The sequence below is a fragment of the Paenibacillus castaneae genome (assembly GCF_002884445.1).
Classification (GTDB): Bacteria; Bacillota; Bacilli; order Paenibacillales; family Paenibacillaceae; genus Pristimantibacillus; species Pristimantibacillus castaneae.
The window spans coordinates 222943-338285 of sequence record NZ_KZ614144.1 but is presented as its reverse complement, the minus strand read 5'-3'; the positions used below and the strand labels follow the sequence as shown (position 1 = coordinate 338285).

At 43.7% G+C, this 115343-nt stretch carries 85 protein-coding genes and 4 pseudogenes (2 of these 89 only partly in view); 30 read left to right on the top strand and 59 right to left on the bottom strand.

Features of this window, described 5'->3' with window-relative positions:
- The 3 genes in view from cydD to CEF13_RS01505 are tightly spaced (at most 30 nt apart) and all read right to left on the bottom strand, a layout consistent with a single transcriptional unit that may run on beyond the window.
- Window positions 1-134 carry the start of a thiol reductant ABC exporter subunit CydD gene (gene cydD, locus CEF13_RS01515; protein WP_102709097.1) on the bottom strand. Its footprint begins 3493 nt before the window's first position, so only the first 134 of its 3627 coding nucleotides appear in the window; its start codon is at window positions 132-134; the stop codon falls past the left edge of the window.
- A gap of 8 nt (window positions 135-142) precedes the next feature.
- A complete protein-coding gene (gene cydB / locus CEF13_RS01510; RefSeq protein WP_102709096.1) occupies window positions 143-1153 on the bottom strand; it encodes a cytochrome d ubiquinol oxidase subunit II in 1011 nt (336 codons plus the stop codon).
- Window positions 1154-1183: 30 nt separating this feature from the next.
- Window positions 1184-2572 (bottom strand): cytochrome ubiquinol oxidase subunit I, encoded by a 1389-nt coding sequence (locus tag CEF13_RS01505; RefSeq protein WP_102716142.1) that lies wholly within the window; start codon window positions 2570-2572, stop codon window positions 1184-1186.
- A 234-nt stretch (window positions 2573-2806) separates the two neighbouring features.
- On the opposite strand from CEF13_RS01505, the gene CEF13_RS01500 reads away from it, so the two are divergent.
- Window positions 2807-3784, top strand: a complete 978-nt coding sequence (locus tag CEF13_RS01500) for an NAD(P)H-quinone oxidoreductase (protein ID WP_102709095.1) — start codon at window positions 2807-2809, stop codon at window positions 3782-3784.
- Window positions 3785-4000: 216 nt separating this feature from the next.
- Here CEF13_RS01500 and CEF13_RS01495 read toward each other — a convergent pair whose 3' ends face one another.
- The 5 genes from CEF13_RS01495 to CEF13_RS01475 all read right to left on the bottom strand — a co-directional run bounded on the left by CEF13_RS01495 (window position 4001) and on the right by CEF13_RS01475 (window position 15366).
- Window positions 4001-4924: a DnaJ domain-containing protein gene (locus tag CEF13_RS01495; RefSeq protein WP_166742881.1), complete on the bottom strand. Its 924-nt coding sequence runs from the start codon at window positions 4922-4924 to the stop codon at window positions 4001-4003.
- Between the two features lie 447 nt (window positions 4925-5371).
- Entirely contained in the window at window positions 5372-11689 is a 6318-nt protein-coding gene (locus tag CEF13_RS01490) for an S-layer homology domain-containing protein (RefSeq protein WP_102709093.1), read from the bottom strand.
- Window positions 11690-11791: 102 nt separating this feature from the next.
- The gene (locus CEF13_RS01485; RefSeq protein ID WP_102709092.1) at window positions 11792-13474 is read right to left on the bottom strand and encodes a type 2 periplasmic-binding domain-containing protein; all 1683 of its coding nucleotides are present in this window, start codon (window positions 13472-13474) and stop codon (window positions 11792-11794) included.
- 85 nt (window positions 13475-13559) lie between these two features.
- On the bottom strand, window positions 13560-14456 hold the full coding sequence (locus CEF13_RS01480) for a carbohydrate ABC transporter permease (protein WP_102709091.1): 897 nt from the start codon (window positions 14454-14456) through the stop codon (window positions 13560-13562).
- A 16-nt stretch (window positions 14457-14472) separates the two neighbouring features.
- The gene (locus CEF13_RS01475) at window positions 14473-15366 is read right to left on the bottom strand and encodes an ABC transporter permease (RefSeq protein WP_243864693.1); all 894 of its coding nucleotides are present in this window, start codon (window positions 15364-15366) and stop codon (window positions 14473-14475) included.
- A gap of 305 nt (window positions 15367-15671) precedes the next feature.
- On the opposite strand from CEF13_RS01475, the gene CEF13_RS01470 reads away from it, so the two are divergent.
- Window positions 15672-17921 carry a helix-turn-helix domain-containing protein gene (locus CEF13_RS01470; RefSeq protein ID WP_102709089.1) on the top strand — a complete coding sequence of 750 codons (2250 nt, stop codon included), beginning with the start codon at window positions 15672-15674 and terminating at the stop codon, window positions 17919-17921.
- Window positions 17922-18018: 97 nt separating this feature from the next.
- Here CEF13_RS01470 and CEF13_RS01465 read toward each other — a convergent pair whose 3' ends face one another.
- Complete coding sequence (locus tag CEF13_RS01465) at window positions 18019-18885, bottom strand: helix-turn-helix transcriptional regulator (RefSeq protein WP_102709088.1); 867 nt, start codon at window positions 18883-18885, stop codon at window positions 18019-18021.
- 136 nt (window positions 18886-19021) lie between these two features.
- Between CEF13_RS01465 and CEF13_RS01460 the strand changes: the two genes are divergently transcribed.
- A complete protein-coding gene (locus tag CEF13_RS01460) occupies window positions 19022-21019 on the top strand; it encodes a beta-galactosidase (protein WP_166742882.1) in 1998 nt (665 codons plus the stop codon).
- A 126-nt stretch (window positions 21020-21145) separates the two neighbouring features.
- On the opposite strand, the gene CEF13_RS01455 is transcribed toward CEF13_RS01460, so the two are convergent.
- The gene (locus CEF13_RS01455; RefSeq protein WP_102709086.1) at window positions 21146-22561 is read right to left on the bottom strand and encodes a sulfatase family protein; all 1416 of its coding nucleotides are present in this window, start codon (window positions 22559-22561) and stop codon (window positions 21146-21148) included.
- 337 nt (window positions 22562-22898) lie between these two features.
- Here CEF13_RS01455 and CEF13_RS01450 point away from each other — a divergent pair, with 337 nt between their 5' ends.
- Both CEF13_RS01450 and CEF13_RS01445 read left to right on the top strand, forming a co-directional pair.
- Window positions 22899-23216 carry a transposase gene (locus CEF13_RS01450; protein ID WP_102709085.1) on the top strand — a complete coding sequence of 106 codons (318 nt, stop codon included), beginning with the start codon at window positions 22899-22901 and terminating at the stop codon, window positions 23214-23216.
- Window positions 23102-24088: an IS3 family transposase gene (locus CEF13_RS01445; RefSeq protein ID WP_146022663.1), complete on the top strand. Its 987-nt coding sequence runs from the start codon at window positions 23102-23104 to the stop codon at window positions 24086-24088. Before CEF13_RS01450 ends, CEF13_RS01445 begins: the two co-directional genes overlap by 115 nt.
- 368 nt (window positions 24089-24456) lie before the next feature.
- Here the strand turns inward: CEF13_RS01445 and CEF13_RS01440 are convergent, their stop codons facing one another.
- On the bottom strand, window positions 24457-25680 hold the full coding sequence (locus tag CEF13_RS01440; RefSeq protein WP_102716141.1) for an amidohydrolase: 1224 nt from the start codon (window positions 25678-25680) through the stop codon (window positions 24457-24459).
- 58 nt (window positions 25681-25738) lie between these two features.
- Window positions 25739-27196: a sulfatase family protein gene (locus CEF13_RS01435; RefSeq protein ID WP_102709083.1), complete on the bottom strand. Its 1458-nt coding sequence runs from the start codon at window positions 27194-27196 to the stop codon at window positions 25739-25741.
- A gap of 422 nt (window positions 27197-27618) precedes the next feature.
- Here CEF13_RS01435 and CEF13_RS01430 point away from each other — a divergent pair, with 422 nt between their 5' ends.
- From CEF13_RS01430 to CEF13_RS01405, 6 genes are all read left to right on the top strand, one after another.
- Window positions 27619-28329, top strand: a complete 711-nt coding sequence (locus CEF13_RS01430; RefSeq protein ID WP_102709082.1) for a cache domain-containing protein — start codon at window positions 27619-27621, stop codon at window positions 28327-28329.
- A gap of 50 nt (window positions 28330-28379) precedes the next feature.
- Window positions 28380-29873, top strand: a complete 1494-nt coding sequence (locus CEF13_RS01425) for a helix-turn-helix domain-containing protein (RefSeq protein ID WP_102709081.1) — start codon at window positions 28380-28382, stop codon at window positions 29871-29873.
- Between the two features lie 168 nt (window positions 29874-30041).
- Entirely contained in the window at window positions 30042-30983 is a 942-nt protein-coding gene (locus CEF13_RS01420) for an ABC transporter permease (protein WP_211297034.1), read from the top strand.
- Window positions 30984-30990: 7 nt separating this feature from the next.
- Window positions 30991-31851 carry a carbohydrate ABC transporter permease gene (locus CEF13_RS01415; RefSeq protein WP_166742984.1) on the top strand — a complete coding sequence of 287 codons (861 nt, stop codon included), beginning with the start codon at window positions 30991-30993 and terminating at the stop codon, window positions 31849-31851.
- Window positions 31852-31889: 38 nt separating this feature from the next.
- The gene (locus CEF13_RS01410) at window positions 31890-33431 is read left to right on the top strand and encodes an extracellular solute-binding protein (RefSeq protein ID WP_102709079.1); all 1542 of its coding nucleotides are present in this window, start codon (window positions 31890-31892) and stop codon (window positions 33429-33431) included.
- Between the two features lie 85 nt (window positions 33432-33516).
- Complete coding sequence (locus CEF13_RS01405; RefSeq protein WP_102709078.1) at window positions 33517-34983, top strand: arylsulfatase; 1467 nt, start codon at window positions 33517-33519, stop codon at window positions 34981-34983.
- 61 nt (window positions 34984-35044) lie between these two features.
- Here the strand turns inward: CEF13_RS01405 and CEF13_RS29420 are convergent, their stop codons facing one another.
- Together CEF13_RS29420 and CEF13_RS01400 are read right to left on the bottom strand one after the other, a co-directional pair.
- Window positions 35045-35179, bottom strand: a complete 135-nt coding sequence (locus tag CEF13_RS29420) for a hypothetical protein (protein ID WP_279589026.1) — start codon at window positions 35177-35179, stop codon at window positions 35045-35047.
- 139 nt (window positions 35180-35318) lie between these two features.
- Window positions 35319-35981: a TVP38/TMEM64 family protein gene (locus tag CEF13_RS01400; RefSeq protein ID WP_102709077.1), complete on the bottom strand. Its 663-nt coding sequence runs from the start codon at window positions 35979-35981 to the stop codon at window positions 35319-35321.
- Window positions 35982-36437: 456 nt separating this feature from the next.
- Between CEF13_RS01400 and CEF13_RS01395 the strand changes: the two genes are divergently transcribed.
- Window positions 36438-37082, top strand: a complete 645-nt coding sequence (locus CEF13_RS01395) for an SGNH/GDSL hydrolase family protein (protein ID WP_102709076.1) — start codon at window positions 36438-36440, stop codon at window positions 37080-37082.
- Between the two features lie 183 nt (window positions 37083-37265).
- Here the strand turns inward: CEF13_RS01395 and CEF13_RS01390 are convergent, their stop codons facing one another.
- The 5 genes from CEF13_RS01390 to CEF13_RS01370 form a co-directional block, all read right to left on the bottom strand.
- Window positions 37266-37871 (bottom strand): carbohydrate-binding family 9-like protein, encoded by a 606-nt coding sequence (locus CEF13_RS01390; protein ID WP_102709075.1) that lies wholly within the window; start codon window positions 37869-37871, stop codon window positions 37266-37268.
- A 71-nt stretch (window positions 37872-37942) separates the two neighbouring features.
- A complete protein-coding gene (locus tag CEF13_RS01385; RefSeq protein WP_102709074.1) occupies window positions 37943-39151 on the bottom strand; it encodes an MFS transporter in 1209 nt (402 codons plus the stop codon).
- A gap of 179 nt (window positions 39152-39330) precedes the next feature.
- The gene (locus tag CEF13_RS01380) at window positions 39331-40347 is read right to left on the bottom strand and encodes a glycoside hydrolase family 172 protein (protein WP_208414852.1); all 1017 of its coding nucleotides are present in this window, start codon (window positions 40345-40347) and stop codon (window positions 39331-39333) included.
- Window positions 40348-40568: 221 nt separating this feature from the next.
- On the bottom strand, window positions 40569-41810 hold the full coding sequence (locus CEF13_RS01375) for a hypothetical protein (protein WP_102709073.1): 1242 nt from the start codon (window positions 41808-41810) through the stop codon (window positions 40569-40571).
- Between the two features lie 350 nt (window positions 41811-42160).
- The gene (locus CEF13_RS01370) at window positions 42161-43444 is read right to left on the bottom strand and encodes a VOC family protein (RefSeq protein ID WP_102709072.1); all 1284 of its coding nucleotides are present in this window, start codon (window positions 43442-43444) and stop codon (window positions 42161-42163) included.
- Between the two features lie 235 nt (window positions 43445-43679).
- On the opposite strand from CEF13_RS01370, the gene CEF13_RS01365 reads away from it, so the two are divergent.
- Window positions 43680-44309: a YfbR-like 5'-deoxynucleotidase gene (locus CEF13_RS01365; protein ID WP_102709071.1), complete on the top strand. Its 630-nt coding sequence runs from the start codon at window positions 43680-43682 to the stop codon at window positions 44307-44309.
- A gap of 168 nt (window positions 44310-44477) precedes the next feature.
- Here the strand turns inward: CEF13_RS01365 and CEF13_RS01360 are convergent, their stop codons facing one another.
- A complete protein-coding gene (locus tag CEF13_RS01360) occupies window positions 44478-44990 on the bottom strand; it encodes a TlpA family protein disulfide reductase (protein ID WP_102709070.1) in 513 nt (170 codons plus the stop codon).
- Window positions 44991-45352: 362 nt separating this feature from the next.
- Between CEF13_RS01360 and CEF13_RS01355 the strand changes: the two genes are divergently transcribed.
- Window positions 45353-46078 carry a GH12 family glycosyl hydrolase domain-containing protein gene (locus CEF13_RS01355; protein ID WP_208414853.1) on the top strand — a complete coding sequence of 242 codons (726 nt, stop codon included), beginning with the start codon at window positions 45353-45355 and terminating at the stop codon, window positions 46076-46078.
- A 96-nt stretch (window positions 46079-46174) separates the two neighbouring features.
- Here CEF13_RS01355 and CEF13_RS01350 read toward each other — a convergent pair whose 3' ends face one another.
- From CEF13_RS01350 to CEF13_RS01315, 8 genes are all read right to left on the bottom strand, one after another.
- Window positions 46175-46618, bottom strand: a complete 444-nt coding sequence (locus CEF13_RS01350; protein ID WP_102709069.1) for a VOC family protein — start codon at window positions 46616-46618, stop codon at window positions 46175-46177.
- Between the two features lie 39 nt (window positions 46619-46657).
- Complete coding sequence (locus CEF13_RS01345) at window positions 46658-47620, bottom strand: NAD-dependent epimerase/dehydratase family protein (RefSeq protein ID WP_102709068.1); 963 nt, start codon at window positions 47618-47620, stop codon at window positions 46658-46660.
- Window positions 47621-47702: 82 nt separating this feature from the next.
- Complete coding sequence (locus CEF13_RS01340) at window positions 47703-48476, bottom strand: sugar phosphate isomerase/epimerase family protein (RefSeq protein WP_102709067.1); 774 nt, start codon at window positions 48474-48476, stop codon at window positions 47703-47705.
- A 66-nt stretch (window positions 48477-48542) separates the two neighbouring features.
- Window positions 48543-49445 (bottom strand): NAD-dependent epimerase/dehydratase family protein, encoded by a 903-nt coding sequence (locus tag CEF13_RS01335; RefSeq protein ID WP_102709066.1) that lies wholly within the window; start codon window positions 49443-49445, stop codon window positions 48543-48545.
- 19 nt (window positions 49446-49464) lie between these two features.
- Window positions 49465-50364, bottom strand: coding sequence for a carbohydrate ABC transporter permease (locus tag CEF13_RS01330; protein WP_102709065.1), 900 nt, complete (start codon window positions 50362-50364; stop codon window positions 49465-49467).
- Window positions 50365-50378: 14 nt separating this feature from the next.
- On the bottom strand, window positions 50379-51296 hold the full coding sequence (locus CEF13_RS01325) for an ABC transporter permease (RefSeq protein ID WP_102709064.1): 918 nt from the start codon (window positions 51294-51296) through the stop codon (window positions 50379-50381).
- A 136-nt stretch (window positions 51297-51432) separates the two neighbouring features.
- Window positions 51433-53100, bottom strand: coding sequence for an extracellular solute-binding protein (locus CEF13_RS01320; RefSeq protein WP_243864942.1), 1668 nt, complete (start codon window positions 53098-53100; stop codon window positions 51433-51435).
- Window positions 53101-53764: 664 nt separating this feature from the next.
- The gene (locus CEF13_RS01315; protein ID WP_102709062.1) at window positions 53765-54127 is read right to left on the bottom strand and encodes a DUF423 domain-containing protein; all 363 of its coding nucleotides are present in this window, start codon (window positions 54125-54127) and stop codon (window positions 53765-53767) included.
- Window positions 54128-54327: 200 nt separating this feature from the next.
- Between CEF13_RS01315 and CEF13_RS01310 the strand changes: the two genes are divergently transcribed.
- Entirely contained in the window at window positions 54328-55596 is a 1269-nt protein-coding gene (locus CEF13_RS01310) for an MFS transporter (RefSeq protein WP_102709061.1), read from the top strand.
- Here CEF13_RS01310 and CEF13_RS01305 read toward each other — a convergent pair.
- Window positions 55587-59072: a glycoside hydrolase family 2 TIM barrel-domain containing protein gene (locus CEF13_RS01305; protein WP_102709060.1), complete on the bottom strand. Its 3486-nt coding sequence runs from the start codon at window positions 59070-59072 to the stop codon at window positions 55587-55589. The two genes, CEF13_RS01310 and CEF13_RS01305, sit on opposite strands and share 10 nt — an antisense overlap.
- A gap of 255 nt (window positions 59073-59327) precedes the next feature.
- Window positions 59328-61256 carry a heavy metal translocating P-type ATPase gene (locus tag CEF13_RS01300; protein ID WP_102709059.1) on the bottom strand — a complete coding sequence of 643 codons (1929 nt, stop codon included), beginning with the start codon at window positions 61254-61256 and terminating at the stop codon, window positions 59328-59330.
- A gap of 400 nt (window positions 61257-61656) precedes the next feature.
- Here CEF13_RS01300 and CEF13_RS01295 point away from each other — a divergent pair, with 400 nt between their 5' ends.
- On the top strand, window positions 61657-62004 hold the full coding sequence (locus tag CEF13_RS01295) for a hypothetical protein (protein ID WP_102709058.1): 348 nt from the start codon (window positions 61657-61659) through the stop codon (window positions 62002-62004).
- 170 nt (window positions 62005-62174) lie between these two features.
- Window positions 62175-63532: pseudogene (locus CEF13_RS01290) on the top strand (Nramp family divalent metal transporter).
- Between the two features lie 97 nt (window positions 63533-63629).
- On the opposite strand, the gene CEF13_RS01285 reads toward CEF13_RS01290, so the two are convergent.
- Both CEF13_RS01285 and CEF13_RS01280 read right to left on the bottom strand, forming a co-directional pair.
- Entirely contained in the window at window positions 63630-64184 is a 555-nt protein-coding gene (locus CEF13_RS01285; protein ID WP_102709057.1) for a 2'-5' RNA ligase family protein, read from the bottom strand.
- Between the two features lie 139 nt (window positions 64185-64323).
- Window positions 64324-65301, bottom strand: a complete 978-nt coding sequence (locus CEF13_RS01280; protein WP_102709056.1) for an aldo/keto reductase — start codon at window positions 65299-65301, stop codon at window positions 64324-64326.
- A gap of 197 nt (window positions 65302-65498) precedes the next feature.
- Between CEF13_RS01280 and CEF13_RS01275 the strand changes: the two are divergent.
- The 4 genes and pseudogenes from CEF13_RS01275 (at window position 65499) to CEF13_RS01260 (ending at window position 70886) form a co-directional block, all read left to right on the top strand.
- A pseudogene (locus CEF13_RS01275) lies at window positions 65499-66418 on the top strand (AraC family transcriptional regulator).
- A 288-nt stretch (window positions 66419-66706) separates the two neighbouring features.
- Complete coding sequence (locus tag CEF13_RS01270; protein ID WP_102709055.1) at window positions 66707-68839, top strand: GMC family oxidoreductase; 2133 nt, start codon at window positions 66707-66709, stop codon at window positions 68837-68839.
- A 219-nt stretch (window positions 68840-69058) separates the two neighbouring features.
- Complete coding sequence (locus CEF13_RS01265; protein WP_102709054.1) at window positions 69059-70147, top strand: M24 family metallopeptidase; 1089 nt, start codon at window positions 69059-69061, stop codon at window positions 70145-70147.
- Window positions 70148-70490: 343 nt separating this feature from the next.
- On the top strand, window positions 70491-70886 hold the full coding sequence (locus CEF13_RS01260) for a VOC family protein (RefSeq protein WP_102709053.1): 396 nt from the start codon (window positions 70491-70493) through the stop codon (window positions 70884-70886).
- Window positions 70887-71367: 481 nt separating this feature from the next.
- Here the strand turns inward: CEF13_RS01260 and CEF13_RS01255 are convergent, their stop codons facing one another.
- A complete protein-coding gene (locus CEF13_RS01255; RefSeq protein ID WP_102709052.1) occupies window positions 71368-72810 on the bottom strand; it encodes a GMC oxidoreductase in 1443 nt (480 codons plus the stop codon).
- A 188-nt stretch (window positions 72811-72998) separates the two neighbouring features.
- Window positions 72999-73403 (bottom strand): DoxX family protein, encoded by a 405-nt coding sequence (locus CEF13_RS01250; protein ID WP_102709051.1) that lies wholly within the window; start codon window positions 73401-73403, stop codon window positions 72999-73001.
- 214 nt (window positions 73404-73617) lie between these two features.
- On the opposite strand from CEF13_RS01250, the gene CEF13_RS01245 reads away from it, so the two are divergent.
- On the top strand, window positions 73618-74172 hold the full coding sequence (locus CEF13_RS01245; RefSeq protein WP_102709050.1) for a helix-turn-helix domain-containing protein: 555 nt from the start codon (window positions 73618-73620) through the stop codon (window positions 74170-74172).
- Between the two features lie 92 nt (window positions 74173-74264).
- Here CEF13_RS01245 and CEF13_RS01240 read toward each other — a convergent pair whose 3' ends face one another.
- From CEF13_RS01240 to CEF13_RS01215, 7 genes and pseudogenes are all read right to left on the bottom strand, one after another.
- Complete coding sequence (locus CEF13_RS01240) at window positions 74265-74876, bottom strand: DeoR/GlpR family DNA-binding transcription regulator (RefSeq protein WP_243864940.1); 612 nt, start codon at window positions 74874-74876, stop codon at window positions 74265-74267.
- A pseudogene (locus tag CEF13_RS29610) lies at window positions 74877-75047 on the bottom strand (DeoR family transcriptional regulator); the annotation flags it as partial. It abuts the gene before it with no gap.
- 156 nt (window positions 75048-75203) lie between these two features.
- Window positions 75204-76553 carry an ABC transporter substrate-binding protein gene (locus tag CEF13_RS01235; RefSeq protein ID WP_166742985.1) on the bottom strand — a complete coding sequence of 450 codons (1350 nt, stop codon included), beginning with the start codon at window positions 76551-76553 and terminating at the stop codon, window positions 75204-75206.
- Between the two features lie 23 nt (window positions 76554-76576).
- Entirely contained in the window at window positions 76577-77986 is a 1410-nt protein-coding gene (locus tag CEF13_RS01230) for an MBL fold metallo-hydrolase (RefSeq protein ID WP_166742986.1), read from the bottom strand.
- 14 nt (window positions 77987-78000) lie between these two features.
- Window positions 78001-78876 carry an HAD family hydrolase gene (locus tag CEF13_RS01225; RefSeq protein WP_102709046.1) on the bottom strand — a complete coding sequence of 292 codons (876 nt, stop codon included), beginning with the start codon at window positions 78874-78876 and terminating at the stop codon, window positions 78001-78003.
- A 35-nt stretch (window positions 78877-78911) separates the two neighbouring features.
- Window positions 78912-79799, bottom strand: a complete 888-nt coding sequence (locus CEF13_RS01220) for a carbohydrate ABC transporter permease (RefSeq protein WP_102709045.1) — start codon at window positions 79797-79799, stop codon at window positions 78912-78914.
- Window positions 79800-79820: 21 nt separating this feature from the next.
- On the bottom strand, window positions 79821-80948 hold the full coding sequence (locus CEF13_RS01215; protein WP_102709044.1) for a carbohydrate ABC transporter permease: 1128 nt from the start codon (window positions 80946-80948) through the stop codon (window positions 79821-79823).
- 252 nt (window positions 80949-81200) lie between these two features.
- On the opposite strand from CEF13_RS01215, the pseudogene CEF13_RS01210 reads away from it, so the two are divergent.
- Window positions 81201-82548 (top strand): annotated as a pseudogene (locus CEF13_RS01210) (IS3 family transposase).
- A 104-nt stretch (window positions 82549-82652) separates the two neighbouring features.
- On the opposite strand, the gene CEF13_RS01205 reads toward CEF13_RS01210, so the two are convergent.
- The 6 genes from CEF13_RS01205 to CEF13_RS01180 all read right to left on the bottom strand — a co-directional run bounded on the left by CEF13_RS01205 (window position 82653) and on the right by CEF13_RS01180 (window position 90335).
- The gene (locus CEF13_RS01205) at window positions 82653-83411 is read right to left on the bottom strand and encodes an ABC transporter ATP-binding protein (protein WP_102709043.1); all 759 of its coding nucleotides are present in this window, start codon (window positions 83409-83411) and stop codon (window positions 82653-82655) included.
- Between the two features lie 4 nt (window positions 83412-83415).
- Window positions 83416-85728: an ABC transporter permease gene (locus CEF13_RS01200; RefSeq protein WP_102709042.1), complete on the bottom strand. Its 2313-nt coding sequence runs from the start codon at window positions 85726-85728 to the stop codon at window positions 83416-83418.
- A gap of 22 nt (window positions 85729-85750) precedes the next feature.
- Entirely contained in the window at window positions 85751-86398 is a 648-nt protein-coding gene (locus tag CEF13_RS01195; protein WP_102709041.1) for a TetR/AcrR family transcriptional regulator, read from the bottom strand.
- A 318-nt stretch (window positions 86399-86716) separates the two neighbouring features.
- A complete protein-coding gene (locus tag CEF13_RS01190; protein ID WP_102709040.1) occupies window positions 86717-87856 on the bottom strand; it encodes a toxic anion resistance protein in 1140 nt (379 codons plus the stop codon).
- Window positions 87857-87881: 25 nt separating this feature from the next.
- Window positions 87882-89570, bottom strand: coding sequence for a vWA domain-containing protein (locus CEF13_RS01185; RefSeq protein ID WP_102709039.1), 1689 nt, complete (start codon window positions 89568-89570; stop codon window positions 87882-87884).
- A 12-nt stretch (window positions 89571-89582) separates the two neighbouring features.
- The gene (locus tag CEF13_RS01180) at window positions 89583-90335 is read right to left on the bottom strand and encodes a hypothetical protein (protein WP_342352578.1); all 753 of its coding nucleotides are present in this window, start codon (window positions 90333-90335) and stop codon (window positions 89583-89585) included.
- A 299-nt stretch (window positions 90336-90634) separates the two neighbouring features.
- Between CEF13_RS01180 and CEF13_RS01175 the strand changes: the two genes are divergently transcribed.
- A complete protein-coding gene (locus CEF13_RS01175; RefSeq protein WP_102709037.1) occupies window positions 90635-91843 on the top strand; it encodes a hypothetical protein in 1209 nt (402 codons plus the stop codon).
- Between the two features lie 73 nt (window positions 91844-91916).
- On the opposite strand, the gene CEF13_RS01170 is transcribed toward CEF13_RS01175, so the two are convergent.
- The 9 genes from CEF13_RS01170 to CEF13_RS01130 all read right to left on the bottom strand — a co-directional run bounded on the left by CEF13_RS01170 (window position 91917) and on the right by CEF13_RS01130 (window position 103738).
- Window positions 91917-93449 (bottom strand): glycoside hydrolase family 31 protein, encoded by a 1533-nt coding sequence (locus tag CEF13_RS01170; RefSeq protein WP_102709036.1) that lies wholly within the window; start codon window positions 93447-93449, stop codon window positions 91917-91919.
- A 43-nt stretch (window positions 93450-93492) separates the two neighbouring features.
- Window positions 93493-94383: a carbohydrate ABC transporter permease gene (locus tag CEF13_RS01165; RefSeq protein ID WP_102709035.1), complete on the bottom strand. Its 891-nt coding sequence runs from the start codon at window positions 94381-94383 to the stop codon at window positions 93493-93495.
- A gap of 21 nt (window positions 94384-94404) precedes the next feature.
- Window positions 94405-95292 (bottom strand): ABC transporter permease, encoded by an 888-nt coding sequence (locus CEF13_RS01160; protein WP_102709034.1) that lies wholly within the window; start codon window positions 95290-95292, stop codon window positions 94405-94407.
- A 74-nt stretch (window positions 95293-95366) separates the two neighbouring features.
- Window positions 95367-97040, bottom strand: a complete 1674-nt coding sequence (locus CEF13_RS01155) for a type 2 periplasmic-binding domain-containing protein (RefSeq protein ID WP_102709033.1) — start codon at window positions 97038-97040, stop codon at window positions 95367-95369.
- Between the two features lie 247 nt (window positions 97041-97287).
- A complete protein-coding gene (locus CEF13_RS01150; RefSeq protein ID WP_102709032.1) occupies window positions 97288-98322 on the bottom strand; it encodes a response regulator transcription factor in 1035 nt (344 codons plus the stop codon).
- Window positions 98297-99979: a sensor histidine kinase gene (locus tag CEF13_RS01145; RefSeq protein ID WP_166742960.1), complete on the bottom strand. Its 1683-nt coding sequence runs from the start codon at window positions 99977-99979 to the stop codon at window positions 98297-98299. The genes CEF13_RS01150 and CEF13_RS01145 overlap by 26 nt, the downstream gene beginning before the upstream one ends.
- A gap of 343 nt (window positions 99980-100322) precedes the next feature.
- Complete coding sequence (locus tag CEF13_RS01140) at window positions 100323-101624, bottom strand: hypothetical protein (RefSeq protein ID WP_208414814.1); 1302 nt, start codon at window positions 101622-101624, stop codon at window positions 100323-100325.
- A 291-nt stretch (window positions 101625-101915) separates the two neighbouring features.
- The gene (locus tag CEF13_RS01135) at window positions 101916-102458 is read right to left on the bottom strand and encodes a phosphatase PAP2 family protein (RefSeq protein ID WP_166742961.1); all 543 of its coding nucleotides are present in this window, start codon (window positions 102456-102458) and stop codon (window positions 101916-101918) included.
- A gap of 824 nt (window positions 102459-103282) precedes the next feature.
- Window positions 103283-103738 carry a DUF2269 family protein gene (locus CEF13_RS01130; protein ID WP_102709029.1) on the bottom strand — a complete coding sequence of 152 codons (456 nt, stop codon included), beginning with the start codon at window positions 103736-103738 and terminating at the stop codon, window positions 103283-103285.
- Between the two features lie 558 nt (window positions 103739-104296).
- Here CEF13_RS01130 and chvE point away from each other — a divergent pair.
- From chvE to CEF13_RS01100, 6 genes are all read left to right on the top strand, one after another.
- Window positions 104297-105409 carry a multiple monosaccharide ABC transporter substrate-binding protein gene (chvE, locus tag CEF13_RS01125; protein ID WP_102709028.1) on the top strand — a complete coding sequence of 371 codons (1113 nt, stop codon included), beginning with the start codon at window positions 104297-104299 and terminating at the stop codon, window positions 105407-105409.
- A 131-nt stretch (window positions 105410-105540) separates the two neighbouring features.
- Window positions 105541-107067 (top strand): multiple monosaccharide ABC transporter ATP-binding protein, encoded by a 1527-nt coding sequence (mmsA, locus tag CEF13_RS01120; RefSeq protein WP_102716136.1) that lies wholly within the window; start codon window positions 105541-105543, stop codon window positions 107065-107067.
- 6 nt (window positions 107068-107073) lie between these two features.
- A complete protein-coding gene (mmsB, locus tag CEF13_RS01115) occupies window positions 107074-108237 on the top strand; it encodes a multiple monosaccharide ABC transporter permease (RefSeq protein ID WP_102709027.1) in 1164 nt (387 codons plus the stop codon).
- A 103-nt stretch (window positions 108238-108340) separates the two neighbouring features.
- The gene (locus CEF13_RS01110; RefSeq protein ID WP_102709026.1) at window positions 108341-109354 is read left to right on the top strand and encodes a substrate-binding domain-containing protein; all 1014 of its coding nucleotides are present in this window, start codon (window positions 108341-108343) and stop codon (window positions 109352-109354) included.
- A gap of 38 nt (window positions 109355-109392) precedes the next feature.
- The gene (locus tag CEF13_RS01105) at window positions 109393-111288 is read left to right on the top strand and encodes a cache domain-containing sensor histidine kinase (protein ID WP_102709025.1); all 1896 of its coding nucleotides are present in this window, start codon (window positions 109393-109395) and stop codon (window positions 111286-111288) included.
- A complete protein-coding gene (locus tag CEF13_RS01100) occupies window positions 111254-112450 on the top strand; it encodes a response regulator (protein WP_102709024.1) in 1197 nt (398 codons plus the stop codon). The genes CEF13_RS01105 and CEF13_RS01100 overlap by 35 nt, the downstream gene beginning before the upstream one ends.
- Window positions 112451-112953: 503 nt before the next feature.
- Here CEF13_RS01100 and CEF13_RS01095 read toward each other — a convergent pair.
- From CEF13_RS01095 to CEF13_RS01085, 3 genes are all read right to left on the bottom strand, one after another.
- Complete coding sequence (locus CEF13_RS01095; protein WP_102709023.1) at window positions 112954-113136, bottom strand: DUF2524 domain-containing protein; 183 nt, start codon at window positions 113134-113136, stop codon at window positions 112954-112956.
- A 378-nt stretch (window positions 113137-113514) separates the two neighbouring features.
- Window positions 113515-113862 (bottom strand): hypothetical protein, encoded by a 348-nt coding sequence (locus CEF13_RS01090; RefSeq protein WP_102709022.1) that lies wholly within the window; start codon window positions 113860-113862, stop codon window positions 113515-113517.
- 529 nt (window positions 113863-114391) lie between these two features.
- Window positions 114392-115343, bottom strand: partial view of an S-layer homology domain-containing protein gene (locus CEF13_RS01085; RefSeq protein WP_243864897.1) — the 3' end only. Its footprint extends 2459 nt past the window's final position; 952 of the gene's 3411 nt are visible here — the last part of the coding sequence; its start codon lies beyond the right edge, outside the window; it ends in the stop codon at window positions 114392-114394.

Below are 115343 nucleotides of genomic sequence, written 5' to 3'. Positions count from 1 at the left end.
AACGCTTCATCCACGACTCCAGCAAGATATACCGTCTCCGCGATTAACAGCAAGCCGCCCACAGAGCCAAAAATAATTGTTGCTGCGAACAGTTTGCGGCTGCCGGGTACTTGTTTGAACAATTTTTTTATCATGGCATTTCCTAATAATCCAGATGGTCGTTCATGCTGACCCGCTTGCGGAACACCCAATAATTCCAAGCTTGATATGCGATAACGATCGGCACCATAGTAAGGGCGACGATAGTCATCACTTTGAGCGTATAGGCGTTGGACGAGGCATTATAAATCGTCAGCGACCATTCTGGATTTAGCGATGAGATCATCACATTCGGATACAAGCACATAAACACTGTAATCGTAGACAGCGTGATCGTCGCTCCTGTCATAATGAACGCCCACCCATCACGTCCTGCCTTGAGGAAGAAGTGAACAGACAGCAAAGCAAAGCCTGCCAGAATAGGCACTGAACCCGGATTAATACCTTTGCCCGTGAACATATCCGTCTCAAAATAGCTTAATACGACGAATATAAGCAGCACCGCGCTGGTGAGCGGCCCAATTCGGAGTGCCAAAGCTCGTACTCTGTCACGCAGCTCTCCTTCCGTCTTCAGGGAGAGAAACAACGCACCGTGAAGCAGGAACAAGAGCACAATGCTGACGCCCGCCATCACCGAATAAAATGAAATCAGATCCCAAAATGAACCGACGTAGTTCATATTTTGGTCTATAGGTACACCCCGCATCAGATTCGCTAGTGCAACGCCCCAAAGCAGCGGCGGCAGCAGACTGCCGAAGAAAATGATCCAGTCCCATGTGGTGCGCCACTTCGGATTGTCCAGCTTGCTGCGGAACTCGAAGGAGACCCCTCGTCCGATAAGCGCCACCAGCATAAGAAACAACGCCATATAAAATCCGCTGAACAGCGTAGCGTACCAGTTCGGAAAGGCTGCGAACATAGCCCCCCCCGCTGTGATCAGCCATACTTCATTGCCGTCCCAGAACGGTCCAATCGTATTAATCAGCACTCTGCGCTGTGTATCTGATTTTCCCAGGAAAGGTGTCAGCATACCGACGCCGAAATCAAAGCCTTCCAGAAAGAAAAATCCGACAAACAGCGTAGCAATCAAATAAAACCACAAGGATTCCAGCATAGCCCTTGCCTCCCGCCTATAAATTCGGCATCAAATTGCCGTGGTATGAATTTTCTCACTACTCGAGATGTCATGCGCTTCGTCCGTTTCGACACCCTTGCGCGTATAATGCACAACCAAATAGATGAATACTGCTGCTAGAACGCCGTAAATGATCGTGAAGCCGATCAGGCTGGTCGCCACCATTCCAGACGAAACTAGCGGGGAAACGCCTTCCTCCGTTTTTTGCAAACCAAACACAATCCAAGGCTGCCGCCCAACCTCGGTCATAATCCAGCCTGATGAATTCGCAATAAAAGGAAGTGCAATAGCTGCAATCATAAGCTTCAAAAAAGTTCGATACTGCTCCAGACGCTTGCGAATCATGGCCCATGTACCGAAGAGAGCGAGCAAAATCATAAGCATGCCTGATCCGACCATGATCCGGAAGCTCCAGAAGGTCGTCCGTACCGGCGGGATATAATCACCCGGTCCATATAATTGCTCGTATTGCGCCTGCAGCTCCAGAATGCCGGGAACGCTGCCGGTAAGCTTGTTATAGCTCAGAATACTTAGCGCGTATGGAATTTCAATTTGGAATCCATTCTTTTGCGCCTCTGGATCAATAGAAGCAATAACCGTCCACGGCGCGCTTTCTCCGCTCGTATTCCAGAGCGCTTCAGCGGCTGCCATCTTCATCGGCTGCGAGGACATCAGATGCTGCGACTGTGTATGTCCAGCCGTAGCTGTTAGAATACTTGAGATAAGCGCTACTACGATTCCAATTGAAAATGAAGTTTTGAACAGGTCTACCTGCTGCTTGCGAACAATCTTGTAAGCACTAATTCCCGTTACAAACAGCGCCCCAGTGGCAAGTGCCCCGTAAATAACGTGCGGGAACTCTACCCAAAGCTGCTTGTTCCCAAGCAAAGCGAAGAAGCTGGTCATCTCCGCGCGTCCATTCACGATCTCGTAGCCCACTGGCTCCTGCATGAACGAGTTGGCGCTTAGAATCCAGAGCGCCGATAGTGTCGCCGCAATTGCGACGAGCCAGATGGATGCGAGATGCATTTTTTTGGACAAACGATCCCAACCAAAAATCCATATGCCGAGAAACGTCGATTCCAAGAAAAAGGATACCAATGCCTCGACGGCAAGCGGACCGCCAAACACAGCCCCAACGAAGCGAGAATAATCTGCCCAGTTCATGCCGAACTGGAACTCCTGCATAATGCCTGTAACGACGCCAACCGCAAAATTCAACAGAAACAATCGTCCCCAAAATTTCGCCAGCTGCTTATACTTTTCATCGTTCTTAGTCACGTACATCGTCTGCATGAAGGCGATCAAGTATGCTAAACCTACGGACAACGGTACGAATAGAAAATGATATACAGTTGTAATGCCAAACTGCCATCTAGCCAAATCTAATGCTTCCACAGTAACAGCTCCTTTCATTCGGATTAAGTATAAATCCGGATAGGACTGCAATTCTGTGATATTCCGCACACGCTGAACGTGATCTTTCACCATTTTTGTGACAAAATAAAAAACACCCTCTCCGCTCTACAGAAGCTGTAGAATGAGAGAGAAGCAAGTATCCATTTCCTGTTTAATACAAATGAATAGCTCATAAATGAGTTGTGACTAGCTTTAGAAAAAGGAGGGCTTCGTATGAAAGCAGTGCTTGTGAGTCAGGATACCAAATTGTACATAGGTGATGCGCCTAAACCGAATTGTTCGGAAAACGAGCTGCTCGTCAAGGTAAAGGCAACCGCGCTTAATCGCGCCGACCTTCTTCAGAAACGTGGGCATTATCCGCCTCCGATAGGCGCCTCGCCGATTCTAGGTCTGGAGATGAGCGGTGTCGTTGAGGAGGTTGGAACAAGCGTCAAGGATTGGAAAATAGGAGATCGTGTTCATGCTTTGCTGCCAGGAGGCGGTTATGCACAATATGCTGCGATTCCGGCTGGTATGGCGATGCGGATACCGGATGCTTTTTCCTTCGAGGAGGCTGCTGCTATTCCCGAGGTTTACTTAACGGCATACTTAAATATGTTTCGCCTCGGCGGCCTGAAAGAAGGACAGACGGTACTGATCCACGCAGGCGCGAGCGGAGTCGGTACGGCGGCAATTCAGCTTGCGAAAGAAGCGAAAGCACGGGTTATCGTTACAGCAGGCAGCCAAGATAAAAGGGAATTTTGTCTTTCACTCGGTGCTGATATTGCCATTGACTACAAGGCGGGGTCGTTTGTTGATAAATTGAAGGAAGCCACAGACGGCAAGGGTGTTAACCTTATTCTTGACTTCATCGGCGCATCCTACTGGGAGCAGAATATAGCTTCGCTTGATATAGACGGGAGGCTGATTCTCATCGGAACGATGGGAGGTTCTAAGATTCAGAATGTAGACCTGGGGCCATTTCTCTTCAAAAGAATCCAAGTCATCGGTACCGCGCTCCGCTCTCAATCAGTCGACCAGAAAATCGATCTGACCAGAAGCTTCTCAGAGTTCGCAGCGCCACGATTCGAGGATGGGCGGCTGAAACCCATTGTTGACTCTGTTTGGGACTGGGAAGAGGCGAATGAAGCGCACGCTTTAATGGAACAAAACAAAAATATCGGTAAAATTATTTTGCGTGTACAATCGTAATTCATTTGGCTGAACGAGTGAAGTCGTTCAGCCTTATTCTCTTTTCACATCACTATATGAAACTAGTTGAAACCACTAAGCTGGATAGAACGAATTGCCTCCGGTTTACCGTAATCCAATGTCAATTCAATCATCTTTATGAGATAGCAAGCCAGCCGTTCTGATTTGTATAATAAGCGGCTGAGCTTCACTTTATGGTGTAGAGGCATATTGGCGTTAAGTTTCTGTACCTCGCGACTTCATAGACGCACGGAACGAGCTTGTGTCTGCCAGCTTACGGTATAGATCCTTCTCCTCCGCGCTAGGTCGCTCGTTCACCGCCAGTTCTAATTCAAACAAAATGTCTCCTTTTGATCCGTCCGCTCGCTTCAATCCCTTACCCGGAATTCGCAGCTGCTTGCCCGCTGATAGGCCTGCAGGAATCTTCAGTTTCAACGTGCTGCCATCCGGCAAACGAGCCTCCGCCTCCCCACCAAGCACAGCCTGCCAAGGTGCAATCTGTAATATGCCAAGCAAATTGCCATCCTCTATCGCATAATAAGCATGAGGTGCGATTTTAAGAGTCAACAACAGCTCTTCACCTTGTGACAGCTTGTTTTCCCCTCCGCCTCGCAGACGGATGACCGAACCATCAGTAGAACCTTCCGGAATAGTGACTGCTATTTCCTTGCCGCTAATATTTACCCGGACCCTATCGCCCTTCCAAGCCTGCTCCAGCATAATTTCAAGCTGAACCTGAGCGATGTTTCCTCCACCGTTAAAATTAAAGCCTTCATACTCCTCTCCAGCACCTCGGAAGAACATACCAAACAAATCGTCTTCATTCAGTCCACCTCTGGCCCCGTCGCTTCTGCTTGAGCTGCGCCTAAACGACTGTTGCCCATTTGGAGATTGCCTTTGCCTTGAGGAATTTCGACGCATCGAGTCGTAACGCGCTTCCTCCTCATAAGCCTCTCGTTTATCGTCATGGCTCAACACATCATATGCCTCTGCCATCTCTTTAAATTTCGCTTCCGCCTCGGGCGATTTATTCACATCGGGATGCCACTTCTTGGCAAGCTTCTGATAAGCCTTCTTTATCTCCTGCTGAGATGCTCCTTTAGTGACACCAAGCACGTTATAGTGGTTTTTCACAGCCATCCTTATTCCCCCTAGCGAATCACCTTGCAGCACTGTTATTATCCGCAACATATCCAATATTATCCGAGTATTCCGGCAACTTCTGCTGTGAAACACTAAAAAAGGCTGTCTCAAAAGGTGACAAACCCGAGGTTACCCTCAAGGTTTATGACTTTTTGGACAGCCCTTTCTATAAGGCATTCTTCGTATGAGCTCGCACTTGGAGATAGAGCTAGTTTTTAGCTCTATTTCTCCAAAAGGAAGCTGAATTTTGTGGTATAGAGCTAGTTTCTAGCTCTATTTCGTTCATCTAACTTTAGACGAGCTCATATCAGTTAGTTTTCCTGGATATAGAGCTAATTTCTAGCTCTATTTCGCTAAAAGCAAGCTTATTTATTGTAATAGAGCTAGTTTCTAGCTCTATTACACCATTAGTTATCAAAACAGCGTGAAGGAGGTAAACATCGCTTAATGATTAAGCAAATTATAAATCACTTTTGCCGCTTCTGCTCTAGTTGTAATGCCTTGAGGATCGAACGCACCGTTCGGACGTCCTTGAATGAGGCCTAATCCTGCGGCTGCATCTACTTGCTCAATCGCCCAGGCCGAAACTCTTTTTGCATCTGTAAATGTATCATTAGCTTCTAGTGTTGAATATGCTTCATTCCTAATCTGATAGGCTCTCATCATCATAACAACCATTTCCTCACGGGTAATGTTTGCATTTGGCGCAAAGATGGAGGTACTCTTGCCTTTGACAATACCCGCCTTCACACCGATCGAGATGGCTTCAGCATACCAATCACTTGTCTTCACATCCACGTAGGATACGCTCGCTTTATCTGTAAGTTTAAGCGATCTGACCAACATCGCAGTAAACTCCGCACGTGTCAGCTTCCGTTCAGGTGCAAACTCTGTTGCGCTCGCACCATTAATAATCAGCTTCGATGACAACTCTCGAATGACATGAGCAGCCCAATGATTAGCCGGTACATCAGTGAACGTTTTCTCCACTTCGAGTATAGCATACTGACTGAAGTGGCTGATATCTGTTACCCATTCTTCGTTGTTGTATTTGCCCCCCATGTACTCCAGTTCTCCACTGTCTGAAATAAAATAGATAGCTGCCAGCTCTGGATTTGCTTGGGACCCAGCTTTCATTCTTAATGTAATCGGCTGATCGAATTTATGGATGATGACAGACGACTTCTTGTTAGCGCCTGTAATCGAAAGATGGAAATCGAATATAGCTCCCGCAAGTTTAATAGATGCATGCGCGGATAATTCTCCTCTATCAATCGCCAGCTTCGCTTGCGAGTCTGACAACGGTATGATTTGCAAGGAAATGACGCTATCCTTAAGCTCATCCGAATTTATCAGGCTAGTCAATTGTTTAATAACTTCTGATGGCAATACGAGCGATACATCGCCTGTATGAACTTCAAGTTTGTTCTGACCAAGACGCTGTACAGTATCGATTGGCAGTAATACTTCCGCCGTCATAGCCGGTAAGGAAATAACAGCTCTCCCGTTTACGCTATTAATTTGGTCAGGAGTTACCGTAACTGCAGCATTTGGGTTCGGAGTATTGGTATTGCCTTCAACAATGCCACCTCCACCAGGTATTGATGGATCCATACTAGTATCCGGTTCTGCACCTGGGTCTGGTTTTGGATCTGGTTTAGGGTCTGGTTTTGGATCCGGTTTAGGATCTGGATCAGGTGTATTATTCTGCCCCGTCATATTAGCTTGAGCATACTCGCTTGCAAGCTGGCTTAAATGAGTGAGCTGAGCTTCATTCCATGTGCCGTTTTGCAATGCAGGCATTAGCTCTGCTTTGATCACGTCATTCCAAGCTCCTGTTCCGCCATACGTGTCCCAGACGCCCTCTTTCAATCCAATCCTTTGCAGCGTATTCAAATCCGCAGATCTCTGATTCAAATACTTTTTCAAGAAGCGATTATAGTCCACACCGGTAAATTCCTCGCTTAATTGATTCCATACGTATGCTGCCGCCTCAGGATGTGCTGAAGAGGACAGGATGACCGGATATGCCGGATCTTCGATCATTGCTTTGTAGCCCTCAGCATTCGGACCTTTAGGGAACATCAGGAATACCCAATTAGCGCTTGGCATCGAGAATTGTCCTGCAGGAATGGGAACATCGTTGACATCCACAATGACCGGAATTTTCATCGCTTGACCCAAGAAACTGCCATCCCGCATTTCAATCGTCGCATCCTGAAGCTTATCCGCTGCCTTCAGCTTATCGGCCGTTTCATTATATGGCATCGCCATGAACAAGATGTTTCCTTTGCTAAATTGTTCAATATACCAATCATCAGCTGCGCCATCCGGTTTCGTGACAATTAACCCCGCCTCATACCATTCGCTGTATAATTGGCTTGCTTCTTGAAAACTAGAAGAGTCCAAAGAAAATTCAGCTTGGATAGAACCATTTAATGTTCCTTTTGCAGCATTGTTGGAGTACACCATTTGTTTGAACAATTCATCGGTATCTGCAAACAAATACTTGCTTCCAGCAAAGGGTGAACCTTTGAATTTATTCGCAATTTCTTTAAGTTTGTTCCAGTCCCAGTTATTGCTCTGCTGCAGCGCCATCAGATCCTCGGATACACCTATGGATGATTGCAGTGCTTTATTGGCAAATAACCCTATGCTGTTCATCGTCGGCCCCGCGTATAGACCATAAATATTTTGATCAAATGAAGACATTGCCACATAAGCTTTGTTCCATTTGCGGTCATTGAAGTCAAATTCACTAAATTGACTTGCCGGCAATATGTTCTTATCCTTGATTAATCCCGTCTTTGCCCATTCATCCGGAATAATCAGAATATCTGGCATGCCAGAGACAGTTTGCCCTGCTTTCACTTTATTTATGTTGTCTGTTAATTGATCTTTCGACCAATCGATGTCAGGCATGAATTGGATCTGCACATTGCTTTCTGTTTGGATTCGTTCCACCCTTCGATTCCATAACGTCTGCTCGTAGAAGCGTGAGAAATACGCTCCGATATTACCACCAAGCATGGTCTCTAATTTCCCGTTCGCATCCTTCGAATAGGAGAAGCCAATGTTTTTCAATGGCTCTGGAATCGGGCTGTATGTGTCTTTGATCCAGCCGATAGATACCGTTTGTCCGCTCAAATCTCTAATTTCACGATCATTCGCATAGACAGGATCTCCTGTAAGTCTAACATCAACAGATTCTGTGCCTACTGGCTTGCTGTTGTCGACATTTAGACTTCCAAGCTCCCAGAAATACAGGTCGGCCATACCGCCGCCAAGAACAACGGTCATTTCATATTGTCCATTGCCTTTGTTTACAAGCGGAACCTCAACAATCTCGCCTGTATTGCGGCTAACTTTTCTTAATTTCTGAGGATCAATGCCGCTGCTTAAATCAAACGTAAGCTTTACTTCCTGACGTGTCTCATAGCTTGATCCCTTTTGTTCTTCTCCCGGAAGGCCATTGCCGCTTGTCAATCCATTTAACACCATAAAATATTTAGGTGCGGTAGAAGTGAAAAATTGCGTCGTATCGATACCCGGCAGTGGATTGAAATACGAGATAAATACATCGCCGTTCAACCCATCGTTATTAGGTCCAATATTAGTAACCCCAATATTTCGGATATAAGCCTCATCTAATGAGGAGGTCCATTCCTTATTATCTGCAGGTCTACTGTTCTTCACAGCTGTTCCGTTTGCCATATGCTGACCAGGAACGATAAGTACATCGCTGTTATTGATATGCACTAAATGCTCGCCAAGATTTTTACTTTGTCTAATCATTTCTTTAAATTGGTCATAAATATGATAGGGCATTGAATTTCCATCTTCATCAAGCCTATAGTCGCTAAACAAATACCCTGGTGTATCCTTGATCCAGCGGAAGATGCTCATCCATTTGGCTCCGAATGTCCAATTGGCGAATGCGCTAAGATAGACTTGTGATTCCGTCATTTCATACCAGCCGTCTCCTCTTCTCTCGTACGCTGCTGCTCCAGGACCTGTTCTCCATGCTTGAATATAGTTGCCGAAAGGTATAGGCGACAGTCCTGTTCCGTCATAGCCCTCTGATGCAATAATCCGGTAACGGTTCAAGTCATCATAGAATGGAATAACGGTTCCGCCAACTTCTTGTGCTTGTCTATTCTCACGGAAGTAATACATATCATAGGTTATGAAGTCCGGCTTGGACGTTCTAACATACTTGCGAAGCATATCTTTGTTGAATGTCGAGATTAAGCTCATCTCAGTAGTCGGCGTATTGCCTACTTCGTTATGATGGACGAGCACATTCGGATATTTCTCCTTCGATAAATCGAACCAATCCTTCAAAATTTGAGTCAGTGTATCGGAGTAATCCTCCTCATCACCAATCCCGATATTCAGGAAATTGTCTACATTCGCCAGCTGCTCCGGCTTCAAATATCCATTAGCCTTCTGCTCTTCAGTAGGAGCGCCAGTCTTGCCGCGGTCATGTTTATAGATCGTATCGCTGTCGAAATAGGTAGATGATAAATGATTGGCATTAGGCCCGAAAGCGACTCCCCACTTCAAGTCCGGATTCTGCTCATGCAGATCGCTATTATAGTTAGGCGCGTCATTGTATTGAACGGCTGTTAAGCCCAAATCCTTAATATTGTTGGCCGAAGGGTATTTCATCCATTTCTTCAGCTCATACGCTTCATCTGTTGGCACCCATGCTTGAAATTGCAAGCCATTCTTAATGAATAGCTTACTGCCGCGTGAGAGTACAGGCTCGGTCAGAATCGGATCAGCTAGGCCTTTCTCCTCTATGTTCACGTCGTCAATATAGGCGCTGCTGCCCTTGGCCGTGCTGAAATCGATATACGCCATCGAAGCATCCGCGCTTGTCTCGAAATCATAATAGAATACCGACCAATTCGTATTTCGAATCATCGTATGCTCAATGTAATTCATAATATTTTTCTTATCGCCGGGAATACCGTTTTTATAGCCGGAGATTCGGAACGATAAAGTCTGGTTATCGCCCCTAACCTTGGCAGCGAAACGTACCCGGTATTTGGTGCTGGGCTTCAAATCTGTTTTTTCGTATCCAATCGTTTCCTGCGATGCACTATTCTTGCCTACAAACAGGGAATGGGCACCTGTATATTTCTCTGCAGTTACGATTTCAAAATTGTTATACTTGCTGAAAAATTGGTTTTTGACTGCAGCATCTGTAGATACCATGTCGGCACCCGCCTCGAAATGCCCATTCACTACCAAAAACTGTGATGGCACTTCAGGGTCTACGGGAGGCTCTGGCTTCGTATCGGAAATCTGCTCCAGTGTTAATTGATCGACTAACACTTGCGGCAATGCGTTATTAGCCCAGAAATTAATTTTAGCTTGAGGATAGGTAGGTACAAAGGTTAATTCATAATCTTTCCAATCATTTGTCAATCCTGAGAAAGAGGCCGAAACAGATTTGCCATTTGTCGTATAATTTGGTGTATCAAAGCTTTTGACAGACAATGATCCAGCAGTGGCCGTTGCACCTGGAGCTACTTTCATCTTGACTCTCAAGCGGTAAGTGGCCTCCGTCTTAAGACCATCCACTTTATAGTTCAGATTAATCGGAAACGAAATGCCATCACCGAAATGCAAGCTTCCGTTACCGGAGGACACCTGCTCAAGCGCAGCTGTAATGTATGCTGTAGTAAAGCCGCCGCTTATTGCGTTGCCTTTATTCACAAAAAACGTATTCATTGGTGCCGTATCATCACTGCCACCCCATGCAATAATATTGCTATCATCGGGATTGTCGAAATCCGCGCCGATCAGCGGCACTTTAACTATCCATTTCCCAATTGCAGTATCATAGTAGTAAGCATCCGTATTTGACGTGAAGACAAGTGTAGCTTCATATCCGGCAGGCGACTTATCGGTTGCCCTGACTCGGACTTGAACAACGCAATCACCGAGCAGATCAGGCTTCGCATAAGGATTGTAATCCTTCCAGCCCGTATTGTTGATATTGTATTCCATCGTCTCATCAATGCCTAGAATATAATTATTGTCGTCATCTCCCGTTACTGGTGGAGCAGCAGGCACAGGCTCCGAGTCGAGAACCTTCTCGAGCCGCATATGATCGATTAAGACTTGACTCTTATTCGCAGATCCCCAGAAATTAATTTTGGCATGGGGGTAGGTTGGTACGAAGGTTAACGTATATTGCACCCATTTGTCTGTTACGTTGTTGAAAGGAACAGACACCGAGCCGCCGGCAGAAGTGAAATTCGCCGTATCATAGTTTTTGACAGATAGCGATCCACCGTTAGTCGGAACTCCCGGAACCCGCTTCATCATAACGCTCAATTGATAAGTCGCTCCTATTTCTAAACCATCAACCTTGTAATTCAAATTAAAAGGTCCCGTTACCCCGTCTCCGAGATAGAGGCTGCCGTCTCCCTCGTACACGCTCTCCGTTACACTAGTCGTATGTGCTGTAGTAAAGCCTGTGCTTATGGCTTCACCTTTATCTACGAAGAACGTATGCATAGGCTCTGTTTCATCACTAGCCCCTCTTAGCTTAATATTGAAATTGTCAGAGCTGTTAAAGTCTGCCCCTGCTAGCGGAACGTCTACATAATATTTTCCAGCGGCTTCATCATACCGATATGAGAACGCTTCCACTTTATCAGAAATAAAGAAAAGGCTTCCCATAATCTGAACCATTAACATAAATGTCAACAGTATCGAAATTCTTTTTCTAACCGATGCTTTCAATTATGCTCACCTCTCGAATTGGTTTATACAAAGATGATCTCATTAGAATTACAGCCGCATAACATTTCAATCTCTGAATGCGGCTGCATGCTCCACTACTTCTTATTTACTTGCAACTCGATCGTAAGCACCTTGCATAGAGGCAACGAATTGATCCAGCTTAAGTTGCTTTAATTTGTTAACATAAGCATCCCATTCAGCATCAATACCGCCGTTAAGCAGCCATTTGGTTTGGGTATCTTTTACATAGTTTCCGATATCCAAACCTTCAGTTGTATTCGTCTTGATTTCGTCCGGCGTGAAGTTCATAACCGGCAATGTGTTGTTTTGCTTCGCATTCAGATAAAATTTATTAATGTTATCTGCTTTTTCTTCATCTGCTGCTGTTATTGGTACAACCGTGCCCAACATATCAGCAGTAATAAATTTCGGCGATTGATCGAACGGCGCATTTTGGTGCCATAATTCCATAAAGGTGATGCCTTCTGGAACATCCTTTGTATTGAAGTCAAATGTTCCGTCGCCTTTATCAATCAGGCCAATTCCGACTGGACCGTATTGGGATTCAATGCTTGTCAATTGGTTATAGAACTCATCAACCCATCTCATTGTAATTTCAGGGTTTTTGTTTTTGTGTGTAATAGCAAATCCGTTGCCGCGAACGTTAATATTGTTGTTTCTCTTCATAACGACCGGCTCTTCGCCACTCGGTCCTTTGAATGGATTAATAGCTACATATTGATCAGCTGTTTCAGGCGATACAGCTTGTGAAGACCAAGCGTAGAATGATCCCACAATACCTTTCGGATCCTTCATCTTCGCATCAAACTGCTTCGGATCTTGCGTGAAGCCTTCTTGGTCGAACAATCCTTCTTTAAAGAATTTGCTCAAATATGAAATCGCTTCTTTATATTCAGGCTTGTCCGCTGTAAACACTAATTTGCCATCATCGCCTATGACGAAATGATCCACCGCATTTCCACCACTGTTATGCACGTCAACTCGTCCGAATGCACCGAAGAATTGGCCATATCCTGTAATGTGATTGAAGTTAAGGAATGTGTAAGGAATTTCATCATTTTTATTGCCGTCTCCGTTTGGATCTTGTTCTTTGAAAGCCTTCAGAACGTTATAGTACTCGTCCAGCGTTGTAGGCACTTCAAGACCCAAATTGCTTAACCATTGTTTATTAATATAAAGAATCCCAGGATAGTTACGTTGAACTTGCTCAATAACCGTACCCATCGTATATTTTTTACCGTCGGATGCCGTGCTCATACCAGACAACAGCGGCTGTTTATTCATCGCCTCTTTGTAATTTGGCGCATATTTCTCAATTAAATCGTTAAGTGGAATTACCGTTCCTTGAGGGCCAAATTTATTGGCATCCTCAATTGAAAACGCTTCCGGTCCAAAGAAAGCATCGGGCACTTCATCCGAAGCTAGCAGAATGTTTTTCTTATCGGGATAGCTGGATTGTTGATATAGCTCCCATTCGATATGAACATTTGTTTTCTCCTCCAGCTCTTTGAAGAACGGCATATCTGCAAAGTTCGCTGTAGTCGGACCTTGAATACCAATCATTTTCAAAGTCACCTTGTCCTTCACAATCGGCAAGCCTTTCACATACATATTGCCGATCATTTCACTGTCGTCTGATCCTTTCCCTGCATTCGTGTTCCCTGCATTCTGAACAACTGAATTGTTCTTAGCTGAACAACCAGCCAGCAATGCTAGTGAGATTACTCCCGCCATTACTGTTTTAAACACCTTTTTCCCCTTCATTTAAAACCCTCCCTTTTTGTATTTCAGTGATGAATGTAATTCATTTATGCTGAACAGGCATGCCTGTTAACATCCAAGCAGTATGTTACCCTTTAATTGAACCGACTAAGACACCTTTAACAAAGTATCGTTGTAAGAACGGATAGAGAATGAGCAGAGGAAAAGCAGCTACGATGATAACACCGTATTGGATCAATGAAGCTATCTCCAACTGCTTGCTGGCTTGCTCGACGTTTTCCATCATATCAGGAGAAATCGTATTCGCGATCAGGATGTTCCGCAGTACCAATTGCAGCGGATACAGTGTCTCATCCTTCAAATAAATCAAAGCGCTGAAGTACGTATTCCAATAGCCGACCGCGTAGAACAACACCATAATGGCTATCAGCGCAGACGAAAGCGGAAGCGCGATTCTAAAGAAGAATCTGAATTCATTACACCCATCTATTTGCGCCGCTTCTCTTAATTCATCAGGAATCGACGTTTGGAAGAACGTTCTCGCTATAATGAGGTTCCACGGAATGACAGCTACAGGCAAAATTAACGACCAGAATGAATTGTACAAGCCTAGATTTTTCACCAGGATAAAGGTGGGAATCAATCCTCCATTAAAAAACATCGTAAATACAATCATATACATCACTAGGTTCCTGCCGGCTAACTCCCGTCTCGACAAGGCGTAAGCACCCGGGATCGTAATTGCAACACTAATCAAAGTGCCAAGCGCCGTATACAGTAATGAGTTGCCATACCCCGTCAATATCATTTTGTCATTAAAAATTCGGACATAGCCTTCAAAGTTAATGCCTTTAGGAATGAGTGTAACCTGCCCTGAATTAACTAGCGTCGGATTGCTGAATGAAGCTATGACCACGAAATAAAGCGGATACAAAACAATTAGAAGAACAATCGTTAGCAGCCCGTAATTGAAAATATCGAATAAAATATCAGATCTGCTTCTAGCTTTTACGTTCATATACATTCACCTACTTTTTGATTTACCATAACGAAGTATTGGTTGCTTTCTTGGCCAGCATATTTACCGACATTAGGACTATTAGACAGATAACGGCTTCAAACAATCCTATTGCTGTTGCATAACTGAAATCAGCCTGTTGAATACCTACCTTATATACATAAGTTGAAATGACTTCAGATGCACTTCGATTTAAATTATTTTGCATCAAATACACTTTCTCAAAGCCTAGTGAAAGCATTCTGCCTGATTCTAGAATGAGTAGAATAACCGCAGTTGCCATAATCCCAGGAATGTCGATATACCAGACACGCTGCCATTTAGAAGCGCCGTCCACAACTGCCGATTCATGTAATTCTGGACTGATTGATGCGAGTGCTGCAAGGTAAATAATAGTTCCCCACCCAGCATGCTGCCAAATTTCCGAAATAATATAGATAGCTTTGAAAAATTCTGGTCTTGCCATAAAAAATACCGGATCCAGCCCTAATGACTTGATGATGGAGTTGACCACACCGCTACGAGGTGAAAGGAACAACGAAACCATACCAACGATTACGACTGTCGAAATGAAATGCGGTGCATAAATAACGGTCTGAACAAGCTTTTTAAATTTCATTCGCAGCACTTGATTGATCATTAGGGCTAGAATAATCGGAACTGGAAACCCGAATATCAAGCTGAACAAATTCAGCAGCAGCGTGTTTTTAATAACCATCAAAATTTCTGATGATCGGAAGAACCTTTGGAAATGCTCAAAGCCTACCCAAGAGCTATCCCAAATGCCTTTTAGCGGATAGAAGTCTTTAAATGCGATTTGTACGCCATACATTGGGAAATATCGAAAGATAACAAAGTATGCGACCATCGGGAATAGAAAGATGTACAGCTGATAATTTCGTAGTAATTGTTTCATTGTTCTCTTCACAACCAACCAACCCTCACTCCTCTTTAATAAAGCTGTCTGTCTCAACCACGTTCCGAGCATATGTTTTATACAATCCGATGTAAATGAACATAATTTCTATACATGTGCAAAATTTGAACAGCCGAATGAAAAATCCTCGTTAGACAGCGCTTTTTGGCTCTAATATGCAGAATTTGAGGCAATATGCAAGATTTGATTTCACCACAAAAATGCGTATTTAAATTGATATTCAATAAAAATTGCGCTATAGTTAACCTGCAATTCGGACATTACATCATAAGAGAGGGAGTTCTATGTTAAAGTCAAAACTATTTACTAGATATGTTACTTCCTACACCGTACTGTTTTTTATTCCACTGCTCATATTGGCATTTTACGCTTTTCATAATTTTAACGATGTGTTAAGAAAGGAAATCAATTCGCATAATTCACGGTTATTGGAACAATCCAAAAACGCCATAGATTTAAGAGTAGAAGAAATGATTAAGCTTTCCATTCAAATATCCAACAACCCTTACTTCTCTAAATCACATCTCGAAGAAGACAGCTTCCTTAATGTCGTTCAAGCGACCAAGCTGCTCGAAAATTTCAGTATTCCAAATAACTTCTACAGCAATTTCTTTATTTATTACTTTGATCGCGACCTGATTTATTCACCACAAGGTACCTACAGCCCTCAGTACTTCTCTAAATCCATTTACAAATACGATAACTGGAGCTTAGAGCAGTTGAAGAATCAAGTGATAATGAGCCGTAAAGGATTTGTTAGACCCGCGGAATATATTCATATGAACAATAGCTCAGAACGCTATATTACATATGTTGCGCCTCTGCCATACTCAAGTGAACAGCCAAGTGGAGCTGTATTCTATCTCATTCGTGAAAGCGCTATCTACAATATGGTGAAAGAAACACTGATATCGAATAAGAGCAGCATCCTAATTCTTGATAACGAGTTCAATCCCATTACAATGCTGGGAGACTTAGAAATCAATTCGGTTGATCTTCAACAGCTGCGTCAGCATAGAAATCAGTTTGCTTTGAAAACGACCATTAAAGATAAGCCTTATTTCATATCAAGCATTACATCCAATAAAACAAGCTGGACTTATATTAGCTTCATGCCTACTGATATCGTGACAGGCAAGCTGTCTCAACTGAAAATGTCCACAATCGAGTTGTTTCTATTCTTGTTCATCATTGGTATTCTACTAATTTATTTCTTTATGCACTTGAACTATAAACCTTTGAATGAGCTTACAAAAATGGCCACGCGTATTGCGGGAAGCACGCTGTCTACCCCATTAGGAGGCCTCGAAACTGTTCATTCAGCTGTGGATCATATGAGCAGACAAATTAATGTATTGGAGCAAAAGGTGGAATCGGCAGCCGTTACGATGCGGTTCCGGCTTCTTCAGCAGCTGTTGAAAGGCTATTTCGCCGACCAAGAGGAATTTAACTTGAAAGGGGCAGAATATGGCTTAACGATTTCCGGTACCAGCTATGCCGTGCTCATTATCATGTTCGATTCTATTAAGCAATTGGATGAAGAACAGATTGACACTGCTTTTAAAGAGACTTTTGCTCATTCGTATCATTATTTTGTACTTGAAAATGTCCCAGAGGACCAAATTTTCCTCATTCTGAACGATGAAAATGATCAAATGGGAGCATGTGAGTCATTGTGCACAGAGCTACTGAAAAATTTCAAAAATAATTACGGCATCCATTGTACAATTGGGATTGGTAACTGGCATTCTTCCATATCCGATATATCAAAGTCCTATTTGCAGGCTTGTTCCGCCATTGATTATTGGCCAATTCGGGGTAAACATACCATTATCACTTATCAACAAATGGAAGAAAGCATGAACTATATTTCCCATTATCCTCATCAGCAAGTCGAGCTTTTGAAAGCGTATATATCCGAACGTGATGCGGTTAATTTTGCTACTTTATTAGATGCAATTATTAAGAGTCTACAAGAAAAGAACATACCGCTAATTACGGCACGTTTAATTTTCTATAATATGGTCCAAGCCATTATTCATACGATTTACAAAAATAATTACGAGCTCAACGAGGAAATTATAAAAAATTTAGACATTATCTCCTTAGCAAGACAAGATTCAGTAGATGATTTGTCCATACGCATTAAAGCGATCTGTTCTGAACTGTTTGTCAGCGTTGATCATAAAGGCCTTGCAGAAAATAAACAAAATGGTAGAATGAAGCAATATATTGAAGAACATTATTGTGAGAGCCACTTCTCCCTGCAAAGCATGTCCGATTATTTAAACATATCCGTTTCTTATTTAAGCCACTCTTTCAAAGCGCAGTTTAACCGCAATATCTCGGACTATGTCAATGATCTGAGAATGACCAAAGTGAAATGTGATCTTACGAATACGGATAAGAACGTGCAGGAAATTGCACAAAGCGTCGGTTATTTGAATCAATCCAGCTTTATCCGCAAATTCAAACAAACAACAGGCATTACACCAGGGGCTTACAGGGAGCTCAGCAGAAAAGGAACCAAATAAGCTTGGTATATGATCATTATTTGATTAAAAAAAGCCGCATGAGTGATCGGTCAAGTCCTGACCGATCGTTCATGCGGCTTTCTATTTGAGGATTTGTTCAACCTCTATTTTTTCGATATTGATCGGGCGTCATTCCTTTAACCTTGCGAAAATGCCTGATGAAATAGCTCGTTTCCATTCCAACAAGGCTTGCAACTTCTTTAACTGTAATGCTTTCTATCTCCTTCATAAGCTTAATCGCTTTGTCCAATCTAACCCTTTGAACGTATTGATGCATGCTCACACCGTACGTTTTGCGAAACAAACGGTTCAAGTATTGATGTGTATATCCTAATATAGAGGCTACATTCGACAGCGTAATATTCTCGTTGAAATGCTCATTCAAATAGCTTGCAGCTTGCCCAGCCACTTCACTGCCTGCATCCCTGTCCTTCGGAGCATTCGGCTTTGGATTAGCCTCGGTTACGGTTTCAATAAACCGTAACCGGTTCAAATCCAAGAATAAGCTGTATAGCAAACGGACAGCCTCCCATTCAGCACCGGTGTCGTTGATATCACCAATCATCCACATCTCATCCAGCAGACGCCACACTCCCTCCATATCCGGGGCATTCTCCAGCTTGCGCGCCTCCATTCCGAAATGCTGCAGAAGCTCATCAACCTTAGTGCCCAGAAAGGATACATAGCCTACTTCCCACGGCTCACTAGAAGTTGGGAAATATTCATGAGGCAAATCAGGCGGCAGTAGGATATACTGCATCGGCCCAAAGTCGAACTCCTCCTTATTAGGCAGCCGGACTCGCCCCTGCCCGTTACGAACAAACAATAATTGAAAAGCAGAAAATCCATCCGGCCGAGCCATCTGCTTCTGAACATTATAACCGACAGTATGCACATATATAGACATCGGCACATAGGGAGGCCGAAAAAAACGAATGGTACGAATATCCATAGCTCCATCCACATCTCACTTTCTTCCTATAATAATTAATTGTGTTTCAATTCGTTATATCGGAATTCAAAAAATCCGATTTCTTGTTTCTTTGTTATAATGTATCATTGTAATAAAATAAAATATGTTACTAAGGAGTATATTCAAAATGTTATATGGAGCTTGTTATTATCCCGAACATAGAGAAGCACATCGTTGGGAGGAAGATCTACTCCTAATGCAGCAAGCCGGAATCAATGCTCTTCGTATCGGTGAATTTGCTTGGAAGCTTTTTGAGCCTCATGAGGGGAAATTTGATTTCAGTTGGCTGGATGAATTTCTGCAGCTATCCGATCGCTATGCGATTCGCCTTGTGCTGTGTCCCCCGATGCGTACCATTCCAGCTTGGCTTATAGAGAAAGACTCTTCTATGAAGATTGTAACTCAAGAAGGGCATGAACTGGAATATGCCAGCCGCTATTCCTTCTGCATCAACCATCCTCTGCTCCGCTTGAAGGCGCAGCAGCTTGCAATTGCAATGGGAACCCGTTACGGCAAACATCAAGGCGTTATTGGATGGCATCTTGATAATGAAATCGGTGACGAACCTGACTGTCACTGTTCGGTATGCAGCCAGAAATGGCGTCAATGGCTGGAAAATAAATATCGCGAAATCGAGACTCTCAATTCAGCCTGGGGCACTGTATTCTGGGGCCAACAATATGACCATTTCGAAAAAATTCCGACTCCACGCGTAACGAAGGCCGATTTCAATCCTGCATTTATTCAAGCATGGCGTCAATTTCGCAGTGATTGCAATGTCGAAGCGGTCCAACTGCTTGCTGAAGCTGTACGTTCACAGCAGCATGATAGTACGCAGTATATCACGACCAACAATCAGATGCTGTGGAACAACCGAACCGATTATTACGAGATGGCCAAGCAGCTGGATATTACAGGGACGAACTATTACCCTCCCTATGGAGATCGCTGCCGTACTTTGGAGCTAGGATTGGCAGTGAATCGCAGCCTTAAGAACGCACCTTTCCACGTTTATGAACTGCGCAATGAAAGCCATGCCATCTTAGGCGCGGAGAGCAACTCCCCTGCACCTGGGGAGCTCGAGCGTCTTACGCTCCATACGATAGCGAACGGAGCAGACGGCGTCTTCTATTTTCCGTGGAAAAGATTCCCCTTTGGCTGCGAGCAAAATCATGGCGCTATAACCGATTATGACGGCAAGCCGACTAGAACGTACGAGGAATGCCGCGCTATTGGAGAACGCCTGCAGCGCTTGGCGCCAGTAATAGACGGCTCTAACGTCGCAAGCGATATTGCTGTGCTCTATGATTTCCCTAGCCGTTGGCATGTGGAGATTCCTTCCGACTGGACCGGAAATAACAAACTGTACATTCAACATATCAATAAGCTGTACCATAGTGTTCGCAAGCTTGGCTTCAACTGCGATGCTGTCGGAAGAAGCGGTGACTTCGCTAAGTATAAGCTGATCCTTGTACCGATGCTGCCCATCGTCGATGATGAGCTGGTTATAAAGCTTCAGCAATATACAGCAGCCGGGGGCGTAATCGTATTTCATCCTTTGAGCGGCATTAAAAATTCGGATGCCTGTTTCTACAAGGAACGACTGCATCCCGGGATAATTCAATTGCTTGGTTCAAAAACGTTGGAAACGGCTACTTCCGGTCCACAGAGTCCTGTCCATTTCCGCTGGCAGGAGCGTTTGTATCAATGCGAGATGCTGCATGAGCTCATTCAGACCGAAATGGCCCATATCGTCGGTACCTTTGCCGATCAATGGTTTGAAGGCTATCCGGCTGTAACGGTACAGCCTTTCGGTGAAGGCGAGTCCTGGTTCATAACGACATTTGCTGAAGAGGATTTCTACAAAGACTTCCTTCATTATATTTGTAATGAAATTGGTATTTCTCCTTTACTTGGCATAGCGCCCCCAGATCATGTAGAAGTAACGATGCGACAAAGCGCAGATGGAACAGCATTTATTTTTGTGTTGAACGGTTCAAGTCAACTGACCGAAATGACGATCAACCGACCGATGGCGGATATATGGAACTCGGAGAAAGAAAGTGACCACATATCCTTAAAGCCTTATGGCGTAAAAATATTAGTTAAACATAGGAACAACTAGTCATGACATAAGCAAGGAGTTTAGGCGACAGCCTAGGCTCCTTTTGTTATCGAAATAATAAAAAGGGGCAACCGCTTCATCGTCTTTATGACGAAGCCGTTACCCCATCTTCATATTCTATGGCACTCAGCCTTTATAAACGAATCGCTCGTCTCCCAGCTCTTCTTGCAAGCGGTGCAGCTCCTTGTCCAGTACGGCAACCACACGCTCATAATCAGGATCATTATACACATTGATCATCTCGTAAGGATCTTTTTTCAGATCAAACAGCTCCCACTCCGGTATCTTCGACTCATCCTCCGAACCAAGTGTTCCTAGAGCATCTGCATAGTAGTAAATTAGCTTGTATTGTTCTGTACGAATGCCGTAATGCGCATACACTTTATGCTCGGACAGATGCGTCCAGTATCTGTAGTACATAGATGTACGCCATTCAGCGGGCTCCTCTCCTTGCAGTATGGAGTGGAAGCTTGCCCCCTGCATCGATTCCGGAACATTAATACCCGCATAATTCAGAAAGAGCGGAGCGAAATCGACATTGAGAACCATATGCTTGCTGACGCTGCCTGCAGCAATTTTGCGGGGATAACGGATCACGAACGGCATGCGCAACGATTCCTCGTACATGAACCGCTTATCGTACCAGCCGTGGTCGCCAAGGAAAAAGCCTTGATCCGACGTGTAGATGACGATGGTATCCTCAGTCAGTCCTTCTTCGTCCAAATAATCAAGCATTCTGCCCACATTGTCGTCTACTGATGCGATGCAGCGTAAATAGTCTTTAATATAACGCTGATATTTCCAGCTTTTGAGCGCAGCTCCTTCCAATTGAGCAGGAGGATCCATTTTGAAATCATTTTTGGTCAAATCTCGATCAATTCGCATCTCAGCAGCAGCTGCCGCGCTAGCCCTGTTAGAATAATCATCATTAAATGTTTCCGGCTCCGGTATGTCCAAATCCTCATAAAGATGCGCGTGCTTCTTGTCTGGAATCCACGGCCGGTGCGGCGCTTTGTGGTGGCACATCAATAAAAACGGCTTGTCCTTATCCCGGTTTGCCATCCAATCGATTGATTTGTCTGTAACAATATCAGTAGCATATCCAGGCACAGTAATGGATTTCCCCATTTCAATCATGGACGGGTCATAGTAATCGCCTTGACCGGGAAAAACACTCCAGAAGTCGAAGCCTGTAGGGTCGCTGTTTCCCCCATGCCCCAAATGCCATTTGCCAATCATCGCGGTTTGATAACCGTCTTGCTGAAGCAGCTTGGCTACCGTCTGCTGTCTGCCATCCAATCGATCAGATAATGTTTTCACACCGTTCACATGGTTATACGTTCCGGTTAAGATAGCAGCTCTACTCGGCGTGCAAATGGAATTGGTGCAGAAGCAATTATCCATTCGCATGCCTTCCTTGGCGATTCTATCTATATTCGGCGTTTCATTAATTTTGCTATCATAGCAACTCATTGCGTGAGCAGCATGGTCATCACTCATAATAAAAAGTATATTGGGCCGTTTTTCCTTGCGGTCGCTCATTGCCGATACCTCTTCTCTTAGTTCAATTTGTTATATTAATCTTCAAAACGTTATTCCTTTTATATCCTATATTATTATAGTAATAATCCAGCATTTTGACAACATTATAATTAAATAGTTCAAAACGTTATACATCTAATATGACGCATTGTATGGAGGAAGAAACAAGCAAGAGGCTATCCAGACGGTGATAAAACCTGGGTTTAGGGCGTACTACGCATGAACTCGTATTTGCTAGGTTTTCTGGGAATAGAGCTAGTTTTAGAGCTAGAATAAAAAGTGGACACCTGTTAAGGAGAAATGGATAATTTACTTAACGAAGAAAGAGGTGTCCTTTATGGGGGAGCAACGTCAACGATTTAATGAAGATTTTAAGAAGCAAACGGTTAAATATATTCAGGATCAGACGAAGTCCGTACCGGAGATTGCTACAGAATTAAATATTTCCTCGAGTACTGTACACAAATGGTTAGCCAAGTACCGAGAATTCGACAATGAATCTTTAGCAAACCCCGAGAAAGTTCGTCAATTAGAACAACAATTAAAAGAGAAAGAACGCGAAAATCAACTGAAAGAGCGAGCGCTAGCAGATCTCCAAGAAGAATTGGCCATTTTAAAAAAGGCTCTGCACATCTTCAGCAAAGAAAAGAACTAAGGTTCCAATTTGTCGAAGATCATCGCTCTGAGTATCGACTAGAGAAGATGTGCAAGGTCATGGAGATTTCTCGGAGCGGTTATTATAAGTGGAAACTAGCTAAACCTAGTGAGCAAAAGCTTCGCAAGGCAGCTGTAATCGAGCGAATCAACTATCATTTCCACGATACCAAAGGGATCTATGGTAGTCCGAAGATTACCCATATGCTCTCGTTAGAGGGCATAAACACCTGTGAACGTACGGTAAGCAACTATATGAATGAGGTAGGATTGCGTTCCTGTGTTTCAAGGAAATTCAGAGTAAACACCACCGATTCCAACCATGACCAGCCTGTAGCTCCGAACATCCTGAATCAACAGTTTGCTACAGAGGAGCCTAACCGGGTGTGGGCAGCGGATATTACCTACATTCCTTGTCGTGAAGGACGACTTTATTTGGCCAGTGTTCTCGACCTCTGTACACGTGAAATTGTAGGTTGGCGGCTTGCTGCTCGAATGACTGTTGAACTTGTCCTTGGCGCATTAGAAGATGCTTTTAAGACGAAAAAACCCAAAAAGGGACTTATCCATCACTCCGATCGTGGTTCGCAGTATGCTTCTGCCGAATATCGAGAAAAGCTTTCCTCCTATAAGATGACAGCCAGCATGAGCCGTAAAGGTAACTGTTATGACAACGCGAGTATGGAATCTTTTCATAGCGTACTCAAGAAAGAGCTGGTTTACTGCAAGACATTCAAGACGAAGAAGCAAGCTTATGATGAAATATTCCAATACATTGAGCTTTTCTATAATCGCAAACGTATCCATAGCTCACTTGGCTATTTATCACCAGTTCGCTTTGCTGCGCTTTTTCATAAGAAAAGCGCTAGCTAATTCTCCTAAATAAGTGTCCACTTTATTGACAGAGGTCCATTTCTAGCTCTATTCCTCCAAAAGGAAGCCGGATTTGTGGTATAGAGCTAGTTTCTAGCTCTATTTCGTTCATGTAACGTCAGACGCGCTCATATCAGTTAGTTTTCCTGGAAATAGAGCTAATTTCTAGCTCTATTTCTCCAAAAGGATGCTTAGTTTGTGTAATAGAGCTAGTTTCTAGCTCTATTTCGCTCAAGCAGGTAGCCCTCGATCAAAAAAAGAAAAATGGCGGTACAGGAATAGTCCACCTGCACCGCCATTTTTCACTTTTTTTCCTGAAAGCAAGCTTAATCCTTTTGAGACAGCCTCTTTTTCATGTAGATGCAAATTTATAGCGAACCGCTTACAAGGCGCCCTTCGTACCATACTGCTTGCCGCTCCGATCTTCTCGCAATCGCTTCCGCCGAGCAGCTGGCATGCACCAGTACAAAACTTGCAGCATCTCCCACCTTCGGCCATACCTGCTCGCCTTCTGAATTAAGCGGCGTTTTCCCTCCTGTAATGAATCCAAGGGACTGAGACAATGACCGTTCATCATTATACCCGTACAATTCGGCGAACCGCCCTGCTTTGTCCAATTGATCGCCATTGCCGAAAGGCGACCAGTGGTCCGTAAGGCTGTCAGTTGCCAATTTCACTTTCACTCCTTGGCTGTACAGCATCGGAAGCGGCATCATCATTCTTCCAATCGGTACGGTTGATGCAATGGTCATACCAAGTGATGCCATCCTTCCAGCTACTTCTTCTGCCTCTTCCGGTCGAGCGCCTGCAAACCAAAAAGCATGGCTGACTGTTACCTTTCCTTGCAATCCAGCTTCTTCAATCAAATCCACTAGCCGAATCAGCGTCTGCTTTCCCGCTTCGTTTCCATCATGCAGGTGAATATCAATTCCAGCATTAGCTCCAACCGCCAGTTCTACCATGGCTTGCAGTGATTTCTCAATATCTCCATCTACTGTATGGGGATCGACTCCGCCAACATGGGTCGCCCCCTCTGCCAGGGATTGCTTGACCAGTTGAACAGACTGCGATCGAAGCAGACCATGCTGCGGAAAAGCTACAATTTCAGATGACATTTTACCAGAGAACGTGTTGAAGGCTTGCTTAGTTGCCTCTAGCCGGTTCAGCCCACTGACAGGCTCAATATTACAATGGCTACGTACATGGGTGGCACCAAATCCTTGTATAAGTGTCAATATGCTCTCCGCTTGTTGTTTCGCTCTTGGCAGCAGCTTAGGCAATAAGACCTTCTCTTCCTCAATCCGTTCGAAGATACTGGATACATGCTTTACTGCTTTCCACGGTCCGTCAAAATAAGTTTTATCCAAATGAATATGCGCCTCCTCGAAGGAAGGAAGCAGCAATAATGCTTTACAGTCATATTTGGGAAGAGTGCTTTGCAGCTCCAGTTCCGTTCCAATAATCTCAGCAATTACACCGTTCTCAATTCGAATATGACAAATTTCCGTATTCGTACCGGCCACTTGTCCATCTTCCATTATATAGCCCTGTTCTAATTTCACATTCGTTAACCAGTAAGAAGCGTTCAACATGTCATCCCTCTTTTTGTGAAAGGTTTTATAAGCTGTGTTCAATAAAAGCCTCCTCTTTCTACCAGCGTGCTCGGCGTTCTGGAAGCGGATCCTGATCCAGCATTAACCGCTGCACTAGCTTTTCCATCAATTGCTGCTTCTCAGCATGATGTGCGGGGTCGAAAAACAAATTCCGGCTTTCCTGTGGATCATCTTCCAAATCATACATTTCCCCATACTTTTCATTAGCAAACACTACGAGCTTATAACGATCCGTTCGCAAGCATTTCGCATGAATACCGCGATCATGCGCATCGTAGGAGGTTAAAGCAGAATCCCTCACTTGTAGCTTGTGACCCATTAACACCTCTTGCTGCGATACTCCTTGTACCCCATAAGGCGGCACTTCGCCAATCGCTCTGAGCAGCGTTGGAACGATGTCGACATGCTCCATCAAGGCATTGGTCGTTAGCCCCTGAACCATTCCTGGGCCGCGAATAATCATTGGTATACGAGTCAAGCCCTCATAGAACCAAGGCCCTTTGTACAGGAGACCGTGATCGCCGAGCAGTTCACCGTGGTCACTTGTAAACACGACCAGCACATTATCGTATAAACCCTTCTGTCTCCAAGCTTCTTGTATATGTCCAATCTGCTCATCGATAAATGAAATCATCGCATAATAGTTGCGGGTTAGCCTGCTTATATGTGCTTCATCATGCTGATGCGCCTCTCCCCCTCCCGGCCAATATCCCCGATCGCTTTGACGCGCTAGATGTTCCGGACGAAGCTTCATCCCTTCCGGATCAGCCTTAATTGGAGCTTTAATCTCCAAATCCGCATACAGTTCTGCAAAGGCACGGGGAGGGTTAAAGGGATGATGCGGATCTACGAAGCTCGTCCAAAGAAACAGAGGCTGGTCCTGATCATGCGCAATAATCGCTTCTATGCTTTTCTCTGCTATCCAGTACGTCTGGTGCAGCTCCTGCGGCATATCACTTTCCCACACATCTCCTGCGGCATCGTCCGAACGGTATCGGTCAAGATTGAATCGATCTGCGACTTGCGGGTCGCGTGCACGCAGCCAGTCCAAATATTCGCCAACCAGGTTGTCTTCAGAGATATGATGCTCGTCAAACCCGTAATAGGTACCGTCTTCTGCTCTACCGCGATCTCGGAAAACAACATCTTCCGGCTCTCGGGAAAATTCCGCCTTACATTGCGGACGGAAATGCATTTTACCGACACCAATCGTTTTGTAATCCCGCTTCTTCAAATGATCGCACAGTGTAACCTCATTCTCATCAAGCGAGACACCTATATTCCATGCCCCATGTACATGAGGATAACGGCCGGTAAAGATGGAAGCGCGGGAAGGGGTGCAAACGGGGCTTGCACAATATGCATGATTAAATACCGTTCCCTCCTCCGCAAGCTTGTCGAGCACTGGAGTGTGAATCTCTTTGTTCACAAATCCCATAACGTCGGCTCGCATCTGATCCGTCGTTATCAACCATATATGCGTTTTTTGTTCCATCCTGTATTTCCTCCTCGATCCGAACTCTGCCGTTACCGGTAGCGCTTACAGGTTATTGCTGCAATCGCTCTTGTCACTTATTATATGAAAGAAATTACATGCTTTTTTCATTCATTATACCATCTTTATTTCTTTTTGGGATTAAGCACTTGGAATTAATCGTAATACTATTTATTTTTACAAAAAAAACTGTTAAAATTCATTATCTTATTGTCGTTTTGGTTTTATTGTCACATGCCATTCAAATAGAATCGGAGGAAGCCGTATGAATCATCATGACCGCTATTTCCTATACCATATATTATTTTATTATTTTTTTACGCTATAATAAGAAGTCAATGAACTGGATGATGCCTTTACTGTTATGGGCATTTGCGCCAGGGTGTCTTGAGGATTGGTCTAAATAATAAGGAGGAACGAAGTTGAAATGGAAACCTAAAAAACTATTTCGTAAATCTGCTTTTCGCCAGCATCTTATTTTGTTTTTAATTACGATACTCATTCCAGCGCTAATCTTTCTTTCATATAATTTATATCGGTCGTCAAAGCAACTGACGAATGGAATTGAGAATGCTTCAGTCAATGATCTTGACCGAATTGGACGCAACTTAGACAACTTGAATAATAATGTGGATCAGCTAGCTACGCAGCTTTCCTTAACACCATCTATTTACGATCTATTAACCCAGCCATACAAGCTATCCATCTACGACTATTCCATTATTAAAGAGCAACTTCGAGGATGGACAACTTCCAATTCCATTTTCTACTCACTGCTGCTTCATATTTATCAGAATGATAAAGTGTTGACGACAAATGAAGGATTATATGGCACTTCTGAATATTATGACAGCGCTTTTATTACAAAATTAAGAGAAGCTGCGACAGAACGACACACGTCATGGACAGGTATTCGTGTAACCAAAGGGGGTGTAGGCAGTCCAGACATGGATGTGCTTAGCTTTGCTCGCTCAATTCCAGCAACCTCCCACACTCCTCTCGGGATGCTCGTTATTGATATTCAGAAGGACAGCTTTATAAAATCAGTTCTTCATTCTTCAACGATCGCAAACGAGCATACGTTGGTGATTGATCCTCAGAACAAGCTTGTGTCGCCCCTATTGAAGGGCTAAATGCTGAGGGACTTGCTAAGCAATTGGAGCAGGGGGGACTGCGTACTGAAGTGGTAACGCTAACGAACGGACGTTATTTTGTGACCGCGCACAAAGATCAGGCACACGGCTGGACGTTGCTGCAATTAACGCCATATAGTGTGTATAGCACTCAAATGAAAGCGAATATAGGCCATGCACTTATCGTATTATTAATCGTTTTGCTTGTGGGACTAGGGGTATCTTATTTATTTGCTTTTATTTTGTATGATCCATGGAGAAAGATGGCGGAACGTCTGAGAGAATTTGTCATCCGTCCTTTCGATACAGGCAAGTCCGATGCATATAACATAGTGGATGATGCTATCGGTCATCTCATCACTACCGTTAGACAAAATGAGCCGATCATTCGGGATCATCTCGTCCAAGAACTGCTGCTACACCGTCCTCCAGAGGATCATGATGTGTTGAAACGTTTTGCCCAGACCGGGCTTCTCTTTGAGCATTCACATTTTCTTGTACTCCTCATTGTGGCGGATGAGCGCAGCCCTGAAGATGAGCAAGTAAATAGTGTTTATTTGTACAGCTTGGCAGAAGATTTATTAAGATCCCATTTTTCAGTGGCGGGGACGATTCTGGATCGAAGCAAGTTCGGCTTCATTCTCAATCTGAGTTCATCGGAGCTTCAGCCCATAGAACAGGAGTATTTGGAGAAGTGCTGCCTTCAAATGAGGAATGAGGCACAGGATCGATGGTCCGTATGGCTTCACGCTGTGTCTGGAGGCATTCGATCCTTAGAAAATGTTCATGAAGCCTATGAGCTTGCTCAGCGGGCTATTACATACAAGGCATTCTTAGCCAGCCCCCAATCAAATATCATGTATGCAGACGGAGATTGGGAAGAGCTGAAATTCGACTATCCCGTCTCCTATCAGAAGCTGTTCCTTAATACGATACTAGCAAGAGATCGGCAAGCAGCGGATGAGTTGGTGTCACAATTGTTCGAGAAGTATATTCATCAGAATCGTTATTCGCAGCCTAAGCTGCAACAAATGATTGTTATGCTTATGAGCCATATGCTGGGCTCGCTCGTCCAAGAAGGCTATGATATTGGAGAGCTTATGGATGAGATTAGCTTGTTGAATCTACAGAAATACAGAGACAGCTCCGAGCTGCAAGCCTATATTCATTCTACTGTCGGGTTAATGATGGATTACGTTCATGAGGTTCGAAACGAACGGAGCTACCCGCCCTATATACGGGAAGCACTCTTATATATGGAGCAGCATTATGGGCATAATATTTCCATATCGGATGTAGCAGAGGTCGTTGGAATTAGCAGCGGGCATTTAGGACGAATATTTAAAGCAGAGACAGGCAAACCTCCACTTGAGTATTTGACCGAATATCGTTTAGAGCAGGGAAAGAAGCTGCTTAAAGATGACAGCAGATCACTGCAAAATATCAGTGAAGCCATTGGATATAATGACGTTCATACCTTCATCCGGTATTTCAAAAAGTACGAAGGCATTACACCGGGTGAGTACAGAAAAAAGATCATGTAGTCTTTAAGATGGGCATGTATAATTTCGAACATCATACGATAAATAACGGTTTTTCCCCATTCTTATCACAGAGTGGGGATTTACTGTTTTTATGGCTTCGAATACGATGAAAGCGTAACCATTGATCGTGTGTCGCACAGTTATAACAAATGAAATGGAGGTTGGAATGTGAACGGAATATCTTCAGTCCCCGTAACTAGAACAAAACCGCAAGCCAGGTCAGGGCGACATTGGAGAGAATGGGGCAAGCACAAATACTACTTTGTTCTTCTATTGCCGGGCCTTGTGTATTTCGCTTTATTTCATTATTGGCCGATGGCGGGTATTACAATCGCGTTTAAGGATTTCCGCTTATTGGAAGGAATTATGGGAAGCCCATGGGCTGGACTGAAATGGTTTCAAATCCTATTTGATGCTCCCGATTTCTGGACAGCACTCAGGAACACCATCATTATTAGCTTTTATAAACTAGTTTTTAGCTTTCCGGCCCCGATCCTTTTGGCACTGTTATTAAATGAAGTATATCATTCGGCCTTTAAACGCGTTATACAAACTATTGTGTACTTCCCACACTTTCTCTCATGGGTTATCCTGGGCGGTATTTTATTCTCACTTTTCTCGTCGGACTCTGGCTTAGTCAGCTTCCTTGGGATGAAAGCTTCACCGATAATGGATCCTAGCTCATTCCGAGGCTTTCTCGTCATAAGCGAAGTATGGAAGGACATGGGCTGGGGAACGATTATTTATTTAGCAGCTATCTCAAGCATCAACCCGGAGTTATATGAAGCTGCCCGAATAGATGGAGGAAATCGCTTTCACCTTGTAAGGCATATAACGCTTCCCTCCATTACTAATACGATTGTTATTTTGCTCATATTACGTACCGGACAAATTCTTCACGTGGGCTTCGAACAAATTTTCATCTTATATAACCCACTCGTTTTCGAAGTTTCAGATGTTATCGATACGTATGTCTATCGACTTGGCTTAACGATGGGAAGATATTCGTTCGCAACGGCTGCCGGGTTATTTCAATCATTCGTAGGTTTGCTGTTATTGCTCGTCACCAATGGGGTGGCTAGACGTATGGGCGAGCGCGGATTATGGTGAGGTGTCTATGAAAAAACCAATTGCATCTAAAATTTTTGACGCTGGAAACGGTATATTCCTAATCTTTCTAAGCTTCATAACGCTATATCCTTTATGGCATGAAATTTCATTATCTCTAAGCTCGAAAGCAGAGGCGCTTCAAGGGGGATTCTTTTTCTTCCCGCGAGGATTCACCTTTCAAGCCTATGCAAACGTATTGTCCTCTGATTACATTTGGGTGGCCTATGGAAATACCATTTTTGTAACGGTTGTTGGCACTTTGTTATCCTTATTGGTCACATCGAGCATGGCCTATCCGCTTGCTAAGCGAACACTGCCATGGAAGAATGTATGGATGACCTTGATCGTCTTTACGATGATATTTAGCGGAGGTATGATCCCTGTATATTTAGTCGTAAAGGAGCTTAGCTTGCTGAATACCTTATGGGCATTAATTCTTCCTAACTTAGTATCTGCCTTTAATATTATTATTGTCATTAACTTTATTCGAGGTATACCGGAAGAGATTGAGGAATCGGCCATGATGGACGGCGCCAATCCAATCCGAATATATTTCTCCATTATTATACCGTTATGCAAGCCTGTGCTAGCAACGTTGGCACTCTGGATTGCGGTCGGGCTATGGAATAACTTCTTTGCAGCACTTATTTATTTGAACGACAAGGCACTTACCACTTTGCCCCTGCTCATCAGGCAAATTATTGCGGGACAGCAGCTTGCTGAGGAGACGGGACAGCTGGCAGATTCCTCAACCGAATCAGTAATCGCCGCTACCATCCTTCTTTCTATAATACCTATTCTTGCAGTGTATCCGTATTTGCAGAAATACTTTGTAAAGGGCGTTATGCTCGGTTCAGTTAAATCCTAAGCTTAATCATACTAAGAGATGAATAGGGAGGTCTTTATATGCAAAAGAAATGGAAATTATCAACCACGGTGGCGAGTATGACCATTCTCGCTGTTCTTGCATCCGGATGCGGGGGCTCTAACAACACTCCAAACAAAGGAAGCAATCAGGCGTCTGAGGATAAGACAGTAACTTATAAATTTCTACGCAACAGCGGAATTGCAGAATATCCAGCCGATGGCGGCGAAGCTAGAAAGGTGTTGACGGAGGCTGCTGCTAATGCAGGCATTAAGGGCGTGGATTTTATTGCACAGCAAGCCCCTGGAGAAGATTATCAAACAAAACTCAACTTGCTCGCGTCCGCGGATGATCTACCAGACTTTTTCGATATTGATTCTATGACGTTGAGCCGCTTTGTAGAGCAAGGATTGGTTCAACCGATTGATAAGTATTTGGAGAATGCGCCCCATCTTATGAAGCTTATTCCTCAATACTACTGGGATCAAGTTACGTTCGATGGTAAAATCTATGCATTGCCTAACGGAATGAGGCCCGAAGCTTTCAACAGTCCGAACGTAACATCTGTTCTCGTTCGTCAAGACTGGCTGGATGCACTTAATTTGAAAGCGCCTACTACATTGGATGAACTGCATGATGTGCTGAGGGCATTCGTCTCCGATGACCCAGATCAAAATGGGAAAAACGATACGCTAGGCTTAAGTGGAACGAAGTTATCACGCTATAACTCTATTTTTGGAGCATATGGCATTATTCCGAGCTTCTGGATGGAGCGGGATGGACAAATCCAGAAAGGCTTTACTCTGCCGGAGACGAAGCAAGTTCTTACCTTGCTCCAGCAATGGTACAAGGAAGGCTTGATTGATCCAGACTTTCCGGTAATGGAAACAAAGCAATTAAACGAGAAAATTATTAATTCAAAGGTTGGTTTGTTTGAGAATGATGCCTTCCTAGTAGATCCTAAAGCAAACCCGACTTCTGAGGCCCTGCAGAAGGCTACACCGGCCTCTAAGCTCACTATGATTGCCCCGCCTAAAGGACCAGATGGCAAATCGGGCAATCCCGAGACAAATGCAGTAGCCTCAGCTCCGCTGCGCGCTCTGTCTGTGAAAGCGCAAAATCCAGATAAGCTGTTCCGTTACTTAGATTGGTTAGTAGATGACAGCGAAGGTGGAGGCTTCAACCTCGGGCTGTATGGCGTTGAAGGAACTGATTATACGTTTGATAAAGAAAAAAATCTTATTACACAGTCAACAAGCTATGCTGACTTGTACAAAAAGGGATATAACAATCCGATTCGGATGGCCTTCATTATTGACAGAAGATGGACAACAGAAGCAGTTAGAGAAGGGATTGAAACAGCTCAAAAAAATATAATATCTAATGCCCTTTGGAAAACGGTTCCTGCCGAGCTTGATTATCCAGATCTAGAAACAAAGCTTTGGTCGGAATATTTCGTTAAAATTGTGACAGGTGTATGGAGCATAGATAAATTCGATGAGTTCGTACAGAAGTATAATCAACAGGGTGGCAAGCAAATTGCAGAACAGGCTAACGAAGAGTGGAAGAAAATGAAAAAATAATAAATACAAAACCCTAATCAATGGGTTCACGGATGCTGCATGTCAGCATCCGTGAGCTTCACGCTATCAGGAGGGGATACAAAAAGTGAAACCAAACGTGCTATTCATTACTGTGGATCAAATGCGGGGCGATTGCTTAAGCATACTTGGCCATCCGACCGTACAGACGCCGAATTTGGATAAGCTTGCAGAGGACGGTGTATTGTTTCGCAATGCTTATTCCGCGACACCGACCTGTATACCCGCGCGTGCTGCGCTCTTAACCGGTATGGACCAACGCTCTCATGGACGAGTGGGGTACGAAGAGCATATTCCATGGACATACGAGCATACACTACCGGGCGAACTAGCAAAGGCGGGATACCATACACAATGTATTGGCAAGATGCATGTGTATCCGACACGCAGCTTATGCGGGTATCACAATGTCGTGCTGCATGACGGATACATGCACTATAACCGCTATAATGATCGGACAATGCGTGCTGAGCATTTCAATGAATGTGATGACTATTTGAACTGGATAAGGAATACCGACGGTGAATCTACCTATGATCTCATGGACAACGGTCTAGATTGCAATGCATCAACGGTTGCACTACCGTGGCATCTTGAGGAAAGACTGCATCCAACAAACTGGGCAGTTACGCAGTCCATTGATTTTCTACGTCGACGTGACCCGAGCAAGCCGTTCTACCTGTGTACGTCATTTGTTCGTCCGCATCCGCCATTTGATCCACCTCAGGCCTACTTCGACATGTATCTCAATGAGGATATGCCGGACTCCCCAGTAGGCGACTGGGTTGATCTGCATATGGCAGAGAATGGATCAGGCGATCCAACAACTAGATTAAGCAAGCTGTCCAAGAAGCGTCTGGACCGCGCTAAAGCTGCTTATTTCGCTCTAATTACTCACTTAGACTTTCAAATTGGCAGATTGCTTAATGCACTTAATGAATATGGGGTACTGCACAATACGGTAGTGGTATTTACTTCAGATCATGGAGAATTGCTCGGTGACCATCATTTCTTCCGGAAGTCGCTCGCTTATGAGGGCAGCGCGAAAGTTCCTTTAATTGTCGCAGATTATACGGGAGGCTTGGGGTTAAGTCGTGGCGCTAAAGAAGACAAGGTAGTCGAGCTGCGTGATATTATGCCCACGCTATTGGATGCAGTTGGAGCAATAATACCAGAATCGGTAGATGGCGAGAGCCTGCTTCCGCTATGCCGTAATGAACCCAATGTCACTTGGCGCGAATATGTGCATGGAGAGCATGCATATGGCACTCTGTCTCATCACTATGTGACAAACGGATTGATGAAATATATTTGGTATTCACAGTCCGGTGAAGAACAGCTATTTGATCTGGCTTCCGACCCATCGGAGCTGCATAACAAGGTAGACGAACCAGCCTCATTGGCCACTTTGCAGCTTTGGAGAGAACGGCTCATACGAGAGCTGACAGATCGTGAAGAAGGCTATGTTCAAGATGGAAAACTTGTAATCGGGCAGCAGCCGCAGACCGTTCTAAGTCATCTCATAAAGGCGTGATAACAACGGCAACAGGCCAATCAGGACGGGGGGTTCCCGCCGTGAGGCCTGCTCGCTGGATCTATTCGATACCTCGCTCTTTCACTTTCGCGTTGTTTAGAATCCAGTCAATATAGTCCACTGCTTCTTGTCTGAGACCTTCATTTCCAATAGTAAGGTTGCTCAGCTCGTTTCTATTAAAGTGTTTTTTACTCATAGGTTCGCCCCTACTGTTCATTCCAGTATACAAAAAGGTACCCATACACTAGACACTTTTTTTCAAAGTGTCCAGTGTATGGGTACCAGTTTATAGGAGCCCCATAGGCACTCTTTGTTTAAGATCATAAATAAACTCATCAATAAATAGAATCTGACTGTTTCTTCTTTGTTTTTTTGCGTTTCCATACTCCTGCCACAATAATGCCAATGACCACAACGGCGATCCCTACATACAAGCCCTGTTCGAAACCGAACATGATTCTGTCAGCAATTAAGGATAGGATCGCAAAATAAACAAAATTTCCAATAGCGGTACTAATAATAAAGTGTTTGACTTTAACAGCACTTACGCCTGAAGCGATATTAATAAGGCTAGTAGGAACAAATGGGAATATTCTGCCGATAAAAACATACCAATATCCTTTTTGCTCAATTTTATCTACCCATCCTCGTTTTAGCCGCTTATTAACCACATCTTGAAACCATAAACGAACCGCGTAGAAAGTAATTGTAGCCGCTACTATACTCGTGAGTAAGCTCCATAAATAGCCATACCACAATCCAAACAACGAAATATTAACCGATATTACCAAAAGGATTGGGATGAGAGTGAATAAATTCTGAATAACCATCATGATAAACAAGATCAGCAGCATTAGAACGAGATTGTCGTTAGTCATCTGCCTAATTTGATCTAAATCAGCATGCAGCAGATAACTTCCCGCTTCCGAATATAATAAAATAAGAACGGAAATAACAATAGCTGCAAAAATAGTGAGTCTAACACTCCGTTTATTCATGAACACCTCCTCCTTTACGTGTTCAATAAGGAATGAATTCCTTTGTTCTATATCTCAATTCATTTTCTTGAAAATAGTTAAAAAATTTAACTATGTTTATATTCATTGTTGTTTTGCCATTCATGTATTAAACCACATAATTAATAGGTTGGCAACCAATTGATTATGAGTGGTCATTTGAAGTTTATGGCAGATAATCATCTATAAGAAGCATATGAGCTGCTTTTAGGATTGATGTCACACGAGTATCGCCCCTCTACTACTTCAAGAAGTATGTTAAGAGCCCTATTCAAAGCATTAGATATAAATGTCCACGCAATCTACTCATGATTGCAATAATATACCATTAAGATGAACTTGAGAATTACATGAATGTGCAGGGCAACAATTTGTTTCAATGTTCACCGAGCGATTTATTATTAATGAATAATTAGGAATAGAGTGGGTGGTATTCTTATGATTTATACAGCTCTTGGAGACTCCATTACGTATGGTGAAAATGCTTCCTCTTTCGCAAAGGCCTATCCACAATTGGCCGTATCCGCTTTAAATTCGCGCTCTCGTAGGGTTTCCGGATATGTGTTGGCTCGTCCTGGCTGGAGCAGCTATGATCTATTACATGCAGTAAAAAGGCAGGGAGCAGCCGTTATAAGTGAATCTTCTGTTGTTTCGATCTGGATTGGAGGAGTTGATTTAGCCGACGCTGCGCTGTCTTCGCTTAGAAACCAGCAGCCATTAGCTGTAAAACAAATATTATCCGAATACAAGCGGAATTTAAGCGCTATTCTAACTCAAATACAGAATGGCAGCCATGCCCGAATCATATGCTGCACGCAATATAATCCATCTCCGAACAGCCCTCTTGCAATTGCGTCGATTAACCAACTAAATTACACCACTAATGAGATCGCCCACAGTTATCATGTAAAAACTGTTCCCGTTCATAGGTGGTTTGAAGGAAAACAAGCAAACCTCATCTATGGTTATCGAAACGGCAGAATAGAAGATGCATTGAAAGGATCTCTGCCCATCCATCCCAATGATCGGGGGCATCAAGTTATTGCTGAAGGAATAACTCCCTATCTTATTCCTCATTATTAGATTAGCCATGCTGCGTTCAAGTTGAAAGCAAAGAAATGGCACCATATTCCACTAAGGTCGGTGCCATTTCCACGTAAAATGACTGATGAAATCAAGATCTCTTTTTCAAAAGTTGTTCAAAAGAGAAAAAGACACCTTTAATAAGATGTCTTTTTACTGAAACTTGATAGGAGGGGCGAGAATTTACTTACAAAAAACGAGAGATCCAAAATGTTTAGGAATATGGTAATTGACAACACCTGTCGGTGACCAAGCCCAATAGTGGCGTTGACCTTGTTGATCCTCGTCAATTCGGTACAAATTCCATTTCCATTGTGTTCCTGCTTGCGGAGCCTGCTGAAAATTAGAAAAGGGAATAAGGATTTCATAGACATACAGTCGTTCATCTGCCTTGACTACAAGAGTCTGCAGTCCCTGTGCATCCCAGGATGTGTCCGCGATAATTGAACAATCGGTTTTATCCATTTGTATACGAGCGTCGAACACAACGTTTAGAGGGCTTACTTCTAACTCAAAATAGGTTTCTCCTAATCCGGATTCATCAAGGAAAACCTCGACAACATCTTCAAGATATATAGGATCATCATGCTTCTCCATCGTCGCTACAATATGGTCATCTTCACATTCGAAGCGAATACATAAATGCTCCCTCGTCCAACAGGCGCGAACCCTTGTTTCTAATCGAGGCTTGTTTCCTGTAACGACATCTCGCAGCGTAACAGCTTCAACTGTAGACCAGGAAAAATTACTATTTACATCTTCAACATACTGACATGCATACTGCATCATCAATCCTCCCTCCTATCTATTGTTATTCATACCAATAGCCTTTAGTTCAATTCGGCACTTTAATGGATACTTTATCTGACTCCAACTTTTCTATTCTTGATGTATGTATTAAGCTTCTCAGTACATAAGAGCATCGCAATAGCAAAAACAATGATAATCGTCGGAAAAATACCCATCGTGGAATAAGATGCAAGCAGTCCAATAATAGGCGGTATGAATGTACTGCCCGTATAAGCCGTTGCCATCTGATAGCCCATAATGGACTGAGCGTGCTTTTGCCCAAATCGCTTAGGGGTTTCATGCAGCATACATGGAAATATGGGTGCTAGCCCCAATCCTATAGTCATAAAACCGACAAGCGACACAATAGTTGGAAAAGGTAATACTAGCAATAGTGTACCAACTAAAGCGATCATTTGACCATACCGAATAAGCTTTCTATTACTCATCTTAAATGTAATAAAGCCCGTAATGAATCGGCCAAATGTAATACCTAAATAGAACAAGGACACCCATTTCGCTGCAGTTGACGCAGGTAAGTCTTTTATGTTTACAAGAAAACTGCTCCCCCACAATCCCATGCTTGCTTCTACCCCACAATAAAATAAGAAGGTTAACATGGCTAGTTTAACCCCTTTTACATTCCATGGTTTGGTATGCTCGGAAGCTTGTTCTAACTCTTGATTATGTAACTCATTGGGGCTTTCTCCATGCGATACAGTGCTGCTTTTAGCAATTTTATCCCACAAAGGAAGCGAAGCGAATAGTATGATAACTAGTATAAATTGAATACCGGCAACAGTAAGATAGCCTTGTCTCCATAGGTCTTGCCCCGAAATAAAGGAAGCCATAATAATAGGACCAAGCGTAGCCCCTACCCCCCAGAAACAATGCAACCAACTCATATGATGGGCTTTATAATGTGCAGCCACATAACTATTTAACCCGGCATCTACAGATCCCGCGCCCAAGCCTAGTGGAAGCGCAAAAATAATTAACCAAATTAATGAAGGAGACCACGCAAATCCAAGTAAAGCTACAGCTGTCATCATACAACTTACAAGCGTAACTTTTCCCGTACCAAAACGTTTAAGAACGGTACCACTTAGCAAACTTGAAACAATCGTACTACCTGCAATAACCATTGAAATAATACCTGCAGTTCCTAATGAAGCATTCAGATCCAATCTCATCACAGGCCACGCTGATCCAAGTAATGAATCTGGCAATCCTAAACTAATAAATGCTAAATAAATAATAATTAAAAAGAAAGTTGCCATGTTAGTCTGTACTCCTTAGTTTGGGATGTTTATATGATTAAGGCTGCTAATTAAACTTATTAAATGCATTTAATAAGTTACTATGATAATAGCAGGAATATGCCTTACCAACAAGCTAATTATGATAAAGTGAAAGGCGGATTTTCCATTCTTTTTGGAATGAAAATCCGCCTTTATTTTCACGGGTATGATTGATGATCTGTATCGCGCACCCTGTACATGTCCATCAGCTTGTCGGTGGGGAGCTTATAGGGAAGCGCCGCTGCACGATCTTGATACCAGAATGCCGCAGAAGAATACCAATAGGGCTTCAAATGCGTCGCTTCCCATGGATTAACGAAGGAAATCCGAAGGTTGTTATCAAAAGTAATCGCATCACGCTCGTGAAAGCGATACATGCTAATCATAGAGCGAAGCGTATCCTTAAGCGGAACACCATGAAGCTCCGCGTAATATTCTCCATCGCGGAAATACCAACCCCCATTGAAATAATCCTCCAATCCAGTACCTACAATCGTCGGATGATCTCGATCTTCCGTATCAATGAATAAGTATTCAGGTGCTTCCAAGAAGGACAAATAATTGAGAGACTCACCTTGCATAGACAGACAGCATCCCACGTAGTGACCCCGCCCTTCTACATCCAAGAGGAGGAGCGGATCCGATCCACCTAGCCGGCTTGTCTGGAAGAGGCAATGAAATCGGCCCGATGCTTCCGGTAATGTCTCATATTCCTCGTAATTGGCGTTGAAGAAAACATCAATTGGAATGCTCTCATGCAGATTTTCCAGTTCGATACGTACTTTATTGAAGGGCATTGGGAAATAACAATAGAAACCACCGCTTGACATCCCTATATATCTAGATACAAAATGCCTATATTCACAGTGGCCGATTCCAAAAAAATCTCCAGCTGGGCATTCGACAGATGGATATGATTCACCGTCCCAGTAGATACGAATGATCAGCTTCTTCAAGACCGAAGGATCGTTCTCGGCCCCTGTCTCCCAGTGTCTCCAGAACCAGCCGGGGAACGTCAGCCACATCCGGTTGATGATACCCGGCTTGTCACTTTCAACAATAGTGCTTGCTGGCGCTCCAGGCATGATCCGTTTCGTTTTGCTTTTGGTAACGGGATCAAAGGTTGTAAACTGTCTGGAACGGGCACTCCGTATTTGGTAAATATCCGGATTCACATCAACCACTCCAATCTCATATTTTATTTGAAGCGCTTACATGATTATTTTGGAAATCTGTAAACTTGTTCTAGCGCATTATTCCCATGAAATAATGTAAACTTTGTAACCAACCAAAAACTTGATGAAGGCGAGTTCCAGTTATACAAACCCACAATTCGCCAGAGTATATCCATATGAAACCACAATTCATTAGATACCATTCACCGAATATTAATAATTCACTCTATTTTTATTCCTTCCCTTGTACAAATTCTCTGTATAGTAAATAATGCTTGTTGCTTAAATTCATTCTTTCTCAGGAATTCACTCAATACCTTTTTATCGTTCGTAATTTTCACTAATTCTGATATTTCTAACGTCCTATCCTTTGCATACTCAGCCTTATGCTGCAACTCCTCAACACTCATATTGCTTATTTCGACCGCACAAGTAATACCAAGCTCCAGAAAATTTCGCTCTAGAAATACATCGTAGAATTTGATTGTAGAGTCATAAGAGTGTATATCCTCAATTCCAAGTTCTTCACACAACCCTCTTTCGACACATTTTCTAAGATCAATTTTATCGGTGTTATCTCTATCCGTATCTGTCAGGCCTTCAAGCATCGAGATATTATATTGATTCCTAGAGTTCACTTCAGTCGCGTTGGTTGATCTTTTAGTAAGAATAAAATCTTTAACCCCATGCTCATACTTCAAAATGATTAAACAATTAATTCCGAACGATGTCGTAAACGCATTGTATTTCTGTAATTCCATATCGTCATTCACTTGTGAGATGGAATGCCCGCTAGAACATAGTTCTTTATAGATTGATCTGAATACCTTGTGTGTAAAGTAGTCGGTTTGAAATAACTCCATATTAATAACTGGATTCTCATTTTCACCGTGCCTACTGTGAGTATTTATTTTGAACACTCCCAGTTTTGTCTTATTAAAATGACAGCCGTTACTCTTCTCAATAAAATGCCTCGCTACTATTTTCCTATGTTTATTAATAAGATCAGGTAAGTTGAATATATCTGTAGTTCTTGCAATATCTGAGAATGAACTGCCTCCATCGAAAGAAGAGTCTGTGTTCATAACAAATTCTTCTGCAATATCGTCTTTATGAAAGCTTCTTTGCAATTCTTCTCTCAAATCTTCTGGAAAGCCAACGTACAAGCTCTTGTTTGAAAGTAATATATTGATACCTTTCTTGGAATCATAGGGGTTAGCATTGCCTAAAGTAAGGATATTTAAATTCCCTAGGGTACTAGCGCTATTCGCGGCCAGCCTCTTGTTTAATTTATTTCGAACTCCCTTTGATTTAAAGTATTTTAGAAAATAGCTATGAACGCCATCATACATTTTCTTAATATAGTAGCCGAATAGGAAAATAATAATTGCTTTAATAATGCCTGACGGGGATAAGTTAAGATTCAAATTATTTTGTATGGAATTTACTATATTTTCAACCATTAAAACAAACCAACACCTTTTCCTTATGAAATTTTTCAAAGAATATTACTAGTAACTATTCCAATTATAAATTGTATTAAAAGCCCTCAAGCAACTACCACCATTATACAATTATATGAAGTTTAGGAATAGATATATTTATAGTGGCAAGGTTCAATCATTAGCTATCAAACAGCATTTCATACGATTACAAAGTAAAAAGAGCACCTGACCCGGTGCTCTATCTCATTAGTTTAGTGAAGGCGTAACGCGGGTATCCACTCATGTGCGGTGACCTAGTTTCGGCACCAGGAGGACTCACATGTTAAGTAATTGAGCTCATTCTCAATCATTCTTCGTTGTTATTCTATTTAATATGACCAAAAGTTGATTCTGTTGCCGAAAGGATCATATATGTGCATCGCCTTCCAGCCTGTTCCGACCACTTCCGAAACATCTACCCCCAGCAATTTGAACCGATCTTGTTCATCGTGAATGGATGACGTATAGAAATAAGGGCAGGCCGCACCGTCAACATGATTACGAGATTCGCTAGTTGTCTTATGAACCAGATGAAAGTTTCCTCCCATCTCTACACATAGATTTGGAATGATAATCCGAGTCGCCTTCATCTCCAGCATCTGCTCATACCATTGAATTGCCCGTTCAAGATCCGGAACTTCGACATACCAGGGACCGTAACTGCTAATTCGGCCGCCAACTGGTTCGCTGCTTTCTTCAGAACGAACAACCAGCTTCGTACCATTGTACCCCTCAATCTCGAAACGGGGGACTCCATCTGGCCCATCATGAATATCACCCACGCCATTCAAGGATGCATGGAAATACTGATGAGTCCTATAAAGGTCATTGCTGTTAAAGGTAAACCCAACTCCCGATTCTGAATGACAAGCAATTGGAAAATGTTTCAGTGGCACTTCAGAAGCAGCCGATTTCAAATGAATCAAGCCTCCTGCCGGAAATTCGAGAGAACTCATCTTCTCAGCAGCTGAAGCTGGATCATTTCTATATTCCCCGGTTGGCCACTTCAGAGTAAGCCCCATATGCTCTTGATACCACTGAATCGCTTTCTCATGCTCGTCATAGGGCACAAAAAGGAATCCCCCATCCCATCTAAAACGAGGTGGCGGTGTAATCATCTCCCCCTCCAGAGTCGTTTCCCCATCAATGTTCAGGGATTTTATATTCACTTTCGCTTTAAAAGCAGTACCGATCCCAACTTGGCCTGCTACGCCACTGTAATCGCCATTTACCCTTAACCTCTCTATTCCATCGACGGATACAATCGAGAAATTCTCTTCGATCTTCCAAGCGACGGTGATCCATTCATTGATCGGCACCTGACCAGCGTTTGGAGCACCCAGCCAATCTCCTAAAGCAGGGTTTTGCCATCGCATCTCCTGAGTGTTTTCTTCCCAGTTGAGAATAACCATTCCTTTGGCAAATTTGATTCTGATGTTGTTGGAATCTGTTTTGACCTGCGTTTCAATGGTGAGTGGAACTCTGTACTTCAGAGGTGTTACTGCAAAGCCTTCAGATCCTGTAGTGACCGAAAGCTCCTCTTTTGATTGCTGCTCAATTAGTGAATGAACTGCTTTCAAATCAGATAACTCAATGCTAGTTGTGGCCTCCATTCCAGCACCTACCCTTTTTCCGAAATATTATTTCACTAAGATTATAGCGTACATCTGTTCGTATGTAAACGATTTCCATTACTGTAAAGTGGTACACTTTACATTTTAATTCACTGTGCTGACGGTTGTAAGTTTACATATTATCGATTTAACTTAATCGTCCATTAACAAATTAGTATTAAACTAACTGTAATGCTTCACACTAAACATTTCATTTAGAAAGGAATTGTATAACATGGGAATTCATACGTATTTTCAATCACTTAATGATCTTGAACGTATTATTCGATGCCCAGGAAAGTTTAAGTTTGAAGAGCACAGCGTATCTGCTCATTCATGGAAGGTTGTACAGTACGCGAAAACATTGGCCGATATTGAGGAGAGCAATGGCGTTACGATCGATTGGAAGAAGCTTTACGAGATTACGAGCAGCCATGATTACGGTGAAATATTTATCGGAGATATTAAAACACCCGTTAAGCATTACTCACTAGAACTGCGCGGCATGCTGCAGCAGGTGGAGGAAGGAATGATTGCTCTTTTTATAGAAGAGAATATTCCAGAAGAATTCAAGCCTATTTTCCGCGAACAACTGCGCGAGGGCAAGGATGATTCCACCGAAGGACTAATTCTTGAAGTGGCGGATAAGCTTGATCAAGTTTACGAGGCCCTTACTGAATTGCAAAGAGGCAACACAGAGAAGGAATTTGTAGTTATGTACCGCGAAGCGCTCATCAAAATCAAAAAAATAAAGCTGCATTGCGTTGATTATTTTTTGAAAAATATTTTGCCTGACATCGTTCAAGATAGCTCCAATTGCCCTGTTGACATCAAAAAAATTACAAAGGAAGCATTAGAGCTTTAAGATCTTTAACTTCCACTCGATTTACACCTCATCACTCCTCCAATACAGTAGAACCCCCAACCGTTAAAATACCTTCATCGGAATAACCCCTTTTTTATTTCCTCGTCTGCACCGGCATTCTCAGCAATGCTTTTCTTTATGTTATTTCGCAAGAAACGGTCAAATGTCTTAAGATGAACCAAGAAGCTTCTTAAATGATGCTTCAATATCATCCTGACTGACTGATCCGATAATGTAATCAATAATTTGACCATCTGTATTCACAAAGCAGAGAGCCGGGAAACCATCACCACCGTAGTACTTGTATACATCTCCTTCTTGATCAAGGAGGACTGGATATTCAATCCCATGTTTCTCCACATAGCTTTGTACCTCTGAAAGCTCATCTCGATTCGTAACATTAATACCGTATACATTTATCTGATCCTTATATTTCTCATATAAAGCGACCATTTTGGGAGCATCCTCATTGCAGTAGGGGCACCATGATGTAAATATCGACAAGACTGTTGGTTTCTCGGCAAAATCGACCTCTACTTCTGCTCCGCCACGCAACTCCGATAATTGAATACGGGAATTTTCTTCATTAAGTTTAATTGAATAGTTAATTCCAAGATAGATCACCAATCCTAGAGCTAAAACAAGTATAGTACCCGTAGCATATTTGGAGAGTCGGTTCATCTAGATTCATTCCTTTCCCCATTGCATTAGTAAGTTTTCACTTATTATATTACATCATATTTTTCGTTTTGAACTAATGATTTGAATTCTCTAAAAAACGACTGAATTTTGCGCTTAATTTGCATGGATATTTTATCCACCAAGTATGTTATACTGCATTTGCGAATAAATGATAGCGTTTTCATTTAAGAAAGCAGCCTACATCCTTCGCTACTGCTTTCTTCGACTATGCCCTAAAAGGAGGAGGTTTCAGGCTTATTATCGTAATAATCGATTAAAGTTCTAGGGAAATGAGGTAACGAATTGCATCGATGTTAACTGCACATTAAAAGTCAGACCAAATCATTGAGGGAGGTTTTGAAATGATAATGGGAATGACGCGAAAGTTTTCCACCATTCTAATCGTCTGCTTATGTTCACTTACGCTAGCCGCAACTGTTTTTGCTGCAACGTGGAGCTCCACTGCTAATTTTGCAAGCTGGTCTAATGGCGGATACACTGTTTATAACGACGTTTGGGGCAGTGGTGCGGGGCTGCAAAGTATTTGGGCTAATTCTTACAGCAATTGGGGCGTAACTTCTAACCAGCCAAATACCGGCGGTGTCAAGTCTTATCCTAACAGTACGAAAGTAATTAACACGCAGCTCTCTTCGCTCAAAAGCCTCACTAGCTCTTTTAACGTAACCGTCCCCACAAGCGGGTCCAGCTTTGAATCTACTTATGATATTTGGACCGGAAATAATGCTCATGAAATCATGCTATGGATGAATAAATACGGCTCCGTCGGACCTATTGCCTCCTCTTGGGATTCAAGCGGCAAGCCGGTCGCAGAATACACTAATGTTAGCGTCGGTGGGCATACTTGGAACGTGTACAAGGGCTCCAATGGTTCCAACGCTGTTTTTTCGTTTGTCCGTACCAGCAATACAAACTCCGGTACAGTCGACATATTGGCGGTTTTGAACTGGATCAAATCCAAGGGTTGGATGAGTAATGAAATCGTAAACAGCGTACAATTTGGTTTCGAAATTACTTCTTCACCGAATGCTTCCTTCACTTGCAATAGCTATTCCGTAACTTCTTCCTAATTGCGCGGTTCCTTGGATTGATGTAGAACAACAGGAAGCCGCAATATGCGGCTTCTTTTGTTTGTTTTAAATATATGATCTAAATGCCAACTTTTCTTAATCAATATCGAGAAGCTCCAGAATAACACCCAAATCATCTGTGCTTTCCAAATAGGCGTATTTATCGCCGTTTTGAATAAGCGGATAGCCGAATTCCTCCAGCTTAGCTGCTGTTTCAAGCATTCTGTTCTTTGCCTTGAATGCGATGTGATGAACCCCAGGGCCTTTCGTATCAAGAAACTCTTTCCATGTAGTCGGATCCTCCGTAGGTTCAATGAACTCTACAACCAGATTCTCCATGTGGAAGAAGGATAGCCTTACTCTTCCTTGCGTAGGCTCCCCCATAAAGGTAACTGTATCACTTCCATCTTCATTAGCCATAATAATGGCAGGGGCAGGAACGCCTAAAAGCTCGGCAAAGCGGCTTGTAGCCTTCTCCACATCACGAACGATCATGGCTATCTGACAAACCAGTGTTGTTTTAAGAATGGTGTCTTCCATATTCCCTCTCCTCCTATAAGCGTATTTGTAAGATGCTGCTTACCATACGTGGTATATATCATGTACCGGTTCCCCAGCAGCCAATTTGCGTGCACGATCTATGTTCCACTGAATATGATCTTTGAGATCTTCATCACCTTCAAAACATAATCCGAATACTCGTTCCATTTTGCTTGCATTATAATAGGAAGGTTTACGCTCTTCATCCGCATTCGGAACAATAATTTTACTGGAGGAACCGGTCAAATCGATTGCAATCTGGGCAATTTCTGTCCAAGAAACAATTTTTTTGCCGAGCGCCATAAAGGTTTCGTTATTGAAGTCACTTTCTAACAGTTTCACATAAAGCTCTGCAATCTGCTTACCCGAAAGAAACTGAGTGCCATCGAATTTATTAAAAGTGAGGTCTTCATTCTGAAGAACCGCTTTGGCAATGTTTAAGAAACGAACATCAGATTGTGATGCGCCGCCTTCATAAGCAGGGTTTGAGAAAATGTAGCCTGGACGGATCACGTTTCTTGCAATTTGGGTCGGGGTACCATTAACACCCTGGCCATTGTAATAACTATTAAAGCCCATCAAATACATTTCGGAAGCTGCTTTAGTTGCACCGTACAGATTATCCGGAAGCAGCTGCGCCGATTCGTCCATACCATCACGCAATGCACCCATTGCAGCAGTAGAACTGGTATAAATAAATTTATTCAATCCTGCCTTTTCTGCTGCGTCTACCAAGAAGAGCGTAACTTTCGTATCACGCTCAAGCATTTCAACTGGATCATTGCCCCAACCAAGCGCGATATGTATAACAGCATCACAGCCCTGAAGTGCCTTTTCCATTACGTCTAGTTCAAGAATGTTACCCTCTACAAGGGTTACGTTCGGAAGAGTTTGATAATAAGGAATCCGGTCCGGCGTGCGGGTAAGCAATTTGATTTCATGTCCTGCTGCAAGCAATGCTTTCGTAACATTTTGTCCGATATTGCCGGTACCGCCAGTCATAAAAATTTTAATAGCAATCCCTCCACCCTTTTGTTTATCGACTAAAATAATTGGGATTTACCTGATGACTATATCCTTTTGGCTAAGTTATCGACCTTACGGCTTGTCGAATATCAATCAAATCACGCTCAACTTCCAAGTATTCATCTGCTCCGCCCCGGAATTCCATGGACCAGCATCCCTGATACCCCGCTTGATGCAATAGTTGTACCTTATGACGCAGCTCCGATCCTGTAAAATCCACGAACGCCCGATCAAACTGGGCATGAATCGTGAAGGGCGCTACAATCTCGTCTCCGATTTCCTTGTCCTTAAGCCAGCGGTTGACATTGAGTATAATCCCGAACCCAGGCGTAGAAATATCATTATTCAAACGCTCCAAGTTTCGAGGAGATTGGGCAGCTTGCTGATGAGTCTGTGGACCAACCAGGAAACCATGATCATTGGCAAATTGCACATATTCCCGGTATCGGCTAACACAAAATTCATACTGTTCATCGGACATTTCTACCGAATTTATCCCCATATCGATCCGCAAAGTTTGAACTCCCCACCTGCGTGCGATATCCAGATACAAGAGCGCCTTTTGATGGTTTCGTTCACGAACAGCGGGATCGTCATTCCAGACGTCGGCACCATCCACTGCAAGGTTCGCGACCGTCATTCCTTCTTCAACCAACGTATCCTTAATGCTCTGGATATAATCATCCTCCGTAGAGAGCAGCATTCCGTTCCAAATATCTGCATGACGGAGATGATAGCGATACTTTAAGCTCTCCAAATAACCAAACAAGCTCATTTTCCCAGAATTGAACAGCGCATGAAATGACCATGATCCAATTGAAAAGTCAGACATATGATTCCTCCTTAAATGATGACAAGCAATCTTGAGCCCATATTGTTATTGATGTAAACGATCCATTCAGTTAACTAATGTACTCAAGTATTGAATATGCTGCTTCATGTACTCATCGGCTTTGAAAGCAAACCCAAATGTACTCTTAATTTCTGAGACATCTATTGGCATGGCCTCGGGCTCAGGACGCCCCTTGTCCTCCAACGAAATTTGGCTTTTGGAACCAAGAAGGCTTACGGCCATTTGCGCTATCTGAGCCCATGTACGGAATTCAGTACTCACAGCAGTATAATAGCCGCGATCCAGTTCATCGGAATGGAGCAAAGAGGAGTATACTTTGGCTAAGTCGCCTCCCCAGATGAATTGCGTACCGTCGTTTTTAATAAAAGACATCGGTTCATTCTTCAGGGCGCTTTCTACCATATTTACAATCTTACGGTCAGGATAGAGATGCCCGCCCTCTATGCAGGGATTGCCAAAGGTGTAACCCGGCCGCACGATGTTTGCCTGAATATGATACTGAGAGGCTATTGCCATGAGATAAGCCTCTGTAGCCGCCTTAGTGGCCCCGTAATACGAATTGGGTTTTATAAACCCACTATCCTTGTTGGGCGCCGATCCAAAGCTTGCAATGGACGAGGTATAAATGATTTTTTTCACTCCCGCTTCCGCAGCCATCTGGAACAGGCGGACAGAGGGCATCGTTTCATGTACTAACGTTTCCTCCGCTGTTCCGTCCAGCCACGAGAGCGCAACATGGATGCATGCATCTTGCCCCGCAAGCCCTTTAGCGATAGCGTCGGAACTATCCATTTGTCCCGAAACAAAACGGATCTGTTCATGTCCCACAAATCCTGAAACTTTGCTCGTATTCCGGGCCAGGAGTGTCAACTCATGACCATACTGAAGCAGTTCCTTGACGACATACGAACCGATAAAGCCGGTACCTCCAGTAACAAATATTTTCATTTTCCCACTCCTTCTTTGATCATTCCTTTACGCTGCCCATCACAAGCCCGGTTGTGAAATACTTTTGCAGGTACGGATAGATAATCAGAATTGGTATCATCGCTAAAAACATTTGCGCTGCACCTGTAGTGCGGGCGCTAACCATCGACAGATATTTGGATAAATTACCGCCGAGATCGGTGTTGTTGCGCATAAATTCCTCTGGATTCACGACAACCGTTTGCAAGTAAGTCTGCAATGGATAGTTTTGAATATGGTTCATATAGATCATGCCGTCGAACCAGCTATTCCAATGGTCTACAACCGAAAACAGCATTACTGTCGCGATCGTGGGCGTACAGACTGGCAAAACAACTCTGAGCAGCGTCTGCACATGACTTGCGCCGTCGATATACGCCGCTTCCAACAATTCCTTCGGCAGGCTGCGCATATAGTTCATGACGACCAACATGCTGAAAACCGGAAGTGCGCCTGGCAATACAAGCGACCATATTGAATCGATTAACCCGGTATTTCTCACCACCATATAGGTAGGAATCAAGCCTGCGTTGAATAGTATGGTCACAACAAAGAACCATGAGAAAATACTCCGAGCCCTGAAATCCTTTGTTGATTTGGAGAGAGGATACGCAGTCAGGATAATCAATAGCAGATTGACCGGCACGCCAATGGCAGTCCGCTTCAGCGAGACCAGGAGAGACACGAAAAACTTCGATGTATTCGTAATAAATTCATATGACACTGTTGTAAAGCCGACTGGGAAAAAGGTAACCTCTCCTGCAGCGACTGCCGTTTTGTCGGAGAAGGATACCGCCAGAAGGTTAATAAACGGCGCTATACATGCTAATGCGATAATCAACAAGAAAACGGTATTACACACAATAAAAATTTTACGTGGGATGGATGTTTTTATTTTCATTGTTCTGTCCTCCACTAGAAAACTCTATATCCGGTGAATTTGTCAGCTAAGTAGTAAGACCCAACGATGAAAATCAATGATACGCCTGACTTAAACAGACCTGCAGCCGTAGAGAGCGAGTATTGAGCCTGTTCAATACCAAGCCGGAACACAAATGTATCCAAAATATCGCCGGTGGAATAGACAACAGGGCTGTACATATTATAGATCTGATCGAAGCCGCCGTTGAGGATATTGGCAAGGCCAAGCACACTCATCAGCACTATAATAGATGAAATCCCGGGCAGAGTGATATGCCATGTCTGTCGCCAACGGTTTGCGCCGTCGATAACTGCCGCCTCATAAAGTGAAGGGTCAATGCTTGTAAGAGCGGCCAAGTATATGACCGACCCGAATCCAAAAGCCTTCCAGATATCGCTCACTACCATCGTTGCTGGAAATACATCCGGATCACCAAGAAAAAAGATCTGTTCCATTCCAAGCTTGGATAGGAATATATTCACAATACCTTCGCTCGGTGATAGTAGGTTAATAAGGACACCGGACAATATGACCCATGACAGGAAATGAGGCAGATAGACCACCGTCTGGAAAATCCGCTTCGTTAACATACTCCTAACTTCATTGAGCAGCAGTGCAAACACAACTGGAACAATGACGCCTGCAATCATTTTAAATAATGCAATAATGACCGTATTTCGAATGACCAGCCCTATATTGGGCACAGAAAATAACGTAACGAAATTTTGAAAACCTACCCATTGCTGGTCTCCGAACAAACCTTTTGCCGGAACAAATTTCTGGAACGCGATGATGACGCCGGCCATGGAGCCATAGCTGAAAATAGCCACCAGAACGACTGCAGGAAGCAGCATGAAGTACAAGGGAAGATCTCTTAACAACCTATCTTTTCGTTTCAGGTTTACGAACATCAGCTTTTCACCACCTGTCATTGATTCGGATCAAGTCCTGTTGCGATCCAACCATTCGAATAGACACAGCGCCTGATGGCGGCATAACTCGTTTGAATGAACGGCGGCGGGACCCTGCCCGCCGCCGTCTAATGACCTATTTGGCCGGATACATCTTATCAAGCTCGTCGAGAGTCTTCTGGCCGCCCGCCTTCAGCCACTGCTCTACAAAGGTATCGAAATAATCGACTGGCTTAGACCCCGTAATGATAGAGGTAAACGCTGTTATCGTGAGCGTATCCAGTGAAGCAACGTTTGTCAGCCACACTTCAGGTCTTTCAATTCCCAGGATACTCTGAACGATCGCATTATCAGGAATGTACTTGTTCAATACGATCGGCAGAGATCCTGACTTGGACATTTGGCCCCAAGTGCCAAACGCATTATCGTCATTGGCAAGAGATCCATCCTCAAAGCCTACAATATAATCATATAAAGGCTTGGCAGCCGGAGCTAGGCCTTCCGAGGAGCCTTTGTCTAAGGCTTTCAGCAAATCAACTGCGTAAACCTCACCCGGTTGATCGATATATATAGGGGAGAGCCTGTATTGCTCATCCGCCCAGTATTTGAGATAGTCCTCTTTCGTTTTGTAGTTGACAGTCTCATCGTACAGATTGAGCATATTGATGACCGCTTCGGGATGCTTGAAATTCGCGCTGACCATCGTCATCTGGCCAACTGCGTTGCTCTCTATGCCCATTTTGTAATCATAACCGGACTTTGTAGGAATAGCATATGGATGTACAATGACGCCATCCTTCTTGTAAACATTGTTGTAAGGATACCATGTGCCCCAGTTACTTCCATAAGCCATACCGATCTTCCCGCTCGTTATATCTTCAATAAGTGCGGATTCGTTATTAGCAGTAAATTCTTTATTAATAAGGCCTCTCTTATACATGTCGGCCAATAGGCTAAGCGCCTCTTTCACGTTAGGCTGGATCCAAGCAAAAGTCATCTTGCCATTCTCGTCGCGGTAGAACATACTCTCATCACGTCCGGGGACACCGAAAGCGGAAACCAAACCAAGAATGCTGCCATGATTTTGTCTAATGAGATCCTTGTTGAGGGCAAGTCCATACGTGTCGCCATTAATACCATTGCCATCTGGGTCGCCAGTAGCGAACTTCTCGGCAAGGGCGACCATTTCTTCGATTGTCTTAGGAGGCTGAGAATTCGTATTCTTCAACCAGTCCTCACGAATCCAAAGGAACGGAGCCTCGTGGAAGTTATCGTTCATGCGCGGTATGGCGTAAAGCTTGCCGTCTATCGTAGCGCCTTTGAACGAATCAGCAAATCTTTCCTTATAGGCCTTCAGCGAATCTGATGCATATTTCTCAAAAACATCGGTAAGATCGGCCAGTTGTCCATTCTTTGCTAACTGAAGGAATACATTGGAATCCTGCGTTTTGAAAACATCCGGAAGGTCGCCTGAAGCAATGATGGCATTCAGCTTATTTTTGTATGCGTCGGTGCTGCTGTCGGCAGAGAAAGCAACCTTGAGATTGATATTAAGCTTGTCTTTGATCAAGCGGCTCCAACGGTTATCTTCATATGTTTCGTTATCAAGGAGCTTCGAAGCTGCTGCAGTCTGAACGGCCCATGTCATTGTGATTGGATTCTCGTATTTCCCAACAGAATCCATTTTCTCCTGGGAAGTGCCGGTATTTCCACCGGACTCCGTGGAGGCTTTCCCACAGGCTGAAATGCATAACACAACTAGCACGACTACCAGAGCGAGCGGCAGAACGCTTCTGGACTTCATCTTTTTCACTTACAATTCCTCCCTTTTTTAACGCTATTGTTACACAGCGTTTTATCGCTGTGTTAAAACTAAGGGTGTATTGAAGCGGTGAACAACAGACTCCTTGGCCTTCAGCGTTTCTGAAGCCCCTAACCGATAATCCAGACTTATTATGAATGCGCGTACATTCCGCGCTAATGTACACCATTTGCGGCAATCCATTCATACGCAGCAGTTTGTGAACACGCTCTTATTATGAAATAAAAAAATTTAGATCCTTCAACACGAGCCTCGTAACCAGACTGCATGCAATCATAACCTCTTTAATATACGTCGTGAATGGCCTTCATGATTTTGTCGTGCGTTTCAGGAGATCCACTTAAATAAACACGCGTTTATGTACTCATGATACATTGCGTATTAAAGCGCTGTCAATCCTTTATTTACATAATTAGTATAAATCTTTTTGTATGGTCTGATAATCATTATTTTATGCACACGTGTTTATGTTATAACTTCAGAATACAATATCGAACGAATTATTTTGCTGAATTCACCTGACGCTAATCCTATTTCCATCCGCTTCTATCACATGCCAGAAAACCCAAACAACCCGACCTCATGAGGTCGGGTTGTTCCATGATGGGTAATGAAGCGAAAAGAATTGAGCCCAAATGGTAATCTCCTAAAGGAGACCCACAACGACAAGCGCCCATCCAATCATAAAAGAGAGGCCGCCCAGCGGTGTAATAGGACCAAGAAAACGAGCTTTTGCAATACTTAGCACATATAGGCTTCCCGAGAACAGAATAATTCCCGCTACCAGAAACCAGCCTGCTGTCACGATGATTTGAGCATCCGGATATTGATTCACAAGCAGCCCAATCAAAATTAAACCTAGAGCATGTGCGATATGGTACTGCACACCAACCTCATATACCTTCAACTTATCTGGTGTTATTCTGCTTTTCAAAGCATGTGCACCGAACGCACCAATTCCGACCGCCAAAACCATAAAAATGCAGCCAAGCGTAACAAATGCTTGCATGTACATCCCTCACCTTATCTTTCAATTCCTATGTTCAGCATATCATGATTCATCCGGGAAGGAAATTAGTCTCATAGATGGCTGTCCCCTTCATTACAATTGACTTTCTCTCCATTATCACCCATCTGAGCAACAATTTTCGATTGATTTACAGTTACGAGAATAGTAAGGTTGTTTGGATAGCATCAGGAGGCGTATACATGAAATTCATTCAATCTACCGCCACGGAGTGGCAAGGCTGGTCCCGCAATATTCGTCTATTCTTTCTAGCGAACATGTTATATCAAATTGGTACAGGCATGTTCTCTGTTCTATACAATTTGTACATACACGAACTTGGCTACCCCGACGCCATGAGCGGTAAAATCGTCAGTATGCAATCACTCGCAACGGCGTTATGCTTCATTCCTATCGGGTTGTTTGGTGATCGCGTCAGTCGCAAGCGATTGCTCGTAATAGGCGCTCTATGCAGCGGTATCGTACTGGCCGGCCGCTCTTTATTCGAGTCAGAGAGCAGTCTACTAACGATGGCTGTTCTGACTGGCTTATTCGCTGCTATTTTCCAAGTACTCGCCATTCCCTTCCTTGCCGAAAATATAAATAAAGCCGATCGATTGCGCATATTCAGCATCTATTCTGCGTTTGTGCTCGCCTCCCAAGTTGCAGGAAGCCTGGGCGGAGGTGTAATGGTAGATGTTATGCAGGCCGCAGGGTTGAATAAGCTGCTCTCATTTAAACTGGTTTTACTTGTAGGAAGTTTAGCGATCATAGCAGCGTTTCTACCCTTGCAAGCTATAAGAGAATCAACCATTATCCGAAAGCAAAGCGATACTACTGTTAACAAATATCCGACTCAGAACTCGCCAGCGCAATCGAAGGGTGAACTGTCTTTTATAGTTAAATTCGCCTCTATACAGCTCTTGATCGGCATTGGATCTGGACTTGTCGTTCCTTATTTAAATTTATATTTCACCAATCGATTCTCGATATCGCTTAGCTTAATGAGCTTATTGCTTTCGTTAGGCCAAGTCATGACCATTATATCCATGCTTATTGGACCTTCGCTCGCCAATCGAGTCGGGCAAGTGAAAGCGATCGTTATATTCCAGACCCTTTCACTCCCCTTCTTGTTATTAACAGGCTTCACAAATTTACTGCTCGTCGCTTCTATCAGTTTTTTATTCCGACAAGCACTTATGAATGCAGCCAACCCGCTTCAGTCAGCTGTTCTCATTGATCGGGTTTCTGCCAAAAAGCAAAGCCTCGCCAATTCCTGCATGCAGACGGCCTTCATGCTTGGATGGGCAACAATGGGCCCTATTCATTCTCATCTGATTAGTACCTATGGCTACTATTGGGGATATGCCATTACGTTCAGCATTACTGGCATGTTGTATGTCACCGCATCTATGCTTTTCTTTATGTTATTTCGTGAGAAGCGGTCGTCCGCATTCACACATTACTCTTGAAACTCGAAAGATTTGAAATTGAACTGACTACCTGGAAGGAAAACGAAAGTGACCGTTTGCAGTCCTTTCACTTCATCGATCATATACTCACGTTCACAGTAGCCCTCCGAGTAGCTGAATTCAACCAATTGTTTACTGTCTCCGTGTTCATTATTAAAAAGCACATGGATCGTGTTATTCTCGATTGGTGAATGTCCATGCACAATCAGCTTGCGGCTACCATTTGAACCGAAGTCCATATCACGAAAAACGAGAGAAACATTGTTGCCAATTTGCTCAATCGCATCTGAAGTAATGGTGAAGGAGTCTCCATAGATTTCATTGTGCTCAAGTGCACTTAATCGTTCCAATCCTTTCAATTCTTTCTTGAACTGAAAGCCTTTAAGATGGATTTTACGACGCAGTACGAAATAGATGCTTGTTACTCCCGTTAATCTTTTCGGCAAAATGTACGTTTCTTCCTGATAGTGATTCCATTTGGAAGGTTTCTGATAGGAGACAATCGTAAGCAGCGCAGCATGGTCATCTCCCGGAGTACCTTCCCATATTTCAATTGGAAACTGCTCATTATCCAATGAAAAGATAGGAAGATTAATTTCATTCGAGCCATATTGGCCAAAATCAATTTTCTCGAAACAAATAATACTCTCGCCATCTCTTGATGTTGCCATTCCCCGTTCATTGCCATTTGTTAAATTACTGCTTTTATCGCTATGGTAAGCTGCCGATACGAACTCATACGGATTGATATAGGCTTGCCCTAAATTTTGAATATCCATTTCTAATAGGGAGTACAGCTTTATTTGGTCATATCCATTCTTGGTTGCACATCGAATGTAGATTTTGCCGTCCCCAAGTGCTGTTACAATAGCTTCCTGACCGTGAGCATGAATAGTCGCAATATTGGATTCCACGCCTGCTGCATTCGTAACCTTCCACTCCACATCCTGATAAGTGGCATGAGCTGGTTTAATATTCACACGAATAGGAAGCGTTTTTCTCTCAATTGAGAATGAATGGCCTTCCGGACAAATTATTTCTAATTTGCGTACAGGAATTTCATCTGCAATTACACGTTCTGCATATTGAGCCTGCTCTTGTTGGCTGCTTTCTTGCTCGGCCTCATGTATAGCTGAATAGCTGTATAACGCTATCTCATCCGATGATTCAATTGCATCACAATAAGCAACGGATGATAAAGTAAGCTTACTAGCTGTAAGCCCTTCAGATCTTGCCGTAACGACAATCGTACCAGGCTCGTCCGTGCTGGCAATGATAGCGAGCAGCTTGCCACTAAATAATCTACGATGATTGGCTTTGTAGGAGTCATAATCTGTACTATCGCCATTATCTAAGCCTACAAGACGCGCAGGTCCTTCAACCGTAATAAATACTCGATTATTGGCATTCGCTACATAATGGCCTTCAATGTCATTTGTACTTATTTCAACGAAGATTAAATCTGATCCATTTGCATGCATGATTGTTTTATCAGGTGTTTGAATAACGGCTGCAGCATCATCGAAAGAGCGTTGGACATCCGTTGCCATAACATGATCATTCTCATCATATGCTATGGCCTTCAATACACCTTTTGTATACGGTAGTCTCCACTCGCCAAGAAGGTTCTGTCCATGTAAATGATCAATGTGAAATTCACCTAGTGATTGGCCATTAAAAAATAATTCAATTTTCGGAGCATTAGAGCACACACGAATATCAATCATTTGTCCATTAGAGAAATCCCAGTAGGGGAAAATATGTACCATTGGAGTTTTCTTGTAATCCGTCCACTCCGCTTGATAAATATAATAGGAATCCTTCTTAAATCCTGCTGTGTCCAATTGGCCAAAGTAGGAGTTTTTCGTAAAATAGGGTGTAGGTTCTCCGATATAATCAAAGCCTGTCCATATGAATTGGCCTAACGAAAATGTGGCATCTCGATCCGCAATAATACAGCTCTCTGTACTTCTAGCTCCCCAGCTTGTCGAGCTATTGCCCAGTGATGAGCATTGTTCATCATCGTCAGATAGTACAGATTGTGAGAGTGGGAAATGATATATTCCTCTGCTTTGTACAGTAGAGGATGTTTCACTGCCGTATATAAACCAATCTGGATGTTCCTTATGATGGTTTTCATAATATTTCTCAGCATAATTATAGCCAACGAACTTCACGATATCCGCACATTTCTGCGCGTTTTCCCAAGGCATATAATTAGAACCAATGGTAACCACTGCATTTTCCCTGGGGTCATGGCGTTTTACAGCAGTTAGTAATGCTCTCGTTATTTCTTGTCCACGCTCATCAGCATGTGTATCGTATATTTCATTCCCAATACTCCACATCAACATACTAGGATGATTTCGATCTCGGCGTACCCAGCTTGCAACATCTTTCTCCCACCATTCCGGGAAAAACCGAGCATTATCGTAAGTATTTTTAGGCCGTTCCCACATATCGAAAGCCTCCGAAACGATCAGCATTCCCATTTCATCGGCCAGCTCCATAAGCTCAACTGCAGGCATATTGTGCGCTGTCCGAATAGCGTTAACTCCCATTTCTTGAAGTAGAATGAATTGACGCTTCAAAGCCACCTTATTGACAGCTGCCCCAAGGCTGCCTAAATCATGATGTTGACACACACCATTTAGTTTTACATGTCGATTATTTAGATACATCCCTTTTTCTTGATCAAAAATGATCGTTCGAAAACCGAAATTCACATGCTCACTATCGATTACCCTATCATTTATAAGTAGTTCTGTTTGTAATCGGTATAAATGAGGATCAATAATATCCCACACTAATGGGTTATCGACTATTAGAGTAGATCTAATTTGTCCTTCTGTAGACATAAATGGAACCTCAGCTTGTGCAACTACTGAGTCGTCTTCATTAATAACACGGTGTCGCAGCTTGTATTCGGCTAAGGAATTAACCGATTGTTCCACCACAACCTCTGTATCGATATGTACTTGCCAGTTATTCGCCTCTCTGCTAGTAGACACATATATTCCTTGAGGAGCAATATGTGATGCAGGATATGTATTCAACCATACAGAGCGATAAATGCCAGCTCCAGAGTACCAACGAGAATTAGGCGCTTCATGAATGACTTGAACATAAACCTCGTTCGTACCTTCAATTAGATAAGGGGTAATATCCATTTCAAAACTAGAATACCCATTACTCCAGCTTCCAACTTTATGAGCATTTACATACAACGTTGAATTCATATACACGCCTTCAAAATAGAGTGTATACATATGATGAGAGTCTAGCTCCGCTAGATCGAAACTCTTTTTATACCAACCATCGCCATTCTCGTACAAGCGATTAGAATCATAAATTAACCAATCATGGGGTAACGTCACATCGTACCAGCCATCACTTTGGGATACCGACTCGAAATTCGAATGAAGCGGTTGTTTCGAAAATAACCAGCCCTTGTTAAACTTCTGTTTCTTCCTCATGATTGATTGATGTCTCCTTTATCGGAAAACGTAATGTAAAACATGAATGATCATCGTTCTTATTTAAAACGCTTACAAATAATTTTATCACTTATAATCGGTATGGGCTATAACAACTGTATCGATAAATAATCATATTTAGAAAAAGCAAAAAAAGCGTCCTCAGGAGGTCGCTCTTTTGCTGATATTTGTAGAGGTGTACCATGGCTATGCAACCACAATTCGCAGTAACGTTATTTAATCTTTAATTGTCGATTAGCGCAATAAGCGCAATCCATTCAATATGACTAAAATCGTACTTCCTTCATGACCCACGACACCCAACGGAAGGGGAACTCCCACTATAAAATTAGAAAGAATCAATGAAATAATTACGAATACTGCGAAAACCATGTTCTGCTTAACGATCCGCTTCATTCGCCGACCAAGCACAATAGCTTCTTTTATTTTATCTAAATCATCATTCATGAGTACCAAATCAGCTGTTTCAAGTGCAACATCACTTCCTGCTGCACCCATTGCAATGCCAACGGATGCTGAAGCTAATGCGGGGGCATCATTCACCCCGTCCCCAACCATCGCCACATGGCTATATTCCTCTTTCAAGCGTTTAATCATATTTAGCTTCTCATTTGGCAAAAGCTCAGCATACACCAGATCAATACCAGCCTCATGAGCGATAGCTTCTGCAGTTCGTTTCTGGTCCCCCGTTAGCATAGCAACCTGAACGCCAAGCCTCCTGAGTTGAGTAATCGTATTTTTCACTTGGGGCCTGATACGGTCCTGCAAAGCAATAATTCCTGCTATTCCTATGGCATTGACCACTACTACTACTGTTTTACCTTGTTGCTCTAGTTGATCAATATGAGACTTAATGGGATGAGTACATAAATCCTCGCTAAACATCCCTGGTTTCCCAACCCTCCAATTATCCCCGTACACCTTGGCCTGTACTCCCCAGCCTGTCAATGCTTGAAAATCAGACGCCCGTATTAGCATGACTGACATTTCATTTGCTTTTTGTACAATGGCTTTCGCAATAGGATGCGTAGATAAAGATTCAATGGATGCTGCAGCTTGAAGCAACTGGGATTCGGTAAATTTTTGGAGTGGTACAATGTCTGTCACTAACGGTCTCCCATATGTCAAAGTACCTGTTTTATCAAAAGCAATCATTTTCACCTGCGATAAATTTTCCAAATGCAAGCCGCCCTTGAATAGTAATCCTTTCCTTGCGCAATTGGATATTGAGGAAAGCATAGCTGGCATAATCGAAGCAACCAAGGCACAGGGGGAGGCTACAACAAGAAAAACCATAGCACGATAAAAGGTTGTATTCCAATCCCAGCCCATCAGCCAATAAGGTACTGCGACAAGTGCTGCCGTTGAAATAATAATGAGCCGCGCATATATTCGCTCAAATCGTTCAATAAAGCGTTGAGATTTTGGCATTTCGTTTCGAGCCTCTTGGACCAATTGAATGATTTTGGCAAACAATGTCGATTCACTTGATTTCGATACTTCGACAAATAATGCTCCATCCCCATTTAACGTTCCCGCAAATACTTCATCGCCAACTGCTTTATCAACTGGCATGCTCTCTCCTGTAATGGAGGATTGATTTACTGTAGATTTCCCCTCTCTCACTATACCATCAGCAGGAATTCGTTCTCCTGTCTTGACTAACACAACATCACCGACATTTAATTCTTCTATAGGTACCTCTTTTTCCTTACCAAATTGAATTAATACAGCAGTTTCCGGTTTTAATTCCATTAACGCGGATATATCTCTTGAGCTTCTTGCCATGGTTAGTGTTTCTAAAGCACCGCTTAATGCGAAAATAAAAATTAACACAGCACCTTCTGCCCAATAACCAATACAAGCTGCACCGATCGCAGCCACAATCATTAACAGGTTCACATCTAGATCCTTTTTACGAACAAGCGTTACATATCCCTCTCTGGCTTTAACATACCCACCAACGATATAGGCAAATAAATAAAGCCAAACTGAAATATCAAATGAAAAATGTGCTATTACCCATGCAAGCCCAATCAAACAGCCACTCGCGATTGCCGCTGACATTTCACCGTAACGATCGATCCAATTCCAAAACCTCTTTTGATTATCTGTCGTGTTTCTTTGTTCTGTACGTTGAACGACACCAGTACTTTGAGACATGTCAAACACTCCTTTTCATTGAGAATGATCATCGTTGTTACTACCCTTAAAACAGCCCATGCTGCCCCTGAATTCAGGGACAGCATGGATTTGAGAATGATTATTATTTTTGTATTGGTGCATAAATCTTGCACCAGGTAAAAACTTTATTTAGAATCATTATAATTAAGATTTTCAATAAAGTAAACCCCATTTTTTGCCTTAGGCAAATTTTTTGGTATACAGGCAACTTCTATGAAGTAGGATAATATCATAGTTCATGTAGGCTAGTTGCATGGGGTTTTTGCATTAACTTGCCTTTATGGTCGTATATAAAAATGTTTACTTCGGGCAAAATACGTATAACTACATAAAACAGTAGTTATTTCTTCAACGATTCCCGAAGGGTGGTATATGGTTCATGGTATATGTCTACAGCTTTGCTTGCCTTATTGGCGGATTAACTATTATTAATGCTGCTTTTTCGTATCAAAGCAAACATATTGATCTAGCGTTTTGGTCAATGTTTAAATTTCAACTTATTACATTACCCTTGTTTTTAACTGCTAATATGCTGATTGGTTACGGTGTGAAATTGGGTTATAAAGCGCTGGGTAATTTAACATACGTGCTTTCTACATCAAAAGGATTAGAGATCTTCATTTCAATTGCAATGGGATTTCTGTTTATGAAGGAAATTCCTTCTTGGAAAACATGGGTTGGATTATGTATCGTTCTTGTTGGTTTTGTAATTGCAAAATATAAATGAATCTTCTCTGGTTTGCCAGATACTCTAGCCTCGTCTTCTAGAAAGCTGAAATACAAAAAAATGACGAAAAAAAAACTTGCATTTTGTTTCCCTCAGGAATAAAATTTGGTTACTACAAAAAATGTTTGCCTAAGGAAAGATTATAAATATGGCGAGGAAGTGAGAATACAATGAAAGGTCAAGTTGAGCAAGCAAGGAGAGATACGGGATGGCTGCGAAGCAGCTCCTCTGTAAGCTTAGAGGAAGTTAATAACTCCATTAAAATTCCAGACAAGGCGAGATTTTTGCGGAAATTTTTCGCTTTTGCCGGACCAGGATCTTTAGTGGCTGTAGGTTATGTTGACCCTGGTAACTGGGCGACATCGATTGCTGGAGGAGCGCGTTTTGGTTATACCTTATTATCCGTTATTTTAATTTCAAATTTAATTGCGATGTTGCTTCAATCATTGGCAGCCAAATTAGGGGTTGTGACGGGTCGGGATTTAGCCCAAGCGACTAGAGATGCAGTCGGTAAAAAAACATCTTTTATTTTATGGATTTTATCAGAGGTTGCAATTATTGCATGTGATTTAGCAGAGGTCATTGGGTCGGCCATCGCTCTTAATTTACTATTCGGAATCCCGTTATTGCTCGGTATTTAATTACAACACTGGATGTGCTGCTTTTATTGCTTTTACAGAAAAAAGGGTTTCGTATTATTGAATCCATCATCCTCGTTCTAATGGCAACCATATTCGTTGTATTCGTGTTTGAAGTGATCGTCTCAAAACCAGAAATATCGGCCTTATTAGGCGGTTATGTACCGAAGTTTGAAATTGTTACAAATCCAGAGATGTTGTTTATCTCTTTGGGGATCTTAGGAGCCACTGTTATGCCGCATAATCTTTATTTGCATTCGTCCATCGTGCAAACTAGGCAGTACAAGCGAAATAAAGAAGGACGGAAAGAAGCTTTGAAGTTTTCGATATGGGATTCGAATATTTCACTAACTGTTGCCTTCTTTATAAACTCTGCCATTCTAATTCTGGGTGCAGCAGCTTTTCACGGAACCGGCTTGAATGTTTCTGAAATTGAAGGAGCCTATGAACTATTGAGCCCAACTGTAGGCGTAGGTATTGCAAGCACATTATTTGCGGTTGCTTTGCTTGCCTCTGGCCAAAATTCAACAATAACGGGAACATTAGCAGGACAAATTGTGATGGAGGGATTTATCAACTTAAGAATTTCCCCTTGGCTACGCCGTATCATTACTCGATTAATAGCAGTCGTACCCGCATTTGTTGTGACATGGATTGCCGGGTCGAGGGGAACAGGGGATTTACTCTTATGGAGCCAAGTCGTACTCAGTTTACAATTGCCCTTTGCCGTTATTCCACTCGTATTATTCACAAGCGATAAGAGGAAGATGGGAGAATTCGCGAACCGAACATGGGTTAAAGTATTATCTTGGATTTCCACTGTTGTCATTCTAACTTTAAATATTTTCCTAGTAGCCTACATCATCATAACCGGTCATGACTTAGGTTAGGCTCATAATAAGAAGGCAGCCATAAGGCCGAACATAAAGACGACCATCATTCCAATTGTTGGAGTGATGGTCGTCTTTCATTGTTGAACCAAGTCCTTTATGCCGTAAATACAGTTGAAATAATGGTGGAGCTGCTCACACATTTATTTGATTCAAAGCCAAGCTTTACTAATCCTACTTCTACAATTTTGGTTTTGTGAGGGATAAATTGTTGGTAGCCATATGTCATCGCCTTAATCATCTGCTCAGGGGTTAGCCTTATTGCGACCGTGCAATGCGGGTCCCAATTATTAGGGATATAGTAGTGATCTGCAAATTGAAGCAAATCTTCAAATTCCTTGTGATACTGCTTATGTATTTCAATTAAGCCTTCGGTTACTGTTGGATCAATAAATAATGTCCCTGAAGTCGGAAATGAAGCAAGCACATCGAACTTTATATGAAGTTCTGATCTATTTTCAAAAAATGAGTTGAAACGTCTAAAGAACATTTCAAGATTAGGGATATCATTGTAAACTGCTACAGTAATATGAGGTCTTATATCGGATATCTCATACATATTTGATGTTATTTGTTCATCATGCAATCCTTTCCATATATCCTTGATATATTTTTCAAAGCTATCTTCAAAGAAGAACTCGACAGCGTACAAATGTATCACCTCAAATCGGAATAAGGCTTAGTTTACATTATTTTGGTTTTTTGGGGAATTAGAATTTTCCACTACTAACCCGCTGGCTCAACGAGGCTGCCGTTCGATGCCTACAGCCTCATCTTCATTATTATTACGTCTAGATTCCGTATATTTGATGTGGTACATAAGGCTCCTCTAAGCTCACAATTTCGTTTGAATCCAGCTTCACCGACAACGCAGCAACCGCATCCTCCAGATGATTAAGCTTTGTTGCACCGATGATCGGGGACGTTACAACGTCCTTTTGCAGTACCCACGCAAGTGCAACTTGTGCGCGAGGAATACCCCGCTGGGCGGCAATTTCGGCAACTTTCTCCACGATCTTCCGATCAGCCTCTACCATTCCTGCTGCTAGCCTTCGTCCCGCTTCGTCTATCTCTGAACGGGCTGTCTTTTCATCCCAGTCTCGGGTGAGCCGGCCTTTAGCAACAGGACTCCACGGAATGACACCGATTCCCTCTGAGCGGCAGAGCGGCAGCATCTCCCTCTCTTCTTCCCTATAAAGTAAATTCAATAAATTCTGCATAGAGACAAACTTGGTCCATCCGTTGCGTTCGGCGATATGCTGCGCTTTCAAGAACTGCCAAGCATACATTGAAGATGCTCCTATATACCTTGCCTTACCTGCTTTGACTACGTCATGGAGTGCCTCCATGGTCTCTTCGATTGGCGTAGTGTTATCGAAGCGGTGGATCTGATACAAATCGACATAATCCGTACCCAGCCGTCTTAGGCTGTTATCTATTTCGCTCATAATTGCTTTACGGGAAAGTCCCGCACCATTCGGGCCTGGGTGCATGCGGAAGTATACCTTTGTCGCAATAACGACCTCGTCACGCTTTGCGAATTCCTTCAATGCACGTCCGACAATTTCCTCGCTTGTTCCATCCGAGTATACATTCGCAGTATCGAAGAAGTTTATTCCTAGTTCCAGCGCTTTTTTGATGAATGGTCTGCTTTCCTCTTCATTCAGCGACCATGGAGCGATTCCGCGTTCGGTCACCCCATAACTCATGCAACCCAGGCATATTCGTGAAATATCCAAACCGGTACGGCCAAGTTTTACATACTCCATATCATCGAGACACTCCTTCGTTTTTTTATTGTTTTCAAGCGATCTTCTGCTCAGCGGGATATCCTTATTATGCGATAATTGAAAAAAAGACCGTTATCACATTAGTCTTAAATGATTGCCTAATCCTCTTATAATCACTAACGCTAGAGAAGAATATGTCTTATAATTGAAAAAGATAAAACAATTAGGAGGGGCCTATGACTGAGGAAATACTAAAACTGCAGGATGAGCTTGCCAAACTCATTGAGCGTCATTCGATTCAAGACGGAGCTTACGAGACGATTATTCCATCTTTATATTTCTTTCGCCACTCTAATGTGACCGAGCCAGCCTACAGAGTTTATAAGCCTTCCTTATGCTTCATAGCTCAAGGTAAGAAAGAGATCATGCTGGCACACGAGCGCTTTGAATATGGCCCAACCGATTACCTTATTTCTTCCATGAATCTGCCGGTGATCGGCCAGGTCATAAGAGCTTTTCCCGACGCTCCTTATTTGAGTTTCAAACTTGAATTCACACAAAGTCAAATTCTAGACGTATTGAATGACTCTGACATTCAAATAACCCCCAAAGAAAATACGAAGAGAGCTTTGTTTGTCGGTCATATTGAGTTACCTATACTGGATGCGATACTTAGATTAGCTCGTTTGCTAGACAATCCGAAAGACATTCCATTCCTTGCACCCATCTACACAAGGGAAATTTTATACAGACTTCTGCAAGGGCAGTATGGAGTTGCGCTTGCGCAAATCGCAATGGAAGGAAGCAGTACTTATCGAATCAGGGACGCTATCGAACAAATTATTAATGACTGTGATAAGCCTTTGCGAATTGAAGAACTTGCAGATATAGCCAGAATGAGTACTTCTTCGTTTCATAGATACTTCAAAGAGGTAACCAGTATGAGTCCTATTCAGTTTCAAAAGCAGCTGCGATTGCAGGAAGCCCGGCGCTTATTATTATCCGAGTCGGCGGATGCCGCAGATATCGCATTCCGGGTCGGCTATGAAAGTGCATCCCAATTCAGCCGCGAATATTCTCGTATGTTGGTTCTTCTCCCAGAGCAGACATTAAGCGTCTGAAGGAAAAATATGACCTAAGACTAAACGTGAGATGATCCTAATGCCCGGCGAGGAAATTTAATCGGCCGTGATCGGAACATTATAGTGACACGGCAGCTCTACTTGGTTTAGCTGACTGAATGTCTAGCAGAAGCCCAAGACTCATGTTAGACTAAACGTTGTATAGCCGATTTCCTCCTCCTTTCCACCAGATGCTGTATCGGGGAAGGAGTATACTATCACAACTATTCATAGAATGGAGTGAGACGATCCCGACCGGTAAAGGATTGTAAGTTCATGAGGAATGATAACGAAAGCCAAATTTCACTAGGTGGTGTACATATATGAAGCCCGACGACCCAAAATTTGATTTCAACGAGCTGCGGTCCATTTTGAAAGCGGTTGCTAATCGAATGATTCCAGCAGATGCTTGGCCATCGGCGACCGAAGGTGGGGCCCTTACCTACCTGGAACGCTGCGCTGGCGAGGATATTACGACCTGGATGGAAGTAATAGAACCCGGTCTTCGAGCATTGGATGCAGAAGCATTCGTTCTCTATCATAAACACTTTTCAGAACTATCGGTTCACGAGCAAGATGGATTGTTGCACGACGTTGAGCAAGATCGTGTTCAGGACTGGCCCGTTTCGTCCAAACGCTTCTTTGAGATTCTATTGAGCCTGGTTGTAGAAGGTTACTATGGAAGTCCTGAGGCTGGCGGGAATCGGGAGGGTAAGTCTTGGGAGATGATCGGATTCCGTCCTGGCACCATCCCGGAAAGCAAAACACCGGTCCCAGAAACCGAGTTAACGCAGCGAACCTTAGACCAGCTTCAAGATCAATATGATGTTATCGTCGTGGGAGCTGGGGCCGGGGGCTCGGTCGCGGCGGCAGTGTTGGCCGAATCGGGACTTCGCGTTCTCGTCGTTGAGCGTGGAAGCTGGCTTCGTTACAGTCAGGTTGGCAGCGATCATCTGCGGAACCATCGTTTGAGCAAATACGGTCATAACACGGGGCCCGAGTTGGAAGGTAACCCACGTACGATTGTCATGGCCAACGGAGACGAGCGAATCACCGCACCCTTTGAAGGGGACTATCATAATAACGCGATGACGGTAGGCGGCGGAACACGGGTGTACGGGGCACAAGCATGGCGATTTCATACGGATGATTTCCGAATGGCGACTCGATACGGAGTTCCGGAAGGGAGCTCTTTAAGCGATTGGCCGATTAGCTATGATGAACTTGAACCGTACTACGAGAGAGCCGAGTGGGAAGTCGGTGTCTCAGGTAATGGGGATGCCCACCCTGGACGCGGGAAGCGGCGACGCCCTTATCCTATGGAGCCGCTATCGATGACGTTGGAAGCCGAACGCTTGGCTCGGGCTGCAGCGAAGCTGGGATGGGACGCTGGACCGGTTCCTCTCCTGATTAATTCAGTGGAGCGCGACGGCCGACCGGCTTGTGGGCGATGCGGCCAATGTGTCGGGTTTGCCTGCCCAACCAATAGCAAAAATGGCGGTCACAACACGATGTTAGTGAGGGCTATCGCTACCGGCAACTGCGACCTGATCTGCGATACAATGGTGGAACGCATCGATACCGAAGGAGGAAAGCATGCCACCGGGGTTCGCCTTGTACAGGAAGTGGCGGGCTCGATCCAGCGCCGACAAGTGCGTGCAGGGCATGTGGTAGTTGCGGCCGGAGCCATTGAAAGCGCACGTCTCCTTCTCAACTCTGTAAGCGATTCGGAGCCAAGCGGGATAGGCAACCAGAACGGGCAAGTAGGACGGAACCTGCAGGGCCATGTCTATTCAGGTGCCTACGGCCTCTTTGATGAACCGATTCAAGACGGTCTTGGGCCAGGAGTAAGTATTGCTACCTTCCGCTTTGACCACAATAATGGAGGCGGGATTATTGGGGGCGGGATGCTTGCCAACGAGTTCACTCGGTTGCCGCTCATTCACTGGTATCGAGCACTTGCTCCGGATGCGGCGCGATGGGGGAGCGCAGGCAAAGAGATAATGCGTGAAACTTACTTGCGCACCGGCCAAATTCAGGGCCCGATTCAAGAGATACCGACACCCGAGTCAAGAGTACTGCTCTCGCGGGCGGTCAAAGATCGTTTCGGCATACCTGTGGCTCAACTCTCTGGAAGCGTTCATCCCGAATCTCTTCGTGCTGCGGCCATGCTGGCAGAGCAAGCGGAGAATTGGCTCTGGGCCGCCGGCGCAAGTCGCGTTTGGCAAACCCGGCCAGGCGGGGGGCTTAGTGGCGGGCAGCATCAGGCTGGAACTCTGCGCATGGGTGAAGACCCTTCAACATCCGTCACCGACCCTTCGGGTCGCATACACGGATACGACAATCTCTGGGTAAGCGATGGCTCCCTGCACGTGACCAATGGCGGAGTTAACCCGGTGTTGACGATCATGGCATTGGCCTTCCGCACGGCAGAAACCCTGGTGAAACAAGGGTAGTGAATATAGAACGGATATCAGAGCACCTACATGGTGCTCTTTCTCATCCTATTGGCGGAGGTGAACCGAGAGCACATCCCTCCGCCTTTCAGCTCTAAACCAAAAAAAAATCATTGTCTCCCCTCCCCTCCTCACATCAACGCTATCAGACCTTTACTATACAAGAACTTGAAAGGTCCCTCCATTTAAGTAAAATATAAAGGAAAGGTGGTTGATGAAATGAATTCCCGAATGAATAGTCTTTATAGCTATTTGGATAACAACAATCTCGACGCGATGCTGATAACTTCTCCAAAGCATGTCTATTATTTGACTGGCTTCGCAACTGATCCTCACGAAAGGTTCCTCGGGCTGCTGCTCGTAAAAGGAGAAGAGGCGCTGCTGCTCTTGCCGGCGCTCGATTACGAAGCCGCCCAAGCAGCTTCCACTGTTACGAACATTTATACTCATTCCGATACGGATAATGCCTATGAGATACTGAGCAAGCTGATGCCCCGCAGCATTCATCATCTTGGGGTTGAGAAAGACGATCTTAGCGTCCATCGCTTCGAAGCGATTCATGCTGCGGTCGGCGCGACAACTTACGTCGATATTGGTTTTCCGCTTCGGGAGATGCGCGCAATTAAGACACCAGACGAGGTCAAGCGGATGAAACGTGCCGCTCGCATCGTCGAGGATGTGCTGCGATCAGGCGTGTCCAAGGTGAAACCCGGCGTCACAGAAATCGAGCTTGTGGCGGAGCTGGAATATCAGATGAAGAAACTCGGAGCACAGGGGCCTTCTTTTGAGACGATGGTATTATCCGGCGCAAAGTCGGCGCTGCCGCATGGCACCCCGGATAACCGGAAAGTGGGAGAAGGCGAGCTGCTCTTGTTCGATCTCGGTGTATACGCGGACGGTTATGCCTCGGATATTACCCGGACTTTTGCAGTGGGGGACATCTCGGACGAGATGAAAAGAATTTACGACACTGTGCTGGATGCAAACCTCATAGCCATTGAAGCCATCCGCCCAGGTGTCACCTTCGGCAGCTTGGACCGTGCCGCCCGTGAGTCGATCGAAAGAGCAGGTTACGGCCCCTATTTCAATCATCGACTCGGACATGGCCTTGGAATGGACATTCATGAGTATCCATCCATCCACGGGCGGAACGAGGATCTCTTACTAGCGGGCATGGTCTTCACAGTGGAGCCGGGTATTTACGTCCCTTCCGTTGGAGGCGTAAGGATCGAGGACGATGTTCTCGTCACGCAGGACGGGGTCGAGGTGCTGACTTCATTCCCGAAACAGCTAACGGTTATTGGATAGCATGATATAGCAATGGGTGGTTCGCTTAGCGGGCTACCCATTTTTCGATCAGGCCTTTACTTTCCGATAGCCTTCCTAGCCGCTATGTGCGCCATCCTTCTGTAACCTCTGGTAATAATAAAATAAAACTGAGGAGGAAATAAAATGAGTAAAGTAGCTATTTTTCTACATGCAACTTGCAGTGGAAGCAAGCAGATTATGTTCAAATAATAGCAAGGGCATTATGGAGCTGTTACCGTTGCAAACAAAGTTATGGAGTTGAATAATTTTCTGTGTTTGTTACAATAATGAAAAATAATTATATAACAAAAGAGTTGAAGAAGTGAAAAATTAGGAGGAAATTATGGGAAGATTAGTTCATTTCGAGATTCATGTAAATGACATGGAACGTGCCAAGAAGTTTTATGGGGAGATATTTGGATGGACATTTGAAGATTGGAGTAGTTATGCTGGGATTCCTTATTTTGGAGCTGTGACTGGCGATGCAAATGAGCCTGGAATTAACGGAGCTTTGATGCAACGTCAAGGTGCTTCCCCAGAGCCAGGCCTGTCTATGAACGGCTATGCATGTACATTGGGAGTGGAAGATTACGATTCTACTGAAACAAAAATTGTTAATCACGGAGGCAAGATTGCATTGCCAAAATACGCTCTGCCTGGAATGGCGTGGCAGGGGTATTATATTGATACTGAAGGTAATATTTTTGGCATTCATCAGCCAGATGAGAACGCAAAATAGAATTGTTTCAATATGTAAATGAGTATTCATTTAGTTAGACAAACAGATAGACATCACAATGAGGCACTTTTCTTTAATAGGAAAAGTGCCTTTTTCTCTTTTGTAGTTCTTAAGGTGATTGTCTAAAAAGAGCATGTGGAGGTTTTCTAGCCACGACCTCATGCAGGAAAGCTATCGTCTAAAATCATCGTGCGAGGCTGCGGTCACCTCATTTATTGAGGAGCCTCGTGAATTCAATCAAATGGTTTTTGATTTCCTGTCAAAAGAATCCCCGTCAGAATAAAACCACGACCATAATCCAAACTCAGGATAAAGTGTGTGTTAAAGAGAACTACCATCAGCACCAATGCCAGCAGGCATTCACCGCGAAGATTCCTACCTCATTTCCCCGACACTTCAGTTGGACATGAAGGCATAACAAAAGCCTGACCGCGTCAGGCTTTTCTAAGATGATACATCTATCGTTCACAGATGGTTATCCTTATTGACGAGCAATATGATCTGCCAATCTAATAGCCAAAGCAGTGTTAGAAAGAACTGGGCCAGCTCCTGTCAGAGTAGGAAGAACACTATTATCCGCTACATATAATCCTTGAACCCCATGTATTTGACCGTGACGATTCGTCGCTGAAGTTTCGGGATTATCCCCCATTCTACATGTGCAAGACTCATGCATATCCGCTCCAGGCGGCCTAAGCTCCAAAGTAGATTCATCAAGAGTCACTCCCATAGCAGCTGCAGATTGTCTAATGCCTTGTGCAACTTGGTTGGCTGTTTGACGATCCTTGTCGCTTAAAGAATATTGGACTTGTTGTAACGGTACACCGAATTCATCTTTTGCAGACTGATCCAGATATACTCTGTTCTCAGGCCGGGGCTCCACTCTTCCAAAGGCTGCATAAACAACCATAAGCTGATCTTTAACAGCTTTATCTTCAAATTGCTGGTAGGAGAAATATTGATCAGGACCAAGAATCTGAATTTGATAAGGAGACTCATCCGTTTCAAATTTCAAAATAGCCAGGTTACCAAGTTTGTCAGAAAACTGGCTTCGATTTATCGTACCAATAGCAATAACGGATACGTGACCAGTTAAATAACGTCCAATAGCAGGCCCCGGAATCCCAGAATTAAGCAATAGACGCGGAGTCTCTAAAGTACTTGCAGATACGACCACATTTTTCGCCCGAATTGTATATGCTTTTTTGTCTGCAGAAAAAACCTCGACACCAGAGACTCTCCCCTTCTCTGCTAAAACTCGTGAGACATAAGCATTTACTGCGAGATCATATGGCCTGTCGAACTTGGCAGCTGCTAGCGCATTGATCGAACTATACCAAGGATTCGAATGAACTTCTCCTTGCCGGGAAGGCGTCATATCAAAAGCAAGCGGCATATCATCTGCTTCCAAAACTCCATTTGCATGGAGTTGTTTCAAAAGCCTATTTTGCATTGATGAACCCTTAGCATAATCCCTTGTCACATTCATTAGCTTCTCGGCCATCCCATAATATACAGCTAATTCCCGAGAGTGAATTGGCCATTTATTGAGTTCAGATTGAATAGGTCTAGGCGTCGCCGCATTCCAAAACAATGATCTCCCTCCAAGAGCATAAATCATTGTAGCACCGGAAAATTGTGGCAAGCGCTTGCCTAAAGGAGTTGAATTGTCTGGAAGAAGCTCATCTCGTGCCGTATTTACATTCTGCGTGGGTATATTAAGGGCATGGGAATGAAACAACTTATCTCCCTTTTCTAATATTCCGATCTTTTTAGCGCCTTCGTACTTCCATAGTTCACACAGTCTCTGCAAAGTCGCTCCTCCACCGGGACCACTTCCTACAATAAGAACATCGTAATTTGTGCCTGACATATCTTCAATTGTTTTGGTTGGAATCCAATTATTCTTGTATTTCACTACCATCGCAAATGTCCACTCTCCCCATTATTTCTCATCCGTTCAAGTTATGCGAGGCTGCTTATCAATATACAACAAAACTCCACAACCTCATCGGTTGTGGAGCTGCAGGCAAGCATTTATCGTATAAATACATTTGAAATAATAGTGGGACTGCTAACACATTTAATTGTTAATCCGCGAAGCTTAAAGTATTATGCGCTGCGTTTTTTAAGAAGCGCTTGATCGATCGATAGGGGTGTAGGTTCAGCAAAAATCAAATATATGGATACCAGCATAAAAGATAAGTCCAGCTCATATCCCGCCATCTGATCATTTCCAAGCAGCCCTACAGAAAGTTTCATTGTAACAATCGCCCCAATGAGCATAATCGTAAAAATAACCGATACGACACGAGTAAAGAGGCCAATGATAAGCATAATACCTCCGGCTAGTTCGAGCGTTGCTACGATATAAGCCAAAAATCCTGGGACCCCCATCGAGCTAAACCAGGCATCTACATTGCCAAGCCCCATTTGTAATTTACTAATCCCATGAGCTAAAAATAATATTCCCAATACTACACGCATAATTGTCGATACTGTTGTTAATTTTGTCATCTTCTCTTTCTCCACCTTTTTCATTTTATTGTGTTTACTATTGTTCGGAATGATAATATATCAGGTCCGATTCCCTTCTTGATCGTATATATTACCTATAGAGATATAATGTTTGTATAGACAATTTATCATGCATCAAACTAGCTTGTCAACAGAAAAATTGTTATTATGAAATTATATTATGTATTACAAATATTTTGAGGGGTGAGGACGAATGGACATCGGCTCTTCCATACGAGCAATTCGGAAACGAAAAAACATGACCATGGCTCAAATATGCGAAGCAACGGGCTTATCTCAAGGATTTATGAGCCAAGTGGAAACAAACAAAACATCACCATCCATATCAACCTTAGAAAGTATTGCCAATACATTAGAAGTACCCTTAGCTTACTTATTGCTAAAAAAAGAGGATCGCATGAATATCGTGCGAAAAGAGAATCGAATGATAACGAAAAGCGGCTCTGAAAATAATTTAAAGGTGGAGCACTTGAGCTCAACAAAAAAAGTAAGGATGATGCTTGTCGAGCTGCCCCCTGGTGCTTCAACAGGTAAAACTCCACATGCACATGAGGGGGAAGAAGTGCATGTTGTCATCAAAGGAAAAATCTATGCTAAGCAAGGGGAGGATTCAGCTGAATTTGAAGAGGGTGATTCATTTAGTTGGCATGCCTGTACACCCCATACAGTGAAAAACATAGGGGAAGAGACGGCAACTGTGCTCATAACCGTTTATACAGAATCGGAACAAAAACAAGATTTAATATAAAACAAACAGCAAGCTGTAGAAATTGCAAAAATCCACAACCTATTGAGGTTGTGGATTTACATGGTGGAGGCGAACCGTGCGCCTTAGCATACTCAGTCCAGAGTTTGGATTTCATCGCCTGACACAATCACATTGCGTATGCATTCCTTCAGCTTATCTACTGTTTTTGTCGGTGTGCCTGAGTCGGTCACCAAGACATCAACTCTTTTACTTTCAAGCCCAAATAAAAAGCCACTCCTGTTCATTTTTGAAGAATCGGCGACTAAAATTAATTTTTTGCTTTGCTCCGCCAAGGTTTGAGCGACCTGCAAGGGATCGATTTTAGAAAAAAAGCAACCTTGTGTACTGATTCCCATGCAGGAGAAAAAAGCTTTGTCAAAACGATATTGCTTGAGCTCCTGATGGAGCTTATAGCCCGTTGTCATCCCTTCAGAAGAGACCTCTCCACCAATTAGAAACAGCTTGGACCGGCTCTTCATCTGCAGCATATTGAGGATGATTGCGGGGGAATTGGTAACAATCATAAGCTCCATTTCCGGAGGAATGTAATGGGAAAGAGTATAGCAGGTTGTATTCCCGTCAATAAACACACTGTCCCCATTCTCCAAAAGAAGTACAGCTTCTTTTGCGATGCTATTTTTCTGCTCATAATGTAACATCATTCGTTCATTGAAAGGCAAATCCCAGGTCGTTTGTTCCCTCATTACGGCTCCCCCGTAGGTTCGGCGAACCATTCCCTTCTCATCTAAAATGCGTAAGTCCCTGCGTATGGTTTCCACAGATACCTCGTATTTATCGACCAACTGCTCGACAGTTACATTGCCATTGTGCTTTACTTGCAATACAATTTCATTTCTTCGGCGTATTGCACTCATGAATTCAAGTCACTCCCCTTTTTAATGACTGTAAAACGGAGCAAAGAGAGAACCCCCTCCTGAAATCTCGCACGTTATCTCGCGCAAGGGTCAGTGGAAGGATTCTCTCAGGGCCAAATTGCTACTATATTGTTTAGTACTAGCTGAACAAGCTTATTATTTAAACTCTTTTAATGCCTTGACCGCATCGCTTTGTGCCGCTTTCAATGACTCAGCAGGAGCTGTGCTTCCCGTCAGTGTCATTTCAAGTGCCTTGCCGACGGCATCGTCAACTACGCGCTTTGCTGACGTTGATACACCAATCGTAGCGTATGGGAATACTTCTTCAAAGGCTTGCGCTTTTTGCGGATTATCAGCATAATTCTTCTTCAACAAATCTGTATCTTGTGAGGACAGCGTAGCTGGGAAGTAACCCGTCTTAGCGGCATAAATGGCTTGAGCCTTCGGACCCGCAAAATATTTCAGGAAAGTCCAGCCCGCCTCTTCTTTATCCGGATTGCCTTTAAACATGATTTGGTTACCGCCATAAAGCGTCGTCCGTTTTTCATTCGTGTCGCCTTGCGGAACCAAGGTTATGCCCCATTGGAAATTATTTTGGATTAATTCGAGCTTCGAGCTTGTGCGTGCAGTTGTACTAATTTCCATCGCTGCGCGACCGTTTGTAAATTCTTGTTCCGTATTTTCGGCAAGTACAATGACTTTCTTATCGATTAAGTTTTTGATGATCGAAAGAAGCTCTAGTGCTTGCGGATTATCATAGTTGACGGAGCTAGCATCTGGTGCAATTGGCTCGATTCCGAATGTCTTCAACCAGCTGTAGAACGTGCCTCCCTGTAAGCTAGTACCCATAACGAGTGCAGGTACGCCTGTTTTTTCATAAATGGTGATCGCCTGCTGCTCAAATTCCTTCCAAGTTTCCGCAGGCTTATCGAAGCCTGCTTTTTGCAGAAGATCGATATTGTAGTAGGTCCCCATAGAGCTATTTCCGTGTGGCCAGCTCATTGTTTTCCCTTCATACTCTGCGATCCTTTGACGGGCTAACACTCCTGGCATAATATCATTCAGTTCCTCTTGGCTTAGTCCAAGATCGGGGTCATTAATATACGAGTCCAAAGCCACTATTTTATCAGCCTTCATATATTCTAACGTGTCGCTCTCATAAGCCATGGCGATTACAGGAAGTCCTCCGCCTTGAAGCGCGGCCCGAACTTTTTTGTTCAAATCATCGTAAGAGCCTTGGAACGTTTCTTTCACTATAATTTTGCCTTCGTATTCTTTGTTGAATTCATCTACGATTTCTTTAATGGCTTCTCCATAAATTGTAGCTTGGATATGCCAGAAATCAATTTCTACCGGCTTCTTGACATTTTCTGCTTTGGGGGCAGCAGCGACTTCCGGAGTTTTTGCTGTATTCGTTGTTACCTCAGTTGGGCTGCCGCATCCAGCAACAAATAATAAGACAAGGGACAACATAGTTACCATCATTAGTTTGAAATTTTTAATCATGATCATAGTCGACTCCTTTATAATTATTTTTTTTGGTGCGTATAGCCTAATAAGTGTTCAATCTCGATCCTCTGCCCGTATGTAGGCAAGAAGGTTCTAACATTTCGACTATCTAATAATGATGGGTGCATACTATGCAGTGGGATGACGATCTTTGGACGGATCGCCTCTGTTAATTCCGAAATCTCGTCAGGTGCGGCATGGCCGCCAGTCGCACAATATTCATAAGAAACATTAAACATCGATAGCCACCGCAATAATGTCTCATCTGATTGATGTAACGGGTTGCCATCGGCATGCACATAATGGGATTGCAATCCTGTTTCCCCGCAAGCTTCTAGCTCCGCCATCCAGTGCAGCTGCTGATAAATTAAATAGATGGAGTAATGGCTTTTGTTCTTCACAATGTCAGAAAATTCGATTTGCTCATAAGGTAGATCAATTTCCTCAACGACTGGTTTATTGATTCGATTCGGCAGTACGAGGATTGTGTCAGTATCCGTAACCGCGGGATGTGCTTTAAGCGGTTCAATTCCTTCACGAATGGCTGTCACCCAAAATGTAGCTGTGCTTTGATCCATGACAAGCTTTCTGCCCGCTTGCTTCGTAGCTGTAATAATATCTGCTACACGTTCGATGTTACGAGCAAGTATATTCACATAAACAAGACCTTTAGCCTCTGCCATCACACGACTGTACGTGTTAGCTACATCTAGCTCTTTACGATCTACTGGTTTGTTAAAAATCGTTTCCTGCCGTATTCTTGTACCCTCTGTAATCAAAATATCGACTTCCGCTTTCCTGCACAGCTCGATAAATCGATCCATTCTTCCAGAATGACGGCCATGTCTTCGCCAGTCTCCAGTAAAAGCAATGGTATGCTCCTCGCTGCGGAGAATAAAGCCTGATGCGCCTGAAGTATCATGATCAACTTCGATGATTTGGAAACGGAAATCCCCTACATTTACTTCCTCTAAATCAGCAAGCGGCTTGATTTCAGCCTTTGTTCCGCCATATTCACCAGATGCTACAACCGCCTTGTAAATCGATGCCGCATCTCTGTTCATATACACGGAGGCTGATTTGTCCAAATAGGGAAGAAGTGCCATATGGTCCTGATGAATGTGGCTGATGAACACTTCCACTTGCTCATAGTTCGGCAATTCGGTTTTGTTCCAAACTCGCAGTAAATCATCAGGCTTCAGCGATTTTAAATATGAAGGGTCGTAAAGCTCTGTTACAGGAGGTGCTGTGCGGGTCAAAAGATAGCTTAGAATGCCCTCCTCCGGATGCCCTTTAACTTGCTCGTTAAACAACCCTCGCGGTGCTAACCCCAAATCAAATACCAAAGCCTTTTTGCCGCTTTCGAACACAATATGGACACCTCCAATCGTGTTCATTCCTCCATAGAACGTTAATGTATCTTTAGACATTTCTCCACTTCCCTTCATTTGGTTATGATGTCAACAGTCATACCCTCTGTTGTTCTTTGCTGCAAGCTTTCGATGAATTGGGCAAGCTCGTCCATAGATGTCAATTGAAGATCCCATTTATTCGTGTCATAGCTACGGTAGGGAGAGATAAATACGGTGCGGCCGCCCGATCTTCTCACCGGATAAAGATCGTTCCATGCATGGTCACCAATCGAAACAATTTGATGGGGGGCTATGTTTTCTTCTTGGACCAATTGTTTGATGCGCCCCTCTAATCCATACGGCTTTTCTCCACCAAATGTGATCTCATCAAAGGCGTTCTCTAAACCCAGAAAGCTTACAAATCCCTCCGCAGCTTCCTTCTGCGAATTGGTCATCAGTATTTTTCTGTATTTCGTACCTAATTCTCTTACAAGGCGGATAACCTGTTCATGCTTTTGAATGGCATGGGAGTTGCCTACCATATCCCTTCTTACTGCCATAAAGGCTTCCTGTCTTTTTTCCTTGCTGATTCCATAAAACTGAGCAAGCACATGAAGTACGCTCCAAGAGTCTCCTACATAAATCACATCCTCCATAGACGTTAGCAGTTCTGTATTTGTATAATCCCAATCCTGAGATCGCTCTCCCTGCCATGTATACGCAGCTATCACTTTCTCATTATCGTGATGGAAACACAGCTTATTTGGGACATAATAGAAATTACCGATTTTACATGGATGCTGACCCTGAAGTATATTATTCAAATCTTGGAGAATATCAGCTTTGTATGGCTCATGAGGACCACCATCAACCATATAATTTAAATAGCGGTACATAAATGAATGATCCTGATATAAGGTGCCATCCAAATCAAAAATAATAACCTGAATGTCTTCTATCCAATTCAAATTCTTTCGCCTCCATTACGTTTTTTGATGTTTTATTATCCTTTAAGGCCGGTAGCTACAGCCCCGGAGTGAAACCATTTTTGAGCAAAAATGTAGAGAACAACAATGGGGACAATAGTAAAAGTAGCGGCTGCCATCAAATGATGGTAATTATGCCCTTCCTCGCTGACAAAATAGAGCAGCCCTACTTGAAGCGGTCGTAATGCTTCGTTAGAGGTAATCAGCAACGGCCATAAAACGCTGTTCCATTTTCCAATAAAGCTAAACAGGGATGCTGTCACAATGGATGGAGCAGAGAGCGGCACCAGCACTGTGCACAAATATCTGAAATAAGTCATTCCATCTACTTGTGAGGCTTCGAAATATTCCTTCGGCACAGACAGGAACGCTTGCCGCAGCAAAAATATAGAGAAGGCGCTCGCAAAGAATGGAAGCATGATTCCCATATAGCTGTCGTAGAATCCTTGCCCGCCCTGGCCAAGCCAATTGTTATTTCCCGCAAACGGAAAATGCCTCAAGGTTACAAAATTCGGAATGATCGTAATATCCGAAGGGATCATCATCGTGGAGATGACGAAGAAGAAGATCCACTTACTTCCTTTAAAAGAAAAATGGGAAATGGCGTATGAAATCGGGATACACACCGCAAGCATGAAAAGCGTTCCCGCACCCGCTACAATCGTGGAATTGATAAAGTAGCGGCCGAAAGTCGCTTCCGGTTTAAACCAAGCATGTATATAATTCTCGAACATCCAACGCTCCGGCAGGATATGAGGTGGAATTAAGTTTATCTCTGCTTGTGATTTCAAAGAGTTAAGAAACATCCATATGAATGGAAACATCGATAATAAAGCTAATCCGATTATCAATATGATGACTAATGTCCACATTGATTTAGAATACAATTTATCCAAGCTGCGCATGGGCGAATGACCACCTTCCTTTTATCTTTGATAATGGACCCGCTTTTCTCCGAAACGGTATTGCACCCAAGTAAGCGCCAATAGGATAACAAATAAAAACATAGAGACTGCTGCTGCATATCCGACTTGACCATATGTATAGAAGGCACGAAAAATATACAGAGGCAAAGACATTGTTGATCCCCTCGGGCCGCCCTCTCCATTGGTGAATACATAGAAGGCGTTAAACGATTCGAAAGAGCCTATTACAGAAACGATGGTTAACAAGAATAGCATTGGCGATATCAGAGGAAGAGTGACATGACGGATAAGAGCCGTTGTTCTTGCCCCATCGATCTTAGCCGCTTCATATAACTCCTTCGAAATATTACTGAGCCCCGCCAAAAAAATGACAATATTAAAGCCGACGCTTCCCCAAACCGTAAATAGCATAATAATAAGTAAGGCATAGGTAGGTCCGCCAAGCTCGATTGGAAGCCAGCTTGGCCATTTTAATCCGATCAGAGCTAGCCATTTGCTGAAAATAGGGTCTGGATCAACTAACCAATTCTGCTTCTTGAGCCCAACGGATTCCATCACAGAATTTGCGATACCCACATTGGGATGAAATATCCATTTGAATACAATCGCGGCAGCCACTTGAGATGTAATGAAAGGTAAGAAAAAAATGGTGCGCAGCATCGCTTTTCCTTTAATACTTTGAAACAAGAAGTAAGCGATGATAAAGGCAAGCACAATCGATACTGGAATCGTGCCTATCGCATAATATATGGTCACGATGATGCTCTGACCAATCTCACCGATTCGAAAACCGCGATCCGGATCGATATAAAATATTTCACGTAAAAAGATACGCGCATAATTATCTAATCCGATGAATTTCTCAGGCACAAATCCCCACTTCCAGAAACTGATCCATAAACCGAACAGCATAGGCCACAATTGAAATAGGATGAGCAAGAGCAGCGCTGGCATGGCATACATCCAGCCTGTTCTCGCTTCTTTTTGTTTGAGTTTGGATACTTTCCGATAGGTGGGTTTGACGGGCGCTGACACTGCTGCTGCAGTTCCGATTGAAGCCCCTGTGGAATTTCCTGATTTTGTTCCGAGCACCCTATTCTTCAGCTTAAGTGCAGCCGTTCTCACCATGGATTGCAGCACTCCTCTTCTATATGTTTGAATGGTATATGTTAAAGTTAACGTTTTATTGTTATTGCTATGTCAGCGTTACTTTAACGTTTCGTATGTATTTTGTTGTGTTTTATCACAAAACTTGAATATATTTGTTGAAACGGTCATGGTCATGATCGAATCGTGTAAGAGCGAGGAAATGCAAAAACCACAACCTCATGAACTGCACCCCATTTGTTAGACACCATCTAACAAGTGGGGTGCATTTTTGTGGGGAAGTTTTCCGAAAGGGAGAAGTATCAAGCCGTACAGGCCTATTTAGACGGCAAAGAATCCTTCAGGGAGATAGGTGTACGCATCGGTGTGGACCATAAAGCTGTTGAAAAGTGGGTAGCCCTTTACCAAATGAACGGCATGGAAGGTTTGGCTAAGAGATATACAACCTACTCAAAAATGTTTAAACTAGATGTACTGAATCTTATGAATGAGTCAGGGACGTCAATTTTAGAAACAGCTGCTAGGTTTAACATTCCTGCACCTTCAACCATTCTGCAATGGAAGAGGGTTCTTGAGCAGCGAGGTGAAGACGCCCTGATACCGAAGAAAAAGGGGCGTCCATCCATGAAGGAAGAAACGAAGAAAGCAACTCCAGCTGAAGGCTCTATCGAAGCGCTACAAGCCGAATTAGAACGTCTACGTATGGAGAACGCCTACTTAAAAAAGTTGAATGCCTTAGTTCTAAGCAAGGAAAAATTACAAAGCAAGACAAAGCGCAAGTAATCTTTGAACTAAGCTAGAATATCCCGTTACATCATTGCTTGAGTTGGCTCAAATTCCGCGTAGCACGTACTATTACTGGGTCAGCACCTTTGACCGCCCAGACAAAGACGCAGCCTTAAAAGTTCGTATTACAGCGATTTATCACGAACACAAGGGCCTCTATGGGTATCATCGTATTACAGATGTGCTGCACAATGAAGATGAGCGTGTAAACCATAAGAAAGTGCAACGAATCATGCAGGAGCTTGGCTTAAAATCCGTCGTGCGTATGAAGAAATATCGTTCATATAAAGGGAATGTAGGTAAAATTGCGCCGAACATACTGGAGAGGAACTTCATCGCATCAAAACCGAACGAGAAGTGGGTAACAGATATTACGGAGTTCAAACTATTTGGAGAGAAGCTGTATCTATCACCAATGCTCGATTTGTTTAACGGTGAAGTCATCGCCTACTCAGTGAATTCCCGCCCGACCTACTCCCTTGTTTCAAAGATGCTGGATAATGCGTTTGAACGATTGAATGATAAAGATGTCCTTCTTATCCATTCTGATCAGGGCTGGCATTATCAAATGCGTCAGTACCAGCAAGCATTAAAGGATCATGGGATCACACAGAGTATGTCACGCAAAGGAAACTGTTACGATAATGCAGTCATCGAAAGCTTCTTTGGCACATTAAAGTCCGAGTTCTTATACACGCAGGAATTTGAGAGTGTTGAAGAGTTTAAAGCAGAATTAGATCAATACATCACGTACTACAATCACAAGCGGATTAAATCAAAGCTAAAGGGCATGAGCCCGGTACAGTACCGGACTCACGCCCTAGAAGTAGCCTAATAATATAGTGTCTAACTTTTGGGGGTCACATCATGCGGTTGTGGTTTTACATAGTAGGGTACAATATCACAATAAAGTGATCTCGGCGACTGTGAAACAACAAATCATATTCCTATTTCTCTCATTTTCACCGTTATTTGCTCGACCCTTTCATCCATATCTGTCCCGTCATACTTTGGAAGTTTCAGCTCGCTTACGATTTTTCCATCGAGCATGAACATAATACGCTCGGTCCGCGCCGCAACCTTTGCATCGTGAGTTACTAGCATAACCGCAGTTCCGTCCCCGTTAATTTCAGAAAATATATCCATAATCCTCTCCGCAGATTTTGAGTTGAGGGCACCCGTCGGCTCGTCGCCAAAAATGATTTTTGGGCTGTTCATTAAGGCTCGGCATATACCCGCACGCTGAAGCTGGCCTCCCGAGACCTGCGTAATGTCACGCTTCTCAAGCTCCGCAATGCCTACCCTTTCCATAATCGCTCTTGCCTTCTCCGAAATTTTTTCCCCGTTTTTTCTGTTGCCGCGCATTGACGGAAGAATGATATTGTCGAGAATATTCAAATTTTTCAACATAGTCGGCTGTTGAAAAACAAATCCCATTTTTGTTCTACGAATATCTGAAAGTTCATTCTCAGAGGCCGCCGATAAATCCATGCTGTCAAAAACGACCTTTCCTCCGTCAACTGTGTCCATTCCGCTCAGCGCAAACATCAGTGTCGATTTTCCCGAGCCAGAAGGTCCCACAACCGCAACGAACTCACCCTCGTTTATTTCAACGGAAACTCCATCGATAACATTACGCTTTTCATTGCCCTCGCCATAAGATTTTACGATATGTTCACCGATAATAATCTTCTTCATATGCCTACTCCTTTATATTTTCGGATATTTTTATTTTTCCCGCGCCTGATGTGCCAATCATCGTTGCAATAAGTACCGCGCCTATCATCATCAAGGGACTAAACAGATACGCCGAAAGAGGATTGACCGCAAAATGAAACGTCGATGCTCCAAACGAGGAGATCATCAACCCCGCAAGCATCTCTCCAAGAGTGTTTGCCAGAAGCGTGCCGAGAACAATTCCTACAATCAGAACGAATACTGTACGCGTAACATACTGCGCCTTAATATCCGAGTTTGTAAAACCGAACGCTCTCATTACGGCAATGGAATATTTGTCCTTAGCGACGAGCATTTTCATAAATAACAATGTAACGAGTACCGTTATGACCAGCGCAACGGCAATTGCAGCATAGGAGGCCATTTCGACTGAGCTTATTGTCGAGCCTAATGTCTGTTTAACAAATTCATCAATATCCGAAACCTTTGCCAAATCAAACTTGTCTGCATATTCCGAAACCTTTGCGTCGGTAAGAGATTTATCCGAAAGCTCCGCGCTGATAATGCTCCATATAATGTCCGCCGTATTGTCGGTGAAAACAGCCTTTGCGGTTTTACCACCGTTTGTAACATCGGAATAAATTCCGCTTATCGTAAGATTTTTCTCAGTTCCCTCAATCAGCAGTTTAATGACATCTCCGACTTTTTTACTCATTTCATCGGCGTTTATAGATGAAAGTGCAATCTCGTCTTCTGCGGCGGGTGCCCGGCCCAATGAATATTTTATAGGAAATATCGAATGATCGCCGAGCTCAACTTTTATATTTTCCTCCGAGCCGTTTTCTGTTTTTGCTTTTAATGTTTTAATTGTTAGGACGGCATACTTTGAAATGGTACTATCGTTTTTCATAGTCTCTACTATAACAGCGGCTTCATCAGTAGAATTGCCGGCCTGCTGTATGCGCATATCGTAGTTTCCAATCCCCATATAATTAATGAAGGTTTTTGAGGAAATCGTGTTGTACAGATTCTGCGGAACAATAATAATAAATGAAGAAATGACCAGCACCACAAGCATAGTGGCGTAAAGTCTTTTCCTTGCAAGAACATCTTTGATACCGAGAAAAATATTCGTGTCAAACAGCCTGTTTCCGCTCAGGCTAAAACGCTTTGCACCCGTATTTTTTTCCTGGGAAGTGCCGAAGCGTATGGCTTCTGCAGCGGATATTTTCCGAAAGCGTCTCAACACTCCATTTACATAAGCAATAATTGCAAGGAATACAAGCAGTATGCCGATTATTCCTAAAGCCACAGCAAAAAAAGAATTGTCGCTTTCCCCCATATAAAGCCGTATGTTATCAAGAAGCAAGCCTTTGAACATAAATGAAAGAGCAAAACCGAGTATACTGCCTGCCGCCGCAATCGCTGCATATTTCGCAAGATAAATCTTTTTTATGTCGGATAGACGCAGTCCTACTGCCTTCATAACGCCAATTTCGCGGTAGTCCTCTTCTATTTTTGCAAGGAGTGTGAAACGTATGCACATAAATGCAATTGCAACGACAAGTACGCTTATAAGAAGAATAACCGCAATCATCATCCCATCAGATAGTGCGTTCATCATTGTAAAAAGCGTGTATGTAACGGATGGTCCGTTCGCTTCAAGTCCTGCGGAGGCATAAGCCGTTGCAAACGCACCGATCGCAGAGACATCCTTTAATCTGAACTCAATTAGATACTCCGTACTTCCAAGGTTTTTAATCTGTGCGTAATCATTTTTACTAACAAGAAATCTTTTTGAGCCGGCGAGCGAGGAATTCATCTGCGAATCACGGAGAAACCCCGCAACGGTAAATTCATTCCCGCTTATTACTGCCTTGTCACCGGCCTTTGTGGTATTGTCCTTCAAATAGCTTACTGGAACATAAAGTTCGCCGTCAGATACGTTGATGATGTTTCCATCCAGATCAAGAAGATAATCGAATTTTTCGCTCTGTACGCTTAAACCGTTGTCCTGAACGCTGTTTGCAAGCGAATTATCGCCCAATATAATCTGCGCGCCGTCAATGTTTAAAAATTCAAGAACTTGAAATTCATCGACATTGTTATTTTGCTCCGCAAAAGTTGTAAGCCGCGCAGTATCAATTTCACCCGCATGCATCTGCATAAAATGCGTAGTTTTAGCTTGTGTCATGAGCGTATCTAGCGCGCCCGAAAGATTAATGACGAGTATCGCCGCTAGTGAAACAAGCATAGCTGATGCAGCGACAAATATCATTGTTGTCAATGTTATCGCTTTGCTCTTTAAAATATCATTGCGGATTATTCTGTTAAACATAAGTCACCTCTGTTTTCCCGAATTACTCATTACTGTCTCTATTTCCACTGCCAAACATCTGCATTACGTCTATAAGACCTCCGCTTTTGACAGCAAGCAGCCTTTCTACATTGAAAACAAAAGCCTGTATGCGTGAAGCTCGCTCTTCGTTCGTCATTTGAACCATATCATCATCAAAAACGGTATTTGCATAGATCACAACCATTTCCATGCATTCATACGGGTACGGCGTGTGGAACAGTCCCTGCTGGATGCCCTCACGAATAATTTCCGACAGTATCGGCGTAATGCCGCTGATGATGGCCCTTTGTATTTTCTGATGCATAAGCGCATTCTGCGGCTTATGAATGTGCTCCATAATTTCCTTGCTGCTTCCGCCACTTAAGTTCATTGCCATAACAACGCGAATAATGCGCTCTACTACGGGTATGCTCTTGTCTTCGGCAATTTCCTCCGCTGCGCCTAAAAGTCGGACATTATACCGCTCAATCAGCGCGTCCATAATATCCTCCTTCGACTTGAAGTGATGATATAACGTTCCGCGCGCAATTCCGACCTTCTCGAGAATATCGTTTGTACTTGTGCCATCAAAGCCCTTCTGACCGAAAAGCTCATCAGCTGCGTCAATTATTTCGTTTTTGCGTTCCTCAGCTTCTTTTACAACTCTCATCTTTACATCCCCTCCATAAACCGACCGACTGCCTGTCTATACGTTTGGTTAATAATAACATATTATTCTATTATGTTGTCAAGAAGACGTTTTAAATTAGTGCTGCTGCATTGAAGGAAAGCAAAAAAAAGACCTCTACCGAGGTCTTAACCATAATCACATGATACAAAGTGTTCTACTCTTTGAATTTAAATTGGGCCACAGAGCGATTCAACTGTTCAGCTAAATTCGCCACTGATTCAGATGAGGCAACGATTTCATCCATTACATTAGTCGATTGTTGTATGGCGGTTGAGGTTTGATCAACACCCACGCAACCTACAAGCCTAACTTTTGACCTTTCTCCAGCCGTTGAATTCTAGTTTCTCCTTCATTAGCCAGTTCTCTGAACTGATTAATGGTTTCACGCATTCTTGGGAGCGCCTCCTGCTTATACGTACTAATCGAATCTAGCGCTGACAGCACATCAACAAAAGCCTGTTTCATCGTATCGACTGAAATATTCGTTTCGAGTGACTGCTTTTGGATTGCTGCGCCCTGATCTTTGAGCATTTTTGAAGTGCCGCTTATGAGATTGTCAGTCGTTTGATTGAGAAGCTCAATCTTTTTTAGAACAATTCTCTGATTGTAGAGGGCGCTTGCCACTGTAACCGAAATTTTCAGGGCGGACACCGTAACATTTCTAGCTCTGTCTACCCCTCTGATGAGCTCCTTATTATTTCTCATGACAACCTCAATAGCCATAATTCCCTGTTGGTTAACGACCAGCATTTGCTGCAAATCCATAAGACGCTGGCGCAAAGGAAACAATACTTCCTCCGTGATGAAAATAATTTTATCTTCAGATTCCTGACGCAGCTTAGCCGCTTCAATCTGTGACTCAATCTCTGCATCCATTAGCACGCCAAGCTGGATTTCCTTTTGAAGCTTTTTAGTGAGCTCCCTAAGTGTATGCTGTTCGAGCTCCAACGTTGTATTATCATTCTTTAATATCGTTTTCCCCTTATCCAAAGATAATATAATGTCTGAAATGACAGCATCTGCTTTCTGGTATTTCACAAAATAACGCCGCAAAGGGTTAAAGAGCTTGCCTAACAGACCACTTTTGGCAAAATCCACAACACTTGGGTCTAAATCTTTTAGCTGAAGATGCAGCTCCGTCAAACCCTTAGCTACTTCCCCGCCTTCATCCCCTGTTTTGGATAAGTTCCCTACAGCTACTTGCAAGAGAGCATTTTTTTCCGAGGACGACCTCATTGAGCCCATTCCGAAGCTATCAATGGATTGCAGCACCTCTCTCCGCTTCTCCAATGACTCAATATCCAATGCCAGAATCGTTGAAACATTGTTTAAGGCCAGCTCTTTTAACTGCGTTACTTCCTCGGGCTCAGGCTTAACCTGCTCCTCTATCGCCGTTTTCAATTTCTCCTCATTAATTACTTCCATTGTAAAAGACATTGCAGCCCCTCCTCATGAGTTAGCATTACATTTGAACGTTGAGCAAATTGCCAATTTTATAAACAACATCCTCTGTATCTGCATTAATGCTGGCTGCCTCATTAATGCTTGAAATGCTTTGAAGCGCCTCGATATTCGCATTGTATCCAATCGTATAGATCGGGATTTTGTACGTCTCAATCAATCCTCTGATATCCTTAAGCGAATTCCCTTCATTCGTTTCACCATCGCTCAACACAAAGATCAGCGGCTTCACGTCCGGATGCAGATCTATCTCATCCTTAAGCATTTTCATGGCCACTACAATGGCGTCAAAAGTTGCTGTCCCCCCGCTAGCCTGAAGACTGTTTATAGCTCCGACAAACATAGACTGCTGATTCGTATCGTACTTCCCGATAGGAAGATTGATGGCAACATCACTGGAGTAAGAAACAAAACCAATACTATTGTCACGACCTAAATATTTTTGTCCTTTCAATAACGATTCCTTCAGCCGATTCAACGGTTCACCGCCCATGCTGCCAGATACATCAGCTACGAACACAGCCGCATTCGGCTTACTCCCATCCTTCTTCTCCTTCCACAGCTTCTGCGCAGCAGACAAAAGACTGCCATCTACCACTCCAAGCTCAGACTGATAATCTTTCAGACCATTGAAACCTTTTTGCTCCGCTAAACGCTGGTATTTTTCTTGCTCCACAAAATCGGCAAACTTCTGAATGATCTCCAACTTATCCTTAGGCAAATCACCCAAAGCATAAAGCGGGCTGTCATGCCTGACGCCAAAAGGAGTGAACACATAGCCTGCTTTGAAATCCGTCGCATTCACAAAGGTTTGATACTCTAAAACAAAAGCATCCAGCATGCCTGTCTTGGCTGCCTCGCGCATTTGCAGCGTGGTTGATGCCAGGAAAGGAACATTAGCCTGGAATTTCTCAAAGCCTTGAACTGCCTTCTCCCCAAGCAGGTCCGAGCTGTCAAAGGTTCGGAGGGCAGTTACTAGAAAATTGAGACCCGTAGAACTGGCAAAAGGATCCGTATACCCCATAGCCAGCTCATTATCCGCTATAGCGTCTGTAACCGTCTTTATATTCAGAGCACCGTACTTGCTTACCAGCTCATCATACTTTTTCTTAGTTGTTACAATACCTGCAACATTGCCGACAAGACGCTTAGAGACAAGCTGCGTAGGGATACCGTCTGCTTTAACCATTTCACCCCATAGCTCATTAGAAGGGGTATACGCATCTGGTACATATTTACCCGACCTTATATAATCAGCAGCTGTTCCCGATGCGATATTACGGATCATAACGGACACCGTTTTTCCATTTACCGAAATATTAGACTTATTGAATTCAGTCGCTACTTCATTTAACCAGCCATCAACTCCCGTTCCAGACTTCTCTGTAGAAGAAAAAATTTCTACGAAGCTATCGGTTGTATTAGATACCGAAACAGGAAACTTAGAAATATCGGGTAATGAATCGCCTATCTCCACAGGATCAAGATCGATTTGGCCCTTTATCGGTTCCGTCATCGTCACAGAAATACGGTTATATAGATTATCCAGCTTTTTAGCCGCATCCTCCGAAGTGATTTGAGTCTGGGTTTTGCCTAAATTGGACGTCAAACTGATCCCTAAATACACAAGCAGAAAAACAACTGCTGCAATTCCCACTAACACCACAAAAGCTTTCCCTTTACCCGCCATATCTGTCCCCTCTCATTGCTTATAAAGTTTGGTCTGCTTAATTAATAAATCAATTTCCTTCATACAGGGCATATCCTCGACATCTCTATAATCCGCACTGTCTAGCAGAGAGATTTCCAATAATAATTTATCTAGCTTTAGTAAAATTTCTTCATTTGCACCAAGGTAACCCGTCACATAGGATAAGTACTCGTTGTATAAATCGGTTTTTTCCTTCACTAGTTTGTCAGAAAAATTCGCGGATTTTTGTTGATTAGTAAAGCTTGAATATCCAGAAGCCTCGAACACTGATAGTTTATTGAGAATTCCCCGAATATTGAGATAGAACAGCTTCTCAACCTCATAGATAACCGAATCAAACTTCTTGTAGCTTAACTCTGTCTGATCAAATCGCTGGCTAAGCACCTCAGACAAAGTAATCTTCTTCTTTTCCATTCGTTCCAACTGATCAATGGCAAGAGAAATATCCTTCTTGAGCTCTTTGGAATTCCGATAATGGTTAAGTGCAGCCATATAATCCTCACGCGTGGCTATTTTTTTAACTGGTGCCGCAACAGGAGCTTTAAAGAGTAAAGCATAACTCCCGTAAAGCAGTACAAGGAAACTCACCACCAATAAAGTTACGGCTGAAGCTGTTTCAAGTACACTTTCACCTCCTATTTCCACACCCAGAAGCCCTGGTGATAGAACGATTATATTCAGGACCGCAACTGCGCCTACAAGCCCAAACAGCTTCGAGAATCTCCCGTTATCCAAAGTACACACGTCCCCCGCTAATACAGTAACTTACTCCAATTCGGCTTTTTTAGAAGCGTCAAGATCAACATGCTTCATGAATAAAATGAAGATATAACTCTCCTTATGCTTATTTTGATCAGAGAATAACCGAACAAGCTCTTAATTTTACTGATTTATCCGATTGATTTTAATAATGGGAAAAAGAGACCCTATGGAACAGCAAAGTGGACTAAAGGGATTTTTCTAGAAATTAAGAATATACATACATATAAAGCTTAGATTCCAGCGGGTTCCAAAAAATACTTGTTATTATTGGAGGAGTGAAAATGCCTGTACCGATTCAACAAATTCGCCGTATAGAATTTAATGATGAAGAAATTGGAATGGGGTTTAATAGTGATACTGGATTGGCAGTTGGAACGGGGCTTGAGAGTTTTACCATACCTGGAGCAGTCGTTGCTTCGGGACAAGAGGTCCTTGCATCGATTACAATAATCAATTCGCATGAAGAACTTATGGGAAGCTTAGGGATGTCGTTCGAGGCTTCGGGCAGATACGGATTCTTTTCTGGTTCAGCAAAAGCAAATTTCTCTGAATCTTCCAGTTACAATTCAACGTCAACATTTCTTGTAGCCCGCTGTGTCGTTCGAAATCCATTGACCCGAGGGAGAAACTTTAAAGTATCATCTGCCGCACAGGCACTTCTAGATACAAACCGATTTGCTGAGTTTAAGAAAGCTTTTGGAGATAGCTTTGTTCGTGGTCTTCAAACCGGAGGGGAGTTCTATGCTGTCATTCGAATTACTTCTGTCTCTTCATCCAAACAAAGCGAACTATCAACCGCATTACATGCAGAATTCAATGGTTTAGTTGCATCAGGAAGTTTTTCAGGGAAATTTGAATCGGCGAACAAAGAATCAAGTACAAAGTCTGAATATAGTGCGACAATGTTTCAACGTGCTGGAAGCGGCGCTCAAATCTCCCCTACTATTCAAATTAGTGAGGTTATCGAACGATATAAAAATTTCCCTGCAATTGCAAAAGCAAGTTCTTTTGCATATGAGACCGAAATTGCCACCTATGATACGATACCTTTGCCTATGCCAACCCTTGAAGAACAAGAAGATTTCTTATATGCACTGCGAGATGCACGCGAGCAAAAGTTACACTACATTCAGGCCCGAAACGACTTGGAATTTGCCCTTCGTAATCCAACATTTTTTGAAAATCTCCCTCCAGCCGAAGTTCTTAATCATGCTATCAGTGTCTATTCCAAGCTCATAAATGCAGTAATGGATCATGCCATCCGTCTTTCGAGAGGTCAAATGCAGCCTCCAAAGGTTTTTGAGCCTAGTGAATTTTCTCCTCCTCTCGTTGAACCTGAAACCATCACCTTGCATAGAATTGTTCCTGCTAACCCTCCAGCTCAAACTAATCCTGCACCAACGGGAAATAGAGACTTAAAAGACATAATAAGATTACAATCCGTTAAAGATTTGCAGACATTCAATATTAGTAAATTCATCCGGAAATAAGCTGATTACAGATTAAACTTAAAAGGCCATTCCAATTCGGAATGGCCTTTTAATCTCACAAATGCTATCGTGTTTACTTTTTCCGGTACCATGGCAAACGCTCTAACGGAGCTTCGACTTCCTGTTCGCACGGTCCCATAATGACGGAACCGTCATCACCAACCCATTCCCCCGGAGGGAAAACGATGATTCGACGAGCTGCTCCCTGACTCAAAACAGGTGCTACCAGAATGCGATCACCCAAAAGAAACTCGTCCATAACTGATTCATATCCCATATCCGGATACATATATGCCAGATGACGCATAACAGGCTCTCCCGTCATCCCTGCCTGAACGGCTAATTCCTCGATATACTCGCCCATTTCAACGTGCAGCTTTGCCGCTTGGATACATAATGCTGCATGCTCTTGATCAAGAACACGCCAAGGTGCCGTTGAAAACTGCATCATCGGGAACAGGGCAGCACACTGTGCGTAACGCACGAATAGTTCCTGATCTACCTTGAAGTCCGGTCTAACTAAATCCTCATATTGGCCGCCGCCCACCATATCAGGACAGTTAAATGCGAAGCCAAGAAGTCCTTGAGCCAGCCCATTCGGAATCAGGCTTCGGAGACCATCAAGTCCCCAGCTATGATTCTTGTCGCTCAGCCGCTGCACAAGCGGTTGACCACCCATTTTCCAGCAGGCGCGATATTCGTTGTAACGGTAGTGCAATCCCAGGCGCGCCCAGATTTCACTCTGTTCATTCGGTGTAGTTGGTTTATGAGTCACGTCATCCCGTGTGTAATATTCCGGATCTCCAGCATCCAGTTTGAAACCGTCTATGCCATAAGACTGCATCAGATTATCCAATTGTCCCCTGAACCATTGTTCCGCTTCCGGATGGGTAAGGTCGAGAACCGCACTGAACCCGTTCCACCATTCACGGATCGCAGGACGGCCATTCGCGCCGCGAATAAGATAACCTTTTCTTTGTAGCGCACGGTATACAGAGCTGTCCGGACTTATAAAAGGACATACCCAAAGCATCACTGTAAAGCCAAGTCCATGCAAATGCTCTACCATTTTCTTAGGATCTTGAAATCTTTTCCTGTCAAAATCCAACGTCCCGTAATCCTCATGCCAATTGTCATCGATCATTAATAAACCAGGAGGCAGACCGTTCGCGAGAATCGCTTCTGCGTAATCTATCACTTTCTGCTGTGTACAATCATATGACATTTCCATCCAAGTATTATATTGTGGAACGTTGAAAAACCTTTTGTCCGGTGTAGCTCCGTTTGAAGGGAAGAACGTTTGTGATGCTTGCAGGAAAGCTTCTCTTAAATTCTCACCGCCCCGGTCAGCATATATCGATTCTGTCATCCCGCTTACCTTAAGCTGACCATTCATTATCTCGAAGCTGAAGGGCTCTTCAGACCATACATAACGACCTTTGTTGGATAAAAGAAGCGGTGACCCTTGATTGTAGGCCAAATGACCGTTCAGATCCCTTTTCACTTCACCCTCAGATGAGAAGGGCATATGGATTCCGTCATTTACAACACCGCCCCACCATACTTCATCCGGTAATATGTCCAATACCATGTCCCGTTGTTTCATTCTCCTACTCCTCACTCTCTCCTTAATCCAAGGAAGGGATAGCTTACTCTTTGACGGACCCTAGTGTTAATCCATTAACAAAATATTTTTGCAGCAGCGGATAAATAATCAATATAGGAATCATGCTTACTAATATTTTGGCCGAGTTGACCGTCTGGTTCGAGAGTTTTGAGATTCTTTCAATCTCATCAACAGTCATATTTGCACTTGAGTTGTTGAATTGAACTACAATCTGATTTAAGTAGGTTTGCAGAGGCTGATTCGACGGATTGTTCATTAAAATAAGTCCATCAAAAAAAGAATTCCAATGTGTAACGATACTGAACAATGTAACGGTTGCCAGTGCCGGCAAGGACAGCGGAACATAGATCTGCAGCAGCGTACGCCAAGGCCCTGCCCCATCAATCGTGGCGGCATCATCCAGTTCTTTCGGGATACCACGGAAGAAATTCATCAATATAATAACGTTGAAAACAGGAACCGCGCCCGGGAGCACCAATGCCCAAATCGAATCCAGCAGTCCCAAATCACGTATCGTGATATACCAAGGAATTAAACCGCCGCTGAACAACATCGTAAATACGATAAACCACATATATACATTTCGCAACCGAAAAATATTCACTTCGCGCGAAAGCGGATAGGCCATAAGAATGGTTAGGGCAAATTGAATTCCCCCTCCCAGCAATACTCTTTTCACAGATACCCAAAATGCCGTAAAGAACGCTCCGTCCTGAACAACAGCCCGATAAGCCGCCAAATTAACACCCTTAGGCCATAAAATGACAGATCCCGCGGCAACAGCCGACTTATCGCTGAATGAAATGGCGAGAATGTGCAGCAACGGAAACAAACTAAGGGTGGCGATACCGCATAAAATAATTAGAATGACTCCGTCAAGAATCCGATTGAGCGGTCCTTTTCCATAAACCATAGTTGTAATCCCCCTGTCCTGCTAAAAAATCCGATAATTTGCAAATTTTGCAGCCAATTGATACGAAATATAAATCAAAATCAAACTAACGATGGATTTCAGCGTACCAACCGCCGTAGCTAGTTCGTATTGTGATTCAATTAATCCCATTCTGTACACATAGGTGTCAATAATATCGCCAGACTCGTATACTAGCGTGTTATATAGATTGAATACCTGTTCAAATCCTGCGTTTAAAACATTCTGAAGGCTTAATGTTGCAATAAGAATGATCGTTGCCGAAATTGCAGGAAGCGTCACGAATCTAAGCTTCTGCCATCTCGTCGCTCCATCGATCTCCGCCGCTTCATACAGCACCGGATTGATGGCGGTTAATGCAGCTAAAAATACGATTGCAGAGAAACCGAATTCTTTCCATACATCTGTTCCAACAATGACAAACGGAAACCAGTTATTACTGCCGAGAAAGAATACAGAATCAAGGCCAATTAGCTCCAATCCTTGATTAACTACTCCATCTAGCGACAGCATCTGTCCAACAATACCGCCTATGAGAACCCAGGAAATAAAATGGGGCAAATATACGATGGTCTGTACGAAGCGCTTAAAGAACCGAGCCCGCAGTTCATTTAGAAGCAGCGCAAAGATCAAAGCAGCAACCAAGTTAGCCGTTATTTTCATAACTGCGATAAATATCGTATTTAAAAACACTCGCTTGCTGTCAGGTATTTCAAGCATATACTTGAAATTCTCCAGACCAACCCATTCCGATCCCCAGAATCCTTTAACCGGGCTAAAGTCCTGAAATGCAATTACGATACCGAACATCGGATAAATACTGAATAATAGGAGAAGCAATATACCAGGAAAGAGCATCAAATGGTAGTGCAGAGCTATTCGTTTATTCATCTTTGATTTCCTCCTTCTTACATGAGATAGCTAAGAGCCGGACTTGACCGGCTCTTAGCTGCTTGTCGATGGAATTATTTCAATTGCTCACGAACTTCCTCGGTAATTTGACTTCCACCTTGCTTATTCCACTCTTCAACGAACTGATCAAAATAATCCAGTGGCTTGTTACCAAGCACAATTTGCATAAATGCAGTATCTTCAAGCTTAGTAAGGTTAACCCATTTCCGTTCCATCGTTTTGGTCTTGCCGTAAAACTCACTGTATACGCGTTCCTTATTCTTCTCGGCTACAAGTGGTTGTACGCCTATAACGCGGGAGAACGGTTCTCCGTATTTGTCCGAATTTTGGCTTAGCCATTCCTCTCCCTGCTTCCACTGCTCTGCCACTTTCTTTGCATCTTCAATTAAATAGGCAGGACCATCATAAGTCGTTTCATCCACGGTTTCACCAGCTGCGATTTTCACTACCAGTTCATGCAGCTTTAATACCTCATCTGCGCGCCAGAGACCAATATAAATAGGAAGAGCATTGTCATGCACCGGTGGATTTGCATCGTTGTAAGGATCGATCGATTGATCCTCATATTGCATTCTTACTTGCCAATTGAGCAGCTTTACAGCAGCTTCTGGATTAGAGAAACCTTTTTTGACAACTAGTATGTTACCGATTGGTCGTTCTTGCTTCGCATAATAAGTGCCGTCTTCCGAGTCCTTAAGAGTGTAAGCACGCCATACGGCATTCGGATCATTCTTGACGGAGTCCGTCAGCGGCCACCATCCAGCCCACCACGAGCCAAAGAATATACCGGATTTGTTGCTTGCAATAAGCTGAGCTGCCTGATCCGATTTCTTGGCACCAAATTCTTTATCGAGAAGCCCTTCAGCATACATAGCCCGAAGCGTTCCAAGTGCCTCCTTGGTTTCCGGTGTTGTTGAACCGTATACCACATCTCCATTTTCATTCTTCACCCAAAATCCTGGGAATGATTTATTCTTGTTAAATACCGCATCGAATGAAAGCATATCTGCATTAAAGAAATTACTTTGTCCAGGAATACCGACCGTATCGTTCTTCCCGTTGCCATCCGGATCCTGTTCGATAAATGCCTTAGTCACTTTTTTCAGTTGCTCCAGGGTGGTTGGCGCTTCCAAATTAAGCTTGTCCAACCAGTCTTGACGCACCCACACCATAGGTGTGTTATTATCGATGGTTCCCATAGAGGATAAACCATACAGCTTTCCGTCTACCTCCATCGTTTCGAGTGCTTTGCCGCCATCTGATGTATACAGGTCTTTTAATCCATCCGAAGCATACCCCTTGTATGCCTCTGTCAAATCTTCAATCATGCCGTTATGGACCAGTTCCAAATACTCATCGAATCCAACAAGGAACATATCCGGAATGTCGTTGCTGGCAATCGATAGCTTTAATTTCTGAGTGTACGGGTCGCCGGCTTTTACCGTCCATACATAATTTAAATCAGCCTGCAATTTTTCTTCTATTAATCGTGTCCACGCATTATCAGTCAGCGTATCCCCTACAGGCAGATTGAGGTTAATATCTCCCTCGCTTTTCGCCAAATTAATGGTTACTTTCTCCGGTAGTGGAGCAAATGGATCTTTGCTCTCCACGGAAACCGAATTATTCTCTCCCTTCTTGCTTTCCTTTGTTCCAGAAGTATTAGAGCATGCAGTAGTTAAGAGTAACAGAAGAGACAGAAGCAATATGGACCCCTTTTTTTTCATCTTTGAAACCCCTTTCAGAATCGTATTTAAGCAGCGTTTTACTTTTCAAATTATAGCACCGCTTTCTCTTCAGACGGGAAAGCCATTTGTCCTCTTTACCTGTGGTTTTTGTGCTTGAATGATTTACTTTACACAATTAACACACCATTAATAGATTATTTTCTCCCATATAAGCATCAAAAAAAAGAAGCCGCCGACTACGATGCCTGCGCTTCCTTCATACTTATTATTGAATAGAGAAGTACATTCAAAACCGCATACTGGAGCGATACTGGCTTGGCAGAAAGCCTGTCCGTTCCCGAAAGAGCTTGCTGAAATACTTATCGTCCTGAAACCCCACTTCTTCAGCTACCCGGTAGACAGGATAATTGGTATTCATTAATAGTAGTTTAGCACGGTTTAATCCAACATTTTGAATGTATGTGGCAAACGAGACTCCTACAACACCTCTAAAGCATTTGCTGAAATAGCTGCGGCTCATGCTGACATGTACACATAACTCCGCTTGCGATGGCTGCTTGCCATCACACTGATGGATATAATCCACCGCGAGTAATATTTGCTTTATTACTTCCTCCGTATAATTCGTCCAGATTAGCCGGCTGACTGCTGCTTTGCGAGTGTCTTTCATCCACTGCAGAATTTGCTCCCGACGTTCATCCTTGTCTATAGAATCCTTTTCAAATATATCAGCATAGGCCGGAAGACACTCTGCCCAATACTCTAAAGCTTTTTTTAGTATTACAGCACAATTATCCACTTTTTGCTGCTCAAGCTTACTCATCATTTGAGAAAACAAGTCGTCATCCATTAACCAACTTACCTGTAACCATAGCTCCTTCATCTCCTCGCTGGAGGGAATTGAATCTATTGCAATCATAGCTGCCGTTTGATCCAATCGAGCTATGCTTATACGTGAAACAATTCGTTCTAAAGCTTGTTCCATAACATCTAGCTCCAGCTGTGTTTTCACTAAATAATCCACTGCCCCGAAACGGAGTGCTTTCTGTACATACTCAAATTCCTGATGACAGGTAAGAATAACAGTCGAAATATCAGGGTACTGCATATGTACCAAATTCACAAGATCGAGCCCGTTCATCCCAGGCATTGAAATATCGATAAACATTAAATCAAACGATTCCTTCTCAAGCAGCTTGAGCGCCTCCTCGGCGTTCCGGGCTTCACCTGCCACCTCGATCGAGAACTTGTCCCACGGCATCGTCATTCTTAATCCGACACGAACTAAATGTTCATCATCTACGATCATTGCTCTTATCATCAAATGACACTCCTTCAATCTTAAGCGGTAATATTAGCGACACAATCGTCCCTTTGCCTTGTTCGCTCTTCATATCAAATTTGGCCTGCTCCTTATAATAAACCTCCATCAGCTTGATTACGTATTTCAATCCGATCCCGAGTCCCGACTTTTGTTCCTCAAATCCCTTATCGCTTAGTAAGTGCTGTAATTGCTCCTGATCCATACCCGTCCCGTTATCCGACACGCACATCTCAAACTCGATTTCATTCAATCGACGGATGGTAACCAATATCTCCCCTTTATCATCTGGAAGCCCGTGATACAAAGCATTCTCAACTAAAGGTTGCAAAATAAAACGCGGTATAGGTACGTCTAGTAAGGCCGGATCCACATCTACCTTTACTTGAAACATATAATTATAACGGATGTCTTGCAATTCAATGTAATTGGAGAGCGCCTCTACCTCCTGACCCACTCGAACGATGATATTCTGCTTCCCCAAATTATAATGCAGTACACGGGTAAAGACAGATACAAGTCTATCGATTTGTGGTTGGTGATGTATTCGTGCCAGCCACTGAACAGTGTTTAATGTATTATGTAGAAAATGAGGATTGATTTGTACTAATAGTTTCTCTACTTCCATCTCTCCTCTTCGTTTCTCTCCATGTTTAATCTCACTGATCATCTCAATCAGTCTGTTGCGCATGTCGTAGAACCGTTCCAAGAGAATATCGAATTCATCCAATCCGGTCTGAACAGACGGGGAATCAATCGGTTGTTCACCTGTAAACAATCGTACTTCTTTCGTTATGAGCTGCAAGGGCCTATTCACCATTCGCCAAATGACCATAGCAAATATAAGACCCAGACTGAGCGATAATGCCGAAATATACGTGTATTGCCGCAACCACTTCTTGGTTTCCGCTTCATATTCAAGCTTGGATACAGCCATCACGAGCGTCCATCCGTTACGATTAGAGGACTCATATATTTGAAAATTTCCGCCCAAGTTATGAATGTCAGACAAACGCTTGCCTTGAGCGGCAAGCTCACTATCATCGCTATATGCTACCTTTCCATCAGGATTGACAAGGAAATAAAGCGCCTTCATTCCTAGTCGACTGGGAGAAAGCATATCCTTGAAGTTATCAGCCCTTGTTTCAACATATACGTAAGTGTTAGGAAAATCGTCGCTTACCTCCCGCATAATCGAGAATACAAGTCGATCTTCCGCTCCCCTAACTACCGACGGATGTGGTCCGTAATAAGAAATACGGTTAGCCTGATAAAATAATGGCAATGTTTCGAGATTCAAATTGTCCGTTATCGGCATATTTTCAAACCGGTACACCGTCTCTTCTCGGGGAAAATAATAAAATATTTGTCCCAGACTTGGATTAGATAAATTAATAAGGTTCACCGATTTATTAATCGCTTTAAAAAGCACAGCCCGTTCATATGGAGTCTCTGCCTGAAGAAACCCGACTACATCTTGTCCGGTACCGCTGTCAAATGTAAGCATTTGGGATGCATCGCTCAAATTGCTCAGGATTCGTTCAATCGATTCTCTTCCTGACTTGACACTACTCGTTAAATCTTCATCAATCTTAGTGGTTTGAACCGCAGACATCCACTCAAAAGATATAAATCCAATTAATACGACTGGAATCAAGACACTGACCACCAGAAGAATACTGAGTCGCCCACGTAAAGTCCTAGGCCAAAGACGTCTAGGAGTTGTCCTGATTTCGTCGATCTGCAACATAATCTGTCCTCTCCCTCAACTGCCATTCCCCATAATACAGAACTTCCAAAGATCCGTTTATAGTCGCTCACAGGTGCAATATATTGATTACAATAACGTATTTCATTCTCCATTTTGCTGATAAAAATCCCATAAAGTCTATTCCATTATTATAGCGTCCACTTTCGGATACCTCCATTAGTTTTAGTCAAGGAGAAAAAAATCACAGGAAGGGTTTCATGCGACGCTCATGATATCTTCATTATTTTGTTCACTGTTCATGAATTTCAATACCGTTTAATGGGACTTTACCACCTTCAACTAGAACTGCTTTTGCTCCAGGTCCTTTCGAGAATATCCCGCCATTGATCGTAATTGCATTTATTTCACCTTGTACGTGTAGACTTCGAACATTTTGCCCATTTGTAACGATTCTACCGCCAATTTCAACTTTATCGATTTTCCCTCCTTCTTGGACACTTAACCCGTCGGCAGCTAGTTGCTTGATGACTCCTTTCACTAAGGACTCACCTTCACCCCCAAAGGTTTCAATATCTTCATGAACGACTAACATTCCTAAAGGTCGACTGACTTGAATACCGACTGCAGCATTTGCATGAGTAACAATCCTTTTAAAATGTGCATGTTCTAAACTTCCATCATACAAATTAAATCCCCGAGCACCGATCCCATACGTCTCGATATCACTAAGAATACGCAGCGTCCCGATTTCATTAAAGTTTACAAAACCAATCCCACTTGGTCCATGTGAAGTAATACGATCCTCTGCCACCCATTCATTCACAATCCCCCAATTATCCAACACCATATCATTTACACCATATGTCGTCACAGGACCGCGATTTACTACCTTTTTGACATATGCCCCATAAACGACAAAAACACCACCTGTAATTACATCAGGCGTACCTTGTTTAATTCCACCATTGGAGTATATCTCACCCGTTTCTAACATATCCACTTCGAGTCGACCACCTACGTCACCAGCACCACTAACAAAAATACCGCTTCCTTGTACAGGTTTTTCATCCGTTCCAGCACTCAGTCCGATAAGGTGAGCTGTAATTGTCACGTCCGGATCCGTTTGTTGATTCCATAATGTGAAGGCTCCCTGTAAGACATATACACCAAACCCTTGTGGTCGATCCTGCCGCTCTCTCGTATCTGCTTCAATTACGTTCACATTATGAGCAACTACATGTCCTGAACGTACAGATCCAGTTGCTAGAATTTGAATTTCACCGATGGTTTTTACATTTATTAAGCTTATTGTTCCAAATGATTCTACATTTGAGCTGTTTAAAACTGCCCGACAGCTAGATTCAACTATAATGGTTAACCCTTCAATTTTATTGTCTCGACAGACCTCAATACCATCGACGCCTCTCTTAAATTCGATAACCGAATCGCCCTCGCCGACTAATTGTTGCCCTGGTGACAAGTTTAACGAGGGACTATCCATTATTTTACCCCTCACACGAATCACTTCAATCGCTTGATTGCCAGCTGCATTTACAAGTTCTTCTACCGTTGAAACTATAACTACATTCATTTATTTCATCCTTTCATGGCAAACTACACATAAGTTCTCTGAAATTATTCCCCCAGTTTAACCAAAATATTAATTAAGTTATTGTTGATGTTCTAGGCGATAGTAGATATGAAAATATTAGAATAGGAGAAAAGCAAAAATCCACAACCTCTTACGGTTGTGGATTTTACATTTGGTTGAGGCGCGTCATGGTTGCAAAACCACAATATGCCGAAGTATGATGCTCAGGCTTTTTGGGGATGTGGTTTAACACTTTCTCTTTCCCAACATCCCCTTAAAATTCCATCACTTTTATGTGCCATATGTTCTTTTCTGCTCTTGGTTATGGCGGTGTTTCTTGACCTGCACTTCGATGAATAGCTTAGCTGCTAACACGAACTCTACGAGAAGGATACCTGCAAAAACGTCCATAACAACGTGCTGTTTGATGAATAACGTTGACAGAATGATGAGCAAGGAGAAGGCCGTAATCAAGCTGACGTTCCATTTGTTCCGAAATGAACTGCTCCATACCAGTCGCATAACCATATAGCTAGAAAAACAATGGATACTTGGGAAGCAATTGTAGGGCTCATCCCGATTGTATATAAATTTCATGAGCCACGTGAACGGATCATTACCGGTTAGCTCAGGACGGAGCACCGTCGTCTGGAACACTGTATAAATCGCGTAACATATAAGGATGCACACGGTGTAAGTAGCCAATCCTTTGTAATACGTATTCAGATCTTTCATAAAAAAATAAACTAGGCATGCATAAATATAGAAAATCCACACGGCGTACGGAAGTGCGAAATATTTGATAAACGGCGTAGCCGTATCGAATGGGGTCACTAGCGTATATACATCCTGACTTGGTCGATTCGTCCACTTATATAACACCGAAAGAACTGGAAAAATCAACATCAGTGTGAGAGGATAATACTTCCTCCAATTAATTTTAAGAAATAGAATAGCATTCACCCCATTTGTCTCTATCCCTGCTGTTTTTATATCCCCATAATCAGGTCTACTCAACTATTTTGATTCTATACAATAGGTTTTCTTTAAGTGCATTGTGCAATTTGAACCTTTTTTTCAGATCCGCGGGAAGGCTTAAACGCAAATATAAGCAGGACAAAAAGGCTAGTTACGCTGATTCATTTTGCCCGCTCCTAAAATTCCAATCGATTGATCCACGCTTGCCGCCGGGAAAGTAATGATAAAGTATCCTCCCCCTTATTATTTGTTAAGGCTTATCATACGTTTCAGGAGTATCATTATAACCTTATTCAGCAAACAGAGCTTTTGCTGCTTGTAAAAGCTTTTTTTCGCGTTTCTCCTGCTTGCTCTTTTCGTATATTACGCATTCATGCCGTCCCTTTTCGCCCCACAACCGTTCAGCGAAATTATAGTGCAGAACAGTTTTGTTGTCAATTAGAGCAGATAGGGCTATAGAAGATCTCTTGATGAAAAGGAATTATCTTTGATGTAGAAAGGTCATTATGTACAAAGAGCATGTTGAAATCATACTGAAATTACAGGTAATAGAAAGCAAAAATCCACAACCTCTTGCAGTTGTGGATTTACATGGTGGAGGCGAGGGGATTTGAACCCCTGTCCGAAGATAACGCCACACAGGCTTCTACGGGTGTAGTCACAGTTTTGATGTCACCTATCTATAAATGCGGTTTAAGAACCATAAATGTAAATAGCACTAAACCAAAGAAGCTTGCTACATACATTAAATAATTTGCACGAGCTAACCACGCTTGTTGTTCTTGTGGAACAACAGCATCACTAGGTCCATTATAATCCTTTACCCAATTAACTATTTTCTTCAAGCGTGGTCCAACATAACCAATAACGACAATTTGAATAAGTACATACATAACAATTGATCCCCAAATCCAAAACTCTCTAAAAGCCCAGTCACTTATTACTACTAATAACAGTCCACTTAACACAGCAATAGAACCGCCAATCTTAGGGAAAAACTCAAGTGTTTTGCTCAGATTCATAGAAACCCGTAATTCACCGACTGTTTGTTGTTTTCTTAGTAGAACGTGAAGAAAGTAAGCGGGTCCTACCCCTACAATAGCGGATACTACATGTAATAGAACGAGCCAATTCATTGACCATTCCTCCTAATAAAGAGTACAAGAAATTTAATAAACTAGCACCATTATATTTTATATGATATGAACTAAAATAATGTCACCATTAATTGCCTAGAAATGCACCATTTTGCTGGCGGCCAGGCTTGTTCTCGCCTCAACCCTTGACCAACTGCAAGATAAACTGGCACTTCCATCTTCGTCCCTCTCACCTTTTGGAGAAGAATCTTCACTTGCCACTTGGCTAGCTCCTAGGCGGCTCCAACTCCAACATTCTCGCTCTCTACCTCAGCCGAAAATATGGCGTAAATCCCTCGAGAGCATTTATCCCTTTCATATTAGCCACCTCCTTCCGACTTGCGATCTATCGTACAACCTTAATATAAACCGGCAATCTGGAACATAGATTAGCGGCTGATGATAAGAGAATAAGCGCGCGTTGAAAACTAACTGAAAGCAGTTCTGTTTATTTTTTATAAAAAACGGTAAACGAATTGCAAAGATCACTTGGGGGTGCCGCTTGTATGATTGCAATATCAACAAAAACAACAAAAAACTGAGAGGGGATAGACAGAAATGAAAAAAGCTCTAACGTTGTTTGTCATTACTTCGCTGATTATGGTGCTTGCCGCATGCGGCGGCAATAACGGCGGAAATACGGAAGTGGGAGGCGCGAAAAAAGGCGGCTCCGGCGGCAGCGCCAAAGGCAGCGTCGGCATTTCGATGCCAACCAAATCATCCGAGCGTTGGGTGGGTGACGGCGCCAACATGAAGAAAGAATTCGAAGCGCTTGGCTACACGGTAGACCTGCAATATGCCGAGGACGTAATCGAAAATCAGGTTTCTCAAATTGAGAACATGATTACAAAAGGCGCGAAGGTGCTCGTAATCGCATCGATCGACGGCGAGTCGCTGACAGATGTGCTGCAAAAAGCGGCTGACCAAGACATTAAAGTAATCGCTTATGACCGTTTGATCAAAAACAGCGAGCATGTCAGCTATTATGCGACATTCGATAATTTTAAAGTAGGTGTTTTGCAAGCTTCTTATCTAGAAGAAAAGCTTGGCTTGAAAGAAGGCAAAGGCCCGTTCAATATCGAGCTGTTCGCAGGTTCGCCTGACGACAACAACGCTTACTTCTTCTTTGACGGCGCAATGTCCGTGTTGAAGCCTTACATCGACAGCGGCAAGCTGGTTGTGAAAAGCAAGCAAACGAACATGGAGCAAGTAGCAACACTTCGCTGGGATGGCGCAACAGCCCAATCCCGCATGGATAATCTGCTAAGCGCGAACTACGCAAATGATACCGTGCATGCGGTATTGTCGCCTTATGACGGCATCAGTATCGGCATTATTTCTTCCTTGAAAGGCGTAGGCTATGGTTCGGCCAATAAGCCAATGCCGATCATAAGCGGCCAAGACGCGGAACTCGCTTCGATCAAATCGATTATTGCCGGCGAGCAAACTTCTACCGTATTTAAAGATACCCGCGAGCTGGCCAAAGTGGCAGTAAGCATGGTTGAAGCGGTAATCGAAGGCAAAGAAGCGCAAGTAAATGATACGGAGACGTACAACAATGGCGTTAAGGTCGTGCCTTCCTATCTGCTTGAACCGGTATCGGTCGACAAAGACAATTACAAGCAAGTGCTGGTTGACTCCGGCTACTATACAGAAGGCGAACTGAAATAACGGATAAAAGCGATATAGAACAATAACTGATCGGCGTGCAGAGAAATGAAATTTATACGGGACAACGAAGGCGAACCGCGTTTGTTGTCCCGCAGCTTTTGATTCCTACTTCTGAAGGCGTGGTGATGGCTTTGACGGATAATATATTGGAAATGCGCGGAATCACCAAAACCTTTCCGGGCGTAAAAGCGCTTGAAAACGTAAATTTGAAAGTAAAAGAAGGCGAAATCCATGCGTTGATGGGAGAGAACGGAGCGGGCAAATCGACGCTCATGAAAGTGCTCTCCGGCGTATATCCGTACGGTTCCTATGAGGGCGATATTTTATTCAAAGGCAAAGCCTGCGAATTTAAAAATATTCGAAACAGCGAGCAGCTCGGCATTGTCATTATCCATCAAGAGCTGGCGCTCATCCCGCAGCTGTCGATTGCGGAAAACATTTTCCTAGGGAATGAGCAGGTCAAGGGCGGCGTTATCGATTGGAACGGAACGATCGTGCGTACCCGCGAGCTATTAAATACAGTAGGTTTGTCCGAGTCGCCAAATACGACGGCCGGCTCGATCGGCGTCGGCAAACAGCAGTTGGTTGAAATCGCAAAAGCGCTGTCTAAAGAAGTGAAGCTGCTTATACTGGACGAACCGACGGCGGCGCTTAATGAAGAGGACAGCGAAAATTTGCTCAACTTAATGCTGGCTTTCAAAAAGCAGGGCATTACGTCCATTATTATTTCCCATAAGCTCAATGAAATTATGAAAGTGGCTGATTCGATTACGATTTTGCGGGACGGCAAAACGATCGAAACGCTGCGGGTCAAAGAGGACAATATCGACGAGGACCGGATCATTAAAGGAATGGTCGGACGAGATTTAACGAACCGTTATCCTGAACGCGAGCCGAACATCGGCGAAGTATTGTTCGAGGTGAAAAACTGGAACGTGTATCATCCCGTGCAGGAGCGCAAGGTGATCGACGATGTCAGCTTCAACGTGAAACGCGGCGAAATTGTCGGCATTGCCGGCTTGATGGGAGCGGGTCGCACAGAGCTTGCGATGAGCATATTCGGGCAATCGTACGGCAGGAAAATTAGCGGCCAGCTGTTCAAGGACGGCAAGGAAACAAATCTTGCCGACATTAGCAAAGCGATTGACAACGGCGTCGCATATGTGACGGAGGACCGGAAGGAATACGGCTTAATTTTGATGGAGGACATCAAGCGCAATACGACGATAACCAATTTGAAAGGCATCTCCAAATGGTTTGTCGTAAACGATTATGAAGAGCTTAATGTAGCGGAAGACTTCCGCAAGAAGCTGAACATCAAGACGCCGAGCATTCACCAGAAGACGGGCAATTTGAGCGGCGGCAACCAGCAGAAGGTCGTGCTCAGCAAATGGATTTTTACGGGGCCGGATTTGCTCATCCTTGACGAACCGACACGGGGAATTGACGTAGGTGCGAAATATGAAATCTATACGATCATTAACCAATTGGCGGCGCAAGGAAAGGGGATATTGGTCATCTCCTCCGAGCTGCCCGAGCTGCTCGGCATATGCGACCGCATTTATGTGATGAACGAAGGCAGCTTTACCGGCGAAGTGCCAAGATCGGAAGCCAATCAGGAAATATTAATGAAATTTATGACGAAAAGCAGGGGGTAGAACAGCATGAAGACCGCTCTGAAGTTATTTCGCAGCAATATCCGGCAGTATGGCATGTTCATCGCATTAATATTGATCATGCTGCTCTTTCAATTTCTTTCCGACGGCAATTTATTGAAACCGCTTAACATTACAAATCTCATTCTTCAAAACAGCTATATTCTGATTCTTGCCATTGGCATGCTGTTGGTCATTATTACAGGACATATCGATTTGTCCGTAGGCTCGGTAGCCGCCTTTGTCGGTGCCGTCTCAGCCATTATGATGGTGAAGCACGGCATGTCCTTCCCGGTGGCGATGGTGCTTTCTCTCGTGTTCGGCGCTTTAGTCGGCGCTTGGCAGGGCTTCTGGGTCGCTTATGTACGAATACCGGCATTTATCGTGACGCTCGCGGGCATGCTGCTTTTCCGCGGCCTTACAATGCTGGTGCTCGACGGTAAGTCGGTGGCGCCGTTTCCTGAAGGATTCCGCGCCATCAGCACCGGTTTTCTTCCGGACATTCCCGGAGGTGGTGATCTTCACCTGCTGACTGTCATTATTGGCGTCGTGCTGTCCGTCTTCTATCTGTTCATGGAATGGCGCAACCGCTTAATTCAGAAACGGTATCAGATCGAACAGCTGCCGCTCCCGTTCTTCTTTTTGAAGGCAGCTGCGGTGGTCGTTATTACTAATTTGTTCACGTTTGTGCTGGCTTCCTATAAAGGGCTTCCGAACATTCTGATTTTGCTTGCCCTGCTTGTAGCGTTTTACACTTTCGTGATGCGCAAAACAGTTATGGGCCGCCACATCTATGCACTGGGCGGCAATGAGAAAGCAGCAAAGCTTTCGGGCGTGAAGACGAAAAAAATGACATTTTGGGTGTTCGTCAATATGGGCGTTATGGCTGCGCTTGCGGGCCTCGTATTTGCGGCTCGTCTGAATGCGGCTACGCCGAAAGCGGGCGTCAACTTCGAGCTTGATGCGATTGCAGCCGTCTTTATCGGCGGGGCATCGGCTACGGGCGGCGTCGGCACTGTTATCGGCGCCATTATCGGCGGTCTGGTCATGGGCGTTATGAACAACGGAATGTCGCTGATCGGCCTCGGCATCGATTATCAGCAAGGCATTAAAGGCTTGGTCCTGCTGCTTGCCGTCGCTTTCGACCTCTATAATAAAAATAAGTCTGCTTAGTGAAACTATGACTAGCGCGGGACGTTCACAAAATGTGGACACCCGCGCTTTAGTTGTATAAAATGGAAAAGTTATTTAAAGGCTTACAATTGGGGGGTCCGTATTGAAAAAGCTTTTGTTCGTGTACATCGTAATGATCGCAACTCTGATGGCCTACTTGTACGTGGCGTTTGTCCGGCAGGATAATAGCGGGCTGCTGAATGAATCGGCGGGGCTTCACGGTACGACAGAGGAGAAATATGTGATGGTCAATTTCCTGACTGGCATCGACTATTGGAAGAACGGGTTGAAGGGCTTTGAGGATGCGGCTGGAGCGCTCGGCGTATCTGTCGAATACCGCGGCTCGACGCAATACGATGTGCAGGAGGAAGTTATGGTGCTGGAGCAGGTTATTGCCCGCAATCCAGCTGGCATTGCCGTCAGTGCTATTAATTCCGAGGCGCTCAATGCGGCGATCAACAAAGCGATCGAAGCCGGAATACCCGTTGTCATGTTCGACTCCGATGCGCCGGACAGCGATGCCTATTCGTTTCTGGGCACAAACAATTATAACGCCGGCGTTACTGCCGCCCGCAAAATGGCGGAGCTTACGGGAAGCCGAGGAAAGGTCGGCATCATAACGCTCCCCAATCAATTGAATCATCAGGAGCGGATGAGAGGCTTCAAGGAAACGCTGACCGATGAGTTTCCGGAGCTCAAACTGATCGGTGTCGAGGACGGCAAAGGGGATCAGCTAGTAACTGAGCAAAAGGTTAGAGAGATGATGGAACAATACCCGGATTTGACCGGTGTTTTCTTAACGGAAGCGAATGGCGGAATCGGGGCGGGCAATGCGGTCCTGCGGGCGGGTAAGCTGGATCAGGTGCGCATCATCAGCTTCGATACAGATAAAGGGACGCTAGATATGGTCAAAAGCGGCACCATTTCGGCCACGATGGCGCAAGGGACGTGGAATATGGGCTATTGGTCGCTGATGCATTTATTTCATCTTCGCAATGAGCTCGTTGAACCGATGCCGGATTGGCGGGAATCGAATGTTCCCCCGCTGCCGCCATATGTCGATACCGGAATTACGGTTGTTACGAAGTCGAACGTGGACCTCTTTTATGCGAAATAATGGACCCCTAATGGCGGCAGGCGGAAGGTGAACGAAAGATGGTCATGAAATGGCTGCAAAAGTGGTTTCAGTTGAACAACTGGACGATTCGCTACAAACTTATTTTTCATTTTTTGCTGATCAGCATCCTGCCGGCCTCAGCCATCGCATTATTAATGGGGCTGACGGTCAACGGCATTATGGAAAAACAGGTGAACGAGCATACGCTCCAACTGATTGGCAACGTCAACAAATCACTCAACTCCTATGCGGGCAATATTCAGAATATATCCTATTTTATCTCGATGAATCAGGATGTTCAGGCTTTTCTCAAGAAAGGCGACGCCGCGATCAAAGGGGAGCATGAGCAGTATCGGCTGTCCAAATTTATGCAGAGCTTTACCGCTCTCAATTCCGAGGTTGCAGGCATTATCGTCGTGGACGACAACGGACAATATTTTAGCAATGATATGTATGCAAGAAGTGAGCGGAGCTTAACGGAGGAGAGCTGGTACCGGGAAGCGGTGCAAGCGAAAGGCATTTTCAAAATGATCGGCCATCCGTCTAACCGCAACGTCACGACGCATGCCAATTACAAAGACAGTGAGGTCGTCTCGGTCGTACGAGCGATCCAGGACCCTGATACGCAGAAGACGCAGGGTGTCGTGCTTATCGATCTGAAGCTGCGGGTCATTGCGGAGACGGTTCGCGATGTTCGATTAGGAAAGACCGGTTATTTGATGGTCATCAATGACGATGGGGAGAGCATCTACGCTCCTCGTAATTCCAAGGTCGGCAGCATCGATATGGAGCTGCTCGGACGCCAGTCGTCAGGCACTTTCTCGCAAACGGTAGACGGCCGCGAGCTGCAATTTATTTTTCAAAAATCACCGTTTACAAACTGGACAACGGTGGGCGTATTCGACGTTCAGGACAGCGTGCAGGGAATAAAAGATTTTAACTTGTATTTAGTCATATTTATTTTCGTCGTATGCACGCTCGGCATTGCGGCATCATACTTTTTATCGCATTCGATTTCGCGCCCGATCTCACAGCTTTCCTCCTTCATGCGCAAGGTGGAGGACGGGAATATGCATATTCGGATCCCCGAGCAGCGGGTGGATGAAGTCGGAATGCTGGGGCGAAGCTTTAATAAAATGCTGTCGCAAATGACTCTCCTGATCGCGCAGGTGTGGGAAGAGCAACAGTTAAAGCGGGAGGCGGAGCTGCGCAGCCTTCAAGCGCATATTCAGCCGCATTTTTTATACAATACGCTCGATACGATCCAGTGGCTGGCCCGTAAAGACGGGGCGCAGGAAGCTGCGGAAGTGGTGGAGGCGCTGTCGAAGCTGTTCCGGATCGGCTTAAGCAAGGGGCATGAAATGATTCCGATTCACGATGAGTTTGAACATATTCGGAGTTATTTAAAGATTCAAAAGACACGCTATAAGGATAAGTTGAATTATTCCATTCAAGTAGATGAGAGCTGCGGCGATGCGCTCGTCCTGAAGCTGATACTGCAGCCGGTGGTGGAAAATGCCATCTACCACGGCATAAAAGAACGAAGGGGTCCGGGCATGATTGCGATACGCGCAGGCTTGAATGTCGATACGGTGGAGATCGTCATCGAGGATGACGGCGTCGGTATGCCGGAGGAGAGACTGGCGTCCTTGCGGGCGGTTCTTGCCTCCGTTCCTGCGGCGGCGGCGGCATCGGCAGGCGAGTCAGAAGCCAGCGGCCTCGAACAGACCGCTGCAGCTGCGGGCGGGCAAAATGCCAGTTACGGTCTGCGCAATGTACAGGAGCGCATACGCTTAAGCTTTGGAGAGCCGTACGGTTTGGAGATTGAGAGCGTACAAAAACGTGGGACGACCGTGACGATCAAGCATCCGATTATACGCCGAAAGGGAGGGGATTTGCATGCCGCGCATTTGGAAAGCGTTGATCGCGGATGATGAAGCGATTATCCGCGAGGGCATCCGGAGCTCGGTTCCTTGGGAGAAGCTGGGGCTCGAGGTTGTCGGTGAAGCGGAGGACGGAGAAGAGGCGCTAGAGCTTGCCGAGCAGACGCAGGCGAATATTATGCTTGTTGATTTAAGCATGCCAATCATGAACGGTTTGACGCTGATCAGTCATATCCGCCAATTGCTCCCACAGTGCAAAATCGTCATCATTACCGGTCATGATGAGTTTGAATATGCCCAGAAGGCCATTAAGCTGGAGGTTGACGATTATATTCTAAAGCCGGTTAATCCGGCAGCGTTAACCGAAGTGATTGGCAGGCTTGTGCAGAAGCTTGAGGAGTCGACGGTCAACGAGGAGCTGCTGCAGATGGCCTCCAAGCAGATTGAAAAAAATATTGCCCTCCTTCGCGAACGGTTTTGCCTGGAATGGATGAAGGGAGAGCTCGGGGAGTCGGAAATCGCTGAGCAGCTTGCCTTCTTGCGCATGCCTGCAGGCGTCCCGGATATCGTTGGCGTTATTCGCTGGCCGGAGCAATCGAAGGGTAAAGCGTTCTTTTCCGAGAAGGACCGGCAGCTATTGTTGTTTGCTATCGAGAATATTGCTGAGGAGCACCTGCAGCCATACCCTTGCGTTCATTTTCGCGACGAAGTAGGGCTGATCGTCGTTCTTCTATGGGGCAGGCCGGAAGATGGCGTATTTCAGAAGATTGAAGCGGCTGTGTCCGATTTTCTCAAAATTACGATCGTATCCAGCTTTATAGCTAATGATGTGGGCGATGTGCCGTCGCTGTATGAGCAGGCGAAAGCATCAGTGAATCGGGAGACGCGGCTGACGCCGTTCGTGCGCCGGACGAAGGAGTTGATCGAGGTACGTTATTCCGACCGGGAGCTGTCGCTGGAGGGAATAGCGAATGAATTGAACGTATCCGCCGTCTATTTAAGCCGACTGTTTAAGCAGGAAGTGGGAGCTTCATTTATAAGCGTACTGACGCAGACGAGAATGAAGGGGGCGATCCGCTTGCTGAGTGAAACCGACCTGACGATGAGCGAAATAGCGGAGCGGACGGGTTATGAATCGCAGCACTATTTCAGCACCGCGTTCAAGAAGATCGCCGGCCTGCCGCCGAACCAATACCGCAAGCATGTCCATTAAAGACAGAGCGCCGATAAGTCTAACTGACTTGTCGACGCTTTTTTATATGCGAAGGATTAGCTTCTGTTATTCAAATACACTGCGTAAATATAACTGAAGTATAAGAAGACAAGCAAAAAGACACCTGACACGGTGTCTTTTTTCATGATATTGGTGGAGGTGAGGGGAATTGCCTCCCCTTAAATACAGAATATTTCCTTAATCATTTCAGCACCAATAAGCTCTATATATCCGCTAAATTAATAAAAAGGGCAAGTTATCGCAGCAGTACCTGCTCATCGTTTTAAGCTATTAAACTAACGTTCTCCGTTGGCTTAACGACAATCATTAACACTTCCAAGAAATGCATTCATATAAGTTCTTGTCCAAATACAACAAAATTTATATGCTATTTTTATGAAGAAATGACAAGAACATAAATGATTACGCGTTTGAAACAATGAATCCCTTACTTCACCTCTTAATCGGGTAAAGAAGGGATCCGTTGTTTATTCAAATTCAGACTAATGGTTGATATCACATTTGTTTAATATGAACGAGATTTGATTTTCAAGTCGATTGATCGTTTCTTGTGATTCTTTGTTCTCCACTTGCTGTTCACGAAGCGATTCGAGCTCCTGCTTGAGTTGATGCAGATCATCTCCCGCATTGGCACAATCATAATTACTCTCGAGATTATCTTGCATGCATTATCCTCCAATCGATAGGTAGGTGTACTTGACTATTATGGTGGATTTCAATTAATTTATTCATTCCCTCAGATTTTAATGTATAGATAATACGCTGCTTATTATATGTAAGACAGCATCGGCAGTTCCTTATCGGGATGATTCTTGTAAGTTACTAAAATATATTAGCATCAACAAAAGCCTTACCTTCACACATCGTTATCATGCCCCCGAAACTATTTAATACAACAAATTATTCTCCATTCTCATGAGTAATTGCCGCACCAAAGTATTCTTTATCTTCAACGTGTTGATAAACTTTCGTAGTTGAAGCTGTTCCAATAAAATCCCCCTAAGCTAATTTTCCGTTGATCTTACCGTAGAAGAAATATTTATTCAATAGCATTTTTTGTGCTGGTAAAGTCTTAGGTGAGCTAAAACATTCCCCATATTTTCTCGCATCATTTCAAGTTGCTCATCCGGGGACATATAGTCGTTGCATTTCTCCATCAATGTCTGCAAAGCATTTTTAATCTCATCATTCTCTAATAATCCATTACTCTCCTTATTCAATTCAAGCAGGGTTTCATATATAACATACTCATATACGAGCTTTGCTTCAATGATATCCTCAAAGTCGTACAATATCCTGTCTATAACTTTCAGCCGATCGTTTGTTTTTGAAGAATACTTCAGAAACATATCTGTCACAGCTTTCCGAAGGCTCTTTAAACTGAACTCCATGCTTCCACTCTCTCCATTAAACTAGATCGGCTATGTCTTTTTTTAAAATACACATCGATATTACATTCAATCTTTCGTTGATCCACCTCTATAATAAAGGCTCTCATTACACTTTCGCAACTAGGACAAGGTTCCCACCTAGTAAAAAGTTGGATATTCAAACAACCCGATCCCATTCATCGTCTGGTTCCCATAATGTATTTAAAATTTGCGTTTCGAATTTTGGGTCCTTTGAAATGACAACGTAACATCAAAAGCAAAAACTCGGCAAAAAAGCCGCCGAGTATTTGTTGAATATGATTCAAACCGATAGTCCGGGAAATGAGAGATTATTATACAGACCGTCATTGATAGCGCGTGCATCGACAGCGGCACCCAAGTGATAATGAAACAGGCATAGACCAAAGCCCTACGCTACTGTAGTGTGTTTAGCAGCATCAGACCGGAGATTTTCTTTGTAAAATAGAAGGAGACCCTTCCGGCTGGATATTTTCCAGCCGGTAGGGTCCGCATTTTTCTGTTTACGCTTTTACTTAGCCAGATATTCGACGAACCTTGTAAAGATAGTAGCTACTTCGGCGCGGGTGCCGGTGGCTTTGGGGTCAAAGAGGTTGTCCGGCTTGCCTAATACAATGCCGATTCCCCGCAGCGCCTGAACGGCCTCCAACGCCCATGAGCTGATCTCACTCTCGTCCGCGAAGGACTTAGATTGGCTTTCAGGTATCTCATAGCCCTTGTACTTCATGTAGTTGTACAGTATCACCAGCATCTGCTCGCGCGTCATCGGTGAATTGGGGTCAAACTGGTCTGCGTTTATACCGTTGGCTATGCCGCTTTCGGCCGCCCACTCGACTGCCGCCGTGTACCACTGCCCGTCCGTCACGTCGCTAAAGCGGGAACTCGTGTAGCCGGAGCGGTTTACGTTCTCAAGATTGGCCAGTACCTGCACAAACATCGCACGCGTCATTGAGGTGCCCGGTGAGAACGTCGTGGACGTCGTGCCGTTGAAAAGACCGTATGTGTAGGCTAAGTTTACGTAGCTGTAGAACCAGTTGTCCATGTTGACATCCCTGAAAGGATTGCCCGACATCACGAGGAAGCCCAGCCGGGTGTCGTCATCGAACACAAGCTCCGTACCCTCATGGATGTTCAGCGACATGCTGTTGCCGCCGGGTAGTGTCACTTTGGCGCTCTTGTCCGCCGGAATGGTCACCCTACCGTTTGAGTCTATAGTTGTGCCTTCGGGTACCTCAATCTTCGTTCCGCCCTTGGTCACAATCTCGCCGCCACCGGGCAGAGTGGTGTTGCCGTTTTTGTCCGTGACCGCGGGCTTATCCTTCGGTGTGTTCACTGTGTAGGTCGGCTTCGACGATCCAACGTCTGTCCCGGTGCCCGTATTGCCGGTGTTGCCCGTATTGCCGTCGGGCACAATGGGAGTCGTCATCGGCGTCGCCGTCGCACTCATCTCCGCGCTGTCGCCC

Excerpts from the sequence above, each read along its gene's own strand:
- CEF13_RS01175 (WP_102709037.1), top strand. The coding sequence starts at position 90,635 with ATGCCTGTACCGATTCAACAAATTCGCCGTATAGAATTTAATGATGAA.
- CEF13_RS01345 (WP_102709068.1), bottom strand. The coding sequence starts at position 47,620 with ATGACTGGCGGTACCGGCAATATCGGACAAAATGTTACGAAAGCATTG.
- CEF13_RS01190 (WP_102709040.1), bottom strand. The coding sequence starts at position 87,856 with ATGTCTTTTACAATGGAAGTAATTAATGAGGAGAAATTGAAAACGGCG.
- CEF13_RS01350 (WP_102709069.1), bottom strand. The coding sequence starts at position 46,618 with ATGGAAGACACCATTCTTAAAACAACACTGGTTTGTCAGATAGCCATG.
- CEF13_RS01095 (WP_102709023.1), bottom strand. The coding sequence starts at position 113,136 with ATGCAAGATAATCTCGAGAGTAATTATGATTGTGCCAATGCGGGAGAT.
- CEF13_RS01195 (WP_102709041.1), bottom strand. The coding sequence starts at position 86,398 with ATGAGAGTTGTAAAAGAAGCTGAGGAACGCAAAAACGAAATAATTGAC.
- CEF13_RS01280 (WP_102709056.1), bottom strand. The coding sequence starts at position 65,301 with ATGGAGTATGTAAAACTTGGCCGTACCGGTTTGGATATTTCACGAATA.
- CEF13_RS01100 (WP_102709024.1), top strand. The coding sequence starts at position 111,254 with ATGCCGCGCATTTGGAAAGCGTTGATCGCGGATGATGAAGCGATTATC.
- CEF13_RS01315 (WP_102709062.1), bottom strand. The coding sequence starts at position 54,127 with ATGCAAGCATTTGTTACGCTTGGCTGCATTTTTATGGTTTTGGCGGTC.
- CEF13_RS01170 (WP_102709036.1), bottom strand. The coding sequence starts at position 93,449 with ATGAAACAACGGGACATGGTATTGGACATATTACCGGATGAAGTATGG.
- CEF13_RS01270 (WP_102709055.1), top strand. The coding sequence starts at position 66,707 with ATGAAGCCCGACGACCCAAAATTTGATTTCAACGAGCTGCGGTCCATT.
- CEF13_RS01385 (WP_102709074.1), bottom strand. The coding sequence starts at position 39,151 with ATGGCAACTTTCTTTTTAATTATTATTTATTTAGCATTTATTAGTTTA.
- CEF13_RS01090 (WP_102709022.1), bottom strand. The coding sequence starts at position 113,862 with ATGGAGTTCAGTTTAAAGAGCCTTCGGAAAGCTGTGACAGATATGTTT.
- CEF13_RS01485 (WP_102709092.1), bottom strand. The coding sequence starts at position 13,474 with ATGAAGGGGAAAAAGGTGTTTAAAACAGTAATGGCGGGAGTAATCTCA.
- CEF13_RS01235 (WP_166742985.1), bottom strand. The coding sequence starts at position 76,553 with ATGATTAAAAATTTCAAACTAATGATGGTAACTATGTTGTCCCTTGTC.
- CEF13_RS01230 (WP_166742986.1), bottom strand. The coding sequence starts at position 77,986 with ATGTCTAAAGATACATTAACGTTCTATGGAGGAATGAACACGATTGGA.
- CEF13_RS01335 (WP_102709066.1), bottom strand. The coding sequence starts at position 49,445 with ATGAAAATATTTGTTACTGGAGGTACCGGCTTTATCGGTTCGTATGTC.
- CEF13_RS01245 (WP_102709050.1), top strand. The coding sequence starts at position 73,618 with ATGGACATCGGCTCTTCCATACGAGCAATTCGGAAACGAAAAAACATG.
- CEF13_RS01340 (WP_102709067.1), bottom strand. The coding sequence starts at position 48,476 with ATGTCTGACTTTTCAATTGGATCATGGTCATTTCATGCGCTGTTCAAT.
- CEF13_RS01300 (WP_102709059.1), bottom strand. The coding sequence starts at position 61,256 with ATGTCTCAAAGTACTGGTGTCGTTCAACGTACAGAACAAAGAAACACG.
- CEF13_RS01375 (WP_102709073.1), bottom strand. The coding sequence starts at position 41,810 with ATGGTTGAAAATATAGTAAATTCCATACAAAATAATTTGAATCTTAAC.
- CEF13_RS01460 (WP_166742882.1), top strand. The coding sequence starts at position 19,022 with ATGTTATATGGAGCTTGTTATTATCCCGAACATAGAGAAGCACATCGT.
- CEF13_RS01200 (WP_102709042.1), bottom strand. The coding sequence starts at position 85,728 with ATGTTTAACAGAATAATCCGCAATGATATTTTAAAGAGCAAAGCGATA.
- CEF13_RS01360 (WP_102709070.1), bottom strand. The coding sequence starts at position 44,990 with ATGAACCGACTCTCCAAATATGCTACGGGTACTATACTTGTTTTAGCT.
- CEF13_RS01390 (WP_102709075.1), bottom strand. The coding sequence starts at position 37,871 with ATGATGCAGTATGCATGTCAGTATGTTGAAGATGTAAATAGTAATTTT.
- CEF13_RS01160 (WP_102709034.1), bottom strand. The coding sequence starts at position 95,292 with ATGAATAAACGAATAGCTCTGCACTACCATTTGATGCTCTTTCCTGGT.
- CEF13_RS01295 (WP_102709058.1), top strand. The coding sequence starts at position 61,657 with ATGGTATATGTCTACAGCTTTGCTTGCCTTATTGGCGGATTAACTATT.
- CEF13_RS01415 (WP_166742984.1), top strand. The coding sequence starts at position 30,991 with ATGAAAAAACCAATTGCATCTAAAATTTTTGACGCTGGAAACGGTATA.
- CEF13_RS01495 (WP_166742881.1), bottom strand. The coding sequence starts at position 4,924 with ATGGCTGTGAAAAACCACTATAACGTGCTTGGTGTCACTAAAGGAGCA.
- CEF13_RS01440 (WP_102716141.1), bottom strand. The coding sequence starts at position 25,680 with ATGTTGAACGCTTCTTACTGGTTAACGAATGTGAAATTAGAACAGGGC.
- CEF13_RS29420 (WP_279589026.1), bottom strand. The coding sequence starts at position 35,179 with ATGAGTAAAAAACACTTTAATAGAAACGAGCTGAGCAACCTTACTATT.
- cydB (WP_102709096.1), bottom strand. The coding sequence starts at position 1,153 with ATGCTGGAATCCTTGTGGTTTTATTTGATTGCTACGCTGTTTGTCGGA.
- CEF13_RS01325 (WP_102709064.1), bottom strand. The coding sequence starts at position 51,296 with ATGTTCGTAAACCTGAAACGAAAAGATAGGTTGTTAAGAGATCTTCCC.
- CEF13_RS01410 (WP_102709079.1), top strand. The coding sequence starts at position 31,890 with ATGCAAAAGAAATGGAAATTATCAACCACGGTGGCGAGTATGACCATT.
- CEF13_RS01395 (WP_102709076.1), top strand. The coding sequence starts at position 36,438 with ATGATTTATACAGCTCTTGGAGACTCCATTACGTATGGTGAAAATGCT.
- CEF13_RS01130 (WP_102709029.1), bottom strand. The coding sequence starts at position 103,738 with ATGAATTGGCTCGTTCTATTACATGTAGTATCCGCTATTGTAGGGGTA.
- CEF13_RS01480 (WP_102709091.1), bottom strand. The coding sequence starts at position 14,456 with ATGTATATGAACGTAAAAGCTAGAAGCAGATCTGATATTTTATTCGAT.
- CEF13_RS01310 (WP_102709061.1), top strand. The coding sequence starts at position 54,328 with ATGAAATTCATTCAATCTACCGCCACGGAGTGGCAAGGCTGGTCCCGC.
- chvE (WP_102709028.1), top strand. The coding sequence starts at position 104,297 with ATGAAAAAAGCTCTAACGTTGTTTGTCATTACTTCGCTGATTATGGTG.
- CEF13_RS01250 (WP_102709051.1), bottom strand. The coding sequence starts at position 73,403 with ATGACAAAATTAACAACAGTATCGACAATTATGCGTGTAGTATTGGGA.
- CEF13_RS01220 (WP_102709045.1), bottom strand. The coding sequence starts at position 79,799 with ATGCGCAGCTTGGATAAATTGTATTCTAAATCAATGTGGACATTAGTC.
- CEF13_RS01265 (WP_102709054.1), top strand. The coding sequence starts at position 69,059 with ATGAATTCCCGAATGAATAGTCTTTATAGCTATTTGGATAACAACAAT.
- CEF13_RS01255 (WP_102709052.1), bottom strand. The coding sequence starts at position 72,810 with ATGGTAGTGAAATACAAGAATAATTGGATTCCAACCAAAACAATTGAA.
- CEF13_RS01140 (WP_208414814.1), bottom strand. The coding sequence starts at position 101,624 with ATGAATGTAGTTATAGTTTCAACGGTAGAAGAACTTGTAAATGCAGCT.
- CEF13_RS01365 (WP_102709071.1), top strand. The coding sequence starts at position 43,680 with ATGGGAATTCATACGTATTTTCAATCACTTAATGATCTTGAACGTATT.
- CEF13_RS01355 (WP_208414853.1), top strand. The coding sequence starts at position 45,353 with ATGATAATGGGAATGACGCGAAAGTTTTCCACCATTCTAATCGTCTGC.
- CEF13_RS01475 (WP_243864693.1), bottom strand. The coding sequence starts at position 15,366 with ATGAAACAATTACTACGAAATTATCAGCTGTACATCTTTCTATTCCCG.
- CEF13_RS01155 (WP_102709033.1), bottom strand. The coding sequence starts at position 97,040 with ATGAAAAAAAAGGGGTCCATATTGCTTCTGTCTCTTCTGTTACTCTTA.
- CEF13_RS01215 (WP_102709044.1), bottom strand. The coding sequence starts at position 80,948 with ATGGTGAGAACGGCTGCACTTAAGCTGAAGAATAGGGTGCTCGGAACA.
- CEF13_RS01185 (WP_102709039.1), bottom strand. The coding sequence starts at position 89,570 with ATGGCGGGTAAAGGGAAAGCTTTTGTGGTGTTAGTGGGAATTGCAGCA.
- CEF13_RS01150 (WP_102709032.1), bottom strand. The coding sequence starts at position 98,322 with ATGATAAGAGCAATGATCGTAGATGATGAACATTTAGTTCGTGTCGGA.
- CEF13_RS01240 (WP_243864940.1), bottom strand. The coding sequence starts at position 74,876 with ATGAGGGAACAAACGACCTGGGATTTGCCTTTCAATGAACGAATGATG.
- CEF13_RS01500 (WP_102709095.1), top strand. The coding sequence starts at position 2,807 with ATGAAAGCAGTGCTTGTGAGTCAGGATACCAAATTGTACATAGGTGAT.
- CEF13_RS01165 (WP_102709035.1), bottom strand. The coding sequence starts at position 94,383 with ATGGTTTATGGAAAAGGACCGCTCAATCGGATTCTTGACGGAGTCATT.
- CEF13_RS01370 (WP_102709072.1), bottom strand. The coding sequence starts at position 43,444 with ATGGAGGCCACAACTAGCATTGAGTTATCTGATTTGAAAGCAGTTCAT.
- CEF13_RS01205 (WP_102709043.1), bottom strand. The coding sequence starts at position 83,411 with ATGAAGAAGATTATTATCGGTGAACATATCGTAAAATCTTATGGCGAG.
- CEF13_RS01105 (WP_102709025.1), top strand. The coding sequence starts at position 109,393 with ATGGTCATGAAATGGCTGCAAAAGTGGTTTCAGTTGAACAACTGGACG.
- CEF13_RS01320 (WP_243864942.1), bottom strand. The coding sequence starts at position 53,100 with ATGAAGTCCAGAAGCGTTCTGCCGCTCGCTCTGGTAGTCGTGCTAGTT.
- CEF13_RS01330 (WP_102709065.1), bottom strand. The coding sequence starts at position 50,364 with ATGAAAATAAAAACATCCATCCCACGTAAAATTTTTATTGTGTGTAAT.
- CEF13_RS01450 (WP_102709085.1), top strand. The coding sequence starts at position 22,899 with ATGGGGGAGCAACGTCAACGATTTAATGAAGATTTTAAGAAGCAAACG.
- CEF13_RS01260 (WP_102709053.1), top strand. The coding sequence starts at position 70,491 with ATGGGAAGATTAGTTCATTTCGAGATTCATGTAAATGACATGGAACGT.
- mmsB (WP_102709027.1), top strand. The coding sequence starts at position 107,074 with ATGAAGACCGCTCTGAAGTTATTTCGCAGCAATATCCGGCAGTATGGC.
- CEF13_RS01455 (WP_102709086.1), bottom strand. The coding sequence starts at position 22,561 with ATGAGCGACCGCAAGGAAAAACGGCCCAATATACTTTTTATTATGAGT.
- CEF13_RS01305 (WP_102709060.1), bottom strand. The coding sequence starts at position 59,072 with ATGAGGAAGAAACAGAAGTTTAACAAGGGCTGGTTATTTTCGAAACAA.
- CEF13_RS01470 (WP_102709089.1), top strand. The coding sequence starts at position 15,672 with ATGTTAAAGTCAAAACTATTTACTAGATATGTTACTTCCTACACCGTA.
- CEF13_RS01400 (WP_102709077.1), bottom strand. The coding sequence starts at position 35,981 with ATGAATAAACGGAGTGTTAGACTCACTATTTTTGCAGCTATTGTTATT.
- CEF13_RS01435 (WP_102709083.1), bottom strand. The coding sequence starts at position 27,196 with ATGGAACAAAAAACGCATATATGGTTGATAACGACGGATCAGATGCGA.